The 115,343-nt window shown below is 37.0% G+C and carries 112 protein-coding genes, 1 tRNA gene, 5 pseudogenes, 2 riboswitches and 1 other annotated feature; of the genes and pseudogenes, 92 read left to right on the top strand and 26 right to left on the bottom strand.

Annotated features, from left to right (window positions below):
- The first annotated feature begins 79 nt into the window (after nt 1–79).
- The 9 genes from U8D43_RS05345 (at nt 80) to U8D43_RS05305 (ending at nt 8,430) form a co-directional block, all read left to right on the top strand.
- A complete protein-coding gene (locus tag U8D43_RS05345) occupies nt 80–1,051 on the top strand; it encodes a BMP family ABC transporter substrate-binding protein (RefSeq protein ID WP_335869996.1) in 972 nt (323 codons plus the stop codon).
- Complete coding sequence (locus tag U8D43_RS05340; RefSeq protein WP_335869994.1) at nt 1,048–1,239, top strand: ComZ family protein; 192 nt, start codon at nt 1,048–1,050, stop codon at nt 1,237–1,239. The genes U8D43_RS05345 and U8D43_RS05340 overlap by 4 nt, the downstream gene beginning before the upstream one ends.
- Nucleotides 1,240–1,788: 549 nt before the next feature.
- Nucleotides 1,789–2,724, top strand: coding sequence for a beta-ketoacyl-ACP synthase III (locus U8D43_RS05335; protein WP_335869992.1), 936 nt, complete (start codon nt 1,789–1,791; stop codon nt 2,722–2,724).
- A 67-nt stretch (nt 2,725–2,791) separates the two neighbouring features.
- On the top strand, nt 2,792–4,033 hold the full coding sequence (gene fabF / locus U8D43_RS05330) for a beta-ketoacyl-ACP synthase II (RefSeq protein WP_335870156.1): 1,242 nt from the start codon (nt 2,792–2,794) through the stop codon (nt 4,031–4,033).
- Between the two features lie 127 nt (nt 4,034–4,160).
- Nucleotides 4,161–4,331, top strand: a complete 171-nt coding sequence (locus U8D43_RS05325; protein WP_335869990.1) for a hypothetical protein — start codon at nt 4,161–4,163, stop codon at nt 4,329–4,331.
- A 1,085-nt stretch (nt 4,332–5,416) separates the two neighbouring features.
- Complete coding sequence (locus tag U8D43_RS05320; protein ID WP_335869988.1) at nt 5,417–5,770, top strand: hypothetical protein; 354 nt, start codon at nt 5,417–5,419, stop codon at nt 5,768–5,770.
- Nucleotides 5,771–6,386: 616 nt separating this feature from the next.
- A complete protein-coding gene (locus U8D43_RS05315; RefSeq protein ID WP_335869986.1) occupies nt 6,387–7,145 on the top strand; it encodes a DUF2268 domain-containing putative Zn-dependent protease in 759 nt (252 codons plus the stop codon).
- A gap of 242 nt (nt 7,146–7,387) precedes the next feature.
- Nucleotides 7,388–7,609, top strand: a complete 222-nt coding sequence (locus tag U8D43_RS05310; RefSeq protein WP_335869984.1) for a YuzI family membrane protein — start codon at nt 7,388–7,390, stop codon at nt 7,607–7,609.
- 80 nt (nt 7,610–7,689) lie between these two features.
- Nucleotides 7,690–8,430: a YjbA family protein gene (locus tag U8D43_RS05305; RefSeq protein WP_335869982.1), complete on the top strand. Its 741-nt coding sequence runs from the start codon at nt 7,690–7,692 to the stop codon at nt 8,428–8,430.
- 26 nt (nt 8,431–8,456) lie between these two features.
- On the opposite strand, the gene trpS is transcribed toward U8D43_RS05305, so the two are convergent.
- Nucleotides 8,457–9,449, bottom strand: a complete 993-nt coding sequence (gene trpS, locus U8D43_RS05300) for a tryptophan--tRNA ligase (RefSeq protein WP_335869980.1) — start codon at nt 9,447–9,449, stop codon at nt 8,457–8,459.
- 53 nt (nt 9,450–9,502) lie between these two features.
- Nucleotides 9,503–9,738, bottom strand: a binding site (T-box leader).
- A gap of 41 nt (nt 9,739–9,779) precedes the next feature.
- A complete protein-coding gene (locus U8D43_RS05295) occupies nt 9,780–10,166 on the bottom strand; it encodes a DUF3899 domain-containing protein (RefSeq protein ID WP_335869978.1) in 387 nt (128 codons plus the stop codon).
- 514 nt (nt 10,167–10,680) lie between these two features.
- Between U8D43_RS05295 and U8D43_RS05290 the strand changes: the two genes are divergently transcribed.
- The 10 genes from U8D43_RS05290 to cls all read left to right on the top strand — a co-directional run bounded on the left by U8D43_RS05290 (nt 10,681) and on the right by cls (nt 22,709).
- Complete coding sequence (locus U8D43_RS05290; protein WP_335869976.1) at nt 10,681–12,357, top strand: peptide ABC transporter substrate-binding protein; 1,677 nt, start codon at nt 10,681–10,683, stop codon at nt 12,355–12,357.
- 169 nt (nt 12,358–12,526) lie between these two features.
- Nucleotides 12,527–13,456: an oligopeptide ABC transporter permease gene (opp3b, locus tag U8D43_RS05285; RefSeq protein WP_335869974.1), complete on the top strand. Its 930-nt coding sequence runs from the start codon at nt 12,527–12,529 to the stop codon at nt 13,454–13,456.
- The gene (gene opp3C, locus U8D43_RS05280; protein ID WP_335869972.1) at nt 13,456–14,487 is read left to right on the top strand and encodes an oligopeptide ABC transporter permease; all 1,032 of its coding nucleotides are present in this window, start codon (nt 13,456–13,458) and stop codon (nt 14,485–14,487) included. Before opp3b ends, opp3C begins: the two co-directional genes overlap by 1 nt.
- A gap of 20 nt (nt 14,488–14,507) precedes the next feature.
- Complete coding sequence (locus U8D43_RS05275) at nt 14,508–15,578, top strand: ABC transporter ATP-binding protein (RefSeq protein ID WP_335869970.1); 1,071 nt, start codon at nt 14,508–14,510, stop codon at nt 15,576–15,578.
- Nucleotides 15,578–16,522 carry an ABC transporter ATP-binding protein gene (locus U8D43_RS05270; RefSeq protein ID WP_335869968.1) on the top strand — a complete coding sequence of 315 codons (945 nt, stop codon included), beginning with the start codon at nt 15,578–15,580 and terminating at the stop codon, nt 16,520–16,522. The genes U8D43_RS05275 and U8D43_RS05270 overlap by 1 nt, the downstream gene beginning before the upstream one ends.
- Nucleotides 16,523–17,062: 540 nt before the next feature.
- Nucleotides 17,063–18,268: a putative glycoside hydrolase gene (locus U8D43_RS05265; protein WP_442893562.1), complete on the top strand. Its 1,206-nt coding sequence runs from the start codon at nt 17,063–17,065 to the stop codon at nt 18,266–18,268.
- Between the two features lie 176 nt (nt 18,269–18,444).
- Nucleotides 18,445–19,017, top strand: coding sequence for a GNAT family N-acetyltransferase (locus U8D43_RS05260; protein WP_335869966.1), 573 nt, complete (start codon nt 18,445–18,447; stop codon nt 19,015–19,017).
- Nucleotides 19,018–19,261: 244 nt separating this feature from the next.
- Nucleotides 19,262–19,657 carry a transcriptional regulator SpxA gene (gene spxA, locus U8D43_RS05255; RefSeq protein ID WP_335869964.1) on the top strand — a complete coding sequence of 132 codons (396 nt, stop codon included), beginning with the start codon at nt 19,262–19,264 and terminating at the stop codon, nt 19,655–19,657.
- A 283-nt stretch (nt 19,658–19,940) separates the two neighbouring features.
- Complete coding sequence (gene mecA, locus U8D43_RS05250) at nt 19,941–20,597, top strand: adaptor protein MecA (protein WP_335869962.1); 657 nt, start codon at nt 19,941–19,943, stop codon at nt 20,595–20,597.
- 594 nt (nt 20,598–21,191) lie between these two features.
- The gene (gene cls / locus U8D43_RS05245; protein ID WP_335869961.1) at nt 21,192–22,709 is read left to right on the top strand and encodes a cardiolipin synthase; all 1,518 of its coding nucleotides are present in this window, start codon (nt 21,192–21,194) and stop codon (nt 22,707–22,709) included.
- Between the two features lie 282 nt (nt 22,710–22,991).
- On the opposite strand, the gene U8D43_RS05240 is transcribed toward cls, so the two are convergent.
- On the bottom strand, nt 22,992–23,351 hold the full coding sequence (locus U8D43_RS05240) for a VOC family protein (RefSeq protein ID WP_335869959.1): 360 nt from the start codon (nt 23,349–23,351) through the stop codon (nt 22,992–22,994).
- A gap of 139 nt (nt 23,352–23,490) precedes the next feature.
- Between U8D43_RS05240 and U8D43_RS05235 the strand changes: the two genes are divergently transcribed.
- Together U8D43_RS05235 and pepF are read left to right on the top strand one after the other, a co-directional pair.
- Nucleotides 23,491–24,699 (top strand): competence protein CoiA, encoded by a 1,209-nt coding sequence (locus U8D43_RS05235; RefSeq protein ID WP_335869957.1) that lies wholly within the window; start codon nt 23,491–23,493, stop codon nt 24,697–24,699.
- 74 nt (nt 24,700–24,773) lie between these two features.
- Nucleotides 24,774–26,594 (top strand): oligoendopeptidase F, encoded by a 1,821-nt coding sequence (gene pepF, locus U8D43_RS05230; protein ID WP_335869955.1) that lies wholly within the window; start codon nt 24,774–24,776, stop codon nt 26,592–26,594.
- Between the two features lie 127 nt (nt 26,595–26,721).
- Here the strand turns inward: pepF and U8D43_RS21160 are convergent, their stop codons facing one another.
- From U8D43_RS21160 to U8D43_RS05210, 5 genes are all read right to left on the bottom strand, one after another.
- Nucleotides 26,722–26,853: a hypothetical protein gene (locus tag U8D43_RS21160; protein WP_503627036.1), complete on the bottom strand. Its 132-nt coding sequence runs from the start codon at nt 26,851–26,853 to the stop codon at nt 26,722–26,724.
- A gap of 466 nt (nt 26,854–27,319) precedes the next feature.
- On the bottom strand, nt 27,320–28,183 hold the full coding sequence (locus U8D43_RS05225) for a ClpXP adapter SpxH family protein (protein WP_442893558.1): 864 nt from the start codon (nt 28,181–28,183) through the stop codon (nt 27,320–27,322).
- Nucleotides 28,180–28,581, bottom strand: a complete 402-nt coding sequence (locus U8D43_RS05220) for a globin domain-containing protein (protein ID WP_335869953.1) — start codon at nt 28,579–28,581, stop codon at nt 28,180–28,182. Before U8D43_RS05220 ends, U8D43_RS05225 begins: the two co-directional genes overlap by 4 nt.
- Nucleotides 28,582–29,156: 575 nt before the next feature.
- Nucleotides 29,157–29,774, bottom strand: coding sequence for a lytic transglycosylase domain-containing protein (locus tag U8D43_RS05215; RefSeq protein WP_335869951.1), 618 nt, complete (start codon nt 29,772–29,774; stop codon nt 29,157–29,159).
- A 13-nt stretch (nt 29,775–29,787) separates the two neighbouring features.
- Nucleotides 29,788–30,372, bottom strand: coding sequence for a CYTH domain-containing protein (locus U8D43_RS05210; protein WP_335869949.1), 585 nt, complete (start codon nt 30,370–30,372; stop codon nt 29,788–29,790).
- Nucleotides 30,373–30,691: 319 nt separating this feature from the next.
- On the opposite strand from U8D43_RS05210, the gene U8D43_RS05205 reads away from it, so the two are divergent.
- The 4 genes from U8D43_RS05205 to U8D43_RS05190 are packed head-to-tail and all read left to right on the top strand — an operon-like array spanning nt 30,692 to nt 33,482.
- Nucleotides 30,692–31,063, top strand: a complete 372-nt coding sequence (locus U8D43_RS05205) for a UPF0738 family protein (protein WP_335869947.1) — start codon at nt 30,692–30,694, stop codon at nt 31,061–31,063.
- A 28-nt stretch (nt 31,064–31,091) separates the two neighbouring features.
- Nucleotides 31,092–31,736, top strand: a complete 645-nt coding sequence (gene yjbM, locus U8D43_RS05200; protein ID WP_335870150.1) for a GTP diphosphokinase — start codon at nt 31,092–31,094, stop codon at nt 31,734–31,736.
- 39 nt (nt 31,737–31,775) lie between these two features.
- A complete protein-coding gene (locus tag U8D43_RS05195; protein ID WP_335869945.1) occupies nt 31,776–32,573 on the top strand; it encodes an NAD kinase in 798 nt (265 codons plus the stop codon).
- 15 nt (nt 32,574–32,588) lie between these two features.
- On the top strand, nt 32,589–33,482 hold the full coding sequence (locus U8D43_RS05190; protein ID WP_335869943.1) for an RluA family pseudouridine synthase: 894 nt from the start codon (nt 32,589–32,591) through the stop codon (nt 33,480–33,482).
- An 11-nt stretch (nt 33,483–33,493) separates the two neighbouring features.
- Here U8D43_RS05190 and prpE read toward each other — a convergent pair whose 3' ends face one another.
- A complete protein-coding gene (prpE, locus tag U8D43_RS05185; RefSeq protein WP_335869941.1) occupies nt 33,494–34,243 on the bottom strand; it encodes a bis(5'-nucleosyl)-tetraphosphatase PrpE in 750 nt (249 codons plus the stop codon).
- Between the two features lie 435 nt (nt 34,244–34,678).
- Here prpE and mgtE point away from each other — a divergent pair, with 435 nt between their 5' ends.
- Nucleotides 34,679–36,058, top strand: a complete 1,380-nt coding sequence (mgtE, locus tag U8D43_RS05180) for a magnesium transporter (protein ID WP_335869940.1) — start codon at nt 34,679–34,681, stop codon at nt 36,056–36,058.
- A gap of 21 nt (nt 36,059–36,079) precedes the next feature.
- A complete protein-coding gene (locus tag U8D43_RS05175) occupies nt 36,080–37,939 on the top strand; it encodes a monovalent cation:proton antiporter family protein (RefSeq protein WP_335869939.1) in 1,860 nt (619 codons plus the stop codon).
- A 148-nt stretch (nt 37,940–38,087) separates the two neighbouring features.
- Here U8D43_RS05175 and U8D43_RS05170 read toward each other — a convergent pair whose 3' ends face one another.
- Nucleotides 38,088–38,213 (bottom strand): hypothetical protein, encoded by a 126-nt coding sequence (locus U8D43_RS05170; protein ID WP_335869938.1) that lies wholly within the window; start codon nt 38,211–38,213, stop codon nt 38,088–38,090.
- Between the two features lie 261 nt (nt 38,214–38,474).
- Here U8D43_RS05170 and fabI point away from each other — a divergent pair, with 261 nt between their 5' ends.
- Complete coding sequence (gene fabI / locus U8D43_RS05165; protein WP_335869936.1) at nt 38,475–39,245, top strand: enoyl-ACP reductase FabI; 771 nt, start codon at nt 38,475–38,477, stop codon at nt 39,243–39,245.
- A gap of 424 nt (nt 39,246–39,669) precedes the next feature.
- On the top strand, nt 39,670–40,149 hold the full coding sequence (locus tag U8D43_RS05160) for a CotO family spore coat protein (RefSeq protein WP_335869934.1): 480 nt from the start codon (nt 39,670–39,672) through the stop codon (nt 40,147–40,149).
- A gap of 38 nt (nt 40,150–40,187) precedes the next feature.
- On the opposite strand, the gene U8D43_RS05155 is transcribed toward U8D43_RS05160, so the two are convergent.
- Nucleotides 40,188–40,661, bottom strand: a complete 474-nt coding sequence (locus tag U8D43_RS05155; RefSeq protein ID WP_335869932.1) for a CotY/CotZ family spore coat protein — start codon at nt 40,659–40,661, stop codon at nt 40,188–40,190.
- Nucleotides 40,662–40,790: 129 nt separating this feature from the next.
- Between U8D43_RS05155 and U8D43_RS05150 the strand changes: the two genes are divergently transcribed.
- The 10 genes from U8D43_RS05150 to U8D43_RS05105 all read left to right on the top strand — a co-directional run bounded on the left by U8D43_RS05150 (nt 40,791) and on the right by U8D43_RS05105 (nt 46,880).
- Nucleotides 40,791–41,147 (top strand): DUF1360 domain-containing protein, encoded by a 357-nt coding sequence (locus tag U8D43_RS05150; RefSeq protein WP_335869931.1) that lies wholly within the window; start codon nt 40,791–40,793, stop codon nt 41,145–41,147.
- Between the two features lie 407 nt (nt 41,148–41,554).
- Nucleotides 41,555–42,034 carry a YhcN/YlaJ family sporulation lipoprotein gene (locus U8D43_RS05145; RefSeq protein ID WP_335869930.1) on the top strand — a complete coding sequence of 160 codons (480 nt, stop codon included), beginning with the start codon at nt 41,555–41,557 and terminating at the stop codon, nt 42,032–42,034.
- Between the two features lie 13 nt (nt 42,035–42,047).
- The gene (gene spoVAC, locus U8D43_RS05140) at nt 42,048–42,518 is read left to right on the top strand and encodes a stage V sporulation protein AC (protein WP_335869929.1); all 471 of its coding nucleotides are present in this window, start codon (nt 42,048–42,050) and stop codon (nt 42,516–42,518) included.
- Entirely contained in the window at nt 42,519–43,535 is a 1,017-nt protein-coding gene (gene spoVAD / locus U8D43_RS05135; protein ID WP_335869928.1) for a stage V sporulation protein AD, read from the top strand. It abuts the gene before it with no gap.
- A 14-nt stretch (nt 43,536–43,549) separates the two neighbouring features.
- The gene (spoVAE, locus tag U8D43_RS05130; RefSeq protein WP_335869927.1) at nt 43,550–43,906 is read left to right on the top strand and encodes a stage V sporulation protein AE; all 357 of its coding nucleotides are present in this window, start codon (nt 43,550–43,552) and stop codon (nt 43,904–43,906) included.
- Nucleotides 43,907–43,919: 13 nt separating this feature from the next.
- Nucleotides 43,920–44,609, top strand: coding sequence for a DUF421 domain-containing protein (locus U8D43_RS05125; protein WP_335869926.1), 690 nt, complete (start codon nt 43,920–43,922; stop codon nt 44,607–44,609).
- A gap of 84 nt (nt 44,610–44,693) precedes the next feature.
- On the top strand, nt 44,694–44,825 hold the full coding sequence (locus U8D43_RS05120; RefSeq protein WP_335869925.1) for a YjcZ family sporulation protein: 132 nt from the start codon (nt 44,694–44,696) through the stop codon (nt 44,823–44,825).
- A gap of 449 nt (nt 44,826–45,274) precedes the next feature.
- Nucleotides 45,275–45,532, top strand: a complete 258-nt coding sequence (gene spoVIF / locus U8D43_RS05115) for a sporulation-specific transcription regulator SpoVIF (protein ID WP_335869924.1) — start codon at nt 45,275–45,277, stop codon at nt 45,530–45,532.
- Nucleotides 45,533–45,681: 149 nt separating this feature from the next.
- The gene (locus U8D43_RS05110; RefSeq protein WP_335869923.1) at nt 45,682–45,951 is read left to right on the top strand and encodes a hypothetical protein; all 270 of its coding nucleotides are present in this window, start codon (nt 45,682–45,684) and stop codon (nt 45,949–45,951) included.
- 26 nt (nt 45,952–45,977) lie between these two features.
- Nucleotides 45,978–46,880 carry an MBL fold metallo-hydrolase gene (locus tag U8D43_RS05105; protein WP_335869922.1) on the top strand — a complete coding sequence of 301 codons (903 nt, stop codon included), beginning with the start codon at nt 45,978–45,980 and terminating at the stop codon, nt 46,878–46,880.
- On the opposite strand, the gene U8D43_RS05100 is transcribed toward U8D43_RS05105, so the two are convergent.
- The 4 genes from U8D43_RS05100 to U8D43_RS05085 form a co-directional block, all read right to left on the bottom strand.
- The gene (locus tag U8D43_RS05100; RefSeq protein ID WP_335869921.1) at nt 46,862–47,548 is read right to left on the bottom strand and encodes a DUF421 domain-containing protein; all 687 of its coding nucleotides are present in this window, start codon (nt 47,546–47,548) and stop codon (nt 46,862–46,864) included. The genes U8D43_RS05105 and U8D43_RS05100 overlap by 19 nt on opposite strands.
- A gap of 331 nt (nt 47,549–47,879) precedes the next feature.
- Nucleotides 47,880–48,302 carry a GNAT family N-acetyltransferase gene (locus U8D43_RS05095; RefSeq protein ID WP_335869920.1) on the bottom strand — a complete coding sequence of 141 codons (423 nt, stop codon included), beginning with the start codon at nt 48,300–48,302 and terminating at the stop codon, nt 47,880–47,882.
- Between the two features lie 2 nt (nt 48,303–48,304).
- Entirely contained in the window at nt 48,305–48,823 is a 519-nt protein-coding gene (locus U8D43_RS05090) for a YjcG family protein (RefSeq protein WP_335869919.1), read from the bottom strand.
- An 82-nt stretch (nt 48,824–48,905) separates the two neighbouring features.
- Complete coding sequence (locus U8D43_RS05085) at nt 48,906–49,628, bottom strand: alpha/beta hydrolase (RefSeq protein ID WP_335869918.1); 723 nt, start codon at nt 49,626–49,628, stop codon at nt 48,906–48,908.
- A gap of 410 nt (nt 49,629–50,038) precedes the next feature.
- On the opposite strand from U8D43_RS05085, the gene U8D43_RS05080 reads away from it, so the two are divergent.
- From U8D43_RS05080 to U8D43_RS05070, 3 genes are all read left to right on the top strand, one after another.
- Nucleotides 50,039–51,007: a TAXI family TRAP transporter solute-binding subunit gene (locus U8D43_RS05080; RefSeq protein WP_335869917.1), complete on the top strand. Its 969-nt coding sequence runs from the start codon at nt 50,039–50,041 to the stop codon at nt 51,005–51,007.
- 150 nt (nt 51,008–51,157) lie between these two features.
- Nucleotides 51,158–51,667: a DUF1850 domain-containing protein gene (locus U8D43_RS05075; protein ID WP_335869916.1), complete on the top strand. Its 510-nt coding sequence runs from the start codon at nt 51,158–51,160 to the stop codon at nt 51,665–51,667.
- The gene (locus U8D43_RS05070) at nt 51,660–53,633 is read left to right on the top strand and encodes a TRAP transporter permease (RefSeq protein WP_335869915.1); all 1,974 of its coding nucleotides are present in this window, start codon (nt 51,660–51,662) and stop codon (nt 53,631–53,633) included. The genes U8D43_RS05075 and U8D43_RS05070 overlap by 8 nt, the downstream gene beginning before the upstream one ends.
- Before the next feature lie 57 nt (nt 53,634–53,690).
- Here the strand turns inward: U8D43_RS05070 and U8D43_RS05065 are convergent, their stop codons facing one another.
- Entirely contained in the window at nt 53,691–53,912 is a 222-nt protein-coding gene (locus tag U8D43_RS05065; RefSeq protein ID WP_335869914.1) for a hypothetical protein, read from the bottom strand.
- A gap of 133 nt (nt 53,913–54,045) precedes the next feature.
- On the opposite strand from U8D43_RS05065, the gene U8D43_RS05060 reads away from it, so the two are divergent.
- Nucleotides 54,046–54,117: transfer RNA gene (locus U8D43_RS05060), tRNA-Val, on the top strand.
- A gap of 91 nt (nt 54,118–54,208) precedes the next feature.
- On the opposite strand, the gene U8D43_RS05055 is transcribed toward U8D43_RS05060, so the two are convergent.
- The gene (locus U8D43_RS05055) at nt 54,209–54,760 is read right to left on the bottom strand and encodes a tyrosine-type recombinase/integrase (protein WP_335869913.1); all 552 of its coding nucleotides are present in this window, start codon (nt 54,758–54,760) and stop codon (nt 54,209–54,211) included.
- A gap of 1,008 nt (nt 54,761–55,768) precedes the next feature.
- On the opposite strand from U8D43_RS05055, the gene U8D43_RS05050 reads away from it, so the two are divergent.
- Nucleotides 55,769–56,311 carry a DoxX family protein gene (locus tag U8D43_RS05050; RefSeq protein ID WP_335869912.1) on the top strand — a complete coding sequence of 181 codons (543 nt, stop codon included), beginning with the start codon at nt 55,769–55,771 and terminating at the stop codon, nt 56,309–56,311.
- A gap of 118 nt (nt 56,312–56,429) precedes the next feature.
- Here the strand turns inward: U8D43_RS05050 and U8D43_RS05045 are convergent, their stop codons facing one another.
- Nucleotides 56,430–56,930 carry a transposase gene (locus U8D43_RS05045; RefSeq protein ID WP_335870148.1) on the bottom strand — a complete coding sequence of 167 codons (501 nt, stop codon included), beginning with the start codon at nt 56,928–56,930 and terminating at the stop codon, nt 56,430–56,432.
- An 85-nt stretch (nt 56,931–57,015) separates the two neighbouring features.
- A complete protein-coding gene (locus U8D43_RS05040; RefSeq protein ID WP_335869911.1) occupies nt 57,016–57,267 on the bottom strand; it encodes a helix-turn-helix domain-containing protein in 252 nt (83 codons plus the stop codon).
- 758 nt (nt 57,268–58,025) lie between these two features.
- On the opposite strand from U8D43_RS05040, the gene U8D43_RS05035 reads away from it, so the two are divergent.
- Nucleotides 58,026–58,571, top strand: coding sequence for a histidine phosphatase family protein (locus tag U8D43_RS05035; RefSeq protein ID WP_335869910.1), 546 nt, complete (start codon nt 58,026–58,028; stop codon nt 58,569–58,571).
- A gap of 153 nt (nt 58,572–58,724) precedes the next feature.
- On the opposite strand, the gene U8D43_RS20900 is transcribed toward U8D43_RS05035, so the two are convergent.
- Nucleotides 58,725–59,069, bottom strand: a complete 345-nt coding sequence (locus tag U8D43_RS20900; protein ID WP_442893561.1) for a tyrosine-type recombinase/integrase — start codon at nt 59,067–59,069, stop codon at nt 58,725–58,727.
- Between the two features lie 242 nt (nt 59,070–59,311).
- Here U8D43_RS20900 and U8D43_RS05030 point away from each other — a divergent pair, with 242 nt between their 5' ends.
- The 14 genes from U8D43_RS05030 (at nt 59,312) to U8D43_RS04965 (ending at nt 73,024) form a co-directional block, all read left to right on the top strand.
- Nucleotides 59,312–59,641 carry a PadR family transcriptional regulator gene (locus U8D43_RS05030; protein ID WP_335869908.1) on the top strand — a complete coding sequence of 110 codons (330 nt, stop codon included), beginning with the start codon at nt 59,312–59,314 and terminating at the stop codon, nt 59,639–59,641.
- Nucleotides 59,642–60,604, top strand: coding sequence for a permease prefix domain 1-containing protein (locus U8D43_RS05025; protein ID WP_335869907.1), 963 nt, complete (start codon nt 59,642–59,644; stop codon nt 60,602–60,604). It abuts the gene before it with no gap.
- Nucleotides 60,605–61,191: 587 nt separating this feature from the next.
- A riboswitch (cobalamin riboswitch) is annotated at nt 61,192–61,378 on the top strand.
- Between the two features lie 165 nt (nt 61,379–61,543).
- Nucleotides 61,544–62,092: a cob(I)yrinic acid a,c-diamide adenosyltransferase gene (locus U8D43_RS05020; protein ID WP_335869906.1), complete on the top strand. Its 549-nt coding sequence runs from the start codon at nt 61,544–61,546 to the stop codon at nt 62,090–62,092.
- A 126-nt stretch (nt 62,093–62,218) separates the two neighbouring features.
- Complete coding sequence (locus U8D43_RS05015) at nt 62,219–63,742, top strand: cobyric acid synthase (RefSeq protein ID WP_335869904.1); 1,524 nt, start codon at nt 62,219–62,221, stop codon at nt 63,740–63,742.
- On the top strand, nt 63,726–64,766 hold the full coding sequence (cobT, locus tag U8D43_RS05010; protein ID WP_335869902.1) for a nicotinate-nucleotide--dimethylbenzimidazole phosphoribosyltransferase: 1,041 nt from the start codon (nt 63,726–63,728) through the stop codon (nt 64,764–64,766). The genes U8D43_RS05015 and cobT overlap by 17 nt, the downstream gene beginning before the upstream one ends.
- Before the next feature lie 58 nt (nt 64,767–64,824).
- A riboswitch (cobalamin riboswitch) is annotated at nt 64,825–65,037 on the top strand.
- A 160-nt stretch (nt 65,038–65,197) separates the two neighbouring features.
- Complete coding sequence (locus U8D43_RS05005; protein WP_335869901.1) at nt 65,198–66,202, top strand: ABC transporter substrate-binding protein; 1,005 nt, start codon at nt 65,198–65,200, stop codon at nt 66,200–66,202.
- Nucleotides 66,165–67,238, top strand: coding sequence for a FecCD family ABC transporter permease (locus U8D43_RS05000; protein WP_335869900.1), 1,074 nt, complete (start codon nt 66,165–66,167; stop codon nt 67,236–67,238). Before U8D43_RS05005 ends, U8D43_RS05000 begins: the two co-directional genes overlap by 38 nt.
- Nucleotides 67,231–68,712 carry an adenosylcobinamide amidohydrolase gene (locus U8D43_RS04995; RefSeq protein WP_335869898.1) on the top strand — a complete coding sequence of 494 codons (1,482 nt, stop codon included), beginning with the start codon at nt 67,231–67,233 and terminating at the stop codon, nt 68,710–68,712. The genes U8D43_RS05000 and U8D43_RS04995 overlap by 8 nt, the downstream gene beginning before the upstream one ends.
- Nucleotides 68,702–69,676, top strand: coding sequence for an adenosylcobinamide-phosphate synthase CbiB (cbiB, locus tag U8D43_RS04990; RefSeq protein WP_335869897.1), 975 nt, complete (start codon nt 68,702–68,704; stop codon nt 69,674–69,676). The genes U8D43_RS04995 and cbiB overlap by 11 nt, the downstream gene beginning before the upstream one ends.
- Before the next feature lie 4 nt (nt 69,677–69,680).
- Nucleotides 69,681–70,760: a threonine-phosphate decarboxylase CobD gene (gene cobD / locus U8D43_RS04985; protein WP_335869896.1), complete on the top strand. Its 1,080-nt coding sequence runs from the start codon at nt 69,681–69,683 to the stop codon at nt 70,758–70,760.
- Nucleotides 70,757–71,308, top strand: a complete 552-nt coding sequence (locus U8D43_RS04980) for a bifunctional adenosylcobinamide kinase/adenosylcobinamide-phosphate guanylyltransferase (protein WP_335869895.1) — start codon at nt 70,757–70,759, stop codon at nt 71,306–71,308. The genes cobD and U8D43_RS04980 overlap by 4 nt, the downstream gene beginning before the upstream one ends.
- On the top strand, nt 71,305–72,066 hold the full coding sequence (gene cobS, locus U8D43_RS04975; RefSeq protein ID WP_335869894.1) for an adenosylcobinamide-GDP ribazoletransferase: 762 nt from the start codon (nt 71,305–71,307) through the stop codon (nt 72,064–72,066). The genes U8D43_RS04980 and cobS overlap by 4 nt, the downstream gene beginning before the upstream one ends.
- Nucleotides 72,018–72,638, top strand: coding sequence for a histidine phosphatase family protein (locus U8D43_RS04970; protein ID WP_335869893.1), 621 nt, complete (start codon nt 72,018–72,020; stop codon nt 72,636–72,638). Before cobS ends, U8D43_RS04970 begins: the two co-directional genes overlap by 49 nt.
- Nucleotides 72,587–73,024: a bifunctional adenosylcobinamide kinase/adenosylcobinamide-phosphate guanylyltransferase gene (locus U8D43_RS04965; RefSeq protein WP_335869892.1), complete on the top strand. Its 438-nt coding sequence runs from the start codon at nt 72,587–72,589 to the stop codon at nt 73,022–73,024. The genes U8D43_RS04970 and U8D43_RS04965 overlap by 52 nt, the downstream gene beginning before the upstream one ends.
- Nucleotides 73,025–73,588: 564 nt before the next feature.
- Here U8D43_RS04965 and U8D43_RS04960 read toward each other — a convergent pair.
- Complete coding sequence (locus U8D43_RS04960) at nt 73,589–75,235, bottom strand: ABC transporter substrate-binding protein (RefSeq protein WP_335869891.1); 1,647 nt, start codon at nt 75,233–75,235, stop codon at nt 73,589–73,591.
- Nucleotides 75,236–75,334: 99 nt separating this feature from the next.
- Between U8D43_RS04960 and U8D43_RS04955 the strand changes: the two genes are divergently transcribed.
- The 8 genes and pseudogenes from U8D43_RS04955 (at nt 75,335) to U8D43_RS04925 (ending at nt 83,040) form a co-directional block, all read left to right on the top strand.
- Nucleotides 75,335–76,600: an MDR family MFS transporter gene (locus tag U8D43_RS04955; protein WP_335869890.1), complete on the top strand. Its 1,266-nt coding sequence runs from the start codon at nt 75,335–75,337 to the stop codon at nt 76,598–76,600.
- A gap of 578 nt (nt 76,601–77,178) precedes the next feature.
- Nucleotides 77,179–77,391, top strand: a complete 213-nt coding sequence (locus U8D43_RS04950) for a hypothetical protein (RefSeq protein WP_335869889.1) — start codon at nt 77,179–77,181, stop codon at nt 77,389–77,391.
- 203 nt (nt 77,392–77,594) lie between these two features.
- Nucleotides 77,595–78,731 (top strand): DNA polymerase III subunit beta, encoded by a 1,137-nt coding sequence (gene dnaN / locus U8D43_RS04945; RefSeq protein WP_335869888.1) that lies wholly within the window; start codon nt 77,595–77,597, stop codon nt 78,729–78,731.
- 369 nt (nt 78,732–79,100) lie between these two features.
- Nucleotides 79,101–80,723: a putative polysaccharide biosynthesis protein gene (locus tag U8D43_RS04940; RefSeq protein WP_335869887.1), complete on the top strand. Its 1,623-nt coding sequence runs from the start codon at nt 79,101–79,103 to the stop codon at nt 80,721–80,723.
- Between the two features lie 96 nt (nt 80,724–80,819).
- Nucleotides 80,820–81,044 carry a hypothetical protein gene (locus U8D43_RS04935; protein WP_335869886.1) on the top strand — a complete coding sequence of 75 codons (225 nt, stop codon included), beginning with the start codon at nt 80,820–80,822 and terminating at the stop codon, nt 81,042–81,044.
- A gap of 18 nt (nt 81,045–81,062) precedes the next feature.
- Nucleotides 81,063–81,413 (top strand): annotated as a pseudogene (locus U8D43_RS20895) (GNAT family N-acetyltransferase); the annotation flags it as partial.
- 184 nt (nt 81,414–81,597) lie between these two features.
- A pseudogene (locus U8D43_RS04930) lies at nt 81,598–82,217 on the top strand (NUDIX hydrolase).
- A gap of 256 nt (nt 82,218–82,473) precedes the next feature.
- Nucleotides 82,474–83,040, top strand: a complete 567-nt coding sequence (locus U8D43_RS04925; protein ID WP_335869885.1) for a GNAT family N-acetyltransferase — start codon at nt 82,474–82,476, stop codon at nt 83,038–83,040.
- Nucleotides 83,041–83,465: 425 nt separating this feature from the next.
- On the opposite strand, the gene U8D43_RS04920 is transcribed toward U8D43_RS04925, so the two are convergent.
- Complete coding sequence (locus tag U8D43_RS04920) at nt 83,466–83,834, bottom strand: exonuclease/endonuclease/phosphatase family protein (protein WP_335869884.1); 369 nt, start codon at nt 83,832–83,834, stop codon at nt 83,466–83,468.
- A 708-nt stretch (nt 83,835–84,542) separates the two neighbouring features.
- Nucleotides 84,543–84,668 (bottom strand): annotated as a pseudogene (locus U8D43_RS04915) (ATP-binding protein); the annotation flags it as partial.
- A gap of 26 nt (nt 84,669–84,694) precedes the next feature.
- Here U8D43_RS04915 and U8D43_RS04910 point away from each other — a divergent pair.
- The 14 genes from U8D43_RS04910 (at nt 84,695) to U8D43_RS04845 (ending at nt 98,754) form a co-directional block, all read left to right on the top strand.
- Complete coding sequence (locus U8D43_RS04910) at nt 84,695–84,892, top strand: hypothetical protein (protein ID WP_335869883.1); 198 nt, start codon at nt 84,695–84,697, stop codon at nt 84,890–84,892.
- Nucleotides 84,893–85,074: 182 nt separating this feature from the next.
- Nucleotides 85,075–86,097, top strand: coding sequence for an ATP-grasp domain-containing protein (locus U8D43_RS04905; protein ID WP_335869882.1), 1,023 nt, complete (start codon nt 85,075–85,077; stop codon nt 86,095–86,097).
- Between the two features lie 277 nt (nt 86,098–86,374).
- Complete coding sequence (locus U8D43_RS04900) at nt 86,375–86,983, top strand: TerD family protein (protein WP_335869881.1); 609 nt, start codon at nt 86,375–86,377, stop codon at nt 86,981–86,983.
- Nucleotides 86,984–87,016: 33 nt separating this feature from the next.
- A complete protein-coding gene (locus U8D43_RS04895; RefSeq protein WP_335869880.1) occupies nt 87,017–87,598 on the top strand; it encodes a TerD family protein in 582 nt (193 codons plus the stop codon).
- 17 nt (nt 87,599–87,615) lie between these two features.
- Nucleotides 87,616–88,194, top strand: a complete 579-nt coding sequence (locus tag U8D43_RS04890; protein ID WP_335869879.1) for a TerD family protein — start codon at nt 87,616–87,618, stop codon at nt 88,192–88,194.
- A 53-nt stretch (nt 88,195–88,247) separates the two neighbouring features.
- Nucleotides 88,248–89,021 carry a TerC family protein gene (locus U8D43_RS04885; RefSeq protein ID WP_335869878.1) on the top strand — a complete coding sequence of 258 codons (774 nt, stop codon included), beginning with the start codon at nt 88,248–88,250 and terminating at the stop codon, nt 89,019–89,021.
- 282 nt (nt 89,022–89,303) lie between these two features.
- The gene (locus tag U8D43_RS04880; RefSeq protein WP_335869877.1) at nt 89,304–90,491 is read left to right on the top strand and encodes an HpcH/HpaI aldolase/citrate lyase family protein; all 1,188 of its coding nucleotides are present in this window, start codon (nt 89,304–89,306) and stop codon (nt 90,489–90,491) included.
- On the top strand, nt 90,430–91,800 hold the full coding sequence (locus U8D43_RS04875; RefSeq protein WP_335869876.1) for a phosphoribosyltransferase family protein: 1,371 nt from the start codon (nt 90,430–90,432) through the stop codon (nt 91,798–91,800). The genes U8D43_RS04880 and U8D43_RS04875 overlap by 62 nt, the downstream gene beginning before the upstream one ends.
- Nucleotides 91,794–92,903 (top strand): cysteine protease StiP family protein, encoded by a 1,110-nt coding sequence (locus U8D43_RS04870; protein WP_442893557.1) that lies wholly within the window; start codon nt 91,794–91,796, stop codon nt 92,901–92,903. Before U8D43_RS04875 ends, U8D43_RS04870 begins: the two co-directional genes overlap by 7 nt.
- Nucleotides 92,900–93,709, top strand: coding sequence for an HAD family hydrolase (locus U8D43_RS04865; RefSeq protein WP_335869875.1), 810 nt, complete (start codon nt 92,900–92,902; stop codon nt 93,707–93,709). The genes U8D43_RS04870 and U8D43_RS04865 overlap by 4 nt, the downstream gene beginning before the upstream one ends.
- A 62-nt stretch (nt 93,710–93,771) precedes the next feature.
- Nucleotides 93,772–95,379, top strand: coding sequence for a YceG family protein (locus tag U8D43_RS04860; protein WP_335869874.1), 1,608 nt, complete (start codon nt 93,772–93,774; stop codon nt 95,377–95,379).
- A 21-nt stretch (nt 95,380–95,400) separates the two neighbouring features.
- Nucleotides 95,401–96,480 carry a toxic anion resistance protein gene (locus U8D43_RS04855; RefSeq protein ID WP_335869873.1) on the top strand — a complete coding sequence of 360 codons (1,080 nt, stop codon included), beginning with the start codon at nt 95,401–95,403 and terminating at the stop codon, nt 96,478–96,480.
- 251 nt (nt 96,481–96,731) lie between these two features.
- The gene (locus U8D43_RS04850) at nt 96,732–97,940 is read left to right on the top strand and encodes a phospholipase D-like domain-containing protein (RefSeq protein ID WP_335869872.1); all 1,209 of its coding nucleotides are present in this window, start codon (nt 96,732–96,734) and stop codon (nt 97,938–97,940) included.
- A gap of 307 nt (nt 97,941–98,247) precedes the next feature.
- Nucleotides 98,248–98,754 carry a hypothetical protein gene (locus tag U8D43_RS04845; RefSeq protein WP_335869871.1) on the top strand — a complete coding sequence of 169 codons (507 nt, stop codon included), beginning with the start codon at nt 98,248–98,250 and terminating at the stop codon, nt 98,752–98,754.
- 258 nt (nt 98,755–99,012) lie between these two features.
- Here the strand turns inward: U8D43_RS04845 and U8D43_RS04840 are convergent, their stop codons facing one another.
- Nucleotides 99,013–100,605, bottom strand: a complete 1,593-nt coding sequence (locus U8D43_RS04840) for an ATP-binding protein (protein ID WP_335869870.1) — start codon at nt 100,603–100,605, stop codon at nt 99,013–99,015.
- A gap of 136 nt (nt 100,606–100,741) precedes the next feature.
- On the opposite strand from U8D43_RS04840, the gene U8D43_RS04835 reads away from it, so the two are divergent.
- Both U8D43_RS04835 and U8D43_RS04830 read left to right on the top strand, forming a co-directional pair.
- The gene (locus tag U8D43_RS04835) at nt 100,742–101,794 is read left to right on the top strand and encodes a M42 family metallopeptidase (RefSeq protein WP_335869869.1); all 1,053 of its coding nucleotides are present in this window, start codon (nt 100,742–100,744) and stop codon (nt 101,792–101,794) included.
- A gap of 390 nt (nt 101,795–102,184) precedes the next feature.
- Nucleotides 102,185–103,657 carry a UDP-N-acetylmuramoyl-L-alanyl-D-glutamate--2,6-diaminopimelate ligase gene (locus tag U8D43_RS04830; RefSeq protein ID WP_335869868.1) on the top strand — a complete coding sequence of 491 codons (1,473 nt, stop codon included), beginning with the start codon at nt 102,185–102,187 and terminating at the stop codon, nt 103,655–103,657.
- A gap of 281 nt (nt 103,658–103,938) precedes the next feature.
- Here U8D43_RS04830 and U8D43_RS04825 read toward each other — a convergent pair whose 3' ends face one another.
- Both U8D43_RS04825 and U8D43_RS04820 read right to left on the bottom strand, forming a co-directional pair.
- Nucleotides 103,939–104,982 (bottom strand): aromatic acid exporter family protein, encoded by a 1,044-nt coding sequence (locus tag U8D43_RS04825; protein ID WP_335869867.1) that lies wholly within the window; start codon nt 104,980–104,982, stop codon nt 103,939–103,941.
- Nucleotides 104,983–105,147: 165 nt separating this feature from the next.
- The gene (locus U8D43_RS04820; protein WP_335869866.1) at nt 105,148–106,365 is read right to left on the bottom strand and encodes a NupC/NupG family nucleoside CNT transporter; all 1,218 of its coding nucleotides are present in this window, start codon (nt 106,363–106,365) and stop codon (nt 105,148–105,150) included.
- Between the two features lie 150 nt (nt 106,366–106,515).
- Here U8D43_RS04820 and U8D43_RS04815 point away from each other — a divergent pair, with 150 nt between their 5' ends.
- From U8D43_RS04815 to U8D43_RS04780, 9 genes and pseudogenes are all read left to right on the top strand, one after another.
- Nucleotides 106,516–106,761 carry a YueH family protein gene (locus U8D43_RS04815; RefSeq protein WP_335869865.1) on the top strand — a complete coding sequence of 82 codons (246 nt, stop codon included), beginning with the start codon at nt 106,516–106,518 and terminating at the stop codon, nt 106,759–106,761.
- A 340-nt stretch (nt 106,762–107,101) separates the two neighbouring features.
- The gene (locus U8D43_RS04810; RefSeq protein ID WP_335869864.1) at nt 107,102–108,676 is read left to right on the top strand and encodes a peptide chain release factor 3; all 1,575 of its coding nucleotides are present in this window, start codon (nt 107,102–107,104) and stop codon (nt 108,674–108,676) included.
- A 49-nt stretch (nt 108,677–108,725) separates the two neighbouring features.
- Nucleotides 108,726–108,902, top strand: coding sequence for a hypothetical protein (locus U8D43_RS04805; RefSeq protein WP_335869863.1), 177 nt, complete (start codon nt 108,726–108,728; stop codon nt 108,900–108,902).
- A gap of 106 nt (nt 108,903–109,008) precedes the next feature.
- Entirely contained in the window at nt 109,009–109,350 is a 342-nt protein-coding gene (locus U8D43_RS20890) for an EAL domain-containing protein (RefSeq protein WP_442893560.1), read from the top strand.
- Between the two features lie 104 nt (nt 109,351–109,454).
- Nucleotides 109,455–109,586 (top strand): hypothetical protein, encoded by a 132-nt coding sequence (locus tag U8D43_RS04800; protein ID WP_335869862.1) that lies wholly within the window; start codon nt 109,455–109,457, stop codon nt 109,584–109,586.
- A gap of 736 nt (nt 109,587–110,322) precedes the next feature.
- Nucleotides 110,323–113,376 carry an efflux RND transporter permease subunit gene (locus U8D43_RS04795; RefSeq protein WP_335869861.1) on the top strand — a complete coding sequence of 1,018 codons (3,054 nt, stop codon included), beginning with the start codon at nt 110,323–110,325 and terminating at the stop codon, nt 113,374–113,376.
- A gap of 360 nt (nt 113,377–113,736) precedes the next feature.
- Nucleotides 113,737–114,831, top strand: a complete 1,095-nt coding sequence (locus U8D43_RS04790) for an SDR family oxidoreductase (protein WP_335869860.1) — start codon at nt 113,737–113,739, stop codon at nt 114,829–114,831.
- Nucleotides 114,825–115,118 (top strand): annotated as a pseudogene (gene tnpA / locus U8D43_RS04785) (IS200/IS605 family transposase); the annotation flags it as partial. The gene U8D43_RS04790 and the pseudogene tnpA, both read left to right, overlap by 7 nt.
- Nucleotides 115,119–115,122: 4 nt before the next feature.
- Nucleotides 115,123–115,343: pseudogene (locus U8D43_RS04780) on the top strand (RNA-guided endonuclease TnpB family protein); the annotation flags it as partial.

Raw genomic sequence — 115,343 nt, 5'->3', positions numbered from 1 at the left:
TCATTAGAATAGTAGAAATGTAGAATGAAAGAGACAAAGGTACTAAACATCCTAGGGTAGTAAAGGAGTTGCACGTTTTGTGAACAAGGGTTTTCTATTTTTATTCCTCATAATATTTATTGCGATTCTTTCAGCTTGTTCACCAGAACAGGATAGTGAAGAAATAAACAAAGTAGGATTATTAGTGCCGGAAACAATTAGTGATCAAGTATGGGGCACGAAAGGCTATAAAGGCCTATTAAAAATTCAGTCTCAGCATGACATTGAGGTCTACTATGAAGAAGAAATGAACTCAGAGGCTGCAACTTTAAATGCCATAATGAGATTTGATGAACAAGGAGTTAACCTGATCTTTGGCCATGGAAGTGAATATGGTGAATATTTCAATAAAATAGGATTAGAGTATCCCCATATTCATTTTGTAAGTTTTAATAGTCATTCGAAGTTAGAGAACACTACAAGCTTATCTTTCGAATCATATGCTATGGGGTACTTCGGTGGAATGACAGCAGCACATATGTCCAATACCGGTTCGGTGGGTATTATTGCTGCCTTTGATTGGCAGCCTGAAGTCAATGGATTTATTGAAGGAGTGCAATTCCAAAACCCTGAAGCCCAAGTATTTGTTCGGTTTACAGAGGATTGGGACGATAAAGAAAAAGCTCATGATTTCTTAACAGAATTAATGAGTCAAAAGGTAGATGTATTGTATCCAGCTGGAGATGGGTACAATATCTCTGTGATTGAAACATTAAAAGAAAATGGCTTGTTTGCGATTGGGTATGTTTCTGATCAATCAGACTTAGGAGAAAATACGGTATTAACGAGCACTGTTCAGCATGTGGACAGGCTATACGAAGTGGTAGCAGATCAATTCATTCAAGGTAAGCTTGAATCAGGGGATTTATATTTTGATTTTCAAGATGATGTTATTTCACTGGGGCGATTTAGTTCAAATGTCGATGAGGAGTTTCAAGAAAAAATCAGATCATATGTTGAAGAATATAAAAAATCAGGTGTTTTACCTGAATATCAGGAGGTCCAGTCATGAATCAAGATAAAAGCATGCAATTTATGCAAATTGCCATGAAGTACTTTCCACAAGCAAAAGATCAATTAGAAGAAGCGGGTATTGATGTAACCATGGACATGCTTCAACCGTTTATGACGCTCTTTACTCAAGTAATGTCAGAAGCGTACGAACTAGGAATTCAAGATGCAAAAAATGAGCAGAAATAACAACAACGTTTACCAAATGTGACGGTTCTAACATTGTTTTTATAGGAAAAAAAGCCGAAATTCTACTTTAATTGGGAATTTTGGCTTTTTTCTTAATTAGGATATCTTTTTCGGTTTAAATTAATGAGAGCAATTTTTTAGCAGAATCCATGAATAAATGGATTATTAATAAATAGGACAAGGTATGTTCTTTAGAAGAATTGTACTGTTCTATGTTTTTGTTCGGTGTTTTTGGTCATCTTCGTGTAAAAAGGTTATCTTGAATGGTTAGTTAATTTACATCTCTATTCAGACTAAAGAAAACGAAGAGATGCCCTGAAATCTATCTTTTTAACGGAGTATATACTCCTGCTAAAAGCTACTATCTTTGAGAAAACAGCGTTTATAGAAGATGTGAATTCTATTGAAACGGACAGTATTAGTTGCCAAATTAGTTTTTTTTCGTTAAAATTAGCACCAAGTCATAATATTAAATATAATAAACAGATAATATAATATTTCGCTTTTGGAGATGTGAAAGATACCTAAGAGGTGAAAGGAGATTTGAAGATGAATGCTGGAATTATAGGAATTGGAAAATACGTTCCTGAAAACATCGTCACAAATTTCGATTTAGAAAAAAAAATTGATACATCAGACGAGTGGATTCGAACAAGAACAGGAATAGAAGAACGCAGAATAGCTCCAGATTCAATGGAAACATCAGATTTAGCATATGAGGCAGCCTTGAAAGCATTAGAGGATGCTCAACTTCAACCAGAGGATATTGATTTAATTCTTGTTGCAACAGTTACACCAGATCAACCATTCCCTACAGTAGCTTGTATGCTGCAAGATAAGTTAGGAGCAAAAAACGCGGCTGCAATGGATGTGAGTGCAGCGTGCGCTGGTTTTATGTATGCGATGGTAACAGCGAAACAGTATATTGAAAATAACGCTTATAAACATATCTTAATTGTAGGGGTTGAAAAATTATCTAAAATCACGGACTGGTCGGATAGAAATACGGCTGTTTTATTCGGTGATGGTGCTGGTGCAGCAGTTATTGGCCCGGTTTCGAAAAATAGAGGAATATTGGCCTTCGAGCTTGGCTCAGATGGGTCAGGAGGAAAATACTTATATCAAGAAAAAGACTTTATTCATATGAACGGACGTGAGGTATTTAAATTTGCCGTACGCCAAATGGGTGAGTCTAGTGTTTCTGTGCTAAATAAAGCCGGACTAACGAAAGAAGATGTGGACTTTTTAATTCCACACCAAGCGAATATCCGCATCATGGAATCTGCTCGTCAACGTCTGGAACTACCAGAAGAGAAAATGTCTAAGACTGTACACAAATACGGAAATACATCAGCTGCTTCCATTCCGATTTCTATGGTAGATGAATTAGAAGCAGGGAGAATAAAAGAAGATGATATACTAGTCATGGTTGGATTTGGTGGCGGCCTTACTTGGGGAGCCATAGTAATGAGATGGGGTAAATAAGTAAACAAAGCTGGGAATTATAAATAGAATGGATCTCAAAATGATTAAGGGGATGAAGAAGATAATGATGGAAAAAAAGCGAGTAGTAGTAACAGGTGTAGGTGCTGTTACACCTATGGGCAATAATATTGAAACAACTTGGGAAAACATAAAAGACGGAAAATCTGGGATCGACGTGATGACCCGATTAAATCCTGATGAATTTCCGGCAAAAGTAGTTGGAGAAGTAAAAGAATTTAATACTGAAAACTGGTTGGATCGAAAAGATGCTAGGAAAATGGATCGTTTTACACAATACGCTGTAGCAGCATCATTAATGGCCGTGCAAGATGCTAACTTAACAATAAGTGAAGAGAATGCCCATCGAGTGGGGGTGTGGATTGGCTCAGGAATTGGAGGGATGGAAACGTTTGAAAAACAATTTGAAGTTTTTCAAAAACGAGGATATCGTCGAGTTAGTCCTTTTTTCGTTCCGATGATGATACCGGATATGGCAGCTGGTCAAGTATCGATTTCACTTGGAGCAAAAGGAATGAATTCATGCACAGTTACTGCTTGTGCAACAGGTACGAACTCTATTGGAGACGCCTTCAAGGTCATTCAAAGAGGTGATGCAGATGTTATGGTTTCAGGAGGAGCAGAAGCCCCTATAACTATGATGTCAATGGCAGGATTTAGCTCAAATACCGCCTTATCTACGAATCCAGATCCTAAAAAAGCGAGCCGGCCGTTCGATGCTAATCGTGATGGCTTCGTAATGGGCGAAGGAGCTGGAGTTGTTATTCTTGAAGAGTTGGAGCATGCACTTGCTCGAGGAGCGAATATCTTAGCAGAAATCGTTGGATATGGCTCAACTGGAGACGCATATCATATCACTTCTCCTGCTCCAGAAGGGGAAGGTGGTGCACGGGCCATGAAGATTGCAATAGAAGATGGTGGGCTCGTTCCAACAGATATTGATTACATTAATGCACATGGAACCAGTACGGACTATAATGATAAATTTGAAACAATGGCCATTAAATCTGTTTTTGGAGAACATGCCTATAATCTTGCGGTAAGTTCAACAAAGTCTATGACTGGTCATTTGCTCGGTGCAGCAGGTGGTGTTGAGGCCATTTTTACCGTCTTAGCGTTAAAAGAAGGGATTTTACCTCCAACCATGAATTATGAAACTCCAGATCCGGAGTGTGACCTCGATTACGTACCCAATCAAGCGAGGAAACAAGACATTAAAGCAGCTATGAGCAACTCATTAGGCTTTGGTGGTCATAATGCGACAATAGTCTTTAAACGATTTGAAAACTAAATGTAGAAGTGACGGAAGAGTGTAGTCTATGACGCACTCTTTCTTTTTTTGGTCTGTTTTCGTAAATATTGTGGATATCTCCCGGTTCCTTTGTTATAGATATAATGGTTCCCAAATGTGGAAAGAGGTGTATCAAACTTACTTTGATTTACCCGATGACGAAAAGGAAATGTTTTTACAAGCGATAGAACGAGATAAAATTGGCAACAGTTCTGATATGGCTAAACTAATTTCAAACCTTCGAGAAACCTGTTTTGCGAAGGACAGTGGTGCGTTCATTCTGGTTCAACAGCGGTAGTCCGACAAGGGTATTACCGTGGTAGAGAACGTAATAAATGTAAGGAATGCACAAGACATTCAACGATAGGACTATTATTTTATGTAAAGATAAGATACAGCGATTAATAAGAAATTCCCTCACGAGACAATAAACCCAAGTAAGGGTATTTATGTGCATAAAAACACGTATATCATATTCAGCACGTTAACAGTAACCACAAACAGCTTAAACAGTGGTTAGGTTGGTTTGAACGGGTAGAAAACGATGGATCGACAAATATCTATATTGATTTCATTTTCTCCAGCTTAACAAGAACTTGCCGTATGGGGAGCAAATTACTTCGCTTCAATTGGAATGTTGCAGAAAATCAAATTATACAACCATTGGTGAACTTAGAGTTGCCTAAAATAAACTTTTGGTAGCTGAGGTAGAATTACTTTATACATGGCTGTTTTCGCAAATATTGTGGCTTTTCGAATAAAAAGGAATGTCTTGACTTATATGATTTCGTGCTCTTTTCCTAAGGCTCTTTTCGTATACATTGTGGCTATTTCATCTGATTTTTGATTAAATCGCCCATTTCACTGTGGATTTCCATCAAAAATAGACGAAATGATGCCCGAAACAAAGCTATATCACCGTTTACAGACTGGTTCGAAAAGCAACAAACTTTGCGAAAATAGCCTTTCCTAATGAAAAATTCTTCATTTCTAGATAAAAAAGAAGAAATCAATCGAAAAAACCCTACTGCCTGTTTTTTCTTTGTGTCAAGAGCAACAATGTATACGAAAAGAGCCTTGTACATAGATAAACAATTTCGCTATAACAAAATTGTATTTCGGAACAATTTTATAGTTGTATGTCTTTAAAGCCCTTTTACTGGAGGGATAAACCGCTTTAAATGTATTTAAAAAGGTAAGAAGAGGAATTCTACGCTAAAATATAATTGAATATTCAATATATTTAGGGGGATGCAGAGTCATCCTTTTTGAAGATTTTAATGAGATACCTAAATTAGATTATAAGTTAGAGGCCAAAGTTTATATAAAGCGAGTAAACTTAATAATACGGAGTGAAACCACTCTCCCCCCCCTGAAACTGAGTTGGAAGTCTCTATTCGACCATATTCAGAAAATCAGCGCTTAGGCAAAATCCAAGAATATCGGGTTGAGCCTCAAACAGAGAAAGTTACTAATACCACAGTCATAGTGAATGATAAAGGAAAGGTAGAAACCGTTGTTATTGACAGACCAGACACCTCTAAAAGATACAGAATAGAACTATCTGTGAAAAAAGAAAATGCTACTGAAGCTGAAAAAATTTTTTCTCTAAAAAAGTATATTAATTTAGTGAGGATTGAAGACCCTGATGGAATTGGAGCTAATTTGTCCTTTTTATCTATGGCAGAGATAAGGGAGCTTTTTCAGAAACCTATAAAAGCAAATAAAAATAGTTAATTAAACTGTAAATAAGGAACCTTCTGTTTTACGGAAGGTTCCTTTCACACTTCAAGAGAAGGAAGGTATTCTTCTACAACTATCGATTCTGAGTTGACCAACACTTTATCTAAATAAAACATAAAATCCCATAACCCTTTGCTATATTATTTGAAAACCACAATATTTTAGAAAATAGTTCTTTGGATAGGCTTTTTTCGTATACATATTGGCTATTTCATCTGATTATTGACTACATCCTCCCCTTCATTGTTGATTTTCATAAAAAACAGACGTAATGATGCCAGAAACAAAACTAAATCATAGATAATGGCTGTGTTCGCAGAGATTATGGCTTTTCGAATTAGCCCTCAATTCGTGATGAAGAATTGAGGGCATCTTTTCGCATCATTTTTAACCCGAAATAAAGAAAGAAAAGACTGTTTCCATCCTTTTTGTATGCTACAGCAACAAAGTGTGAGAAAAGAGACGTTGATAAAAAAGCAGTTAGAGAGGATAAGATGGGCGGTAATAAAGACACTCATATTCCTTATTTGCTAAGCAGTGTTGAAAAACAACGACCCTTTTATCTTAATTCTACATATGATGTGAAAAAGAAGGATTGGAGGGACTGTTATTGGCGGTAGTAGCAACCCATTCTGCGTTACTCAAGAATGGTGGGAATTTGGTTGATTTATTGAAATCCTTAAAATTCAGTCAGAAAGAGTCTGAGCATTTGTCCAAATACTTGAAACAATTTGGTATTTATAGAAGAAAATTAGATTTTGAAACGATTGTTCAAGAATTTCAGGAAAAGAGATATTGGCAAAAGGTTAGAAGGTTTGAAATTAAATACAGAAAATTGTGGAGCGGTCCGGACGTTCCCATATACATTCTTCCGATGGACCAAGGAAGTGAAGGCGCCATGTCTGGGGTGTCATTTAAAGATAAAATTTTTTTGTTTTTAACCACAGGAGTAACGGACAAAAAATTAGAAGCACTCTTTATTCATGAATATCATCACTGTGTGAGGATGAACGAACTATTGAAAAAAAAGAAAAAATTTAACTTGTTAGACTCAATAGTGTTTGAGGGTTTGGCAGAGCAGGCTGTTAAAGAGTATTGCGGGAAGGAGTATGTGGCAGATTGGTGCAACAGATATGATAGCGACCAATTAAAAAAAATGTGGAAAGCATCTATTTTACCTAATCTTGAAGTAGAAAAGGGAGTAAGACGTCATGAACATATCTTATATGGTAAAGGGTTTTCTCCTTCTATGATGGGGTATGCAGTCGGCTATTTTCTTATACAAGAGTGGCTAAAAAAGCATGAAGATTCAACTAAAAAGATGTTAATGAAATCTTCAGAAACATTTATTTTACAAGAAAATGAATAGTGTGAATATGCAGAAACGATGAGATTAGTTCCAATCAGGAGATGAATATAGGAGTGAGCAAACGTTTATCAATATTCTTACAGTGAAATGGATAAACGTTTGTTCTTTTAAACAGCCTTAGAATACTTAAAAGTATCAATGTTTGAGAGGACATTCATTAAAGAGCATATCTTTACAATTCATCGCATAGACTGGTCAATAAAATGGACGAGTTTCTATTTTGATAATGAAAGGAGACGGCGATGGTTTTAAGGTTATTTTTGCTTCTCCTTGGATTTGGACTAGCCGTATCGGGTGGCGTAAGCGTGATAATCTACTTAAATTTATTAACGACAGGTTTATCCCTTTCACAATTTTTTGTTTTGATGTTTGCAAGAGTAGAATGTTATTTATTCATCATAGGACTTTTACTAATAACCACATCTATTTATTTACCGTCCTATTGGAAAAAAGAAGAGGATTAAAAATATCTTAAAGTAAAGGAATAAATTTTCCGAACTCTGCCTATACTGAGTGACAAATAGGTCTGAAGCGAGGGGTTAAAATGTTATATCTTCACGACGTATGGGTCAATTGGTTTGAAGGAGAAGAAAATGGATACAATGTCTGTCATTTTCATGAATGGAGAAAGGAAGACGTAATCGAGTTATTAGATCAAGTTCCTTTGATCAAAGTAACGGATAATTTATTCCATTATATTGAAAATAACTTATCTGAGATTCCATCAGAATTGTTAAAAAGTATCCATCAAAAAGCCTACTTACGAAAAAATCATGAGAGAGTACAATTGGACTATTGTTTTGTGGTAACAGATGGAATTGGGATTCTGGCAATTGACACAATTGGTTACACGGTTCCAATCAGAAAAAGTCGATTAATTCCGCGTCAAGAACAATTGGTTTATGAAATGGTAGAATGTCATGAAGCGAGGAACTACTCCTATCAACCAGATGAAAAAGACTATCACATTTTATCTCCAGAACCAACAGTGATGAATGGTTTGACGAGAAAAGAAAGACAGCTAAAACAGCTCTTATTTATGGCACTTGATCAATTAAACTCGTCGAGTAATACCGCAGAGGTACGCTATTGGCATACCGAATGGGCTCCTGAGAGTTATGAAAGTATCCAAGGGATGACATTCAATCAAATATGGGAGAACCTTTATGAAGAAACAAAAGGAGGATGGAGTCCAAAACATGAAAACCTTTGTGAACGGCTCGTGAAGGGACAACCTTTCTTTGAAAAGCTATGGGATTTGGAACAAGGATCAAAAGTAAATTAGTAAAAGGAAGCCAATAGGCTTCCTTTTTAACGTTTTCTTTTTCGACCTAGTCCCATTGCATTTTCCATTTTATTGATCATCTTGGAGGCCACAGCATCGGCTTTAACGGCCCCATTGTTTAGTATTTGCTCGAGTTCTTCAGAGTCTATGAGTTCATAATACCGATCTTGAATTGGTTTAATTGTCGCTACCACAACGTCAGCTAAATCAGATTTGAATTGACCATAACCAATTCCCTCATATTTTTCTTCAAGTTCTTGAACCGTTGTCTTACCTAAAATTGAATAGATGGATAATAGATTTGAAACACCAGGTTTTTGTTCTTTATCGTATTTCACAATGCCTTCTGAATCTGTCACGGCAGATTTAATTTTTTTCTCAATTTGTTTTGGGTCATCTAATAAAGTGATGGTTGCTTTTTTATTTGGATCAGATTTACTCATTTTTTTAGTTGGATCCTGTAAGGACATAATTCGTGCACCAACTCCCGAAATGCGGATTTCTGGTACTGTAAAGATGTCATTGTACTTTTTATTGAAACGTTCAGCAATATTTCTAGTAAGCTCAATATGCTGTTTCTGGTCATCGCCTACAGGAACTATGTCGGTCTTATATAAAAGGATGTCGCCTGCCATCAACGGAGGATAAGTGAGTAATCCAGCGGTTACCGCTTCTTTACCATGGGATTTATCCTTGAATTGAGTCATTCGTTCTAATTCCCCGATGTAAGCAACACATTGAAGCATCCATCCGGCCTGGGCGTGAGCAGGAACTTCCGATTGAATGAAGATCGTTGATTTTTCTGGGTCAATACCGACAGCTAAATGTAGAGCGGCTAAAGATTTAATGTTCTTTCGTAGTTCAAGTCGATCTTGAGGCGTCGTAATTGCGTGTTGGTCAACTACACAGAAATAGCAATGATCTTCTTCTTGTAGCTCAATAAACTGCATCATTGCCCCGATATAGTTGCCAAGGGTGATCGTTCCACTCGGTTGAATACCTGAAAAAATTGTTTTCATAAAAAAACCTCCTAAAAGTAAAAATAAAAAAAACCACCCATCCCTATTATAGAAATAGGGACGAATGGTAAATTCCGCGGTGCCACCCTAAGTGCTCAGTTTGAGCCGCTTAGCGTCTATGTTGTTCATAGACTCCTAGTAACGTTAGGTTCCGCCACACACTACTAACAAAAGCTTTTGCATGTGGAGCTCGAAAGTCCATTCCATTCTGGATAGTGTTTGTTTTCACCAGCCACAAACTCTCTTAGAACTATACCTTGAATGTACTACTCTTTTTCTACGCTTTAAAATATGAAGATAAAAAAATTATACCGAACTATTCAACGACAATCAAGTAAGGAATACATATGAAATAATGGTTGTTCCAACAACCATTAGTAGTCCTACATAGAGAAATGGTCGTGTCATCGTGAATTGTTTTTTCACAACATATTCTTCATGAATTTCTTTCGTATCATCCAGATCATCATACTGTGCGAAGAAACTGCCCTCTTTCGTACTTTTGCGAAATCTCTTAAAGCTATAAACAATTCCATTAAAAAAGCCAGCCTCTATTACAAAACTAAAAGATCCAATCATTAGTAATAAAATGCCTAATAAAAAGGAACTATTAATGAATGAAGTAACAAAATTTTCTTCTGAGAAGAAAGAAAAGATAAGGGAAACAGAAAAAATACTAGAGAGGAGAAAAAAAATCAAAAAATATTTATTTTTCATAAATAATCACCAACTTCACTATTTGCTTGATTGTAGTATACAGGATGTGTAATTGAAAAGAAATAATGAAAGTAGGAATGGTAGATTTAGAAAAAAATGGAGTGTGCTGTATAAGTGTACAATTATCTTTTTCAGGAGGACGGGTGAGAGGATGTAAGTGCTATCACAAAGAACAAGGGATTAGAGGAGATTTAAATAACGATGGTACGATTAATTATTATTCGATAAAATGATTGTTTATACAAAAAAACAAATGACAAAGTTCCTTATTTTCCATCGGAAAAAGTAGTATTGATTTTAGAAATTGAGAGAAAATGTAGAGATTGTATCGAATTTTGTTTCCATTCTTGTTCTTGAAAAAACATTGTGATATCAACATTTAAATGTCGTTTATGACAGTTTTGCAAAAAAACTGTTAAATATATATTGCAAAAAATATCAGATGCGATATAATAGGTAACGAATCTTCTGACAAATTAGAAGATAAATATTAATACGGGGGGGCAATTTCAGAATGAAGAAAAAATTAGCATTTTTATTAGTTCTTCTTCTAGCACTATCTACTTTCTTAGCTGCTTGCGGCGGAGATGACAATGGTGATGGAGACAAAGACAAAGACAAAGACAAAGACACTGATGTATCACAAGATGATACGGATGCAGAAGAAAGAGACCAAGTACTTAACTTAAGAAGTACTTCTGAGATTCCATCTATGGATTCCTCTCTAGCAACTGACGCTGTTTCATTTGATGTAATGAACAGTGTATTCGAAGGATTATATCGATTAGGTGAAAACGATGAGCCTGTTGAAGGAATGGCAGAAGGTGAGCCTACTGTCAGTGAAGATGGAATGACTTACACGTTTAAAATTCGTGACGCAAAATGGTCTGACGGTTCTCCAGTAACAGCTCAAGATTTTGAGTATGCTTGGAAAAAAGCTCTAAATCCTGATACTGGAGCTGAATATGCTTACATCATGTATGACATCAAAAATGCAGCTGCTGTAAACTCGGGCGACGTTGCAATTGATGAATTAGGTGTAAAAGCAGTAGATGAAAAAACACTTGAAGTAACTCTTGAAACACAAGTTCCCTACTTCAAAGCATTATTATCTTTCGCAACTTTCTATCCTCAGAAAGAAGCATTTGTAACTGAACAAGGCGATCAATATGGTTTAGAAGCAGCTAACGCTCTATACAATGGACCTTTCGTATTGTCTGATTGGAAACATGAGCAAAGCTACCAGTTATCGAAAAACACGGAATATTGGGATAACGAAACGGTTAAATTGGAAGAAATCAATTATAATATTGTAAAAGATGTTGCAACTAGCGTATCTCTTTATGAAACGGATAAAATGGATGTTACTGGTTTAGACGCTGAATTCGTAGACAAGTGGAAAAGCGACGACAATTTCAAAACTCGTCCAGATACATCTGTATTTTTCCTACGGTTCAACCATGGTCACGAAGTTCTAAAAAATGTGAATGCTCGTAAAGCATTTGATATGGCTTGGGACAAACAAGGTTTAACTGATGTACTTCTTAATAACGGTTCAACACCAGCTTACTATTTAGTACCTCAAGAATTTGTTTTTGGTCCTGATGGAAATGACTTCCGTTCAATCAACGGTAACATGAATGAAACAAACGCTGAAATGGCTAAAGAGCATTGGGCTAAAGCAAAAGAAGAAGAAGGATTCGAAGAAGCTTCAATTGAATTATTGAACTATGATTCTGAAAGCTCTAAAAAAATCGGTGAATTCTTGAAAGAAGAACTAGAGCGTAACCTAGAAGGCTTAACTGTTACTATTAAGCAAATGCCTTTCAAACAAAAACTTGATTTAGAATCTAACTTAGATTATGACTTCTCATTTGCTGGTTGGGGACCGGATTATCCAGATCCGATGACATTTGTTGACATGTTCGTAACAGATGGCGCTCACAACCAAATGGGATATTCTAACCCAGAGTATGACAAACTAATTGAGCAATCTAAAGGTGAACTACTAAGTGATTTAGATGCTCGTTGGCAAGCAATGGCTGACGCTGAAAAAATCTTGTTTGATGATGCTGCAATTTCTCCAATGTACCAACGTGGAACTGCATTCTTAGAGCGTGAATACGTTAATGGTATTCTTCGTCACTCTTTCGGAGCAGACAATAGCTACAAATGGGCATACATTGAGTAGTAGAAAGTACTAGCAGAACATCAAAAGGAGAGTGTATGCATGTGCATATACTCTCCTTTTTCCACGATAAGCGAAAATTATCGAAATATATCAAATAGATTGAAAATAATTAATGTAACTATTATTATGATATAATAAATAAAAAAATCTCTAAAAAGGGGGGCTCAGCATGGTCAAATACACAATTCAGCGTTTAGGTTATATGATCATCACTTTGCTCATCATTGCTACAGCTACTTTCTTTCTAATGAAGCTCCTTCCTGGATCACCACTCACAAACCAAGAGAGATTGAGTCCAGCTCAACAAGAAATTATTCTCGAAAAATACGGTTTAAATGATCCTCTCCCAGTTCAATATGTAAAATATATGGCTAATTTAGCTCAAGGAGATTTGGGTGTGTCTTTTCAGTATGATAACCGTCCAGTCTCAAAAATCATTACTGAGCGAATTGGACCTTCCGCACAGCTCGGATTCCAAGCAATGGTATTAGGAACGTTATTAGGATTAGGTTTAGGTATACTTGCAGCCATAAAGCACAATACATTTTGGGATTACGGCTCGACCATCATAGCGGTTATCGGTATTTCCATCCCATCTTTCGTATTTGCTGCGCTTCTTCAATATTACGTTGGGGTTGAATTACGATGGTTGCCAGTTGCGTTATGGGAAGGTTGGGAATACAGTATTCTTCCAACGCTATCTTTAACCGTATTTGTTATAGCACAGATTGCTCGTTTTATGCGAACCGAAATGCTTGAAGTATTAGGTTCTGACTATATTCTACTAGCTAGAGCAAAAGGGATTAGTCGTACAGCAATAGTGTTTAAGCATGCAATTCGTAATGCACTTATTCCGGTTATTACAATTATTGGTCCTATGACAGTAGCTCTTATGACCGGTACTCTTGTAATCGAGCAAATATTTGCTGTTCCTGGTTTGGGACCGCAGTTCGTATCGTCGATTAATACGAATGACTACACTGTGATTATGGGTACCACATTATTTTATAGTTTCTTATTCATCGCAGTTATTTTCCTAGTGGATATTCTTTATGGCGTTGTTGATCCACGTATACGTTTAGCAGGGGGGAAAAAATAATGGATATTAAAAAACAACAAGATACAGAACAAAACTTATCACCTTCCCTGTTTGAACGAACTGCTGTAAGTGACAGTGATGCAGAGGTGATAGCTCGTCCTAGTTTGAATTTTTGGCAAGATGCGTGGATCCGTCTGCGAAAAAATAAGGGAGCTATTTTTGGCATGATTTTAGTCATTCTCACGCTAATTATGGCCGTAGTTGGACCGTTTATGAATGAGTATGAGTATAGTGATCAAAATATACGTCATGCTAAGCTTCCACCTAAAATTCCTGTACTAGAGAACATTGAGTTTCTTCCATTTGATGGAGTAGACCGAGATGGTTTTGATTGGTACGAAGCAAAGGAAGTTGAAGTTAATTACTGGTTTGGAACTGACGACCTTGGTCGTGACATCTTTACAAGGACGTGGCAAGGGACTCGTATTTCGTTGTATATTGCCATTTTAGCTGCAACTATTGATTTATTTATTGGAATCGCATATGGAGGAGTGTCAGGCTACTATGGTGGTCGTGTTGATAATATCATGCAGCGATTTATCGAAATTCTCGTAGGTATTCCTAACTTAATTGTTGTAATCCTTTTCATTCTCATCTTCGAACCAGGTATTTTCTCAATTACGATGGCGATGGTTATTACTGGTTGGGTTGGTATGGCAAGGATTGTTCGTGGACAAATCCTCCAATTGAAAAATCAAGAATTCGTGCTAGCTTCAAAAACACTAGGAGCTTCTGGAAATCGTTTGATTTGGAAGCATTTACTTCCAAATGTAATGGGACCAATTATTATTACAACAATGTTTACAGTACCTGGTGCAATTTTTACAGAAGCATTTTTAAGTTTTATTGGATTAGGAATTCAAGCACCATTAGCTTCACTGGGATCATTGGTAAATGAAGGGTTCCGTTCTCTTCAAACCTACCCACATATGATGACTTATCCTGCAGTTGTAATTTCGGTAATCATTTTAGGATTTAACTTGATGGCTGATGGACTTCGTGATGCACTCGATCCAAAAATGCGTAAGTAAAAAAGGAAGGGGAAATAAAGATGACAAGATTATTAGATGTTAAAGACCTGCATGTCTCCTTCAAAACGCATGGAGGAGAGGTTCAAGCGGTACGTGGCGTTGATTTTCACCTTGATAAAGGGGAAACACTAGCAATCGTAGGAGAGTCGGGTTCAGGTAAATCGGTAACGACAAAAGCAATTATGCGTTTAATTCCAAACCCTCCTGGCTTTATTAAGCACGGTGAGATGGTGTTTGAAGGAAGGGACTTAGCAAAACAATCTGAAAAAGAAATGCAAAAAGTCCGCGGTAAAGATATATCGATGATTTTCCAAGATCCAATGACTTCGTTAAATCCAACCATGATGATTGGAAAGCAAATTATGGAGCCCTTACTGAAGCATCAAAAATTAAGTAAGGCTGATGCCCGTAAACGTTCTATTGAATTATTGAAATTGGTTGGGCTTCCAAATCCAGAAGCGCGTATTAAGCAATATCCTCATCAATTTTCAGGTGGACAACGGCAACGTGTCGTAATTGCTATCGCACTTGCTTGTAACCCGAAAATTTTAATTGCCGATGAGCCAACGACAGCATTAGATGTTACGATTCAAGCTCAGATCCTGGAGTTAATGAAGGACTTACAAAATAAAATCGATACGTCGATTATTTTTATTACCCATGATCTTGGTGTAGTAGCAAACGTGGCTGATCGTGTGGCGGTTATGTATGGTGGTCAAATCGTGGAATCAGGAACCGTCGACGAGATTTTTTATGATCCGAGACACCCTTATACTTGGGGATTATTAGGTTCAATGCCTACTCTTGAAACAGAGACTAAGGCAAAATTAACAGCGATTCCCGGAACACCTCCAGATTTATTAAACCCTCCTAAGGGTGATGCATTCGCTTTAAGAAGCGAATATGCTTTGAAAGTAGATTTAGAAAAAGAACCACCAATGTACAAGGTGTCTGATACTCACATTGTGAAATCATGGTTAATGCACCCTGATGCACCACAAGTTGAGCCTCCAGAAGCAGTAAAACTTAGACAGCGCACAATGCCAGCTAACTATGAAAAGCCTGTGCTATTCGAGGGGGTTAAAGCATAATGACACAAACAAATGAAAAGTTACTTGAAATAAAAAATTTAAAACAATATTTTAATTCAGGAAAACCTAATATGGTAAAAGCTGTTGATGATATCTCTTTTGATATTTATAAGGGAGAAACCTTAGGGTTAGTTGGTGAGTCAGGTTGTGGTAAGTCAACTACAGGGCGGACGATTATTCGACTTTATGATGCAACGGGCGGAAATGTTGTATTTAAAGGTGAAGATGTTCATGGAAAAAAATCTAGATCGCAATTGAAGAAATTCAATCAAAAGATGCAAATGATCTTCCAAGATCCATATGCGTCGTTAAACCCACGTATGAAGGTAGCAGATATTATCGCTGAAGGTATTGATATTCACGGATTAGCCAAATCGAAAGAAGATCGTATGAACAGAGTATATGATCTTCTTGAAACAGTAGGGTTAAACCGTGAACATGCGAACCGTTATCCACATGAATTCTCTGGTGGTCAGCGTCAACGTATTGGAGTTGCACGTGCCTTAGCGGTGGATCCTGAATTTATTATTGCGGATGAGCCTATTTCTGCTCTTGATGTATCTATCCAAGCACAGGTAGTGAACTTACTGAAAGATCTACAACAAGAAAAAGGTTTAACTTTCTTGTTCATTGCCCATGATCTATCCATGGTCAAATACATTAGTGATCGAATTGGCGTTATGTATTTTGGAAAGCTTGTAGAAATTGCGCCAAGTGACGTATTATATAAGAACCCATTACATCCCTATACGCAGTCACTACTATCTGCCATTCCACTGCCAGATCCTGATTATGAACGCTCACGTACAAGAAAATCATATGATCCAGCGGTTCATAATTACACCCAAGAAGACCAAGTAGAAATGAGAGAAGTTGCACCGGGTCACTATATTTACTGTTCGGAAAAAGAATTTGCCCAATACCAAGCTCAATATAGGCATTAATAAAACGATCTCTTTGAGATCGTTTTTTCTTCATTATTCAATTTTTTTGTATAAAATTGAGTATTTATGAATATATGTATTACTTAGCTAATCTAAAATAAAATACGCCTTCTATCTTTATTGAGATTAATATGGATTTTATCCTGGTAAACAGTTGCGATGGATTCATCGTCAGGGAGTTCTTCGTTTACATTGTTGGTAGTTAAGTTAATTTTTAGATGAAGTCCTCCATTTTGGTGATAATACTCATCAAAAATAGACGAAAGATTCCCTGAGACAAAGCGATATCATCGTTTATAGACTGGTTCGAAAAGCAACAATCTTTGCCAAAACAGCCTATTTAATTTAGAAGCCATGAATACTAAGAAAGAAACAATATTTCCTGGGGAAAATATAAACAATTGCTTGAAGGCTGTTTTACTTTTGTGAAAATCTTGATAGAATAATAGAGATTATGTTTTCCAACAATTTTCCACAAATAGATTGGAAAAATTACATCAGTTCTGTTTATACTAAGGGTGAGGAGAGATTAAATTGAAATTGAAAGAACTTATTAAGGTAATAGGAGTAAGTGTTCTGATCTTAGTGCCTTTCCAACAAGATGCATTTGCTGAAGAAAATGACCCTAAAGCAATGATTCTACACATGAAAAGAGAAAGCATGAAGGAGTCATCCCTAAAAGAGCTTCCTTCGAGAATGTCTCGTTTTGTTTATGATTCTGGTTTGGAGTTTACCTATCCAGACGCTGTTCGGGGAATTTACGTAACTGGCCACTCTGCTGGGGGCGGACGATTTGATGACTTAATTAGTTTATTGAACGAAACAGATCTAAATGCTATGGTCGTTGACATTAAAGATGATTGGGGTAATGTAACGTATAATCCTGAAGAATCATCCCCTTATGCAAAAGTGGGTGAAAATTTTATTAAAGACCCTAGAGCAATGCTAGAGACAATGGAAAAAGAGGAAATTTACCCTATAGCAAGGATTGTTGTGTTTAAAGACACTTTATTGGCTAAAGAGCATCCAGAATGGTCATTTAAAGAAGGAGATTCCGTTTGGAAGAATGGGCGGGGCGAATCGTTTGTAAATCCATTTCTAAAAGAAGTATGGGATTATAATATCGGGATTGCCATTGAAGCAGCTAAGCTCGGTTTTCAAGAGATTCAGTTTGATTATGTTCGTTTCCCAGAAGGTTTTGAAAGAAGGGACGAGGAACTTATTTATAGTAAAGGAGAGTTTGACAACTCTTCATCAGATAATGTACAAAAACGTGTAGATGCTGTAACAAGTTTTGTTGCTTACGCGAAAGAGCAACTTGAACCGTATGATGTTAACGTTTCAGTTGATATTTTTGGCTATACAGCTACCCTCCCAGAGGCACCTGGAATTGGACAAAACTTTTCGAAAATCTCTGAACATGTAGACGTCATTTCCTCCATGATTTATCCAAGTCACTGGACTTCTTATTTTGGCATTAGCAAACCGGATTTAGATCCTTATAACCTTGTCGTTGAGTATGCTAAGGTTGAAAATCAAAAGATAGCTGAACTAGATAATCAACCTATATCAAGACCATGGATTCAAGATTTTACAGCTACATGGTTAGGATCAGGTAATTATAAAGTATATGGTAAGGCTGAAATCGAAGCACAAATTAAGGGACTAAATGATCAAGGAATTAAGGAATATTTAATTTGGAATGCTGGAAATAAATATACAAAAGGAGTAGATTATACTCCTTAAACAAAAAACTCGGCGAGAAAGCCGAGTTTTTTTGTTCGGATTGTTTAATTTATTAAATTTAGGGAATATTACTATTGGTCTATTTGACTAATTAGTGAAAATTGTTATGCTTATAATAGGAATATCATCGGTTGAGTCAATAAGGTTTACTAAATAAGAAATAAAGGGAGCAGATTATGCATTGGTATGAAAAATTAAATCAATATTTTCCAATTGAAGAAATGAAGTCCAAGGAACACATGGAATCTTTATTAAAGGATAAGGGTGATATTTATCATAAGGATGAAGGGAAACACCATGTCCTAATGTATGCTGAACTTGAGGAATTCACTTTTATTGATTATTTATTTGTTTCAAAGGAATCACGAGGTCAGGGACTTGGACATAAGTTAATTGAGAAACTAAAAGCAAAGAACAAACCCATCATTCTAGAAGTCGAACCTGTTGATTACGAAGATACAGATTCAGAAAAACGGCTACATTTCTATAAAAGGGAAGGCTTTGAACATGCAACTAATATAGGATACCGAAGAAGATCTTTAGCAACTAATGAAATTAATCAAATGGAAATCCTTTACTGGGCACCTGCAGGGAACTCGGAAGAGTCTATCTTTGATGCAATGAAAAAAACATATCGTATGATTCATACATATAACGATGAAAAGTTTTATGGAGCTTCTTATCAACCAGTTGAAGAAGTCCTATCTTTAGAAGAAAATTCTGAAAAAGATCTATTAGAAGATATATAAAATGCGAGTGCATGTTTCTTCTTTCCTGAGTAAGGGTAAGGTAAAGTAGATTAACTTTTGTATTCGCAAAATGTATACACAAGTTATACAAAACTTGAAATAATTTTCGGAAAAACTATATTAAATGTTCATTAAATGAAGTATAATACTTAATAGATATTTCTTTTTAAAACTAATTATAATGTGGTTATATAAAAGAAATTTTTTAAAAATATACATTTTAATAAGGGAGTGTGAAGGGTTCATGGTAACTTTGTTCACGTCACCTAGTTGCACATCATGTCGAAAAGCGAAAGCTTGGTTGGAAGAACATGAAATTCCATATTCGGAAAGAAATATTTTTTCCGAACCTTTGAGCATAGAAGAAATAAAGGAAATATTACGTATGACAGAAGATGGAACCGATGAGATTATCTCGACACGTTCTAAAATATTCCAGAAACTTAATGTAGATTTAGAATCTTTGCCCTTACAAGATTTATTCGGATTAATTCAGCAAAACCCAGGTTTGTTACGTCGTCCAATTATTATGGATGAAAAACGTTTACAAGTCGGATACAACGATGATGAAATTAGAAGGTTTTTGCCAAGAAAAGTCCGTACATTCCAGTTATTAGAGGCTCAAAAGATGGTCAACTAATAAAAATACCTTCTTCATTAGAAGAAGGTATTTTTTTTTCTTAATCAGCAAGACTTGCACTTCACTACGCCATCCGGTAAAATGCAAACATTAGCTATGTTCTCAAATATAGGCATATAAGGATTTTTAGGAAATTAGTGATTTTTATTTCCCTTTCTTTTATTTTTATCATAAAATAGAAGTAGGAGAATTTAATCTTGAAATCCAATAACACATAGACTTAGCTATGCTTGAGGGTGTAGTCCCTTCAATAAACTATGAATTGAGAAGGGAGAGGTGAATAATGGAAATCGAACGTATTAACGAAAATACGGTTAAATTTTATATTTCTTATATTGATATAGAAGATCGCGGGTTTGATCGAGAAGAAATTTGGTACAATCGTGAAAGAAGTGAAGAACTCTTTTGGGAAATGATGGATGAGGTTCACCAGGAGGAAGATTTTATGGTGGAAGGACCACTTTGGATTCAAGTCCAAGCATTAGATAAAGGACTGGAAATCCTCGTGACTAAAGCCCAAGTATCACGTGATGGGCAGAAGTTTGAGCTTCCTATTCCAAATGAAAAGCTGAAAGATCTTCCGGTGGATGAGCGAATCGAAGAGTTTTTAGATGATCATTTTCAAATAAAACAAGAAGAAACAGAAGAAGCTGCTTTACACTTTATGTTGAAATTTGATCAATTTGATGATGTAGTTTCACTATCTCATCGAATTCAAGAAGATACGTTTAGTTCTAGTTTGTTCTCATTTGATGGCACCTATTATCTTTATGTAGAGTTTGATGATCAAGAATTTGAAGAGGAAGAAATCGATAATATTTTGAGTATCTTACTTGAATATACGATGGAGTCTCCTTTAACCGTGCACCGACTCAATGAATATGGAAATAGTATAATTAAGCAAGATGTATTTACGACCATACGAACATACTTCTCTTAAAACAACATGGTTTGCCGATTTCTTATTCAAGAAATCGGTATTTTTTTCATAAGGCTGTTTACGAAAAAATTGTTACTTTTTGTATCAGTCATTAAACTGTGACCAAGCTTGGTTTCGGATCATTTTTTTCCTAATTTTTTGAATATAATATTAGCAATAGTAGCTATTTCTCCGGTTTTATGGGTCAACAGCAACAAAATAAACGAAAAGGGCCCTTCATGCAAATGTAATTGTTTATCAAAACTTTTTAGCATACAATGTTGCTTTAAATTTAATAGTTAGTTAGTTGAATCTACCATTTTGACAGAAATTCCGTCCGAAAAGACGAAAAGATGTTAAGACCTCCTCATTTATGTGATATATATTGATGGGGAAAGAAACATTCTTTCTAAGAGGCTGTTTTCGCAAAGTTTGTGGCTTTTCGAATCAGTTTGTCATCTATGATATAGCTTTTTACCGGGAATCATTTCGTCTATTTTTAATGGAAATCAACAATGAAATGGAAAATTTAATCAAAAATAAGATGAATTAACCACAATGTATACGAAAATAGCCTTCTGAAAATAACCTATACTAAAAAACGTGGGAGTATTTATGAAAAATACAGTGAGAGTTCTCATATTTTTAACGATATTATTTGTTGTTTATTTTGTTTTAATTAATCCATATGTGTCAGGAGTTCTAAAATATGGAAGTGTAGTGTTCTCCCTTTCTGTTGGATTCATTGCTTTTGTGATTTTCTTTGAAAATCGACATCCGACCCAAACGTTAATTTGGTTAGTGGTCTTAGGGAGCTTTCCCTTTGTTGGGTTTGTATTCTATCTATTGTTTGGTCGAAACTACCGAAAAGAAAAAATGTATCGAAAAAAATATATTTTAGATAAGCAAACGTATTCAAAATTTGAACCCTCGATTAACAATATTGAAGAGCGCTTGAAAACGATACAAGCCCTTCACCATGATCGTCATCTAATTCTTGCTCAAAGAATAGGAAACAGCTCAATCTCTTTCCATTCATCAACGAAAATTTTAACTAACGGTGAAGAGACGTTTAATGCCCTTTTAAAATATTTAAATACAGCAACACACCATATTCATTTAGAGTATTACATTGTGAGACATGATCAAATTGGTCAAGAGATTAAAGACATACTTATTGAAAAGGCAAGGATAGGCGTAAAAGTCCGTTTTTTATACGATGCTGTAGGTTCTTGGCAGTTGTCTAACCAATATATTTCTGAATTAAAAAATGCAGGGGTTGAAATGATTCCTTTTGGCCCAGTAAAGCTTCCATTTTTGAATAATAAATTTAATTTCCGGAATCACAGAAAAATCATTGTCATTGATGGAAATATAGGGTTTATGGGTGGGCTAAATATAGGTGATGAATATTTAGGTAGAGACAAAAGCTTTGGCTTTTGGAGAGATACGCATCTAATGGTAGAAGGTGAAGCAGTTCGGACATTGCAGCTTATTTTCCTTCAAGACTGGTATTATATGACCAACGACAGTTTTTTGACTCCAGGATATCTTACACCCCGAAAAGAATCAGAAGGATTTCAAGATGGTGGGGTTCAAATGATTGCTGGAGGGCCTGATAATGAATTTAGCGTAATAAAAAATATTTTTTTCTCTATGATTTCTTCCGCCAAGAAAAGCGTTTGGATTGCTTCTCCATATTTTATACCTGACGAAGATATTTTTTCTGCTTTGAAAATTGCTGCATTAAGTGGAGTGGATGTACGTTTACTTGTGCCAAAACGGCCTGATAAACGAATTGTTTTTCATGCCTCCCGTTCCTATTTTCCTGAGCTGCTGGAAGCCGGTGCAAGAGTATTTGAATATGATAAGGGGTTTATGCATAGTAAAATCCTTATAGTGGATAAAGAGCTTGCTTCTATTGGAACAGCAAATATGGATATGAGAAGCTTTCATTTAAATTTTGAAGTGAATGCATTTTTATACCAAACAAGTAGCACAAATACTTTAGTTAAAGAGTATGAGCTAGATTTACTTCGTTCCTTTGAATTGACGATAGATGAGTTTTCTAAGCGCCATTATGGATATAGGATATTAGAGTCAACTTCGCGTTTACTGTCTCCACTTCTCTAACGTATTTGAACGATCAAGGCAATGGTGATGCCCTACTTTGATAGATAGGAATAGTAGCTTTATAGATTTTTATTCAAAAAACGGTGGCCGCATGGACTACCGTTTTCTTTAATTTTGGAGATTATGGTGGGGCTGCCGCCTCAGGGCAAGCCTTTTTCGCTTTTCATGATCTAGCTACAAAGGCTTTGAGGCTCGTGTCAAATGTCAGCCCACTGCGTGAAGCAGGCTTCACTACGTGATCTATCATTTGCCAGCCGCCTCAGGGCAAGCCTTTTTCGCTTTTCATGTTTGGCAGACCATTAGAATGTTTCCGTCGGGGTCTTGAATGGTGAACCATTGGTCATGTTCTATATCAGATATGAGTGTGATCTCTTTTTCTTTCATGAATTCGTAAGCTTTGTAGATATTGTCAGTGTTAAAGTGGAAGAGAGGAATGTCTTTTGTTTGAGATGGTGAGAAAATTTTACTATCTAAGACTAAGCTATTTTTATCTTCTAGGGGGATAACAAATAAATGTCCCGCAATGATTTCCTCACTATCGGCAGATAAGCCTAGCAAGTCACAATACCAATCTCTTGCATTATTGATCGAACGTACTGGTATAAAAACGGCTCCGATTTTATTTATTATAGGACTTACCACAACGATCCTCCTCCTTCCAATTATCCTCTCTCTCTATATAAATTCAATATTATAAAAGGAAATTCCTTTAATGTGAAGAAAAGGATTTTAGATGGTAGGTATAGAATGTTTAATGGACAATATGAAAGGTTGTGATAGATTGTTGACAGCTACCAAGGAGAATGGAGAAATCATTGTAGTGGCCTCATTTTCTAGAAAGGATTTAATGGCGTTGAGGGAAAAACATTTCTTTTACTGTCCGCAATGTGGTGAAAAACTAATACTTAAAGTTGGAAAAACTCTTATTCCACATTTTGCACATTACACTATCTCCGCATGTGTTGGATTATCTGAGCCTGAATCTGCCCTGCATTTACAAGGGAAGAAAGAGCTTTTTCAATCGCTGTCTCAGCAGAAGTTATCACCCAAATTAGAGAAAACTTTCCGGTCTATTCACCAACGCGCGGATATCTTTGTGGAGTACCAAGAGAATGGTGTAGCAATTGAGTACCAATGCTCCCCTTTATCAACAGAAGCATTATCTAAAAGAACAAATGGTTATAAATCCATAGATATAGATTCTGTATGGATTCTAGGTTGCTCTTATCAAGAGCGAAAAAAGATGCTCGCTCCAATCACAACTTTGTCAGAATCACAACTTTCCCTCCTTACCTATCACCCTCACAAAGGCTTTTGTCTCCCAATCTATTCTCCCAAAAATCCATTCGTTTTTTTTATATTAAATCCAATTCCCATAGGTTCTAAATTTCTTATTCAACACTGTCAACAATCACTAAAATTTCTTCGTTTTCCACCATCACCACCAAATGTGGCGAAAATGAAGAAAGCTCTTTTTCTGTCAATTTGGCGAAGGGAAAATGCTAAGTGGCTTCGCCGTAGAATACATCAAAAAAGAAAGTCAAGAGACCCATTTTTAGATTTACTTTATCAAGATAGAGAATATCCACTACTTCTTTCTGAGTATATTGGTGTTCCAGTTGAGTTTATGATTACTCTCAAAACTCACCCAATCATCTGGCAGTACTTTGTTTGGAGAGATAGTATGAAAGGGAGAAAAAGGGGGGAACAAATTCGATTAACTGATATCTTTAAAAATATGAAGAAAAGAATAGAAGGGGAAGAATTGCAATCTCGTGAGCTTCCTTTGTGCGAACTAGACTATAAACAAGCAGTGTATCATTATGTTCAATTTTTAGAAAGAGCAAAGGTGTTAGAAGAGATAAGGGGGGATACGTACATTATTTGTAAGGTGTTGAAGTCACCATCTACATTATATGAAGCAATCCGAAGGCAGGAAGGATTTTTTTCAGAGGAACAACATATATTAAAATTGTTCCCTTTGGAATAGAAGACTGAAAAATTGCAGGAAAATGAAAAATAAGCGAGAATGTACTATGTAGGAAACATAGAAAGGATGAGTAGATGACTAGTCAAACAAAAGGTAAAACAATTCCAGAGAGACAAGAAGTACCAGTTGAATCAACTTGGAACTTAGAAAATATTTTTTCAACAGACTCAGACTGGGAGAATGAATTTAAAGAAGTACAAAATCTCGCAAAACAAGCACAGAAACATCAAGGCACTTTAGGAAATAGCGCAGAAGATTTATTTCGTGCACTTCATTTTCAAGACGAAGTAACCGAGCGTATGGGCAAATTATATACATATTCACATATGCGCTACGATCAAGACACGACTAATTCTTATTATCAAGGATTAGATGATCGTGCCAAAAATTTATTCACCCAGATTTCAAGTTACTTTGCCTTTATGACACCAGAAATTCTTGCTATCGACGAAATCAAGATTCAAGAGTTTTTGATTGAGAATCAAAAACTTCGTTTATATGAACACTCGTTAGAAGAAATTAACAAGCAACGTCCACATGTGTTGACTGCAGAACAAGAAGCACTGCTTGCTCAAGCATCTGAGGTAATGGGGAGTGCTAGTAATACATTTGGGATGTTAAACAACGCAGATTTAGAGTTTCCGATCATAAAGGACGAGAAAGGGGAAGAAATTCAAATTACTCATGGTCGCTATATTCGCTTTCTTGAAAGTGATCAACAGTCAGTACGTAAATCTGCGTTTGAAGCGGTGTATGATACGTACGGAAAGTTTAAAAATACCTTTGCTAGCACGTTAAGTGGGTCAATAAAAAAAGATAACTTTTACGCAAGAGTTCGTAATTATGATTCTGCTCGTCAATCGGCACTCTCAGCGAATCAAATTCCAGAAACTGTTTACGATCAATTAGTGAGTACTGTAAACGATAATTTGCATTTACTCCATAGATATTTAAAGCTACGTAAGAAAGTTTTAGGAGTAGAGAAGCTTCATATGTATGATTTATATACTCCACTTGTCACTGATGGAAAAATGGAAGTGACATATGATGAAGCAAAAGAATACATCTTAGAAGGATTGAAGCCTTTAGGGGAGGAATATCAAGCTATTCTTCAAGAGGGGTTTGCAAATCGTTGGGTTGATGTCGTTGAGAATAAAGGGAAACGTAGTGGAGCGTATTCTTCTGGAACCTATGGTACTAACCCATATATCTTGATGAACTGGCAAGATAATGTGAATAATATGTTCACTCTCGCTCATGAATTTGGTCATAGTGTTCATAGTTACTACACAAGAAAATCACAGCCATATCCTTATGGAAACTACTCAATCTTTGTCGCTGAAGTTGCCTCAACATGTAACGAAGCATTATTGAATGACTATATGCTCAAAACAGTTGACGATGAAAAGAAACGATTATTTTTACTTAATAACTATTTAGAAGGCTTTAGGGGAACGGTGTTTAGACAAACGATGTTTGCTGAATTCGAACATAATATTCATCAAAAAGCACAAGACGGTGAAGCATTGACGGCTGATATGCTGTCAAAAGAATATTATGCCCTAAATAAAAAATATTTTGGTGAAGAAGATATAGAAATCGATAAACAAATCGAATTAGAATGGGCGAGAATACCCCATTTTTATTACAATTATTACGTGTATCAGTATGCAACAGGGTTTAGTGCAGCCACCGCACTAAGTAAACAAATCATTGAAGAAGGACAACCTGCAGTTGACCGCTACGTTGAGTTTTTAAAAGCAGGAAGTTCAGATTATCCAATAGAAGTATTGAAGAAAGCCGGAGTCGATATGACGACCGCGGATCCAATTAAAGATGCTTGTAAAGTGTTTGAACAAAAATTAAATGAAATGGAACAACTGTTAGAAAAATAATAAGGAAAAAACAGGGCATATTTGTATAAGCCCTGTTTTTTTGTTGTAAAAATGCTGACATCTGAATCTGAAAATACATGGTTTACAACTTGATTTAGCTGCTGACCAACCCACTCCCCTTTTCTTGTTATCTATAAAATCGGTTTCTATGGTTTAGGAAATATATTGCAAGGAGGAGGATGAAAAAAAATAATGGAGATGTAATATACAACGGAATCAGTTCCAAAAGTCCAAGAAAGTGTAAACCAAATCCTAGCACAAACAACAAGGAGAGAAAGGAGATTTTTAGCTTGTTCAAAATGAATTCACACTCCTGCTAGTTCTCATTATTAAAAACTCTTTTCGAAAATCACCTTATTAAAAGGTGTTCTTAATTATTTATTCAGAGATATTTGGACAAGATAGTCAGGATTATGGCTAGGTTAGAAAATAATTAATTAGCCACTGAAATGAGGCAAGCTAAATATCGGATTTCTATATTTAGTATGTTGAAAGTGCTTACAGTATGACAGCTTTTTGACAATATTGAGAAAGAGTATAGATAGGCTTGTCAGAGGATAAAAATCATGCTATATTATGAGTGTGAAGTTAATCACAAACAAACATATACCCCTTTGTTTGACCGTGAAAAATTTCTCCCATCCCCTTTGTTCGTAATTTGAAAAGACCTCTTAACTGAAAGTTAAGAGGTCTTTTCTGTACGTGTAAATATTTTTTGAAATGGACTAATAGGCAATGGATTTCCAAAAGTCACCGTATTTAGCTGGGATTTTTCGGATTTTTTGTTGTAATAGCATTTTCTTTAATTCGCGTTCTGCATCGGTTAGAGATAAGTCATAAACTATGGCTACTTCCGTTGTAGCGACTAAATGATAATAACTTACAAATTCTTCAAGTGGAGGAGGTGTCTGTTTAACAGGTGCAATATTAAGCATCTCTTCTAAAATTTGTACATACACTTCGTAATTATATACTCCTGAAATTTTTAATCCTTCCTCGTCAATATTTTCGTTAAAAAAAACAAGAGTCGGACTTTCACTAACCTCCATCTCACTTGTAATCTTTAAGTCGCATTGGAAGGCCTTAGATGCAGAATTCGAATGGATATCTTGTAGAAATTCATCAGAGTCAATATTTACTTCATTAGCACAAGATAGTAACACTTCTAATTCTGAAATATTTCGATTTTCTAAGAATATCACTTCTTGTAATCTTCGTAAAAATCGTATCCCAGCTTTCTTTCCTTGAAGTTCAGCGGCTTTAATCGCAACAGACGCGAGAAAAGGAGACTGAATCGGTTTTTTTAACCATACGTCACTATCGCAGCTCATCCCTGAACGACTCGCTGTTTTATCCCATTTATCAGCTAGGTCTTGAGTTCTTTTTCCAAATGAATTGAGGCTTTCCAGTCGTGCACTTAACACGTAACGGATTCGAAAGTACTGGCCATATTCAATTTGTAACTTCTTTAATAAGGGTTCTAATGACCAGCAATCTGAACAAAGTGGGTCAACAAACATATAGATTTCTATAGGTCTGTTCTCAGTTGCACACATCGCTTGATGAAAAGAATGAAAGGACTTTTTCAAAGGTCTTCACCTGATTTCGGTTCTGGGCTATTAACCATATGATGGGCAGTTAATGCAAGTCTTGAGAAAAAGTCTTTTTTGATGGTTTCATCAAGTTCAACTTCATCCATCGCAGCTGCCATGCATCCGATCCACGCTTCTGCCCTGGAGGGTGTAATGGTATGAGGCAGATGTCTTGCCCTCATCATTGGGTGACCATGTTCATCTGTATATAAAGTTGGCCCACCTAAGTATTGAGTTAAGAACTGTTTTTGTTTCCTAGCTGTCTCAGTCAAGTCTTTTGGAAAAATGGGAGACAATTCAGGGTGACTGCTTACTCGTGAATAAAAAGCATCAACGAGCATCGAGAGTTTTTGTTCGCCAATACTATCAAAAGGCGAGGTAAATTTCTCGACCATATAACAAGCTCCTTTTTCTTAGAATGTATTTTTATTTTAGCAACAGTGCTAGCATAATACAAACAACTCGTCTTTATACCTATATTATTAGAGTTCTAACTCAAGGCTCATTTTGTATCCATTGTTGCTATTAGTTCATCATTTTGGGTAGACATTTTATTCAGCAGATATTGAATGTAAATAATTAATAAGGGCTGTTTTTGTAAAGATTGTGGCTTTTCGAATTGGCCCTCAATTCGTGATGGAGCATGACTTCGGGCATCATTTCGGATCATTTTAAACCAGAAATGAGGTAAGAAAAGAGTGTTTCTATCCTTTTTTGTATGTTACAGCAACATAGTATGCGAAAAGAGCATGAATAAAAGATGATCCGAAACCAAGTTAGGTCAAAATTTCTCGACTAACACATAAATAACAAATATTCTGAAAAAACATCAAATTTAAACGGGTGAGCTAATTTTGCTCACCCGTTTAAATTTGATGGCTCTTTTTCATTAATAAGTTCAATTTCCTCAATGTATTGGTCCCCTAATTTATGATGGGAAATTAGGCAAGGCGGGGGCTCTAACTATCGATTACGATAAATAATGGTTCATGACTTTTTTAACATATGAAAGTGTTTCTTTAAAAGGGGGGATGCCCTCGTATTTATCGACATTACCTGGTCCAGCATTATAAGCAGCAAGAGCGAGTTCAGTGTTTTGATCATAGCGGTCCAGCATTTGACGTAAATACTTACTACCACCCATTATGCTTTGCTGCGGATCCAAAGAATTAGTCACGCCCAAACCTCTTGCCGTAGAAGGCATAAGCTGCATTAAACCAGTTGCACCTGCTGAACTAATCGCATTAGGATTAAAATTAGATTCTTGTTTTATGACTGAGGCAATTAATTTCTCCGGTAAGTGATACTTGGCGGAGGCTAGAGAGATTTGCTCGTCAAAATCTTTAGAATAAGTTATTTTGCTCGTCGTTACGGCTGTGTTAATTGATTCAAAAGGTTTATTCAGATTCTGTAGTTGGTTATATACGGCACCGAATGTTTGCTGAGATGAAGGTCCTGAATTTGAAGACATCAGAGCGGATGATAATATGTCTTCAAAACTAGCAGTGTCCTTAGCAGAACTATTTGGTGAAGAGAACCCTTTGAGCGCTTGAAGCTCCATCATTATTTTCATGGCTTGAATATTCATAGATAGCTCCTCTTTACAGTTGTTTTTTTATTTTTGCGAGAAAAAATCGTTTAATTTTATTATGGGTTTGGCGTGTCGGAATATTTAATTCTCTTAAAAGTGTGAGGAAAACAGTTTTTCCTTCTTCAGGATCTTGAACTTCATATTCAACTTCATAATCAATTTTGGACAGATAATGACTTTGATCGAAAAATAAGGTTCCTCTTTTATAGTTTACTTGCGCTCGTTTCGTTTGTAATGAACCAAAATATGTAAAACTATCAAGTGGCAGAGAAATCGATTCTAATGCTTCTTTCACTTGGCCTTGTGGTATAAGACCATAATCAAGCATTTTTTCTTTTTCTTCGTTTGTCAGTGGTTGATGGGTTTCAAGTATGCCTACTTCTAATGGTTGTTTTAAAGTGAGAATATGCTGATGATTCTTTGTCCGAATTCGTATAGCACACCCTTTTTCCTTTAAAAAGTAGTCTTCTGTGTCAAAGTAGAAATTTTCTTGAGTTGAAAATTGTTCATCAGATACAGAAAAATGACGTAAGAGTAGATTAAATTCCTGTTCGTCTAATAAATTTTTGTATTCTATTTCAATTTCTTGATTCATTATACAACTTCCTTTCTATGTAACATACCTCATTTAAATATAAGGTAAATTTACCGGAAAAGAAACTCTGCCTAAAAACAGAAAAAAACAATTTATGCCCCTAAATAAAATGCCTGCCGCCTCAGAGCAGCCACTTCCGCATTTCTTGATCCAGTTGCAGTGCTTGCGGCTCGGGGTCAAATGAATAACCCTCCAGCGATGCAGGCATCACCTCCGAGTTCTTCATTTGCCTGCCGCCGCAGGGCAGCCACTTCCGCATTTCATTGGTTTTTATGGTAGAATAGTGGTGGATTTACTGTTTGGGAGGAGAATTAGAAAAATGAGGAAAAAAATTCATTTAACGAGTGCTGAAATCAAGGATCAACAATTAATTTTATATAGTAAAGAAGAGGTTGACTTCAATGCTTTAAAAGCAACCGAGCAAGTGATTGTCGATTCTGATCAATTTTCTTTTGTTTATTTAGCAGAAGATAATGATGATTATGTATACATATATGTAACAAAAATCGTTTGGGAACAGTTGAAAAATGCACTTGATAAGAACTTTAAGATAGTCGCATCATCAGGTGAAACCGAATTAATTTTATCGAATATTGAAGAAGAACTTACCTATTTAGTAGGGAATATTGAAGGAAATAGTAACTATGGAGACGAATTTGTTCTTGCAGTTGAAGAAAATTTCATTAGATAGAATGTTGGGTTTAACGAGGTGATTGTTGGTGAAACATTGGGATCAATTTTTAGCACCCTATAAACAAGCGGTCAATGAGTTGAAAATTAAGTTAAAAGGAATGAGATCTCAATTTGAGTTTGAAGATTCACATACCCCGATTGAATTTGTAACGGGTCGTGTAAAACCAATAGCTAGTATTTTAGATAAAGCCAATCAAAAAAATATTGAGCTAGAAAATTTAGAAACTGAAATGCAAGATATAGCCGGAGTTAGAATGATGTGTCAGTTCGTGGATGACATTCATGTAGTAGTTGAACTGCTGAGAATTCGGAAAGATTTTAAGATTATTGAAGAGCGAGATTATATTTCCTTCAAAAAACCTAGTGGTTACCGTTCTTATCATGTGGTCATCGAATACCCTGTTCAAACTATTTATGGAGAAAAACGATTATTAGCGGAAGTGCAAATTCGAACATTATCCATGAATTTTTGGGCAACAATTGAACATTCTCTAAACTATAAGTATCGAGGACGTTTTCCAAAAGAGATTGAAAAAAGATTGCAAAGAGCCGCTGAAGCTGCTTTTCGACTAGATGAAGAAATGTCGTTGATTCGGGAAGAAATTCAAGAAGCTCAAGCCTTCTTCTCTAAGAAAAAGGAAAATTCTACCGATGAACGAAATGCAAAATAATGCAAAAAAAAACAGATCTTATGGAAAAGGGTGTATTGAATGAAATTCGCCATTACGACCAAAGGGGATCAAAAATCGAATACATTAATGCATAAAATGAAATCCTACTTACTCGATTTTGACTTGGAATTTGATGAAGAGCAACCTGATATTGTTATTTCAGTAGGTGGGGACGGAACGTTGCTTTATGCCTTTCATCGCTACAGCTCACGATTAGACCAAACGGCTTTTGTAGGAGTTCATACAGGGCATCTCGGCTTTTATGCCGATTGGGTGCCAGAAGAAATTGAGAAACTTGTCATTGCTATCGCCAAAACTCCGTATCAAATCATTGACTATCCATTACTTGAGACGATAATACGGTATCAACATGGCGGAAGAGAAACTAGGTACCTGGCTCTAAATGAAGCTACAGTGAAAAGTGTTGAAGGAACATTAGTTATGGATGTTGAAATTCGGGGACAACACTTTGAGCGGTTTAGAGGAGATGGACTTTGTGTGTCAACACCTTCAGGTAGCACCGCTTATAATAAAGCGTTAGGTGGAGCTATCATTCACCCTTCACTCCCAGCCATTCAACTAGCGGAGATGGCTTCAATTAACAATCGTGTATTCCGTACGGTAGGTTCACCGCTTATTTTACCGGCTCATCATACCTGCATGCTTAAGCCAGTTAATGAACCAGATTTTCTAATCACGATTGATCATTTGACCTTGCTTCATAAAGATGTGAAATCGATTCAGTATCGAGTAGCAGATGAAAAAATACGATTTGCCCGGTTCCGCCCATTTCCATTTTGGAAGCGAGTTCATGACTCATTTATTGCTGAAGAGTAAGAAGGAGAGTATAGGTTGAAAGAAAACTACCAATTATCATGGGTTGTTTGCGAGAATGATGATGAGAATATACTTCGTTCTTTCTTAATAGAAAAAGGAATATCCAAACGAGCCTTAACGGCTATTAAATTTTCAGGTGGGAAAATTGAGGTGAATGGAGAAGAGGAAGATGTACGCTACAAGTTAAAGTGCGGCGATACTCTTTCTCTCACATTCCCAAGTGAAGTGAGAAGTGCGAAGTTAATCCCTGAAGAACTACCCCTTGAAATTATTTATGAGGATGAACATTTGCTGGTTGTTAACAAACCACCTTTTATGAACACCATCCCTTCAAGGGAACACCCTTCTGGAAGTTTAGCAAATGGTCTCATACACTATTATGACAAAAAAAAAATCAACGGCACAATTCATATCGTAACAAGATTGGATCGTAATACTTCTGGTCTACTATTAATTGCTAAGCATAGCTATGTACATTCATTGTTAGGTAAATGTCAGCAGAATGGGCATATCACAAGAAAATACGAAGCTCTCGTACAGGGGAAGTTATCAAAGCCAAATGGGATAATTCAAGCGCCTATTGGTAGAAAGGATTCTAGCATCATTGAAAGGGAAGTACGGCAAGATGGACAGTTCTCTTGTACTAAGTACCATCTCCTATCCCAGTTTAACAGTTATGCTCATGTCTCGTTAACGTTGAGTACAGGACGAACACATCAGATTCGCGTACATATGAGTTATATCGGACATCCGCTACTTGGAGATGATTTATATGGTGGAAAGAAAGAGGATATTCATAGGCAAGCCCTTCACTCTAAAGAACTAACCTTTTATCATCCAATTTTTCAAAAAGAACTGACCTTCACAATAAGTCTTCCTTCTGATATGAATTCTCTTATATTTAAATGAAAAAAGCCGTATTATTCCCGGCTTTTTTCATTATAATCTTTAAATTTTTCTGGCACATAAGGCATGGATGACTGGACGCTAACCGTTTTTAGCTCCGGATAGCGAAAAGCGGTTAGTTTTCCTCCGAAGACGGCCCCTGTATCAATGTTTACTGTTTTATTTACATATCTAGGTATTTTCACGGGTGTATGACCATACACTATCCAAGCACTTCCTTCGTAATTTTTGGCCCAATCTCGTCGGACAGGGGTCCCATCAGAATTTTTTTCACCCGTGATGTCACCGTATAAAACAAACGTTTTTACTGATTTTGTATTCCTTCCAATGTCTGATTCATTAATACCGGCATGGGCAATTACTAACCGACCGTTATCAAGCACTTGATAAAGAGGATTTTGTTCATATAATTCTATGAACATAGATCGATATTTGTCTTGTTCTTGAGTTGTGAATGATGCTAACTCTGCGGTTGTCGTTTCTAGTCCGTGGATAATTTTTATAGGATTACCTGAAAAATATCGGTATAATTTATTGCAATGATTTCCAGGAGCATAGAAAGCAGCTTTTGCTTTCCAAAGTTGATATACAGTATGAATCACCTTTAAGGACGAGGGGCCACGATCCGTGAGATCGCCGACAAAAGCAAGTTTTCGTTCAGAGTGAAGCGGAATCCCATTTTTCCATGAGTACCCTAATTCTATGGTTAGTTGTTCAAATTCATTATAACAACCATGAATATCACCAATTACATCAATTTTCATCCAATACCACCCTCTTTCAACCTATGGAATGCCTTCTTCATTACAATACCCATTGTTGAGAGGAATAACAGGACAAATGCAAAAAGATTTGCTAGTATAAGGTGAAACTGTCATCTTGAGATGCGGTCTTCAGCAAAGGCTGTTTTCGGAGTCGGGTAGATACCGTAAAAAGATTGTTATGGAATCCCTTGTATTAGTATTTATTAAAACGAAATCAATACTAATACAAGGGGTTCCACCGATAATTTAATGATATAGTAACATTTAATTCCAAAAAAGCCCCACTTTAAGATGGTGAGTAGAACCAATCGGGTACTTACTGGCACTATATTCTATTGAAAAGAATACAAAGATGGAAATAGTATGGTATGAAAAAGTGATAGTAGAGCCAGTTTGTAAAGGTATCATGGTGCAGCCCCGAAAGGAGTATATAAAATGGTAGATCTAACAGAAGAAAATACAAGTGGCTCGTTCATTGATAAAGAGCTTTTGTATACTGCTTTATTACAGGATGATATAGACACATTTAGAGCAGAATATATGGAGCTTCATCCTTATGACCAAGCAAAATTCTACTTATTGACAGAAAAAAAATTGCGTCTCTATATGTACCTTTATTTGTCACCTCTTGAAATGGCTGAAGTGTTTGAACATCTGGAGCTAGAACAAAACGAATATGAAAGTTTGTTAGCAGAAATGAGTCCACAGTATGCTGCAGATATGTTGTCACATATGTATGCAGATGATGCAGTGGACGTTTTAAATGAACTTGAAAAAGATCAAGTGGTTAGTTATTTAACCATCATGGATGATGAATCTGCTCAAGAAATAAAAGACCTTTTGCACTACGAGGAGTATACAGCTGGTAGTATCATGACGACGGAGTTTATTGCCATTTCAGCCAACCAAACGATTCGTTCAGCTATGTATATTTTAAAGAATGAAGCTCCAAATGCTGAAATCATTTATTATGTGTTTGTTATTGATGAAGAGAAACATTTAGTTGGTGTCATTTCTTTACGAGATTTAATCGTCAGTCATGATGATTTGATGGTATCTGAAGTGATGAGTGACAGAGTAGTTTCCGTTTCAGTTGGGGAAAATCAAGAGTCTGTTGCACGTATAATGAGGGATTATGATTTCTTAGCACTCCCCGTTGTGGATTTTCAAAATCATCTTCTCGGAATCATCACAGTAGACGATATTATGGATGTAATGGAAGAAGAAGCCTCTGATGATTATTCAAAATTAGCAGGTGTGTCCGATATGGATACGGGGGATCGAAATGCGATTAGTGCGGCGAAAAAAAGATTGCCTTGGTTAATTATCTTGCTGTTTTTAGGGTTAGTTACTGCAAACTTAATTTCAAGGTTTGAAGAAACGCTGAACAAAGTAGCCATATTAGCAGTATTTATCCCATTAATTGCAGGTATGGCTGGAAATACTGGGACACAGGCACTAGCTGTTTCTGTCAGAGGCATCGCAACGGGTGAGTCGGATAAAGAGAGTAAATGGCAGCTTGTTAAAAGAGAAGCAGGGACCGGAATTATTACAGGTGTTTGTTGTGGTGTTTTGCTTTTTCTATCAGTATCGATTTGGCAAAAAGATATCTACTTAGGCATTCTTGTTGGAATCTCTGTACTTGTGTCGTTGTTTGTAGCAACGTTGGCTGGTTCATTAGTTCCACTTTTAATGCATAAGTTAAAAGTGGATCCTGCGGTTGCCTCTGGACCGTTTATTACCACCATCAATGACATTATTTCTATTTTTATCTATTTTGGTATCGCAACAATATTTATGAGCTATCTAATATAAGAAAGAAAGGGGAGAAGGATAATGGAACATCATGCATCCCTCACTTCCTTAGTTATCGTAATTATTATCGCTTTTGTTACACCAATATTATTACATCGCTTAAAGCTAAACTTTATTCCCGTCGTCATCGCAGAAATCATAATGGGATTGATTATTGGTAAAAGTGGGCTGGATGTTGTTCAGCCGGACATGTGGCTTGAAACTCTCTCTACACTTGGATTTATTTTTTTGATGTTCTTAAGTGGTCTTGAGATTGATTTCTCTACATTCTCTGGAGAACATACGAAGAAGAAGTTATCCAATGGCAAAGACGAGCCCAATAGACTGTTTGTGTCTACCATGGTATTTGTAGGGATTTTCATTGTGTCTTTAGGATTAAGCTATCTATTTGTATTTGCTGGCCTGATCGACAATGCCTTTTTGATGACCTTGATCATTTCAACAATTTCATTGGGAATTGTAGTTCCAACTCTTAAAGAGGCGAATATCTCGAAAAGTCCTATTGGTCAGACAATTCTTCTTATTGCAGTAATCGCTGACTTAGCAACGATGATCTTATTGGCTGTTTTTGTCTCCATTTATGGTGAAGGTCACGGAAATATGTGGTTGCTGCTCGTGTTATTTGCAGTTGGAATCTTGCTATACTTCATGGGGAAACGTTTTAAAGACTTACCATTGTTGAAAAGCCTGGCTACAGGAACTGTACAAATTGGGACAAGAGCGATATTTACTTTAATTATTGTCCTAGTGGCCTTATCTGAAAGCGTCGGAGCAGAGAATATTTTAGGAGCGTTTTTGGCGGGGGTACTTGTCGCCTTGTTAGCACCAAACCAAGAGCTAATGCATAATTTAGATTCTTTCGGATACGGATTTTTAATTCCGATTTTCTTCGTAATGATTGGCGTAGAGTTGGACTTGTGGTCCCTATTATCAAATGAAAAAATGCTCTTACTCATCCCATTGTTACTTGCAGCGTTTTTTCTATCGAAGCTTATCCCAGTCTATTTACTACGCATTTGGTACGACCAAAAAACGGTGTTATCATCAGCTTTTTTGTTAACATCTACTTTATCCTTGGTCATTGCCGCTGCAAAAATTGCTGAGAGAATAGATATGATTACACCTGAAATGAGTGGGACATTAATATTGGTTGCAGTCATAACCTGTGTTGTTACACCCATTTTCTTTAAGAAGCTATTTCCAAAAGAAAGCGTCCAAGAAAAACAGTTACGCGTTGCATTTATCGGAGCAAATCAATTAACAATGCCAGTCTCAAGGGAATTGAAATCCTCTCTTTATGATCCGGTATTGTATCACCGCAAGCTAAATAAAGTAGACGGGAATATATCAGATTCTTTATTTGAGATTCAAGAAGTGGAAGATTTTGATGTGAGTACCTTAAATTCACATGGTGTGTTTGCCGCTGATATTGTTGTCATCTCGACTGGAGATGATGAAGCCAATGCATTGCTAGCGGTATCTGCAAAGCAAAAAGGCGTAGATCGCGTAATTGTCAGAGTAGAAAGTCCAGACTTAGAAGATGAGTTAAGAGATCAGGGAATTGAAGTATTCTCCGTCTTTTTATCGACAAAAGCTTTATTACGAGCACTGATTGAGTCACCATCGGTAATGAATATTTTTACCAACCAAGAGACGTCATTATATGAAATCAAAATGATGAATATTCAATTTGAAGGAATGTCTCTCCGTAAATTTCCTTTTGCTGGGGATGTTATTTTTGTTCGAATCTTCCGAGGAAAAGATTCAATTGTGCCTCATGGAGATACAGAGTTGCATATTAATGATCGTTTAATCGTGACCGGTTCAAAGGAATATGTTGATGAATTAAAACGTGAGCTTGAATTTTGTGAATATTGTTAATAAAAGAAAAGGATTGTAAGGTTTCATCACCTTTACAATCCTTTTTTACATGTTAAACGTCTGGTCCATTCTTAACCAAAGAAATGAATTAGTGCTTCATGAATCAACTATCCGTCTTAGGAATTAATAAGGTAGCGAGCGATCTTAGTTAATCATTTGACCCCGAGCCGCAAGCAACTGCAACTGGATCAAGAAAAGCGGAAGTGGCTGCCCAGGGATGGCAGGCATCTGGCAGAACACGTAGTGAAGCCTGCTTCACGTAGTGGACTGACATTTGACCTGAGTCCCTAGCCACTGCAGCTAGATCCGTCTGTTTTTGATAGAAATCAACAATGAAGTGGAGGATTTAGTCAAAAATCAGATGAAATAGCCACAATGTATACGAAAAGAGCCTTAAATTAAGAGAGAGCCTCACATTTACCATGGAAAGGAAGAATAGAGTGAGTGGAGCATCTTGAGGTCTATTGACCAGAAATCGAAAATAAAGTAAAATTAGCACTAGCTATTAATAACACATTATATAAGGAGGATACAAATGACTCTTTCACTTACTGGAAAAACATACGTCATCATGGGAGTAGCGAATAAGCGTAGTATCGCTTGGGGAATTGCTCAATCCCTACATGAGGCTGGTGCTAAATTAATCTTTACATATGCGGGTGAACGATTGGAGAAAAATGTTGCTGATCTCGCCTCAACATTAGGGGATGATTCACTTGTCATCCCTTGTGATATTACGAAGGATGAAGATATACAAAGTTGTTTTTCGATTATAAAAGAAAAATGTGGAAAAATAGATGGGATTGCTCACTGTATTGCATTTGCAAAAAAGGAAGAGCTTGAGGGCGACTTTGTCGACACGACGCGCGAAGGTTTCCTATTATCTCAAAATATATCTGCCTACTCCTTAACAGCGGTTGCAAAAGAGGCTAAAGAGTTAATGACCGAAGGAGGAAGTATTGTCACATTAACGTATTTAGGTGGAGAAAAAGTTGTTTCCAATTATAATGTGATGGGAGTAGCGAAAGCTTCATTAGAAGCAAGTGTGAAATATTTGGCTAATGATCTTGGTAAGTATGGTATTCGAGTCAATGCCATTTCAGCAGGGCCAATACGTACTTTATCAGCTAAAGGTGTAAGTGATTTCAATTCCATCTTAAAAGATATAGAGGAACGTTCTCCGCTGCGCAAAAATACAACCCCTTCAGAAGTTGGGGATACGGCAGCCTTTCTATTTAGTTCCATGTCTAGGGGAATAACAGGGGAAAATATTCATGTTGATTCAGGTTATCATATTTTAGCATAAGGAAAACAGTCGCTTAGAACTAGACATAAAAATTAGTTTGAAATCTATCCATTCTTGTTTTAATAAGAGGCTGTTTTCGCAAAGTTTGTTGCTTTTCGTATCAGTTTATTATCTTGATTTAGCTTTGTTTCGGGCATCATTTCGTCTATTTTTGATGGAATTCAACTGTGAAATGGAGGATTTAATCAAAAATATGATGAAAAAGCCACAATGTATACGAAAAGAGCCTAATAAGAAAACCCCCATTGCTTTTAAAGAAGCAATGGGGGTTTTCTATTGATATGGTGGTCAATAATAGGATGTATTTTCATGATACCCTAAAATGTACGAGTATATTCATCAAAAAAAAGATATTTATGTTAAAAATCAATTCACCTGTGCATAGACTAATTAAGGGAAAGTACATCTAGAGGGAGGGAGAAATGTGAAGAAAAAAACTAAACAAAGAAGAGAGCCCTTATTATATCTCCATCAGCCTAATTTCCAAGAATCCGAAGTGAATATGCAAAGTGTTTATTCTTCGAAAAATTCGAACACATTGCCAATTCACAAAAAAAGTAAGTCTGGAAAAAAAGAGAAGGAAACTGAACATTTTGCCCTTACAGAGGTGATGAATGAAAAAATTGACACTGAAATGGCTGATTCAACCACTGAGAAAATATCCCCCTTTCAGCCTGTAAAGCCCTTTAAAGATATGACAGTAGAAGAAAAGCTACAACATTTAAATCGTTTCAAGAACGGGAGAGCCCCATTTCCTTGTGAGTTCGTAACCCTCGACCAATCGCACCGAGGAGTATTGGTGAAGTACGAAGGAAATACGATTGAAATAAAGCCATTTCAAGGCGAAAATATTGTTTGTAAGAGAAGTGATCTATCGGCTATTCATTTGATAGGTCTTTCGTAAAAAAAAGCTGGTCGGGGTGTCGACCAGCTTAATTCAAATTAGTCACAGATATCCAAATCAACATCGGCAATACATTGTACAGCGCAGAAACAGCTTAAATCGACTGTTATACAGTTGTTCGTACGAATAAAGGTATCAATGTCACATAAATCACCTTTGTGGTCGCAATGTTTTTCCAAATCAACTGCAACTAGTACTCTAAGTGTTGCACAACAATTATCAAATACATCTTCTACGCGGAAGAAAACTGATTTACCTGATATGCATTCATCTCTAAAATTTCTACGATACAATCCTTTAAATAAATCACCATCTTTTAATGTAAGTGTAAAAACACGAGTATCCGCATTTGGTCTACGCGTTGGGGCAGCCAAATTGCCTAAGGGTTCTAAGAAACAATTTGTAGTACATTCTAGACAGTCGTCATCAACTGCGTTGTCTTGTATGTCTTTAATTGCACGAAGCACTTCACAAACACAGCTTTCTCCGCGATCTTTATGTCCACAGCTCATCTTGTAGGCCTCCTTATGAATTTATTTGTTTACATTATTAACATATTGTCAAGCGCCCGAATCAGTAACAGGCAAATGCCCATTTCTAGAAAATAGGCTATGGTGAATCTAATAAAAGGGGAGAATGAATTGGAGATTAGTTGGCTACAATTGTTCGTTTTGAGCGTGGCTTCATTCCGGTTAACAAGGCTTCTTGTGTATGATAAAATCACTGAGTTTATACGTACTCCATTTTTTAATGAAGTAAAAGAAACAAATGATCAAGGAGAAGAGGCAATATATCTTATACCAAAACCAATGGGAATTCGTCGTTTTCTAGGTGAATTATTAAGTTGTCATTGGTGCACGGGAATATGGTCGGCTGCGGTACTTTATGGACTTTATGTGATTTTCCCTTTTGTTGCAATTCCTATCGCTATTATCTTAAGTATTGCAGGAGTAGGGGCACTTATCGAAACCGTCATACAGGCACTGATTCAAGAGTAGTCCAATGAACAAGCTACATTCTCTAATCATAGTATGTAGTAAACCTCATTTTTGGGAGGTTCTCATGCTCTCCAGTCCTGATAGATCTTTCCTTGGAAATCTTGTATATTCATCGTTTGAGTGCAAGGGAATCGTCAAAACAGAAGAAGGTTTCACTCTTCAAATCAAGGGAGGAAGAAACATGAAAAAACAACAACAAATAAAACCTCTTCTAAAAAAACCAATATTCAAGTCTCCCAGCCAAACAAAGAAACCTGGCTGTGGTTGTGGGAAAAAGAAAAAATAGGACAAAACCGTATCATCTAGAATGATGCGGTTTATTTTTTTTGAAAAAAGCAAAAAAATAACATAAAAATGGACGAATTGAAAAAAATAAGAACAAGTATTGAAAGGGTGGCGGTATTGGTATGAGGAAAACTGCAAAAGTGTTGATGATTATTTATATGCTGGGAATGGTGAGTGGGTGTGAAGAGAAGGAATCGTTTGACGATCATAAAAGTAATACAGCTTTAATTAAGATAATCAATCCTTCACCAGTCAACCTATCAGATAATAAACAAGGCATATCAACTGCTCAAAAAGTAAAAGATGAAGTAGAAAAAATAGAAGATCTCTATGATGTTGCGATAATAGAAGGAGATGAAACGATATTAGTGGCGTATAAAGTAAAACATTTAAAACGTTTTACAATGAAGAAGATCGAAAAAAAACTAAATAAGATGCTTGAAAGTCAATTCTCACAAGAGGAGTTTATCGTTTCCTCTGATTATAAGATTTTTCTAGAGGCTGTTCGACTGAAGGAAGATATGAAAGATGGAGAGCTCTCAAAAAAAGAAGCTAATGATCGATTTGAAGAAATACTCGATTTAACTGAAAAACTAGCATAGAAAGGAGCAGAACATGCCGAAGCAACCAAAGTCACCGGAAGAAAAATATTATGAAAAACTCGAACAAAAGCATGAAACGAAACGACCCATTTTAATTAATTGCATCAAAGCGTTTTTTGTAGGAGGGGTTATTTGCATAATAGGACAAGCGATATCCTATTTCTACATTTATTATTTTAACTTTACTGAACAAACGGCTGGAAACCCAACGGTTGCTACCATGGTATTCATTGCGATGTTGTTAACTGGTTTTGGAGTATATGATCATATCGGTCAATTTGGAGGGGCGGGTAGTGCTGTACCTGTTACTGGATTTGGGAATGCGGTAATATCAGCTGCGATTGAACATCGCACCGAGGGACTAGTATTAGGGGTAGGGGGAAATATGTTTAAATTAGCTGGATCTGTAATATTATTTGGCGTATTTTCAGCCTTTATTGTGTCTCTAATAAAAACGGTTTTAATTGAGTTAGGGGTAATTTAAATGAAAAGTGGCAATCATACTTGGGAGTTCAGTCAAAAACCAGTCATTCTTTCAACTGGAGTTGTAGGAGGACCGTTCGAGAAGAAGGGAGCTCTAGCACAAGAGTTCGATTCATTTTTTGATGACTTGTGGATGGGAGAAGATTCTTATGAAAAAGCCCATCGAGTATTAATTGAAACGGCAGTGTCAACCGCTTTAACGAAAGAGAAGCTAACCTCTGAAGATATACAGTTTTTTCTATCAGGAGATTTAATTAATCAAATTACGCCTTCTAGCTTCGCTGCCCGAACCAATGTTATTCCATATATAGGGCTGTTTGGAGCATGTTCCACATCAATAGAAGGATTAGCTCTGGGCTCATTTATTGTAAACCATGGAGGGGCAAAATACGTGGTGACGGGGGCAGCAAGTCACAACTGCGCAGCCGAAAAACAATTTCGCTATCCAACAGAATATGGGGGACAAAAGCCTCCTACCGCTCAGTGGACTGTAACGGGAGCTGGCTATGCTGTTGTCGGAAACGGAACATTAGCCACTGGAATGCAACCTCGCGTCACCTCCGCTACCATTGGTAAGGTAATTGACATGGGCATAAAAGATCCTTTCAATATGGGAGGGGCAATGGCTCCAGCAGCGGTTGATACGATTGTTCAACACTTACATGATCGAGGAGTTTCTTCAAGTTATTATGACCTAATTATTACGGGTGACTTGGCTAAGATTGGCAGAGAAACGGCGATGGAGCTTCTAGAAGAAAAAAAGGTACATGTGAATGCCGACCAATTTAAAGACTGTGGACTGTTGATATATAACAGTGATCAGCCGGTTCAAGCTGGAGGAAGCGGACCAGGTTGCTCAGCAACGGTACTGTACGGGCATTTGATAAATGAAATGAAAAAAGGAACCTATAAAAAAATCTTAATGGTTGCGACAGGAGCCTTACTTTCGCCACTTAGCTACCAACAGAAAGAAAGTATTCCTTGTATTGCTCATGCTGTCTCAATTGAGTTCACGTAAAAGGAGGAATCACCATGTTACCGATGTTCTTTTGGGCATTTGTTGTGGGAGGGCTGATTTGTGTAATTGGTCAATTGCTATTTGATGTGGCTAGGCTAACACCAGCGCATACATTAAGTTTATTTGTTGTTGCAGGGGCAATATTAGACGGTCTTGGATTATATGAGCCACTTATTGATTTTGCTGGAGCGGGAGCGACGATCCCGATAACAAGCTTTGGAAATGCGCTGGTTCATGGCGCTATGCAAGAATCCGAAAAACACGGACTGATTGGAGTCCTAACAGGGATGTTTGAAGTAACAAGTTCAGGAATATCAGCGGCTATTATTTTTGCTTTTATTGGAGCCCTTTTATTTAAACCGAAAGGATAAGGAGAACATTTCAATGCCGGGGTATATCGAGGTAGCCTTAAGAAGCATCTTCATAATTATCGGGTTGTTTGGCATTACTAAACTACTGGGAAAAAAACAATTGTCTAAATTATCCTTCTTTGAATACATTACAGGTATTACCGTTGGAGATATCGCTGGAACTATTTCTATGGAAAAACAACTTGATTTATTGGAAGGTCTTACTTCTTTGATAATCTGGTCTTTATTTCCTCTTTTAATATCAATAATCGGACTACATTCACCGATATTTAGACATTTTGTCGAAGGCACTCCAACGGTTTTTATTGAAGATGGTAAAATTAAAGAAAAAGCATTAAGAAAAGAGAAATATACAACGGATGAACTATTGGAACAACTACGTAAAAAAAACATATTTAGGGTCGACGATGTTGCGTTTGCATCATTAGATACAAATGGAGATTTAAGCATTATGGTAAAAAGAGAAAAACAGCCCTTGTTGTACGAGGACTTGTTTCAACTTAAGGAAGTACCTTCTCCACCACAAGCTGTCATCAATGATGGAAGAGTCGATCAAGAAGCACTCAAAAAAGTGGGCTATTCGGTTTCGTGGTTAGAAGAGGAAATTGCAAAACGTTCACTAACTGTAAAGGATATCTTCTTAGCGCAGTTGGATAAGAATGGGAAATTATCATTTGATTTATATGATTGGTCAGATAAGTAAAGAATTGTAGTTCTTAGCCCAACCAAGATGCTACATCCTACATATTATAAAAGTAACCTTAATGTGAAAGTGAGGTGACTATGTATGTATGGTTACGGTGGATATTGTTGTGGATATGGTGGTGGCAATGTCGGTGGATACGGTGGAGGTTCTACCTTCGTATTAATCGTCGTGTTGTTCATCTTACTAATTATTGTTGGAGCAAGTTTTTGCTAATTATTATTAGGCTGTTTCGCAAAGAATATTACTTTTCGAATTGGAATAAATCAGTGGATTTGCACGACTTCATGCTCTTTTCCTAATGAAAAGCTCTTCATTACTAGGCGGAAAGTAGGAAACCAATCAAAAAAACTTACTTGCCTGTTTTTTCTTTGTTTCAAGAGCAACAAAGTATACCAACGGGGCTATCAAAAAGAAGAGGCTAACAGGTAGGGCACTGAAAAAGTGACGTTTTTAGAGAAAAAAGAAGCCAAGAACCTACTACATATAGGTCCTTGGCTTTTTAAATTTCTGGATATTAATGAAAACCTTCAGCTAATAAAATAAAAGCTACTTTCTCAGTTGCCTCAACAAGTCTAATCTTATTTTTATCAGTTTATTAGAGAATGCACGTTTTTCTTCTCGTTTCATAAGATGCTAGTAGTTTGATGAGGAGGAGAACTAACATGGAAAATAATTTTTTTAAGAATATTGAAAAAAAAACCGGTGTAAATATGAACGATATTCTTGAACTTGCAAATTCATTACAAAATGCTAATTTTAAAGACGAAAAAACGGTACGTCAAGTTGTTCAAAGGGTGTCACAAATCGCTAATAAAAAAGTACCAAAAGATGTAGAAGATAAGCTGGTTAAATCCATTGTTAATGACGGAAAACAATTAGATATAGGAACCATATCCAAAATGATCAATCAGAAAAAATAGAAGTTTGGACCTGTGAAAAAAATACAGGTCTTTTTTCTTATTTTTTGAAAATCCCTTATATAATTGTTCAGGGAATCGTATTTCATAGTAAGGGAACTGTTTAAGTAATATTAGTATCGGGAAAAGGAATGAAAAGGAGGAAGAAGAAAATGGGCTATATTTTACCATATCCTAACTATCAATATCAGAAGTACGCCGAGAGAGTAAATTCTCATCAATATGACCCATTCAACATCATGGCTGTATCAAAGATATCATTAAGAAAAACAGCTCAGGAAAACCAACAGGAACTTCAAGAGGATTCACTGCAGCGGAAAACTACATTCAATTCTTCACATGCAGCAAAAGCCGGCCCAATCCCTGCCTATTTAGTTGCTGAAGTAACAGGAAAAGGCAAGCATGTTAACGAATATATATAGAAACATGCTCAAAGGGAGGTTTACCTGTGAAGTTTATTCAACTTACCCAAAATGTCTATTACTTTCATTCGGCAGTAAACATTGGTTATATAACAAAAGACGGAAAAGGCTTACTTATTGATACTGGTATTGATTCATCTGCCATCAAAAAAGTCATAAAACAATTGTCCGAGCAGAATCTACCACTCGATTTCGCTTTGATTACACATGCTCATGCCGATCATATGGGTGGCGCAAAATTTCTAAAACAATTAAGAGATGTTGAACTTTATGCACCGGATTTTGAAAGAGCGATTATGGAGAATACTCTCTTAGAGCCCATCTACCTTTGGAATGGAGCAGAACCGTTAGAAGAGTTGAAAAATAAATTTTTACTTGCGCCTTCTGTAAGGCTAGATGCTTCAATTCCAGTGGAAGACTTTGTTAACATTGGTCCGTTTACCCTTAAGACGCATTTTTTACCCGGCCATAGTTATGGACAAGTGGGTATTTCATATGAAAACATCCTTTTCGCAGCAGATGCCTTTTTTGGACAAGATGTCCTTCATAAACACAAAATTCCTTTTATTGTGTCGGTTAAAAACACAATGAATTCGTTACATAAATTGATGAAAACAAACTTTGACGGGGCAGTCCCAGGTCATGGTTTATTTGAAGAAAACTATATCGAAACGGTTTCTAAAAATTTGGCACTACATGAATCCATACTTACCGAAATTTCTGAACACATTCAGGAAAAACAAGGCGTTTCATTTCAAGCCTTACAACAATACATCCTCAGTAAGAAAAAAATTGAAGTCCCCCATTTGACGAGCTGGCTACTATTTCGAACATCGGTTACAGCTTATGTAACGCACCTAGTCGATAAGGGCCGTTTCCAACTAACAATACAACAAAATGAGCTTATGGTTTATTGTTTAGATTCATAGCCTTGAACAAGTAATTTTTGATTCTCGATATACTCTACATACAGCACCTCTTGAGGTGTGTGAAACCCATGAGATTTGATTTGTTTTAGAAGCCAATCTTTGTTCTTGTCTGCAATTTTAAGATTATCATAAAGAATTTCTCCATCTAGGATTAAGGAGAGGGGGAGGAAGGGAGAATCAGGTGGTAAATGTAAATCCTTTTTTTGAACGACATCATAAAGGGATTTTTTTAAAACACTCACTGAGCCATCAGATTCAAGAATCGCATACTCACATTCCCCAACAGAAAATACACCTTTGTTGCGCAACATATGCTGTAATTGGTTTAGATCGAGATGGTTTTTTTTTAATTGTTGAAAATCAATCTTCCCATTCTGGATAATAATAGCGGGTGTGCCTTCGATGAAATGACGAAATAGTCTAAATTTTTGTGTAAGGTATTCAGTTATATAAATCAATATTCCCCATAAGGACACAGAGAAAATAATTTCTTTTAATCCTGAATCGGCATCATATAAGGCATTTCCAACAAGCTCTCCCAATATTAAAGCCGAGATAAAATCAAAGGCAGTTATTTGATTGATTTGAGTTTTACCCAGTATTTTCGTTAAAATAAATAAAGAAATAAAGCCGACAATGAGCTCTACTCCTATGCTGCTGAAATTCATTTGCATTCTCCTCAAAGGTATCTCTCAATTTCATTATCGACAAATGAAGTAAGAGACATACGCAGAAAAAAGGCGATTTACATAGAAAAAACGGACACTCAAGAAGGAGTCCGCATTTTTTGGTATGCAATTTTGATGAAAATTGATATTTTTCGAGTAGAAGTGATAATTTTATATAGATAATGTATCAAGAAATCACACGAAAAAACCATCATTTCAGTTTTTTCGTGTGTCAGGAGCAACAAATTTTACGAAAAGAGATTACTTGAAAAATAAGAGAGCACGAGGGATAAATAATCTTCTTTTCTAGATCTGGGCACTAGCGCTATCCTTAAGTGCAGTTCTTTTTCATCGTCTTATGTGGGATACCGGCATCTAAAAACTCACCAGACACTACTTCATACCCGAGTCTTTCATAAAAAGGGATTGCCTGTACTTGGGCATTTAATTTTAATGAGGATGCTCGGGGCTTTGCATACTCTTCAATGGCATTCATTATCATAACGCCGGCCCCTTTCCCCCGGTAAGAAGAAAGCACACAAATACGTTCTACTTTGCCGACCGCATCAACTAATCGGAAGCGGCCTGCGCCCACTGGCTGCTCTTCGTCATACAAAACGAAATGAGTGCTTTTTGTTTCCAATTCATCAATTTCTTCTGCTTCAGAGACACCTTGTTCCGATACGAAAACATGTTTTCTCACGAAAAAAGCATCCTGTAATTCATTTTCGCTTCGTACAATATTCACCTTCATATCTAGCAGTCCTTCCCTAGGCGAAATGTTTCATGAACAGTCCAAGAACCGTTTTCAAGCTGATATAGGAGATGGAAACGATCAATCATTTCCTCTTGATTCACATCTAGCATTCTTAATGATCCATACACATCTGAGTGTTCGTCATTGGAAAGCCCTTGTGCAATAGTGATATGAGGAACAAAGGAGTATTCAGGTAATTCTCCTAACATATCTGGACCATGCATGGCCTTATGTAATGTCTCGAGTTCACTAGTAGGTTCAACTTTCAAATAAATAACATTGTTGACTGGTTGAAATGAGCTGATTTTTGAGACTTTTAAGGAAAAAGGTTCATGTTGATTACTAATTTTTTCTAATTGTTGGCTAAGTTGCTGAATTTGCCCTTCATTCGCATCAAATCCATTCTTAAGGGTGATGTGAGGAGTAATGAGTGCGTAATGAGGGTCATAACGCTTTCGGTAAGAGTTTGCTTGATCTTGTAACTTTTTGGATGGAAAAATAACGATGCCGTAATTCATTCAAAAACCTCCCCGATTCTAATTGATTTAATTGTGTTATTCAATATTATAGCAAAGTTTTTTGAAGATTATAATAGTAGGTTTATAGCATCTTTTTTAATGCTCTTTTTAGATCAGGTTGCCAGTACTTCCAGGTGTGATCTCCATCAAATTCATCGTAAAAGTAATTGAAGCCTTTTCCTTTCATTAGCTCATTCAGTTTTCGATTAGGGGACAAGAAGTCCTGTGTTGTCCCTACTGTGGTTTTCACCTCTGTTTCACCAAGCCCAATAATATGATAAATATCGAGAAGGGACGGTTGTGAAAATTCATTTGCAGCCGAAAACACTTTTTCGTCTACATAAGGAGATTGTAAAATGACTTTACCGAATGTATTAGGATATCTTAACGCTGTTAAAAAGGAAACCGTTGCACCTAATGAATCCCCAATTAAGATGCGACCTAGTCCCATCTGATATGTTGGATAGATTTCATCTAAAAAGGGAACTAGTTCGTGAGCGATGAACCTGATATAGTTCTCGTTTTGCTCACCATCAGGATGATAGTAACTTCTCCGTTGCTGCACACTTTTATAAGGAATTCCAACAATGATGGTATTCTCTATTTCATCGTTTTCTAGTAATTGATCGGCTAAACGGGGTAAACGTCCTAATTGAAAATAATCCTTTCCATCTTGTGCAATGAGAAGGGAGTATTTATATAAAGGAGTATAGTTTGCTGGTAAATAAACAAGTAAAGAGATTTCTTCTTGTAAGCAAGAACTGAAAATAGTTTGTTCTTCGACGGTACCTCTTGAAGTTGACATAAAACATCCTCCAAAAAAATATTATATAAAGCGTTTGCACTGTAAATTGTAGCATAAAAATATACCAATTGCAGAATCAATGATTGTACAAAAAAATTAGAGGAACTAATAGTACATTAATATAATAGTACTGAAAATTCCGGGTAGGGAAAATAAGGCATTGATCCACAGTTTATAAAGGATTTATTAAGCTTTTATCTTTTAAATGCAGTTTGCAGTCTACAAAATACTATATTTGTTTTACTATTACTATTATTATCGGCAAATTAAAAACTTAGAAGAAGTAGCAAGAAGTCAATAGAAATAAGGAGATTCCTTCGTAGTCATGCTGTTTTTTATTGACAAGATTTGATAGTTATATGATAAAATGTATACGGTGAACTGAAAAATTATTAAAGGGGGATATGAATATGAATAAAAAAAGCTTTATTTTGGTAACAGCTTTATTGATGACTGTTTCCATGTTTCTAGCTGCATGTGGCGGCGGATCAAGTAATGGGGAGAGCGGAGAAGTAGACCGTATTACCATTGCTACAGGTGGTACAGGTGGTACATATTTTCCTCTAGGGGGAGCTTTTGCTAAAATTATTGAAGACGAAACAGGTATTGAGTCTAACGCCGAAACGTCAGGTGCTTCAGCAGAAAACATGACAACATTAAAAGATGGCGATATTGAAATTGCATTTACACAAACCGATATTGCAAGTTATGCTGCAAAAGGCGAGCAAATGTTCAAAGAAAAAGTAGATTCAGCTCGTGGAATTGCCACTTTATACCCAGAAACGATTCAAATCGTAACGACAAAAGATTCTGGTATTATGAGTGTTGAAGATTTAAAAGGAAAAGTAATATCGGTCGGTGAAGCAGGTTCTGGTACACGCTTGAATGCAGAACAAATTCTAGAAGTTCACGGAATGACGTTCGATGATATTACCGTTCGCGATTTATCATTTGGGGATTCAACAACAGGTATTCAAGACGGAACGATTGACGCAGCGTTTATTACGTCTGGTACCCCAACTGGAGCGGTTGAAGGACTTGCCGCAACAGAGGACATTACGGTCGTATCTATTTCAGAAGATATGATTTCCAGCTTAATAGACAAGTATCCATACTATGCTCAAGATTCTATCCCAGGTGGAACATACAGCAAACTAGATGAAGAAATTACGACAGTTGCTGTTCGCGCGATGCTTGTAACACGCGAAGACTTACCAGAAGATGTTGTATATGATCTAACGAAAGCCATCTTTGAAAACACAGATCAAATTACACATGCAAAAGGGAAAGTAATCAAAGCGGAAACAGCATTAGAAGGTATGGGTATCGAGTTACATCCAGGTGCCAAAAAGTACTTTGATGAAAAAGGAATTCAATAGTAGATATAGAGTTCTTATGAAGCAGAATAGACCGAATGAAACTTCGGTCTATTCTTTTCTTATGAATGGTGAAACGATCAAAGATTATTGGATGTGTGCGCTTAATTTTTTGGTGCAGTCAGTTATTGATGAAAACTAGGTGAACACAAAATGAAAAAAAAGAGACTTTTCTTCAGTACGTTCCTCCTCCTAACTATCCTTCTATTCCTTCCATTTCGACTAGCTTTGATTATGGAGAGTCGTGAGGATGAATATATTCTTGCTTATTCGCCTGTCAAGATAGGAGAAACGTTTCGTGTCGAATATACTCACTCTATTCATCTTTCTCAAGTGGTAGAGTGGTATAACATAAGCAAAAACCAACACATTGTACAAACAAAATTAACTTATGAAGATATGGCAATTGGCATGCCTTCTTCAGCAGAAGCTGGAGAAGTGTTTACGATGACGACTGATGGTCAATATGAAATTGGAAAGATGAATCGGATTTTTCCATCTATTTCGATGAGAATTGGAAAGGTGAAGGCTAATCATCTTTTGCATATTCAAGACCGAACCTACCCCTTTACTTCATATTTTGAAGGGGGATCTGGGGTGAAGCTATCTGTTGGAAAGTTATCCCTATGGCAAATGTGGAAAGGAGTGAATGTTCATGAGTAACAAGCATGAATCATTATCTGCCCAAGAGCAGAAGCAACTATTAGAGCGTTTTGATCCAGAATCAAACACAAGAGATATTAAGGGTTGGATGGGATGGTTAATTTTCTTAGGTCTTTTAGCTTTTTCGATTTTTCAACTTTTTGCATCTATTTCGCAAATTTTCCCACGACAAACTTTGCTAAGTATTCACTTAGGGTTTGCATTATCATTAATATTTTTGTTATTTCCAGCTCGAAAAAATTCATTAAAAAAAGGGAAGGTTGCTTGGTATGATCTCATTTTAGCTGGAGTTTCTATCGTAGTAGGTTCCTATTTGCCTATTATGCATGAAACCATAGTGAACCGAGTGGGAATAATGACCACAACCGATTTTGTTATCGGATTACTGGCCATTGTTCTAGTGCTAGAAGCTACTAGGCGAGCAGTTGGTATGCCAATTACGGTTATCGCATCCTTATTTTTACTTTACATGTATTACGGGCGTTCTATGCCGGGATTTTTATCTCATCGAGGCTATGACTTGGATGACATAGTCAAGACCATGTTTTTTACAGGTGAAGGTATTCTAGGGACACCTTTATACGTATCGGCTACGTTTATTTTCTTGTTCTTACTATTTGGTTCTTTCTTAGTGAAAACAGGAGTCGGACAGTATTTTAATGACTTAGCTGTGGCGATTGCAGGAAAACGCGTTGGTGGACCTGCAAAGGTAGCAATCTTTTCCTCAGCTCTACAAGGAACAATTAGCGGAAGCTCAGTTGCCAATGTAGTAACATCTGGATCATTTACGATTCCGATGATGAAGAAGCTTGGTTACAAGAAGGAATTTGCTGGGGGCGTGGAAGCAGCTGCTTCCACGGGTGGTCAATTAATGCCTCCAATTATGGGAGCTGCCGCCTTCTTAATGGTGGAGTTTATTGAAGGCATTACGTATTGGGAAATTGCCAAAGCGGCTGCCATTCCAGCACTTCTTTATTTTACTGGGATTTGGATTATGACTCATTTTGAAGCTAAACGTATTGGTTTACGAGGATTAACAGAAGAAGAAATGCCGAATCGGAGAGAAGTATTGAAGAAAATATATTTACTTATTCCGATTTTAACGGTAGTCATTCTTCTTGTTAGCGGGATGAGTGTCATGAGAGCAGCACTTTGGTCAATAGTTTCTACGATTGTTGTAAGCGCCATTCGGAAAGATACCCGTATTGGGTTAAAGAAAGCCATTGAAGCCCTCGTTGACGGAGCACGAACAGCTCTTGCGGTAGCAGCTGCCACGGCTTGTGCTGGGATAATTGTCGGCGTTGTCACGAAGACTGGACTTGGTTTAACACTGGCTAACGGTCTGGTTGATTTAGCTGGAGATTTAGCTAGTTCTGAAAGCGGAAAATTATTATTAACCCTTTTCTTTACCATGATTGCGTCCATTATCTTAGGTATGGGTTCGCCAACAACCGCTAACTATGTTATTACATCTACCATTGCAGCACCGGCGATTATTTTATTAGGTGCACCAGAACTTGCAGCCCATTTGTTTGTCTTTTACTTTGGGATCATTGCGGATATTACTCCACCTGTTGCCTTAGCGGCCTTCGCTGCTGCCGGTGTTTCAGGCGGAGAACCGATACGAACGGGAGTTAGTGCTGCAAAACTAGCCATTGCAGCGTTTATCATTCCGTATATGTTTGTTCTATCTCCGGAGTTGTTAATGATCGATACTACCATACCAAATTTACTTTGGATTATTTTTACAGCTGTAACAGGAATGATAGCAATTGGAGGCGGAATGATCGGTTTTTGGTACCGAAAGCTTCATTGGGTTGAAAGAATCATCAGCGTCATTGCAGGATTATTACTGATTTATCCTCAAATCCATACGGATTTTATCGGACTAGCTGTATTTGTCGGTATGCTTGTTCTACAATTTATGACAAAAGAAAAGAAAAACCAAACATTATCAGAAGCATAAAATCAACCTCTAGGATCTTCCTAGAGGTTTTCTTGTATTTAAAATTAGGGTGTGGAATTAGGCTGAAAAGGATGTGTCTGAATGAGGAAGGGGTTGAGTGGCGAGTATATTGGCCAATGAAAACGTCCGAATTTCTTTTCTAATTAAACAATAAGCTCGAATATGTGTATTAGAGATGGACGTAACGATTACTTTTCTTTTTGTACACACTCCATTCTTGGAATGGTAAATCATTTCAAGTGCAATTTTCCTAGATTTTGAAGTATAGAGATCCTTCATGATACATCACCTCCGTTGTATATAAATAGTATATACGAACATTTGTTCTTTATTCAATCAAAATGAAATGCATTAAAAATTCATTGACATTGCTAAAAAATAAATTATAATAATAAATGTACTGAATCATTCTGATCTGATAGTTCAGCGGGAGAATACGTCCTTGACAGGGACGGGGTCGGGGGTTCGAATCCCTCTCAGATCATACCATTTGATGAGCTTCCATCCTTTATGTACCAAGGGGTGGAGGCTCTTTTTGGTTTGGACGATATTCCTTCGTTTATTCTCGAAAGGAGCTATTGTTCACAAGTCCAATTGAGTTCTTCTTCAAAAATTTCTGCCACTTCATCTTGGGTATTGGGAAGTAAGTGTGCCAAGGTCAGGAAGGTAATCTTAGGATTGGCGTGTCCAAGGCGAGTGGCCACTCTTACGGAATCAATCCCTTTTGAGAATAAAATAGATGCATGGGTGTGGCGTAAATCATGAAAACGAACTCTTTTAACTTCAGCGTTATCGCAAATTCTTTTCATCACACGTAAAAGATTCCTGGGATCTTGGTGCTTTCCCATTTCTGTTGTAACAACCATGTTGGAGTTATGATAGGTAGGACCTAAGCGATTTTTCCAGTGCATTTGCTTTTTTTTGTGTATTTCGAGCTCTGTCATTACTTGGCTCAACATCTCGTGCTCATCAAGTTCCATAAGAAGTTTTGCTAGTGCTTTTTCTGCATCCTTTTTTCTTTCAAAGCCTCCTTTTGTCTTTTGCATTCGTTTCCCTGTCACAGAATTCTTTCCAATCTCCTCTTTGTAACTATAAGTGTTTCCTCTCTTAGTAATAGTTCCTTTCATACTAAACTCCTCCTACTCTTTTAGGTAGCCTAAATGTGGTAGAAGTGAGTGTTAATGGTGTTTCAAATATATTAAGTACTTTAGAAGGTCATCCATATAATCCATTTGAAGAAGGATATAAAGGAAGTATAATTAATCAGTACATGAATACTTGTTCTTCAATGGGTATATTTATGGTATTTTTGTTTCAGGAGTACTTGTTGGAACACTATTAGCTATTAGATTCAAAGGAAGTGAAAACGACACTAATGATACAGATATCGTAGTAAAAGAGTAGCATTCCATTGGTGGCTTCTCTTATATAGGAACACCCAAAATTTTTAAATGATCACAAAAAACGCCCAATATTTAGGGCGTTTTTGTCTTAATGGATGCTTTTTCTTCAACAAATAGCGTCCGTTTACAAAATGTGGTTTTAATAAGGATAACACTGATAGATTCGAAACAAATTTGTACTGTATCGGCTATTTTGGAATTTAAATAAAGTCATGATGTTTATAAAAAAGTTACTCCGTTTTCACTCTTCGGTTATGGTTATCTAAAGGAGTGTCTTGTCTGAAAAAATGATTGTAAGATTTGAGTGTGTTTAAAATAATTGGTCTTAGGTAAAATGGCAGCATTAAATAGGAGAATGTTGTTTAATCCATTTGTAAATTATTACTTCTGAAATACCATATTCGCTAGATAATTGACTGACGGGTGTACCCGAGCGATAAAGCACGACTACTGTTTATTTGAATTCTTGGCTATAACTTTTTTGACTCATAATACGGACACGTCCTCTCGTTATTTCAATAGTAATACTTAACTAAGTTGTGTCCATACATCTATACTACATTCACACTTTATTAGTTCTAAATGTATTTACAATATATTTTGCCCGTGGTAAACTTTTATGCGTGAAAGAAACATTGTATCGCATAAGGCATAGGATTTATTAGTAAACCTAACCATGTTTAATGATTTTTTTACATAAAAAATCCCTAAGAGTCAGAAAGGAGGTATCTTATGAAAAATGAAATTGATAAAGTAGGGGGTTTTTCATCTCTTATTGTTTTAATGCGTATTCTTTTTGGGGTAGGTTGGTTACTAGCAGGAATAACCAAAATTACTGAAAAATTATGGTTTAAAGAGCCAAGTTTATTTTTGAGAGAATATCTATTAGATTCTTTACAAAAGTCTAATGTCCCATCTTTTTATAAGTTTTTTCTAGAAAATATAGCTTTAGAACAAGTAATGGTGTTGAATTATGTTATCCCAATTGTCCAAATTATACTTGGAGTATTCCTTTTATTCGGTTTATTTACCATTCCTTCTATTTTTATTTGTCTCTTTATGCATATAAATTTCATTCTTTCTGGAAATATGAATTTAATGAGTCTTGTGCTTTATACAAGTGCATTTTCATTAATAATTTTCAAGTCAGATGTGTATTATCTCAGTCTCGATAAATACTTTAAGCTAAATACTCTTTTGAATTTCAATAGGAAACAAAGAGGAAAAACAATGTCCGTACTACCTAACAAAGATAAAATAACTATTAATTCATAAACCTGAATTAAACTAAAAACTATTCTCTCGTTGAGTTATGACCAAGAAAGGTTTAAAAAAGGGTCCTGACAAGGAATAAATCCCACCTATAACCCTTTTTTCTCGTATTATATCCTAGTCAGGAATATCTCCCTCGATTGGTTGTGGAACATTTTCTAAATCGATCATATATTTTAAACGCACTGAAGAAACTATACGTTAAGACATAAACGATCAATGACTTCCTCGGGCTTTTGGTTAATTTCAGAGATGAAAGCTTGAACATTCTTTCTAATGTCAGCCACAGAGCTATAAAAAAATTGTAAATGACAGATGTTTTCAACCATTTCCACAAGCCTTCGATTGGATTTAATTGAGGGCTAAATGGTGATAAAAAAACGAAAGCTAATCGATCTTCGTGTTGCTCTAAGAAGGGTTGAATCAATTTTGCATGGTGGATCCTTGCGGAATCAAGAACCATCACAATTTTACCTGTAGGATATCGTTTTAGTACATTTTCAAGAAAACGAAGAAATGTTTCAGCATTAAATTGTTCTTCTTCCATACAAGCGACAGAGTCTTTTTCATAATCTAATACACCTAAAAGCTTCACACTTTGGTGTTTACCATAAGTAGGTATAATTCTTTACTCTCCTTTTGGAAACCATGTGTAGCCAATCGTTAAATAATCACGAATAGAAGACTCATCTTCAAATAAAAGTGTATCAAGCTCTCCATTTTCTAGTTTTTTTTAAAACCGCTAAGTGTCTCTCGAAGCGCATTTTGTTTTTTTGGTATGCTTTCTCTAGCGTGTAAGTAAGTCTGGTATGACTAAATCCTAGTCGGTGTAGGAGCTTTAGAACACCTCGCTTTGAGTAAGTCAAGCCAAACTCACGCTTCATCCACTCACTTAAAAGTGGACTTGTCCAGTTCATCGTTGTTTCAAAACCTACTTCTGCTGGCGTTTTTTTTTTCACCTGTCCCGAATTTTTTCACTTGTTCAGTCGTTAGGTGGCGTGGAGTACCTGGAGAATAGCTCATCTCTAATCAATCCACTCCATTTTCACGGTATCGTTTGATGTAATTCCCGATAGTAGATGTGCTGTGTCCCCTTCGTTCAGCTGTTTTTTCGAACCGAAAACCCTTTTAGGTGAAATAGCCACAATGTATACGAAAAGAGCCTTTTATTAAAGCAATCTTCCTATCCCATACAAGAATATAAGAACCACTATCTCGCATATAAAAACACTTCCTTAACAAGTAATGCCTTTGAATATGTGCTTAGAATTTAGATTATTCAAGCAAATAAACTTTAAATGGAAAAAGATACACGTATAATGTGTAAAGGGGGTATATTCGGGAGGGGAGAAGATGCTGAAAAGGAAGTATTAGGTCTAATTGGTAACGTATTTTGAACAGGAAGGAAATTCATCAGATATTTTAGAAAGAACGGTGAAATAAGTGAAGAAGTGGATGTAAAAGTGAAAGAGCAATGAATATACGTCCATAGTACATTTTTTATAGCAGTTTTAGATGAAAACGTAGTTGATATAGTTTTTCTATTTAAATATGAATCTGATAAGGCGATTCCCAACAGTCCTGACGGAGTAGAGTCAGTAAACAGGATGACAGCTCAACAACCCTAATGCTCCCTATTTTGTAAAAGTGAGTATTAAAAGGGCTGAGATCATTAAGAGTGCAAATATTGCCTTGTGAGGTTTGATAGGGAGGAAGTATGAATAAAAACATTTACATAATAAGGCATTGTGAAGCTATTGGGCAATCTTCTGATTCAAAATTAACAGAAAATGGATTTATTCAAGCGGGTGAATTATCTGATTTTTTATTAGATTTTAGAGTTGATAGAGTTATTTCCAGTCCATTCTTACGAGCTATTCAAACGATAAAGCCATTTGTCGAGAACAAGAATATAGAAATTGAAATGGATAGTCGATTAAGCGAACGTGTCCTTGGTTCAATCTTTTTTCCAGATTGGATGGATAAACTGGAAGCTACATTCAATGATATGTATTTAAAGTATGAAGGTGGAGAATCGAGTATCGAAGCCAGGAATCGAATTGTAGAAGTTGTAACTGATATTTTGGAAAGTAATTCTGAAAATACGATTATCGTGGCACATGGAGGAATTATATCCCTATTATTAAATCACTATAATCAGAATTTTGGCTTTGAGCAATGGAAAAGTTTGAGTAATCCAGACGTGTACCAATTGAGAATTTTTAAAAATGAATTCCAAGTTAAACGATTATGGATAGAATGATAGAGTAAAAAAGACCTTCAATATGTTTTGAAGGTCTTTTGTGTGATATTTAATTAGAAACTGAACAAGTCTGATGCTGAACGATCCGTTTCCTTTGTTCTTTGAGCATAGATGCAGCCGTAATTCTTGTAGTGATATGCCCTAATCTGTCATTTATTGTTTAAGGTCTATTCTTTGTGACGATAAGTAAGTGGCTGATGCGTGGCGAAGGTCGTGTGGTCGGATATACTGAAGTTTATTTCGTTTTAAAAATCTTATCCATTTTGTTCTTGCGTAAGATTCATAGTAAGGTAGACAAAATTCGTTTGCAAATACAAAGAAGTAGTTACCACACCACTTGTCTTGTAGTAATTCTTTTTCTCTAAATCGCTGTGCTTGGAATCTTTTAAAGAGCGGAATCAAATTTGAAGGTAATGTGATTTCACGAATAGACCCCTTTGTCTTCGGATCTTTTAGTAGGAATCTCCCTTCTTTTATGTGTACCAATGGTTGATTCATCGTTAGTTGCATTGATTTAAGCGAAGTGGCAGAGGAAAAGTTTGATGATTTCATACTCGAAGGAAAGGCAGAAAAAGGAAATTGAGTATCACGCAAATACAGTATTTGTGTGATAAATTTTTTTTTTTACTTTATCTGTCGTAGTAAATAGGGTATACTCAAATTACTACGACAGATGAAGTGAATATTATTAATTGCGGTAAAACCTAAAAGGGTATGAACTATGAGAAAGGAGAATATATTTGATTAGCAGTGATGTTATGCGAGGTTATAATGACACAATTATTCTCTATATGTTATTGGAAAATGATTCTTACGGATATGAAATCTCAAAGAACGTAAAAGAACTATCACATGAAAAGTACATCATAAAGGAAACAACATTATATTCAGCATTCAATCGTTTGTTGAAAAACGGTTACATTGAATCATTCTATAAAGATGAGACATTTGGGAAGAGGCGGACCTATTATAAGATTACACGATCAGGGATTAACTATTATAAAGAAAAGTGTAAAGAATGGGAGTTAACAAAGGAAGTAATTAATAAATTTATTAAGGAGGAGTTTTAAGTGGATACCATTATTAATTATTTGAACAATATGTTTGCACATTTGCCAAAGACTAAAGAAATGGAAGCATTGAAAGAAGACATGCTAACCAACATGGAAGACAAATATTATGAATTGAAAAGAAGTGGGAAGTCAGAAAACGAAGTAATCGGAATCGTTATGTCTGAGTTTGGTAATATTAATGAGTTAATAAAGGAATTTGACATAGATCATAAAGAGAAAACCGGAGATCTTCCAATTCTATCAGAGGAAGAAGTAAACGATTATTTGGAGGCAAATAAAAGATATAGTATGTTCATTGGTATGGGTGTAGGTTTGTGTTTGATTGGCGTATCTTTGTTATTGTTATTTACTGAATTAATAGGCGTGCGGATCTTTACAGGTATTTCACAAGAAGTAGGGGGTTTTGTCGGAGTCATTTCGTTACTTTCACTTGTGGCTGTAGCGGTTGGTATGTTCATCTATGCAGGAATGGGCTTAGATAAGTACAAGCAAATAGAATTTCATTTTGAATTGCCTGTTCATGTGAAAAACTCTATTGAAAAAGAATATGATTCTTTTCGCTCCACCTATACAATGTCACTAATTACCGGTGTGGTTTTGTGTATCTTGTCGCCACTTTATTTAATGATAGCTGCAGCTTTTAATACGGATGCAATTAGCTATGGAGTAGTAGTACTTTTGCTTATCATTGCTGTAGCTGTTTATATATTAATATATTTTGGTTTGAAAAGAGAAAGCTATCAAAAGCTATTAAAAATTAATGAATACTCCATTCCAAAACATACAAACAAAGTAATAGGTGCCTTTGCAGCAATTTTATGGCCTTTTACTGTTATTCTTTTCTTGATTAGTGGGTTTATCTTTCACTTATGGTATATTAATTGGATTTTGTTCCCTATTGCAGGATTATTATTTGCAATGTTTAGTGGTGCATACTCAATTATGAAAGAAAAAGATTAATAGCCAAACCGAATTAATAAAAGCCAGTATGCTTAAAATAAAATAAAATAAAATAAAATAAAATAAAATAAAATAAGATTCTATTCAAAGAGCATGGTAAATTAATTATCTTTTTGTACCTCGACGAAAGGGAGTAGGTGTTGAGAACTGTAGGATAATTTGATTATAAAGGAAGACACTTCTCCACTTTTATATCTGCAATTTCTACTCATTCCATATGAAATATGATAACACTTGGAGGAAACTTCAACTTCAATGAAATGATATGGTAATCATTCTTAAAATCAAGAGACGATGAATTTAGATACCGTACCTTACCCATTTCCTATAGAGCATTAGTGGTTTGGAGTGGAGGCACCTTTTCTTCGTCTTACAAAAGGAACGGAACAGCCCTTTTGGTCGACACGGCTACATGGGTATCAGAAAATGCCAACTAAACATTTATTTCCAAATTTCTAGTCGTTTTTTGTTGGTTGGACAAATTACAAATAGTTTTATGCAATACTATAGATATTCACTAAAGACTTTTCCGGCATATTACGCTACAATGAATTCGTCGGTAGTTTCATAGGGTTTCATTAATTACATATTTCGATCAACAAATAGGTGCCTTTATGATGAAGGTTAAAAGGGAAGCTGGTGAAAATCCAGCACGGGCCCCGCCACTGTAAACGTTTAGCAATGCTATAGTCCACTGTGTGAAACAAGCATGGGAAGGAACAGCACTGCGTTTGAGACGTGAGTCAGGAAACCTGCCTATTTGTTTTTTAGGATTCTGCGAGGAAAGAATGCTTAAAGTCATATTTAGTGCAATTAAATCTCACGCCTTCTGTCTATTCGGATGGCTGTAGATTTGTTCATTTATTGAATGTCCTTAAGCGTCTTTTCTGTGTTTACTCAGGAAGGCGTTTTTTTATTGGAGACAAAGAGGAGGCAACGATGAATAAAATGGTGAAGCAAAGAGGTCTGACATTAGTGTACACAGGAGATGGTAAAGGCAAGACTACGTCTGCGATAGGGTTGGCGGTACGAGCAGTCGGAAGAGGGATGAGGGTGAAGGTCCTTCAGTTTATCAAATCCCCTGAGCGTAGCTACGGAGAGCAGCTTGCTCTTAAGAAGCTTGGTGTGGAGATGGTCCAGTTAGGCATAGGTTTTACATGGACAAAAACACCAGAAGAGCACAGGGACGCATTGCGGCTGGGCTGGCCGATAGCTAAAGAAGTCGTGATGAGTGGGGAATACGATGTTGTTATTTTGGATGAGTTGAACAATGCTCTCGCAATTCAGAGCTTTCAGGTAGACGACGTTCTTCCAATAGCTGAAGTTCTTGAACTTATCCAGAACAAGCCAAAACACGTTCACCTTTTGATCACCGGTCGGGATGCACATGAAAGAGTAAAAATGTCAGCTGATTTGGTTTCTGTCATTGAAGCTGAAAAACATTATTACAACGAAGGGGTCTCGGCAGTTAAAGGAATTGAATTTTAACCGAAGGGAGAAGATGCCATTGTGACAAACTGAAGAATGGTCATTGTTGTCCACACGCATATCCAATTTATTTCCGAGCTGGAGCTGGTTGAGAACTGGATACAACGTTGTTTGGAGGGGAGATTTATGTTTAAAGGAACACCAATCATGGTGCAGGGAACGCATTCAGATGCCGGGAAAAGTGTGATTGTTACCGCCTTGTGCCGCATTTTTGCGCAAGACGGATATCGGACAACACCGTTTAAATCCCAGAATATGTCGCTCAATTCCTATATTACGTCTGATGGAAAGGAAATCGGAAGGGCGCAGGGAGTACAGGCGGAAGCGGCAGGTGTAGTAGCGACGACGGAAATGAATCCAATTCTGATCAAGCCGACAGGAGACTATCAATCACAAATTGTCGTGAACGGTGTACCTTTTCAAAATATGAAAGCCGGCGAGTACCGACAGGATTTTTATGAAAAAGGATTGCAGTTGATTCAGGAATCGTATTCCCTACTTAAAAAAGATTATGACTGTATTGTAATAGAAGGGGCAGGGAGTCCTGCAGAGATTAACCTAAACGATCGTGAACTCGTCAACATGCGTGTTGCCCGGCTAACCAATGCACCAGTCATTCTCGTAGGGGATATCGAAAAGGGTGGAGTGTTTGCCAGCCTCGTCGGAACGTTACAGCTCTTGGAAAAGGCGGACCGCCAAAGGGTAATTGGTATTGTCATCAATAAGTTCAGGGGTGATGTATCGTTGCTTACGCCCGGCTTGAGTTGGCTAGAGGAATATACAGGGGTTCCTGTTCTTGGTGTTGTTCCGTATGTAGCGGATTTGAACATTGAGGCAGAGGATTCGGTCATTCTCGACAGTTACACCTCAACTAGGGATTCAACAAGAGAATTGGACATTGCAGTCATTCGGTTTCCTTTTATATCTAATTTTACAGATATCGATCCTTTCTTTAGCGAACCGGATTGCCATGTGCGATATGTTCAAAAAGCGGAAGAGTTAGGTGAGCCTGATATGGTGGTGTTACCGGGTAGTAAAAATACATTAAGCGACCTACTTTTTTTACACGATAGTGGATTGGCGAACCGTATTTACACACTGTCAGAGCAAGGAACGGCTGTTTTCGGCATATGTGGAGGCTATCAGATGCTAGGGGATAAGGTAGTGGACGAGCATGGTATGGAATCGTCAATGAAGGTGGTTGCTGGGCTGGGGCTGATTCCGGCGGTGACATTTATTTCAAAAAAAAAGACAACACTTTTGTCTAAAGGTATAGTAACGTTTAGTCAAAAAGAATTACTGGTAGAAGGATATGAGCTTCATATGGGAGTGACGGAACAGAAGGAAGAATTGTCTCCGTTTATAGAACTGCCCGGGAGAGCTGAAGGTGTCCAGTGCGATAATATTACCGGGACATACTTTCATGGGATTTTTCACAATGATGAATTCCGGGAAATGTGGTTAAATTCTCTGAGAGTAAAGAAAGGACTTGAACCCATTGAAAACCGAATTTCTTTTGCGAGATTAAGGGAGGAGTCCTTTAATAAGCTTGCAGATGTGGTTAGGGAGCATCTTTCGTTAGAGTTGATTTATAAAAGAATGATAGATTTTCAAAGAGAAGAGAGTGATAAACATGATTCGCCGTTTTAACATAGAACCTGTCAATAAGGATCAAGGAGACAAAATACAGGGCTATTTAGACACTTTGACCAAACCGCAAGGGAGCCTAGGGATAGTAGAAGATATCTCCATTCAGCTCGGGCAAATCACCAGCAATGACTTTCCGGTAGTTACGCCACCAGGCATTATCGTGTTTGCAGCCGATCATGGTGTAGCGGCTGAAGGAGTTTCAGCCTATCCTCAGGAAGTGACGGTCCAAATGGTTCACAATTTTCTTAACGGGGGAGCAGCCATCAATGTGCTTGCAAAGCAGATTGGGGCAAGAATCGAGATTGTTGACATGGGGGTAGCAAGCGATTTGCAAAGAGAGGGCCTCCATATCAAAAAAGTACGACATGGTACAGGCAATTTTCTAAAAGAGGACGCAATGACACGAGAAGAAGCTATTCGAGCAATAGAGGCTGGAAGTGAGGTGGCAACGAAGGTATTAAATGATGGTGTGAAATGCCTCATCATTGGGGAAATGGGAATCGGAAATACGACGAGCAGCAGTGCTGTACTTGCAGTTTTAAGCGGGCTGGATGTATCCCAAGTGGTTGGTGCTGGAACAGGAATTTCAGATGAAAAACAAAAAAATAAGCGGGACGTGATCCGCCAGGCAATCGACATGCGGCAACCTGATCAGGGAGATCCAATTGATATTCTTTCCAAACTCGGTGGTCTGGAAATTGCCGGGATGATCGGCGCCATTTTAAAAGCTGCGGAACAGAAAACGCCTGTTTTGATAGACGGATTCATCAGTACGATTGCTGCTCTTCTCGCAGCAGAGTTACACAATGAAGTTAAAGATTATCTTTTTATCGGCCACCAATCACAAGAAGTAGGGCATCAGCATGCTATCAAACTATTAGAGAAAACACCTATCTTAAACTTAAGTTTAAGACTAGGTGAAGGGACAGGTGCTGCTCTGGCATACCCCGTACTCCAAGCTGCAACGAATATCTTAAAAGAAATGTCCACGTTCACCGCTGCTGGTGTAAAGGGAAAATTATAGTGAAATAAAAATTTACAATATTGGAAAATTACATTATAATAACGAAAGAATAAAAAAATGAATATTACGACAAATAGGTTCCTTTCATGTTCAGAAATCGTACTGGACATGGAAGGTGAAAAGGGAAGTTGGTGTAAATCCAACACGGTCCCGCCACTGTAAGCGTTGAGGAAAGCTGTAAGAGTCCACTGTACACGATAAAGGTGTATGGGAAGGCACAGCGGACCAGTGAAGCGTAAGTCAGGAGACCTGCCTATCTTGTTATTTAAGCTCCTTCGAGGAAAAGGGTGTTTAAAGTACGGAGTTTCCTTGTATATGGATTTGCGATAGCAATCTAGCATACTCGGGATACATAGGTGCTTTTGGACATTCAACGCTTCCTTTGGAATGCGTTTTTTTATTTGAGTAAAATGTTAAAGGGGAAAAGAATTATGAATCAGTTAAAACAAAAATGGGGGATTTTCAGTTTTGTCCTTATCCTGACTTTGGGTATTATAACTGGCTGTGGAACCTCAACAAATGAAAAAAATAAATCCGTTAATGGAAACTCTAATGAACAGGAGTCGGGTCAGGAACAGGCGCAAGAGTCAGAGACAGCCTTTCCTGTCACGATTGTCGATGATGCTGGTTCAGAGGTTACCTTGGATGAAGAACCAAACACGATTGTTTCCATGCAACCAAGCAATACGGAAATAGCTTATGCGCTTGGATTGGGAGAGAAAATGGTCGGGGTTTCGGATTTTGCCAACTATCCTCCGGAAACGGCAGATGTACAAAAAGTGGGTGGTCAGGATATGAATGTGGAATCAATCTTGACCCTTCTACCTGATGTTATTTTTGTTACTGATTACCATCAACAGAACCACAAGGATATTTTAAAACAGTTTGAGGGAGTGGGTATTAAGGTAATCGTCATCGGTAGCGAATCTTCATTTGCAGATGTTTATGAGACGATGGAGCTAATCGGGAAAGTTACAGGTAAGACAACTGAAGCAGAAGCGCTGATTACCGATATGAAGGACCGCCTTATTGCTGTTAAGAAGAAAGCAAAGGAAGTAACAGATATGAAGAAGGTGTGGGTGGAGGTATCGCCTGCACCTGACATTTACACAACTGGGCAAGGAACGTTTATGCACGAGATGCTCGAATCCATCCAGGCGGAAAATGTGGCAGGTGACCTGGAGGGGTGGGTAAAACTAACGGAAGAGGAAATCGTCCAGTTGAACCCGGATGTCATAGTCACTACCTATGGCTATTATGTGGATAATCCGAAAGAAGGAGTTATGGCTCGTTCTGGTTGGTCCGAGGTTCCTGCCATCAAGGACGGAGAGGTATATGATGTGGACAGCGATACGGTAACTAGACCTGGACCTCGTCTCATTGAGGGAGTGGAAAATCTTGCGAAGCTTATCTATCCAGAGGTTTATAAGAAATAAATTTGTTTGGCTTTATATCGGGTGTGGAGGGTTTGTACTTGGTACAGCCCTCCTTGGTTTATTGAACAGCAGTGTTTATCTCCCAGTACCAACTATTTTACATATTTTATTTGAGAATATGTTTGGGTTTGGGTGGCTCGTTGATGTTCCGAAAAATGAAGTAATGATTATCTGGAATATCCGATTTCCAAGGGTGCTTCTTGCCATGATTGTGGGGGCATCTCTGGCACTTGCAGGGGCAGCATTTCAGGGCTTGCTACGAAATCCTTTGGCAGATCCCTATACAATCGGGGTTTCCTCCGGGGCAGCTCTTGGGGCAGTTGCGGTGATATTCTTTAACATTACCATTATAGGATTAGGAAGCTTCACCCTTCCAGTGGTATCCATCATAAGCGGATTGGTGTCCCTTCTGTTTGTGTTTGGATTGGTACGATTAAGTAACAGGGGACTGGCAATAGAAACGATTATCCTTGCAGGAATCATCACCAGCGCATTCATCGGTTCCATTATTTCGTTGATTATCGCACTTGGTGATAAGGAATCTATGACGCAGATAATATACTGGCTGTATGGAAGTGTCGGCATGAGAGGTTGGGGGCATGTGCAGCTAATTTTTCCGTTTATGATTTTGGGAGCTGCTTTGTTGTTCATACATATTCGTGAACTAAATGCGATGGCGCTCGGGGAAGAGGCAGCTGATCATATTGGGGTGAATGTGAAGAGGGGAAAGATTAGGATTCTCCTAGGTGCATCTTTATTAACTGGATCAGCTGTTGCTGTGTCGGGTTCCATTGGATTTGTAGGATTGGTGATTCCCCACTTTGTCCGACTGATGACAGGTCCTAATCACCGCCATGTGCTTCCACTGTCCATGCTAATTGGTGGAGGATTTCTCGTATTAGCTGACTTAATGGCGAGAACGTTGATTGCACCAAAGGAACTTCCAATCGGAGTCATCACAGCCTTAATTGGAGCGCCGATTTTTGCCGTTCTTTTAGTAAAGGAAAGGATTGGAAGGGGGCGGAGCAATGATTAAGATAAAGAATTTGGTTGGAGGATATAGTGCAAGAGACCCTATTATTAGAGGGGTAAATCTAGAGATTTTTCAGGGTGAGTTTTTTGCGTTACTCGGCCCAAATGGAAGTGGGAAGACAACTTTATTTAAACTGGTCACCGGCCAGCTTCAGGTTTTCGAAGGGGATTTGCTACTTGCAGGTAAGTCTGTTTCATCTTTGTCAAAATTGGAAAAGGCGAAAATGGTGGCGGTGCTGACCCAGGAGATTCATGTCTCGTTCGACTACACAGTGGAGGAAATCATCAGCCTTGGTCGGTATCCTCATCAAAAAGGTCTCCTGAAAAGTTTATCTGCTAAAGATAAGGAAATCATGCTTCAGGTAATGGAAGTAACGAACATCACGAGGTACGCTAATAAACAGTTCAGAAAACTGAGCGGTGGGGAGAAGCAACGGGTGTTACTCGCTAAAGCGCTGGCTCAAGAACCAGAAATTCTTTTACTGGATGAACCGACAAACCATCTTGACATTAAGCATACTTTTCATATGTTGGACCTTATTAAAGAATGGCAGAAGACAAAGGGTCTGACTGTCTTTGCGATTCTACATGACTTGAATATTGCCTCCCTATACGCCGATCGCCTTGCCCTTTTACATAATGGATTATTTCTGGAAGTGGGCGATGCGGAAACACTTCGGAAAGAGAAACAGTTGAAAGAGGTGTACGAAGTGAAGATTGGGGCTGATTCCCATCCGGTCGTTCCGAAGCCTCAGCTTTTCATGACGCCAAAATTTGTAGAGGAAAATGAAAAGGTCAGGTTTAGCAATAACTTTACGTTCCAACAGGACGATGCATGCCTACATATTCAATCCAGCCTCCCTCTCCGTACCATTTCCAATGGGGTAGTGGGAGATGGGATCCAGTGGCACAAGCATTTTTGTAATTTTCATGTGAATAAAAATTACAACTGCAGCGATCCGGTAAGGGATATAGAGGAATGGCTAGTAGTGAAGGGGATTCCCCCAGAACAGACGGTCGGGATGATGACGGCCGTTCATCTCGCTGACGTGGTGGTAAGGAAGAAAGTAGTGGAGGACCTTGAATTTATGGTAGTTGTAACAGCCGGAGTGGGAAATGCGGTGGATATTACGAATGCAAAATGGTGCCCAGCTCCTTTTACGGTAGGCACTATAAACACCATGGTATTCATCAATGGCCATTTATCCGATAGCGCATTGGTCAACGGACTGATGTCAGCCACAGAAGCCAAAGTGAAAGCCCTAAATGATCTGAATGTGAAGGATCCCCAGACTGGAACGATTGCATCAGGCACTTCGACAGATGCAATGGTACTAGCAGTGACGCAACAAGGGGAGCGAACTCCTTATGCTGGCTCCGGTACGCTCCTTGGCATAGGAATTGGTCATATTGTCTATGAAGCAGTGAAAGAAGCTCTTTTGAAATACTGGAATCGAGTAGAAACTAATGATAGATAATTTTTTTATAGGACTCATAATAATATTGGGAGCTGTTTTACTGGACTTCATTCTCGGAGATCCACGTTGGTTACCGCACCCAGTCGTGCAAATGGGAAGGTTTATTTCGCTGTTGGACAGAAATTGGAATAAAGGGATCAATCGAAAAGCGAAAGGAGTAACCCTTACATTGACCATCGTAATTACTGTTTATGGTCTTACCCTTCTCATGGTCTACTTAGCAAATTTACTTCACTTATGGGTTGGTGTGGCAGCCGAAATCTATTTCACTTTCACCACCATCGCAATAAAAGGGTTGAAAGATGCAGGCAGAAGCGTATTTAAACCATTGAGTGTGGGGAATCTGGTCGAGGCGAGAAAGTGTTTAAGTATGATAGTCGGCCGTGACACTGAAAAGCTTTCGGAAAGTGAAATTGTCAGAGGAACAGTCGAGACAGTTGCTGAGAATACTGTGGACGGAATTACTGCTCCACTATTTTGGGCAATGGTCGGCGGTGCACCCTTGGCAATGGCTTACCGAGCTATAAACACACTTGACTCCATGGTCGGCTATAAAAATGATCTATATAAAGAGTTCGGTTGGGCCTCGGCAAGATTGGATGATTTGGCAAACTTTATTCCAGCAAGACTAACCGCTCTTACCATGTGGCTTTCTTCGTTTTTTATAAAAGGTTCAAGAAGCTTTGAGGCATGGACAATCGCGCTGAGAGATGCTAAGAAGCATCCCAGTCCTAACAGTGGATGGTCGGAAGCGATGACGGCAGGGCTGATTGGAATTCAACTGGGTGGTGTCAATTACTACAAAGGAATAAAGTCTGACCGAGCAACGATGGGGGAAGCTTTGACACAGCTTAAACCAACTGACATTACTAAGAGCATTTACTATATGCACGGAGGCTGGATAGGTTTTGTATTACTAGGAACAATCTTTTTATTATTACTGCATTTGGTTGGAGGGGGATGATGGAATGAACTGGCCAGAACACGGGGGGCAGCCTGCACAAATGAAAAAGTTATTTCATTTGAAGAAGGAAGTCGAGGTCTATGATTTCAGTGCAAACCTTAATCCGATAGGTCCACCGAAATGGTTAAAGGAAGAAATGGAGAAGCAGTGGCAAAAGCTCATGTGCTACCCTGACCCTCATTATTCCAGCAGCAGGGCTACTTTGGCACGAATCGAAGATGTTGATGAGGATGAAATCCTTTTAACAAACGGTGGGGCAGAAGCTATTTTCCTTGTTGCCAAATATTTCGAAGGGAAGAGGGCGGGGATAGTGCACCCGGTCTTTTCCGAATATGAACGAGCGTGTAGACATTACCATCTGGATGTGACAGATGTCTTGGTGTCAGCAGAAGACGACTTTCAATTGCCCGTGAACAAGATTGTAGAGCTCATGTCGGATATAGATGTCCTATTTCTTTGTCGCCCCAATAATCCAACCGGTATGGTTGTGCCGAAAAATGAAATGAAAATCCTGCTCGAGCAGGGATTAATCAGCCATACTTATTTAGTGGTAGATGAAGCATTCGTCGACTTTATTCCATCCGAGTCGTTGGGGCCACTGTTGAAGAATTATCCCAATATGGTTTTGTTGCGGTCTTTGACGAAAATGTACACCATTCCTGGTCTTCGACTGGGCTATATCATGGGGGGGAGTAGGATTGTAGAAGTGTTAAAAAAGGAACAGATTCCCTGGAGTGTCAATGCAATAGCGGATGCGGTGGCACCTCGCCTTTTAGAAGATAAGGAGTTTTTGATACGGACCTTTGAGTGGCTTCGTGAGCAGACAGATGTGTTGCGGACCTTTTATGAAGGTCAGGATTTTTATATGTCTCCAACTTGTGTGAATTTCTATCTAATGCAGGATCAAAAAAATCCGAATCAGATGGAGGAACTTTTCAACTTTTTGTTGAGGAACGGGATATTAGCAAGGCATACCCATAACTTCAAAGGACTAGGCGGTCGTTTTTTAAGATTTTCCATTCGGTCGGAAGATGAAAATACTAAATTGCTCAGATTGCTCCGGAAGTGGAGAGAGCGAGGATGATTGTCTTTGTTTCAGGAGGAGCTCGCTCAGGAAAAAGTACTTTTGCAGAGAGGATGGCACTTGATATTTACAATAAGAATAAACTTATCAACGGCCGTCTCTTTTATCTTGCTACTGCAAAGAGAAGTGATGAGGAGATGGATAGACGAATTTTCCTTCACCAAAAGGGACGAGGAAAAGTTTGGGAGGTCTTGGAGGAGCCCTATGATTTAGATAGGAAATTGGGACTCTCCCGAAAAGGAGATGTTGTGTTGTTGGATTGCCTGACTATTTGGCTAAGTAATATGATGTTTGATCGTGCCACTTCCAATGATGAGATATTAGATGAGGTGGCAAAATGGACGAAGATTGTCAGAAAGAAGGATGTCAAGCTCTTCATTGTATCTAATGCTGTCAATGAAGAGCTTCCTTCAAAATATGATTCGGTCAAGCATTATGTTTATCTACTGGAGAAACTCCATCAGCTCATAGTAGAGCAGTCAGATGTCGCTATTCAGGTTAGGTCAGGAATTCCGAAGTACTGGAAAGGTGGAGAGGTTATCTCATGAAAAACAGCGTGTATGGTTTCCTTTTGGCGCTTCAGTTTTTAACAAGAATACCAGTACCATTCGAGTGTCCATGGAATAAGGAGACAAGCAGATGGGCATTAAAGTGCTATCCGCTAACAGGCATTATTCTAGCAAGTCTGCTTGTAATTGTTGTTTGGCTTTTACAGCCAGTTCTGCCATTGTGGATAGTGGCGTTACTTGTTTTGTCCTTTTGGATCTGGCTCACTGGTGGTTTACATTTAGACGGATGGATGGATGTGGCGGATGCAGCGGGCTCGAACGCTCCGCTTGAGAGGAAATGGGAAATTATGAAAGATCCCCATGTAGGAAGCTTTGGCATTTTGAGCCTTTTATTTTTATTAGTTTGGAAGACGGTTTTTATTTATCTAATATTAGAGGTGTCTTATCTACATATTTTTTCTTTCGTTATTATACTAGCTTTCTCTCGGTTTATTGCAGTGTTCCTTATGTGTTTTTACCCTTCTGCTAAGCAGAAGGGTCTGGCTGAGGAATGGAAACGAAACTTAACTAAGGTGGATGTTGCACTGGCATTCCTTCCTTTAGCTGTAGCGTTAATTTTTCTACCTAGTTATCTTATATTGTTACCTGCATATCTGTTATTTAGTTGGTGTTATGGTCTTTGGATGATGAAGAGATTTAAAGGAATCAATGGAGATCTATTGGGCAGCGCTATTGAAGGAGGAGAGCTATGGGGACTTGCCGTCGTGTGGATTTATATCTCGTTCGTCATGGGCTAACGGATTGGAACAGGGAAAAGCGATATTTGGGACATACTGATAGGGATGTAATCGTAGAGGAGTTGGAACAGCTTTCTAGTTTGAAGAAAGAAATAGGTAGGTTGCGCTTCCACTATGTTTATTCCAGCGACCTTGTGAGGTGCCTCTCTACATTGGATTTTCTGGATTTGTCGGTTACTTATTGTGAGGATGCGAGATTAAGAGAATTGAATTTTGGGGAATGGGAAGGAAAAACGTTTGAGGAGTTAAAGGATTTTTCCTTGTACCATGAGTGGATAAATAATTGGGAACAGACAAGCCCTCCTAAAGGGGAGTCAGGGATTGCATTTCAACAGAGAGTGAATTCGTGTGTCGAAGAAATGTTGGAGACCATTGATTCTGCTAACATTTTAATTGTCACACATGGTGGCGTGATTCGATATCTACTTTCCAAGTTTAAAGCCAGCAATTTTTTTTGGGAGTCTCCTGTGGTGAAACATGGACAATGTCTAGCAGTGAGACTAGTTGAGCGGGAGGGGGGATGGACGTGCAGCTCGTTATTGGTGGTGCCTACTCTGGAAAAAGGAGAGTAGTAAGAAAGAAAGTGAACGGGGGATTCTCTTGGGTCTCCGCTTATGAAGGTAAAGCTTTTACAGATTGGAGGGCTAGTTGGGAAGAAAAGTCTACGCTAGTCTTGGAAGGCTGGGAAAAGTGGCTTGAGGATGCCATTCTTCTGGAGAGTGAAGATGACATTATTCGCGAGTCATTTATTCAATTGTTTCAAGATTTAGTGAGGGAAGAACAAACCAGAGGAGAAGAAACGGTGTTGGTCATGCTGGAGATTGGAAGGGGAATCGTTCCAATTGAAAACAGATACAGAAGATTGCGTGATTTGGCTGGCTGGATTGCTCAAGATGCAGCAAAGCTTGCTAAAGAAGTGCACTATGTATGGCATGGGTTGGCTGAACGATTAAAATAATTTTACTTATGATATTTGGCTTTGTAGCATTAGTTTCCCTTTTTTTACTAACTTATAATAGGATATTGGAGGAAAGAGAGGTGTCTTAGTATTACTTTCTAATTGGAGGGGGATTGAAAAGAATAAACATTGCTGCTCTATTAATACTCAATCGGATTAAAGGAAAACAAAAAATTGAACTTAACTCCACCTGAAAAAATTCCAATCCTTATTTGTTCCGAAATAGGAAACTTTAATGGAGTAAGTTCTTTAATAATGATTTCTTCTGATAATTTTGTTTCTATTTCAGCTCATTTTTGATGGAATTTTCTATATTGCTATTGATTTCCATCTGAAATATCCGGATAGCTGTTCAGAAACAAAGTTGTTTGTCAGTTTATAGACTGGTATGAATAGTAACAAACTTTACGAAAACAGCCTTCCACAATCAATTGAGAGGATAAACATCTGGAAGTTTCGTTACACATATTAGGTTCAATCCGTTGTGGAAGCTACTTTCTTGAATTCGTATCAGTAAATTAGTAGGGCATAATTTAGCACGAAATTTTCTGAAATGCCAAGTTTTTAAACTACTGTACGCACCCATAACTTCGAAAAATCTACATACCCAAAATGCTTAATTTTGATGTTCATAATGTCTGAAGAAAAAGGAATATACCTTTTTTGATAATAAAGGGGGATCATGATCGATTCTTCTATCAGAATTTTTTCCATTTTAATGTTCAATAATGTCCATTCCTCGAATGGAGTATATAGATATTCCTCCATAGATGCCTTGATTTTCTCCAAGTTCCCAAGGATGTGATAGAGAGGAGAAAACCCATTCTTAAGAAAGTGATAAAACGAAAAATTCTGGTTAGACTCGAAAATCTCTCCATGAATGAACAGATCGACATCCAGTGTTTTTGGTTGTTTTGTTAGAATATCTTTGAAGGAACACCACTTAAGCTCGACTGGGATTTTTTCTTTTTCAAAGATTTCAACTAGCCATTGTGTCGTCTTTTCTGTATAGTTGACACCTCTTATCACAATGGGTTCTGTGAATGTAGGACGGTCTGCCTCTTGAATAATGAAACGATGATCCTGTCCTGGGAAAATGCTTTTGTCATTGGGTGTTGTTCGTGGGTCGTAGTCTTTAATCATGTGTCGGTTCTTCGCAATGACCCAGTGTAGATAGTCTCTCACCTTTTTGTATTGAATCAAAGAGTTACGGTTGGTGTTCATGACGATGATACCAAATCCCGAATCACTTTCCACTTCAAAAGAGGAGGGGAAATTTTGTTCACTGTGAGAATGGTAGATTCCTTTGAAATCTTGAGGCACCTGAACGAACTCCACGGAATCCAACAACGGTCTCTCTTGAAAATGGTTTTTAAAGGCAACTAGTGTGGTCTTTTCATCACTGTTTTCTTCTAAATAAAAGCACCCCGTCCCAAGAATGCTTCCTTTATTTTTCTTATAGATGCTAGAACACATCATACTTAACATCGGAAGAAGATAACTACAGCCCCTTGGATGATAAAAATCGATGACAAGAGGAGTTTTAACCTCAATTGTTTCAATAGGAGCCCATATATCTTTATAATGCGCATGTGTACGAAGTCTTTCAAGACATTCCACGACCTCCTTTGCTGTCAAAAGAGAAGCGTCATGAAATTGGATATCTTTCTTTAAATAGAGCCGCGATTTAGTAACGGACACATCCCAGCTATGAGCGAGTTCTGGCCTGACGTTTCCTTCGTCTGTAAGGGAGACTAACCGATTAAAAACATTAGCGACCAAATGGGCACTTAGTACATCGGCTGCATCAATCGGGTTGATTGAGATAAAGGGATATCTCTTAGGAACAATCAGCTTGTCTTTGGAAGTCTGTACAAAACCAAGCTTGGTATGAAATTTGTTCATCAATCTCATCTTACTGTCGGTCGACCATTCATACATGAGATATTTACTGCTTTGTTCCACAGGTTCTTGGTCTATCCGTTTTAGGACTTCTTCTTCAAATACTTCTTCCACATCTTTTTTCCATGTGAGTGTTGAAACATTTCCTCTGCCACGCCCAGGTGTAAAGGTTATCCAGCCTTCTTCCTTCCATTTTTTTAAATATCGGGTTGTCTGTTTGTTACTTAGTTGAAGAGTTTCAGAGATCTCCTCTACTCTAATTTTGCCTGAGGGGTAGTACCTCCATAGAGTCAGTAATTTATTCTCCATTAAGCCATTCCTCCTAAAAGGGGACACTATTGTAAAAACTGTCTATTTTTAAAATAATTAGTCTAGTTTAATATACAATAAACAAGGGGAGGGAACAACATGAAATGGAAGGAATTACCTCAGAATATTAAAGTACGCATGATTACATCATTCTTTAACCGTGCTGTTTCGTCAGCCGTCATGCCGTTCATGGCTTTATTCTTTGCACAGGAAATGAACAAAATTTGGGCCGGTGTGTTTTTGATCATCACAGTCGTGCTCGGATTTATTATCAACTTAGTGGGAGGATACATATCGGATCGCTTACCAAGGAAAAAAGTATTGCTTGCAACTTCTTGGTTGAATGCTATATTTTTCTTGATCATGACAATCAGTCTTTTTCCAGAAAATAAGCTAATCTGGCTTTTTGCAGGAGCTTACATAGGTTTTATTATTTCGAGCAGCCTCGGTCGGCCGGCGATGCATGCTATCATCATTGATTCCACTACACCGGAAAACCGAAAAGCCATATACGCTTTAGACTACTGGCTCGTCAATCTTTCCATGGCTATTGGTGCAGCTCTTGGGGGGCTTCTATATATCAATTACCAGAGAGAATTGTTTATGATGCTAACCTTTACCTCTTCCATCATCCCAATCGCGTATGGTATATGGCTTCAAGATCAGTTCAAAGACCTTTTACAGAAAAAACATAAGAATGTATTTATCGACCTAGTGAATAATTACAGAGTCGCCTTCAGAGATTCTGCTTTTGTAAAAGTAGTGATCGGATCGACTTTCATTTTTTCAGCAGAATTTTCTTTGAATAGCTATATCGGTATCAGACTTGCTGAAACATTTCAAGCGGTGAATATTGGAACTTTTGAAATCGTCGGAGTGAGAATGCTGAGTATCCTGAATATCCAAAATATGCTTCTCGTCGTTTGTTTCACATTCATTATCAACCGGTTCACGGACCGCATGAACAAGAAAAGTGCGTTATTGATGGGACTAATCATATACGGCATCGGATACATGACGGTCACATCGGCTAACACATGGTATATGCTAGTTTTATTCAACCTCATTGCTACGATAGGTGAACTGATTTATTCACCGATTCGAAACGCGGAACAAGCTAATATGATTCCAACCGATAAACGGGGTTCTTACTCCGCCTTTTCAAACCTATCCTTCAGTGGAGCAGATCTCCTCGCCCGATCGACGATTATCATGGGAGCATTCCTCGTGCCGACTATGATGTCCGTCTACATCGGATTTATCGTCATGCTAGGTACATTTTTTATCTACACTGGACTATTTGTCCGCAGTTGGAATTCACATAAGGTGATGAATGGAAAGATATCTTCCAGTGAAGGGAAGTAAGAAAAAAGAGGGTTTCTGTTTACTAGGAATCCCCTTTTTAGTGTTTTTTTAACGGTAGCAAGGGGGAATTGCAGGTATACCGAGGGATTTTATTTGGATATTTCGGAAAAATGGAATGGGTTTATTTGTTTAGCGGGAAGAAATGCGAACTAAGAGGTGCCCTCCTTTTCTTAAGATAGGATGTAGTACCATAACGAATGAGTGTGGTAATAAAAAAATTATTAAAGGCTGTTTTCGCAAAGATTGTGGTTTTTCGAATAAAAAGGAATCCTTTGACATGTATGACTTCATGCTCTTTTCCTAATGAAAAATTCTTCATTTCTAGATAACAAGGAAGAAATCAATCGAAAAAACCCTACTGCCTGTTTTTTCTTTGTGTCAAGAGCAACAAAGTATGCGAAAAGAGCCTATTATTAAGACCAAGAAATACTTTTCCTATAGAAGAATATTGTTTTTTTCAGGAGTAGTAGGAAGGAAGTCTATTATTGCATTTGGATTGAATCATTCATTCATTTATTTGGTTTGCATCATTGAATGCACTGGGAACGATTTCTGCTTCAATAAAGAGTCCATGTATTGTGACCATAAGACAGAAGCTAACCCCGGATCATTTATTAGGTCGTGTTCAAGCCACTAGTCGTTTTATGACCTGGATATTAATGCCCGCTGCTGCTTTACTTGCAGGAATTGTAGCCGAGCAATTTGGCACTACTTCAACCATCCTGTTAGGTGGGATAATTGCAACTTTTTCCTCCTTTATTTATTTACATCCTTCTTTAAAAAATGCTTAATAGTGAGGATCTAGTTGGTTGTTCGATGAAGAGGACTTCTTTCTGGTATCCAAAATAAATATTTAAAAAGGATAATTATGCTAAAATTAGATTAGATCTCGTGAAGAATCAATTAAACTAATCAGGGTTTGGATAACTAATCAGTAGGACATGTAAACAATTTGTGGTTTGCAATGGATAAAATATTGAGAGGATTTTTATTTGTGGATATTAAAATAAATAATGTTTACTTTAATAAAGTGGTTTCAGAAGTAAGTAGAGCTGTCTCATTCAAAACACATCTACCAATATTAACTGGAATAAAAATTACTGCTACCAAGGATGGATTGAAAGTCATTGGTAGTAATGCGGACGTTAGCATTGAAACAAACATTCCCAATATAGTGAATGGGGAAGAAGTATTAGATGTTTTTAAGATTGGTAGTGTGGTAATATCAGCAAAGTATTTGAGTCATATTGTTAAAAAACTTCCGAATGATATACATATGCATGTAAATGAAAATAATGTCATTACCATCGAATCAGGCGACATAAAAACGAACTTAAATGGATTTAATCCTGCTGATTATCCAAATCTTCCTGATTTTGATGACAACAAAGCTATATGTATTGCTGGCAATGAAGTGGTTGAAATGATTAAACAAACTGTATTCGCTGTTTCAAAAAGTGAAACCAGACCTGTATTAACGGGTGTACATATGTCCTTTCAAGAGGACCGACTTACGTTAGTAGCAACAAACTCTCATCGTCTAGCACTGAGAACACATAGAAAAAGCTCTAACAATTATAGTGCCTGTATCGTACCCAGTTCAGCTCTAGTTGAAGTTACTAAGCTATTTGCTGCTGAATTAGAGATGATCAATATTTTTATTTCAGACAACTATATTGTATTTAAATCAAATTCAACATCGCTATATTCAAGATTAATAGAAGGGAATTATCCCGACATTTCTAGTTTACTTCCTAGAGTATTTAAAACAACCATTACAGTTGATAATAAACAATCTCTAAATGGAATAGATAGAGCTTGCTTATTCGCAAACGAATGGAGGAATAATAATGTCCATTTGGAGATTAGTGGAGGTAATAAGGTGAAAATCAGTTCGAATTCCACAGAGATAGGAAAGATTGAAGAGACACAAAATATTAAGTTCATAGAAGGTGAAAGCGAATTAAGTATTTCTCTTGATGGCAAGTTTGCAACGGAGGCATTAAAAGCTATTAAAGAAGACGAAATTAGTATTCGTTTTAGTGGAGCAATGGGACCAATATTAATCCAGCCAATTGGGAATGATGCTCACCTACATTTAATATCGCCAGTCAGAGCATGTAAAACTTAATATTCGCTGAATAGGGGCTTTGTATGTTTTTTTAGGAATAAGATAAGCAAAGGGGATAACAAATAGTTTGAAACGGCTGAAAATAAGCAATCTGGTAAGAGGGTTTTATGAAACCATGGATTAAGTTGCTGAACGATCACTCAGAATCATGATAGATGATTAGAGTGCAATTGAATGTATTGAAAAATGTCAAAAAGTAATAATTTTTTTCATGCAAAGTCCCTCACATTTCATTGAAATTGACTTAATTGTCTGTCATAATCAATATCTCTATTTGGTAACGTTATCCTTAAAGTAAACAAATCAACATTTAAATAGTTGAGTCTTATTCAGTGAGTAATGAAGAAAGAAATAGATTTATGAGGTGTTTTGATGGAGAGTAAGTTTATGAGGGGCGCACTAATATTATCAACGGCGACCCTTATATCAAAAATATTAGGATTTATTTATATAATTCCATTTACAAATTTAGTAGGTGCAGAAGGTTATGCGCTATATAAATACGCTTATGGACCCTATACCATTCTATTAAGTATTTCTACTATTGGGCTTCCCCTGGCAGTATCTAAATTGGTCTCAAAATATAATGAGCTCGGAAACTATAGTGTAGGTTTGACTGTATTGAGATATGGTCTGATATTAATGATTTTCAGTGGATTCATTTCATTTATTGCTTTGTATTCGTTTGCCCCATTTTTGGCGGATATTATTACGGATTCAAATGATTTGACTGGGAATTCATGGGAGGATGTCTTGTTTGTTATTCGTCTTGTTAGTTTTTCTTTGTTAATTATCCCAGCTATGAGTATTTTTAGAGGGTATTTTCAAGGAAGTCAGTCTATGGGTCCTTCAGCATTAAGTACAGTGATAGAGCAGATTGTTCGAATTGTCTTTATTTTAGTTGGTGGCTACGTAACGATACATATCTTAGAAAGCTCAGTTACAAATGCAGTTGGAATTGCAACCTTTGCAGCATTTGTTGGTGGACTAGCAGGTCTTGGTGTTTTACTAATTGTTTACTTTAAGCGGCGGGGCTTAATTATGAAACAGAGGGATGCTAGTCCAGATAATGTCGATATAAAAATAATTCCATTGTTTAAAGAATTGATTGGCTATTCCCTTCCATTTGTCATCGCTGGTTTAACTATACCTATCTATCAAAATATTGACACATTCACCATAAATAAATTGTTTCAATCTATTGGCTATAGTTTAAATGAAGCTGAGATAATTAATTCTGTTATTGGTTTGGCGCAAATTTTGGTTTTGGTCCCCGTATCATTGGCGACAGCATTTGGAATGTCTTTAATCCCAGGAATCACCACTTCCTTTGTTAGTGGGAAAATGGAAGAGGTACATAATAAAATCACTCAAACTATCCAAATTCTTCTATTTTTTACTTTACCTGCGGGGATGGGATTATGCCTTCTTGGAAAGCCAGTCTATATTATGTTATTTGGGTTGGATACTAGCCCTCAGCTAGGTGGCCAAATTTTACAATGGTACGCTCTCGCAGCAGTTGTTTTTGCATTATTTACGGTTACAACTGCCATAATGCAAGGAATCAACAAACAAAAGAAAGTTATCATAGGAATTGGGGTAGGGATTGTTGTGAAAATTTCATTGAACGTTTTATTAGTCCCTGATTTTAAAGAATTAGCACCTATATTAGCTACCTACTGTGGGTTTTCGGTTTCTGTCCTATATAATGTGTATGTTATTAAAAAAGCTATTCACTTTCATGTGAAACCATTGATTCAGTCATTAATTCCAATGACTGGAATAGTTATAGTGATGTCATTAGCTGTTCTGGGTGTGAAGTATAGTATTGACATCTTGTTATCAAATGAATGGGGTACTAATTCACATGCTCGAATATCCTCCATTCTATCGATTGTTACGGGGATACTTGTTTATTTAGGCTTGGGAAGGAATTTGAAGCTAGTAAAAGAATTTAAGATATTCAATAGAAGGAAATCAGCGGAGAGTTGATGGTTAAATTTTTTATTGGAAGAATAAGAGAGGCTAAATGTAGCGGATTTTTTTCGTAATCAATGTTGTTAGTAAGTTTGGAACAGGGTGGAGTTTATGATTGAAACGGAAAGATGTTGGCTTAATATCATTCAACCAGTAGATTTTAACGAAGTGAAGGAACTTTATCTTGATCAAGAGGTTAGAAAGTTTCTTGGAGGTACAAGAGAAGAGGAAGCTACAATAGAAAATTTCAATAAAATGATAATATCCAAGGATGATTCTAAGTACTGGGTAGTTAGGTCTAAACAAGCAAGTGAATTTATTTGCTTAGTTTCATAGAATCCTTATGACCGAGATGACGAGATAGAAGTTTCGTATCAGCTTCTTCCTAAATGGTGGAGAGTTGGTTATGCAACAGAAATTGTAAAAGAAATAATCAGTTTTGCATTTGTAAGTATGAACTTAACAAGAGTAATTGCAGTTACACAGACTGCAAACATGCCTTCTCGGGGGTTATTAGAGAAGCTAGGAATGAAATTATTGAGAAAATATGAAAGGTATAGGGCAGAGCAGACCCTATATACCATTGATAAAAAATTATTTTTCAGTCGAAATAAACATGCTCATAATGGTATTCTCACTATTAGTCCATTTTCTAACAGGAAGGGGTCAGCAGAGGATTTCAAAAGAGTGCTTTTGAGACAATAACAACATGAATTTTTTAATATAAGCTCTCTTCAATAAGTGTTTTATGAATTATTCGAATTACTAAAACGAAGAACTCAAAGGACAATTTATGCGAGTCATACTAAAAATTCATCATACATAGAGGAGAGTGAAGATTATTTCTCATCCTGCTAGCATTCACTTATTCATATAAGGAGGTTCTACTATGAATCAACAATGGTTGAAATGGGCAAAGAGAATTCAAGCATTATCTCAGGCAGGATTAACATTTTCAAAAGATAAATACGACATTGAGCGATACGAAGAGCTGAGAGTCATCAGTACTGAAATAATGCAAGAATATACAGGATTAGAAATGACCAAGATTATCGATTTATTTGCTAATGAGAAAGGTTATCAAACACCAAAAATTGATGCGCGAGGTGTCGTGTTCAAGAAAAATAAAATATTAATGGTCCGAGAGAAAATTGATAATAAGTGGTCATTACCTGGAGGGTTTTGTGAGGTAGAAATGTCTCCTTCAGAGAATATTGTAAAGGAAATAAAAGAAGAGTCTGGCTATGATGTTGAACCTCTCTTAAGTTAATAGCAATATTAGATATGAATAAACATCCACATCCACCTCAACCTTACCATTACTATAAACTTTTTATACAGTGTGAGATAGTTGGCGGGCACGCGGAAAATGGATTAGAAACGAATGAAGTAGACTTTTATTGCGAAGAAAATTTACCCCCTCTTTCTTTGGGAAGGAATACGGAATCTCAAATTCAAATGCTTTTTGATTTTCTTAGGGAACCTAATAAACAAGAAGTACTTGATTAGTTATTATTCATGGAACAAGAACTTTCCTTGAGTATTTTTTAGTTGTCTTCCGATCGGGTAAGAGTCTCGAAGAAAACTGAAGAAAATGTTTAAATAAATGGATGATTAATTTAAATTAAAGCTGAGCTCATGTCGTCCAAAATACTTCAGATATTTGAAAAAGGTCCAATAAAGGAGCAAGTAGGAATTAAATTTCCTACTCTGTGAAGTGTGATGATAAAATAGAGATAGTTGGAAAAATATAAGGGGTGTTCGTTTGAAGGATTTTACCATTCATTCAGAAACAGAAAGATTAGTTTTAAGACCATTGGAAATTAGTGATTACGAAAATTGGTATCATGAATTCGAAAGTCGGTTTTCCTCACAAAACAGACATGATAAGGGCAAAATGGATATGAGTGAATGTACGAAAGAGTGGTTCATACAATTAGTAGAAAAACATCAAGAATTAGCGATTAACGATACTGCACACATATTCGGTGTATTTAGAAAGGAAGATAATAAACACTTGGGGATGGTGGATTTTTCAACATTATCAAGAAATGATTTTCAATGGGCGAGACTAGGTTATTCGATACATAATCAGTTTTGGAAGCGAGGTTACGGAAAAGAAGCTGTAGAGGAAGCGTTAAATATTGCTTTTAATTTCTTGAATTTTCATCGGATTGAAGCCCATATTAACTTGGATAATATCCCTTCCATAAAGTTAGCAGAAAGTGTCGGAATGGAGTTTGAATGCATTAGAAAGGGATTCATTTTTGAGTTTGGTGAGTGGACTGACAATCTAGTATACTATCAAAATTCAAGAAAACTTGTTCGATAGATGCATTGAAGGGAGTTCCTTGGTATTTAATGGTATGTAGATGTATCTACAGCCGATACATTTGGATCTTTGATAATCGATCACAGTATTTTTCTAGCGGTACAATTGAATTCTACGAGAGCTCAGATAAGCTTCTAAAAAGGCTTTTTTGATATACATAGTAGCTATTTCATCTGATTTTAGACTAAATCCTCCATTTTTCTGTTGAATTCCATCAAAAACAGACGAAAAAATGCCCATAATAAAGCTATATCATAGATGATAATTTGATCCGAAGAGCAACAATTTTTGCGAAAACAGCCTCTAAAAAAGAATCTAGTAAAACGTTAAGAGTGGGACTTCTGATAATGACAATCTCCTAACAAAAAAGAGCGCTTCTACATTGTAGAAGCGCTCTTTTTTGTTAAAATATTTAAATGATTTTGCTAACCCAAAATCACTTCTACACCAAAATGATCAGAAACGATTGGCTTGTTTTTTGCATTAAAGATCACTTTAGAAGACTTTACATTAATTTTATCCCTAACCAATACAAGGTCTATTCGCAGATCCATTTTATTCTCATCCCATCCAGCAATTTTTCCTTCAACAGTGATGCCATTGTCGGGATTTTCAGCTAGATTGTAGGTGTCAAAAAGACCTTTTGAAAGAAGAAAATCGTACCCTTCATCACGAACGAAGGCGTTATTATTGAAATCACCCATAAAGAAATATGGATATTTCGTGTCAACCTTTTCATCAAGAAATGAATGGTATTTCATTAATAAAGGCTGTTTTCGCAAAGATTGTGGCATTTGAACCGAGCCTCAAGCCGCTGCAACTGGATCTGACTATTTTGATGGAAATCAACAATGAAAAGGAGGATTTAGTCAAAATCAGATGAAATAGCCACAATGTATACGAAACCCCCATGTCCTTCTCAGACATCGCAATTGGTGAAATTGGGGGTGTAGTGGTTTAATATTAATTCTTTCAGTCAACGATGATAAGGTAGGTACTAAGATGACCTTAACACCTAAAAGAGACACAAGTTGTCAACCATTTCCGAAGGATGGAATGATGCCATGGTGGTGAATCTAGCGGAAATATGTATTGTTATGACTGCGTACACTTTCACAATAAATTTTATGAAGTGCAGGTGAAAAGCAAGAAAGCTACAAAAAAGAATTCTGTCTACTTTTTCAAAAAATGGATTATCCATTTTAGGGAGGGTGCTTTTTTGCGCCAAAATCAGCAGCAAAACCCATTTTCGTATAATAAGAGCCTTTAATAAAATATTGTATTGGTGAGCCGTTTTCTGTATTGAGAACTGCTCATGCTTTTGAATAATAATTATTTTTATTCAAAAGCATAATCTGTAGATGAGTAGAAAGTAACTACTACCTTAGACTGCAGTTCAATGGTGATTGTAATAGTCAACCCAAAAGTTGACCACCCTCTTGTTACTTCGAATAGGTTTCTTTGAAACGAAAACTTTCTCCATTCATAGGGATAATGTGGACCTAGTGTGTCATTCGATCTAACAAGACAGCGGTCATCTGTTCATCGCGAAAAACCTGAATCCATCGACTAAATTCCCGATTGCTTGTGATGATCATACTTCCTATTTCATATCTAGAAGAGAAAAATTGAAATAATAATTAGGGATTTTCCAGTGAATAGAGTAGAGGGTGTGTTCCTTGAAGTAATTAAGATAGGAAAAGCAGATTATTCGGATTTATCTAATAATAATCCAATTAAACAAATTCATAAAAGACAAGAACCAAAAATTTCATTTTCAACTATTTTAAGAAGTATTAGTATTCAAAGGGAAGTTTCAAACGAACCTACCATGCATTGGATGAGTTTATAAAGAAGTAAGAGCTTGAAGTGATCTAATAAATCACTTTCAAAAAATGTGTTTAATTACTTGATTTAGAAGGAGTAGTTTGTGAAACAATTATATTCGAGTAGCTCTAAGCGTGGCCAGAAATTTGTTATTTTCAAAAAAGAAAGTTACTATAGGAAGAAAAAGGAATTGAGGAATAACATCTTATGAAAATTTGGTTTAATCGTTGGTTTACGACAGTGACGCATTATATTGATAGCATCAGGACTAACCCCGATAACCGCGAAATCACGATTTATGGAACACATCCCAATCCTGATGCAGCTTATCTGCAAAACTGTGACTATAAGGCTACTGAGCCGGATTGTAGTGGAGAAGAATACCTTCAGTTTTGTTTAGAATTTTGTCAACAGCATTACATTGATGTATTTGTGCCACGGAAAGAAAATGTGTTTATTTCCCAACATATTCATTTATTTGAAGAATTAGGGGTTAAGGTGTTAGTTTGCCCGGATGCGAAGCTTATGATGGCATTAGATGACAAAGCAGAAACATATAAATTGGTGAAAAAATCTTCTCAGTTTCTTTGTACCTTACCGTACTATTATATTGTGAATTCTGTAGAAGAATTTCAACAAGCGTATCATGCTTTACGCACGAAAGGGCATACTGTCTGTTTTAAGCCTGCAATCGGTGAAGGGGCGAACGGTTTTCGGGTAATCAAAGAGGAAAACGATTCAATTTCCGATTTATTTTCAAAAGGGATAGGCTATCGAATAACGTATAAGCAGGCGTGTGAGATTTTAAGTAGTGAAGAAACTTTTCCGAATTTAATGGTGCTTGAATTTTTGGATGGTCCTGAATATAGCATTGATTGTCTGGGGTATGAGGACGAATTAATTGTGGCCATTCCTCGCAAGAAAGGAAACGGTCGAATTCGTGAGCTCGAGGAGAATCAGGAGTTGATCGAAATGGCGAAGCGGTTTCAAAAAGAATTGCGTCTTTCGTACGCTTATAATATACAAGTGAAATATAAAGAAGATGTTCCGAAGTTATTAGAAATTAATCCGCGTATGAGTGGTGGACTACATATGAGTTGTTTATCTGGTGTTAATATTCCTTATTATGCGATCAAGCTCTTATTGGAAGAAGAAGTAATGGTCCCGCCTCTTCAATACAATTTAACCATTACTCATATAGAGAAGGCGATAGTGTTAGAGGCAAATTAATGGTTTGTGTTCTTATTCGCAGCATCTTTTCAATTTTTTCACGAAATGAATGCCTAAATGAATGCTACTATTGAACTTTTACTCAACAGCAACAATGTATGAGAAATGAAACCATTAAAAAAATTCTATTTTTATGAAACCATTGGGCCATTCACTCGTAAATAGAATTGACTCGGAAATTAACAAGTGAAAGAATTTTAAAGATGTTGTATAAAATGATAGAATAGAAGTTGAGGCAATTCAATCAAATAGTCTCTATTTAAAGGAGTGGACGTACATGGCAATTTCGTTACAAAAAGGTCAAAGAATTGATTTAACAAAAGGAAACGCTGGTTTATCGAAGATCATGGTCGGACTAGGTTGGGATCCTGTGACCTCGAAAAAATCCTCTGGTTTATTTGGAGGACTATTAGGTGGAAAAAATTCACCAAATATTGATTGTGACGCAAGTGTTATTATGTTAAAAGATGAAAAATTCATTTCGAAGAACAACCTCATCTATTTTGGGAATCTAAAAAGTTCATGTGGTAGTGTTGTACATACCGGAGATAATATTACCGGTGAAGGAGACGGGGATGATGAACAAGTCTTAATTGATTTGAAAAATATTCCTACTTCTATTGATAAGTTAGTGTTCGTGGTGAATATTTATGATTGTGTTCGTCGTAAGCAAGACTTTGGGATGATTCAAAACGCGTTTATTCGTGTCGTGAATTCTTCCAACCAGGAGGAGTTATTAAAATTCAGTTTAACTGATAATTATAGTGGGAAAACAAGTTTATTGGTGGCAGAAATTTATCGCCATGGCAGTGAGTGGAAATTTGCAGCTGTAGGAACAGGTACGAATGACGCTGGTCTTCAGGAAATTGTTAAACGCTATATGTAATCAAATTCATTTAAATATAAGGAGGAAATGAACATGGCTATATCTTTATCAAAAGGACAAAAGGTAGATTTAACGAAAACGAATCCAGGTTTATCGAAAGTAATTGTAGGTGTAGGTTGGGATACGAATAAGTATGACGGTGGAAACGACTTCGATTTAGATGCAAGTATTTTCTTACTAGGTGAAAACGGGAAAGTAACATCTGATCGAGACTTTGTTTTTTATAATCAATTAGAAGGTGGAAATGGTAGCGTCGTTCATACCGGTGATAACCGTACTGGAGAAGGAGACGGTGACGATGAAAAGGTAAAGGTTCATTTAACTGCAGTTCCAGCTGAAGTCCATAAAATCGCCTTTGTTATTACCATTCACGACGGTGAAAATCGTAGTCAAAATTTTGGACAAGTATCCAATGCATTCGTTCGCGTTGTTAGTGAGGACAGCAATGAGGAACTGATTCGCTATGATCTAGGAGAAGATTTCTCTATTGAAACAGCTGTCATTGTTGGCGAGCTTTATCGTCATAATGGGGAATGGAAATTCTCGGCAGTAGGAAGCGGTTATCAAGGTGGACTAGGACGTATTGCAACTGATTATGGTTTAGATGTTGGGTAAGTGAAAGGGAGGATATCATGGCCATTCAATTATCAAAAGGACAACGAATTGATTTAACAAAATCGAATCCAAGTTTAGTAAAAGGAATTATTGGACTCGGTTGGGATACAAATAAATACAACGGGGGCCATGATTTCGATTTAGATGCCTCGGCGTTCTTGGCGGATGAAAATGGTAAGTGTCTCCATGATGAAGACTTTATCTTCTATAATAATTTAGCCCATTCCAGTGGTGGAGTCACTCATACCGGAGATAATCGAACGGGTGAGGGTGACGGAGATGATGAGCAAATTCAAGTGGATTTCTCAAAAATCCCATCCTATGTCCACCGAATTGGGATTACAGTTACGATTCATGATTCAGATGGGCGTAACCAGAACTTTGGTCAAGTGTCTAATGCCTTTGTACGCTTTATTAATGAAAATGATGGCGAAGAATTACTTCGTTATGATTTAGGAGAAGATTTTTCAATTGAAACGGCTATTGTAGTATGCGAATTGTATAGACATGGTCATGAGTGGAAATTTAATGCGATAGGAAGCGGTTTTTCAGGTGGACTGGCTGCTCTTTGTCGAAATTACAATTTAGATGTGTAGCGGATCGACCAAGTTCTACCTTGGTCAATCCTTAAACTAGGAGGAAACATGCAGTGGAAATTTTACAACAAATTTTAGGGACGTACGCATCATTCTTTGATTGGCAGATGTGGGGGGAAGTTCTGTCTGATCCTGTCAATTGGGGCTTAATTGGTTCATTAGTCGTTTTAGAAGGGTTACTGTCAGCAGATAACGCCCTAGTTCTTGCAATTATGGTCAAGCATTTACCAGAAAAGCAACGTAAAAAAGCCTTAACTTATGGTCTATTCGGAGCCTATTTCTTCCGGTTTATCTTTATAGGTATCGGGGTTTACATGATTAAATTCTGGTGGCTAAAAGCGTTAGGTGCTTTTTATCTAGCTTGGATTGTTGTTCAACATTTCCGTGGTAAGGGAGAAGAGGACGAAGCGAAAACAGTGAATAAGAATGGCTGGATGGTACGTACATTCGGAATGTTTTGGGCAACCGTTATTTCAGTTGAAATGATGGACATCGCGTTTTCAGCCGACAGTATTTTAGCAGCCTTTGCTATCTCTGAGGAAGTTTGGATTTTATTATTAGGTGGAATGCTTGGTATCTTGATGATGCGTACGGTTGCGAAATTCTTCCTAGTGCTCATTGAAAAAGTACCAGAATTAGAAACAACGGCGTTTATCTTAATTGGGATTATTGCTGCCAAAATGTTTGCAAGTATTTTTGGATTACATTTAGAGCACCTTTACTTCTTCCTAATTTTAATTGTCGCCTTTGGGGCAACTTTTGTTGTTCATTATGTGAACAAGCCAAAAAATGCGAAAGAAGAAGTGGCTTCCACTAAGGAAGATTAATGAACAAGTGAGAAGGAGATGAACGATTTCTCCTTCTTTTTTTATACTATTTTCCCCTTATCGTTTTTAAGCTAAATTTTTTTAACGAAGGCTCTTTTCATATCAATAGTGGCTACTTCATCTAGTGGTTAATTAAATCCCCAAATTTGCTGTTCATTTCCATCAGATATAGACGAAACAAAGCTATTTCATCGTTTATTGACTGGTACAAAAAGCAACAAACATTGCGAAAATAGCCTTTTCTAAATAAGGTTTCACTCAAATTTTGTAAGAAGGTGTATTATGAAATACTTTGACTATTTATCTGATCTCCAACTTAAGGGGATTTTTTATCAGCAGCCAGCGATTATCACCAAGAATACGCCGAAAGATGTTCTGCAATATGCACTTGGAGCAACATTATATATGCCTAGTACACGAAAAGATATCGCTCAACTTGTGATTACAAAGAAATACAAAGAGCTATGTTCGATGGTTTTATGCTTAGAAGATAGTATTGCGGACTCGGAGGTACGAGATGCAGAAGTGAATCTCGTCCTACAAATTCAAAACATTTATCAGGCAATGGAACAACAAATGATTTCAATAAGTGAATTACCTTTACTATTTATTCGTGTTCGGTCTTCGGTGCAAATGAAATGGATTGCAGAACAGTTAGGCAAAATGTTAGCTGTTGTATCTGGATTTGCCTTTCCTAAATTCACTACGCATAATGCGGAGGAGTATTTATCCGCTTTAAAGGACATTTCCATGATGCATGAAACGGTTCTTTATGCACTTCCAATCATCGAGACGCCTGATGTTTTGTATAAAGAAACACGAATGTCGACCCTTTTGAAATTAAAAGAAGTAGCGGATGAATATCAAAGTGACATTCTGAATATTCGAATTGGCGCAACAGATTTTTGTGGACTATTTGGGATACGCAGAGATTCTCATACGACGATTTATGAGGTGTCCGTCATTCGAGATGTGATAGCAGATATCGTCAATTTTTTTGGACGAGATTATACGGTGTCAGGTCCAGTTTGGGAATACTATCATCACGCCGAGCGTATTTTAAAGCCTGAGCTAAGACAATCACCTTTTATTGAAGGTTACGGGGAAGAAGGCTTGCAAATCCGAACGAAGATGCTTAGTACACATATGGATGGATTGATTAAAGAAACCTTGCTTGATAAAGCAAATGGGATTCATGGAAAAACCATTATTCATCCATCCCATTTGAAAATAGTTCAAGGCTTGCAAGTGGTTTCCAAAGAAGAATATTTAGATGCTGTCTCTATCATTGAAAGTAATGAGCATGGAGTCATTAAGAGCGCGTATGCGAACAAAATGAATGAAATTAAGCCTCATTATCAATGGGCCCAAAAAATTATAAAGAAATCAACAGTATTCGGGGTGTATCATGAAAAACATAGCTTCATCGATGTCCTTACAGAGTCCCAACAAATTTCCCATTCTCGGTGATTTAGAAGTAGAGGTATTGGTACAAAAAAATCCGTTAGAGCTTCCTATCGAGGCCTTATTTAAAATGGCTGCAAGAATTAATAAAAAGAGAGCGTTTTTATTTGTTAGTAGAGTACTAGGGAAGCATCTGCGTGTCTCTCCCTATGATCCTCTCATCATTTCCGCTCTTTTGACTCTGCAATATGCAAATAAGGAAAGTGAACAGAATAAAAAACTCGTATATGCACTCCTGTCTGACTCTCTAGCAGAGAAGAAAGCTGGGTATGAATCATTTTTAACTCAAAAAGTAAAATTATTTGAAGATTCGATCATTATAGGATTTGCGGAAACTGCCACGGCCCTCGGTCATGGTGTGTTTGATAGTGTTTCAAATGGTTATTATATTCATACCACTCGCGAACAAATGAGAGATCAGGTTCCGGTTCTGACCTTTGAGGAAGAGCATTCCCATGCCGTCGACCAACTTTGTTTTTCGAATAGGGGGTTTTTTGAAAATGAAAAACCAATTATTTTAGTAGACGACGAGATGACAACAGGGAAGACAACGCTTAATATCATTCGCGACCTGCATACCAAGTTCCCACGAAAAAAGTATGTGGTATTAGCGATCTTAGACTGGCGCTCAAGCGAGCATCAAGCACAATTCCGAAAACTAGAAGAGGAATTAGCTATTTCTATAGAAACGGTTTCGTTAATTAGTGGCGACTTTCATTGTGTGGGAAACGCGCTCGAAAATGGTGATTCGAATCTACGAGAAGACATACCTCAACTTCCCGCAGTCGACTGGTTGGACCTGTCATCTGTGTTTACTGCATCATCTTATCTACCTAGAAATGGTTCAAACGCTCCATTCATTAAGGAAACCGGTCGATTTGGTTTAGCGTTTGACGAAATGCCTGCCATCCATCTAGCGTGCAAAGAAGCCGCAAAGATTATTGAGCGCAAGAGAATGGAATCGAATATTTTATGTATAGGGAACGGAGAATTGATGTATCTACCAATGAAAATAGCTAGTTTTATGGAAGGTAATGTTTATGTTCAATCATCTACAAGAAGTCCTATTCACTCAGAACGAGCCGAACATTATGCCATCAATGAGAAAACCCACTTTATGAACCCAGAGGATCAAGCTACTAATCATTTTCTATATAATATTAAACAGGATGAGTTCGATGAGGTGATCTTGTTTTTTGAAAGAAAGGTTGAAATAGAGAACGTGCAACCTCTTTTAAATTACCTTTGTCAAAAAGGGGTAAAGCACGTGTTGATTGCACAACTTTCAAACGAAATGAGGGAGCATAATTGCTAAAGGTACCAGAGATGTTTGGAAGTTATCCAAAGGAAGATGTAACATTCTTATTAAAGGATTTATCTTCACTTGCGATTGAAAAAGAAACAAATGAAAGAGAACGTGAGATACAAAGTGGAACTCATTATTCTGAAATGCTACCGGTAGAATATGAACCGTCTCAACCGTATATGGAGTTGTATCATTCGTCCCTGCAACAATTCAAAAAGAAGGTGGCCGTTGCTTCGGGAGTCGTCGCTGAACAGATTCTTCAGCGACGAGGGAAAAATACCGTCTTAATCTCCCTAGCAAGAGCAGGTACGCCTATTGGAGTTCTAATTAAGCGATATCTTCAACAAATTCATGCAGTGGAGCTTCCGCATTATAGTATCTCAATTATTAGAGATCGAGGTATTGACCAAAATGCCTTACAGTATATATTGAAGCGGCACCCTATGGATCAATGGATGTTTATTGATGGTTGGACTGGTAAGGGAGCCATTACGAAGGAGCTAACGAAATCAATTAAGGAATTTAATGCATACTATCAGACGAAGATTTCCGACGAACTTGCGGTGTTAGCAGATCCAGGATATTGCTCATCACTTTATGGAACGAGAGAGGATTTTCTTATTCCAAGCGCTTGCCTCAATTCCACGATTTCAGGACTGGTCAGTCGAACCGTTTTGAATGACAAGTGGATAGGAAAGAACGATTTTCACGGAGCAAAATATTATCAGGAGCTTGCTGATAGGGACGTTTCAAATGAATATGTTGATACGATATCATCCTTATTCAAAGAAGTACGTGACGAGGTTCACCAACAATGCAGGATGATTCAAAAGCAAGACCAAAACCCTACTTGGGAAGGACTAGCTTCTTTGAAAAAGATTCAAAAAGAGTTTTCAATCGAAAATATTAATCTCATTAAGCCAGGTGTTGGTGAAACGACAAGAGTATTGTTACGAAGAGTGCCGTGGAAAATTCTGGTTCGTTCGAAGAGACATCCTGATTTAGAGCATATCCTTTTCCTGGCAAAAGATCGTGATGTGGAAGTGATTGAGTATCCAGGGATGAAGTATGAATGCTGTGGAATTATTCAGCCATTGGAGAAGAGTAAATGAAAATGAAAATTTTTGGGAGTGACCTTGATCGAACGTTAATCTATTCACGAAAAATTCTTGCGGAGTTTCCGACTACGGCTGAAATTCATCCGGTAGAAATGAATAAAGGTGAAACCATTTCATATATTTCTGCTAAAGCAAAGGAACTGTTATTTCAATTGCAGAAAGAGATGCTTTTTGTACCTGTAACCACTAGGACAACCGCACAATACAATAGAATTTCTCTATTTCAGAATGAGATCAATCCAGAATATGCAATTACTTGTAATGGAGCACATATTCTTCATCGTGGAGAACCTTTACAAGAGTGGGAGGTTTACATACAGAACCAACTCAAAAGCGTTAGTAGCATAGAAGAAATTGAGCAAAAGTTAAATCAATATAAACCAGCGCAGTGGCTGTTGGAAATAAGAAAAGCAGAATCACTTTTTTTGTATTGCATGATTGATCGAGAAAAAATGGAAAGCATTGAATTTCAATATTTGAAATCATGGGCAATAGGGCAAGGATGGGAAATGTCTCTTCAAGGAAGAAAGTTATATTTCGTTCCAAAAGTTATTCAAAAATGGGAGGCTTTTCAGTTCCTATCTGATAAACTAGAGTTAACTGAACGGTACACAGCTGGAGATTCACTTTTAGATTATGAACTCATCAAGAATAGTAAATTTGGCCTAGCCCCTTTGCATGGAGAGGTGTGTGAATATGATTCAGCACTGGTCTTGACAAAGATTGCTGGCGTTCATGCTGCAGATGAGATTCTTGAAAGAGTTTTACTGGAGACCAAACATAGCCTTCCTACTTTTTAATGTATGCTGGATTAAAACAAACACCCCCATTTTTTACTAAGCGGAGAGAGGGAAGGAAACGTATGAAAAAGACTCAAACTATCCAATCAACCCCAATCGAAGTGACGGAGGATAATTGGAGAGAAAACCTACAAAAAAAACTTCCTGATAGAGACTTCTATTCATCGATAAGTCCCCTGCAAGTAGGACAAGTAGCCTGTCGCTTTTTGGGGATTCCATACGATGAAACAGAGTATAGTCATTTATTATATGAATTAAAACAAGAAAATGTAGTTATTTTAAGTGAAACATTAGATAAGACAATCGACTCGGAGCGTTTTCAGGCCATTCAGCGAATCCATCTCGTTCAGAAGAAAGAGAAAGGGTTATCGATTAACCGATTTGTGGCCTTTTTAGAAGGAGAACAATTATTACCTAAGCACCCAGATGCTTCGATTCATCGCCATCTTCGTGAAGCGTATATTTGCATGTTAGTTAAATTTGAACAACATCACCCTCAAGGCCTTCTTGCCCCAGAGTTTAGAAGGGTGTTTTTAGATAGCATTAAATGGCTTTGGAATCATTTAGCGGTTTGGCTGAAGCATACATCGCTTCAAGACCGATTCCCAAGTGTGCTCTGGTACGGAGAAATGAATAAAAGTCAGCAATATTTTCTATTCCTACTTATGATTATTGGCTGTGATGTTCTTATCTTTCATCCGGAGGGAAAAGATGAATTTGCAGAGATTGATGGAAATAATCAATTTTCTAAAGTTATTCAGTACCCGTCAAAAGGAAAGATGCAACCATTTCCTACAGAAGAACCTGAAAGGACGTCCACTGTTGCATATCGAGCGTCACGAGAAATGGATGCTGTTTTGCATCATTCAGAGTCACAATTGTATAAACCGTGGCAGTTCCGTAAGCATATCCCTCATGTCACAACCTTAAAAACGACCTATGATGAATTGTTTCTATTAGCAAAAGAGCGGGCTTTTATTCGACCAAATTTTGCCGTAATAGGAGAGGAAGTGAAAATTCCGTCGCTCTTTAGCAAAATTATGGGTGTTTCTCAAAACCGGAAAGAATATTGGAACAAAATGCAGCTACTAATAGACCAAAAGCTGACTGCAACCATCAAGCATTTTCCTTTTACAACCGAGTCGACGACCAACCAACGATTTCATTACGAGCATGCGACTGAAAACGGGAGGCTGTCCCCTGAAAAACTAATGGAAAGTCATTGGTGGAAATATAAGCACTTACCTAATGGCACTCAACATGCCATAGCTCATGGCATTTCGAGAGTATGTGCAGAACGTAAATTACTACCTCAGCTAAAAGAATCGTCTGAGCAAATAAGTCTGTATCTATTTACGCAGTGTATGGATATCCCGGAAATCGTGTTAAAGCTCATTCAACAGTTTGATTATGCTCAAGAAATACCGAAGTTAATTTTGTACAATAATGAGGTGAATGGTTCATTATCGCGGTCCGATGCTGCCTTGCTACTTTTTATGAATGAAATTGGGTTTGATATTATTCTCTATAATCCACCAGGTCATAACTGTATTGAACAATTCATCCAAGTAGACGTTTTTGATACACACTGGCTAGAGGAAATGATCTTTGAACTTGAATTCAAAGAAGAAAGTGTTTTACAAAAATTCATCAAGTCGATTAAACGTTAAGATAGAGGAGAGTGTTAATGAATGAACGATCAAAGTATTCAAACAATTGGATCGCAAGAAGTTTTAAACGAAGAAAAAGGCAATGAGCTTCGTGTACAACTAAAAACGGAGCCAGAAGTTCAACAGATTGCTCGACAATTAGATGTGAAAAATCAAACAGAATTATTAGAATATGGTAAAGAGCCGGCTGTCCAAATTTCGCAGTTCTCAGATCGTATTCTGTCCTTAATGAAATCAACAAGTGTGACAGACTCTGGTATGATGCTGAAGCAGTTAGGCAAGCTGATGGACCGCTTTGATAAAAAGGATTTCGATGAGCCAAAAGGGATGTTTGGAAAGTTATTTAGTCGTGGAGACAAAATGATTGAGAAAATCTTCGGGAAATACCAAACACTTGGGAAAGAAATTGAGAAGATTCATATCGAAATATCAAAATATAAAGATGAAATGACGAAGTCAACGACGAACCTTGATGAAATGTATGAGCATAACGTCCAATACTATATGGACCTTGAAAAATACATCGTAGCAGGGGGACTAAAACTTGAAGAATTGAAAGAGAGAATGGAGGTACTAGATCACCAAGTAGCAAATGGAGATCAGATGGCACAGCTTGAATTGACAACCTTAAGTAATAATCTTCAAACCTTGGATGAGCGGGTATATGATTTAGAAATGGCCCGTATGGTGGCCTTACAAACAGCCCCGCAAATTCGATTACTGCAGCGTGGAAACACAAAATTAATTGGAAAAATCAATTCCGCCTTTATTACGACAATCCCTATCTTCAAAAATGGGATTATTCAAGCAGTTTCAGCTAAACGACAGAAACTAGTAGCAGATTCTTTAAACGAATTAGACAAACGTACGAATGAAATGTTGCTTAGAAACGCTCAAAACATCTCAAGTCAGAGTACCGAAATTGCAAGACTAGCGGGTAGACCAAGCATTAAAATTGAAACCATTGAAGAATCATGGAGCACAATAGTCAAAGGGCTCGAAGAAACAAAAGCAATCGAAGAAGAAAACCAACATTTACGAGTAGAAGGTACAAAAAGAATATTACAACTACAAGAAAACATCAAAAACCACAACCGTTAATTTAAAGAAAAGCGGAAGTGGCTAGCTCTGAGACGGCAGGCAAATGGCGGAGCCCAGAGGAAATCCTGATTTATTCTATAACTGCTACTCGGTGCTATTACGAGCTGCAGCCAGACTCTTTCCAAATCTAAAACAGTACATTAAAGCCGAACAATGAGTCACATTGTTCGGCTTTTTGCCCTTAACTAGATGGATGATAATGAATTGTTGCTCCATACTAATGGTATTACTCAAAGAGGAAGTTGTTTATAGTGAAGAAAAGTGTAAAGGTCTTGGGTATTCTCATCCTTCTTTCGTTGTTAATACCGTTATCAATTCATATGGAAGTTAAAAAAGGTGCAAAATCGTACCAAGAGCATCACCCTCTCATTGAAACAGATTTCTTTCATGGAAATGTATCCCTTTTTACGGAAGGAATGCCATTGTTTGATGCTCTGTTTCAAGATATTGATCAAGCGACTACATCTATTTTTATTCATTTTTTTATCGTTAGAGAAGATCCTATTTCTTTACGCTTTGTGCACAAATTGATAGAGAAAGCTAAAGAAGGGTTGGATGTTAAGCTATCAGTAGATTATATTGGGAATTCGTTATCAAAAAAAACAATAGACCGCTTGGAGCATAATGGCGTTGAATTTGTAAATAGTCGTTCTCCGGAACTTCACTCTTTTTTCTATTCGATTAATCATCGAAACCACCGTAAGTTGGCCGTTATTGATGATCAAATAGGTTACATTGGAGGGTTTAACATAGGAGAAGAATACATTGGAAATAATCAAGAGTTCGGCTATTGGCGTGACTATCATTTGCGTATCACTGGAGAGGCGACCAGCGCAATCCAAACGCAGTTTGCTCGTGACTGGACCGAAGACACAAAGGAATTTATGGAGCTCCCGAAGTTAAATGAGAAAAATAGGGGACGTAATAAAGAAATTAAGTTTATGTTTTCAACAGGGGTCGAGTTAGAGAACAAAATGATTGACTTAATTAATGAAGCTAAATCGTCAATCACTATTGCAACTCCTTACTTCATCCCTAGTAAGCGAGTAAGAAAGGTCCTTATCCGAGCTCATAACCAAGGAGTAAAGGTGAAATTATTGATTCCAGATAATACAGATGCTTGGTTTACGAAACCCCCAAGTTACTTGATTACAAAAGAACTAATAACTGAAGGAATTGACATATATTTATACACAAAAGGTTTTTTTCACGGGAAAGTAATGGTAATCGATGATAAACTAGCAGACATAGGAACAGCAAATTGGGATCCACGCAGTATGTATTTGAATGATGAGGCGAACTGTATTATTACGGATAAAGATATAGTTTCAGAGGTAAACAAACAGCTCTCAGAGGATTTTTTAAACAGCCGGAAATTAACAATAGATTTATATGAGGATCTACCTTTTTGGGAGAAGTGGTTTATGCATACGCCAGAATCGGTTTATTTCTACTTTTAATTTTATTCCAAGGAAGAGAATAGGTAGATAATCATTGAAAGCGACTAAGAAAAAGTTCATTGTGTGAGGAGCTTTTCGTATACATTTTTCCAAGAGGTGTAAATATGACCGCGAAAAGCCATTTTTTTTGCCAAATAGCCTAATAAAGATGTAAGATGATAAGAGGTGTTTAGGCTAGAAAAACGATATTTTTCATTCGAAATCATTAAAAATATCGTTGTGAAGGAATAAAGTACCCCCACAAATTGAAGGTTATTGTCGAAATTTGTTATATGTAGAAGAATATATAATTGCGCGGAGGAAAATCATGTTACGTGAAAAAATTCTTGAATTAAGGCACCCAAATGTAGACTCAAATCGACTTTCGCATAATACTGTTCAGCCTATAAAGCGAAGTAGTTTGAAGGGAAGAAGCATACAAAAAATCCAATCATTAAAAAAAGATTGGGAAGAATCAGTAATGTTGGAATTACTTCTAAGTTTTTCTTTAGTTAAAAAAATTCATGGTGTTTATTTGTGGGATGTCAATCAGCGTTTGAGAGACTTGGCTAAAACGAATCCGAATGTTCAAGATTTTCAAAGAGGGATCATTACTATTCCGTTAGAACGAAGGAAAAAAGTGGAATTTATTACTCCGATACAAAAGAGCGAGATAGAAAAACAAATTGATCAATTAGATGGTCTTGAATTATTACGACTAATTTTTTTACTACCCTGTAAGCCAGTGTATAAGGAAGAGAAGTTTTTTGACGATGTGTCTAGGTGGATCGAAATACAGATTCGTTCAGATGAAAACGGACAAGATGCCGAATAGGCATCTTTATTTGATTTGAAAAAGGAAAAATTAATGGCAATCTGCTATTCGGTTATAAAGAAGATAAATTCATAACCTATCCATTAGAGAGTGAATCCTCTTTTAGGCACTGAAAAAGTGACCTTTTAGAGAAAAAGGAGCCAAGACCTTACTGCAAATAGGTTCTTGGCTTCTTGAATTTTCTGTATATTAATAAACATCTTCAGCCAAAAAATAAAAAGTTGCTTTTTCAAGAGCCTTATCCCCTTGTGCCCCTTTTTATGATTTGGCGAGAGATATATTGCTATGAGGGAGAGATACAATCACTATTGTTCCTTTATTCTCTTGGCTTTTATATTCAAGCGACCCATGATGATTTTGAACAATTTTTTTCGAAATCATTAAACCAAGACCCGTTCCTTTTTCTTTTGTTGTATAGAAAGGAGCGTCTATTTTCTCCAGAAGATCTGGTCGAATCCCATCTCCAGTATCTTTAATATGAATTAGAATATTTGAATCTGTTTTCTCAATAGAAATAGATAATTCTCCGCCGTGTGGCATGGCTTCTAATGCATTTTTAAATAGATTTATGAAAAGCTGTTTCAATTGATTTGGTTCGCAATACATGGAGATGTTTTCTTGTTTCCAATCCTCATGAATGGACACATTGTTTAAATTACATTCAGATTCAAATAAGACTATCACATCCCGGATCACGTCATCTAGTAGGGATATTTTGTGTATATCAGCTTGGGGTTTGGCTAAGACGAGAAACTCACTAATGATTAGATTAATTCTTTGTAGTTCAGATAGCATGACATTTGTATAAGTTTTATACTTATTGTTTTCGTCACTGTGTATCATTTGAATAAAACCAGATATCACCGTTAAAGGATTCCGAATTTCGTGCGCGACACCCGCAGCCATTTCTCCTGCAATGGATAATTTTTCAGACTGAAGTAGCATGTTTTCGGTATCTTTTTTGTAGGAAATATCTCTTGATATAGCAGACATTGCAATGATATTACAGGTGTGATCAAAAATAGGTGAAAGTGTTATTTCAACAGCAAATTCAGTACCATCTTTTCTGACATCGATGGTTTCTAGAGAGATTATACTTTCACCATTTAAAACCCTACTCGTTCGTTCTTTTGCTTGAGCTTGAAGTCGCTTAGGAACGAGCTCTGGACGTTTGCCAACACAGTCTGCTTTTTTCCACCCGTAAATTTCTTCAAAAGCAGGGTTGACATCAAGAATCTTTCCTTCTAGGTCAAATACACTGACGGCATCTTTAGCATATTCAAATACAAGATTAAAATAGGATTGAGTAGAATGAAGTTTATTTTTAATGAATTGTTCACTTTTTACTTTCTCATTAAACAACGTATTTGTGTAATGTGTGTGAAATAGAAAAAATATAGATAAAGCAAAAGAAAATATAAGCAGGGAAAGAACATGAGAGGTTTCACCTTCGGAATGATTGATGATTGAATTGGAGTAGGTGAAAAATAGCAACATGAACATGCTCAAAATACTTGCTAGCCAAAGGGCACGCATATTTTGATAAAGAGCAACTATAACAATTCCAACTGGAATATAGAGCAAATGAAAGTAACTAGGGTGAAGAAGATTGATGAAAAATAAATAGGAAAAAAGACAAGACGTAGTTCCATAAAGAACAAGTTTTGATGAATAGTTTTGAATCTGTAAAAGGATCAAACTGATGCCAATTATACTGCCAATCAACCAGTTGTCGAACGTAATACTCTCGATTAGAGAGGAAATAATGAGATGGCTCAGTAGCCCACCCCAGAAGAACATGAGAATAAACTTATTTCGCTTATATATGAAGAGATCTCCTTGTTGTATCATCTAAAAACCACTTTCTTTATAAAGTCAATTATAGCCTGTTGTATAAAATATAAAGGAAGTTGCGTGAAAGAACAATAGTGGAGAGATGATCATTCCTTCGATATAATAAAGAAGTACAATAAAAAGGGGGAAGTTGATGACTACATATCCAAATTCAAATGAGACGATTTCACTTATTAAAGATCTTGTTTCAATTCCAAGTCCAAGCGGTTACACCGAAGAGGTTATTGCTTATGTCGAGCGTTTTCTAGAAAACAGTTCAGCGGAATTAAAGAGAAATAGAAAAGGTGGATTAATTGTCTCTCTAAAAGGAAAAGACGATGAAAAACAGCGAATGTTGACGGCTCACGTCGATACACTAGGAGCTATGGTCAAAGAAGTGAAAAGTAATGGAAGATTAAAATTATCCATGATCGGTGGTTTTAATTGGAGTTCAGTCGAAGGAGAGTATTGTACGATTCATACTTCTTCAGGAAACGCCTTAACAGGGACGATCTTAATGCATCAAACTTCTGTGCATGTATACAAAGATGCTCGAGAAGCGAAACGTGATGAAAATAATATAGAAATACGAATTGATGAGAAAGTATTTAATGAGAACGACGCAAGAGAAGTAGGGATTGAAGTAGGAGATTTTGTTTCGTTTGATCCCCGAGTTCAAGTCACAAGTAGTGGGTATATTAAGTCTCGTCACCTAGATGATAAAGCAAGTGTAGCTATACTACTAAACTTGATTAAAACCATTGAAGAACAAAACATACAATTACCTTATACAACCCACTTTTTAATCTCGAATAATGAGGAAATTGGCTATGGAGGAAATTCAAATATTCCAGAAGAAACCGTAGAATACTTAGCTGTAGATATGGGAGCATTAGGGGACGGTCAAGCCTCAGATGAGTATACAGTGTCAATTTGTGCGAAAGATTCAAGCGGTCCCTATCACTTTGGACTCCGTCAAAAACTCATTGAATTAGCCAAACAGAATCAAATAGATTATAAAGTTGATATATATCCTTATTATGGTTCAGATGCATCTGCAGCCATTCGAGCGGGGCATGACATCATTCATGGACTCATCGGACCGGGAATTGAAGCTTCACACGCTTATGAGCGTACGCATATGTCTTCGATTCAACAGACAGAAAAATTGTTGTATCATTATGTTCAATCTGAGCTTGTCGAGTGAAAACGGTTATGAAGCCTAAATAAAAAACCTTCTTTATAGAGAAGGTTTTTTGTTTAGGCTTTATTTGACAAAGGTACAACTTTTCAGAAGAACGATATAAACTTACCATGTCAAGAGTTCATTTTTTGGGGTTGTGGGCAAGACATTTTTTCTTGTCGTTTGAAAATAAAGGATTGTGACATTGGACAGTTGTTTAAAAAGTTTCAATAATGATAATATATGTAATAAGGGGGATATCTCCTGATATTTAGGATGTTCTCCTAAAAATGTTGCTTATCGTAGCAATATATATTCGGTTTAAAAGGTCAATGAGCAACCTTTTAGCCTGAGCTTCTTATGCTGGTGCCTTTCTTGATGATTGATAAAATAATGGATTTGTGAGGTCAAAGAATGAATACACATAAATTATTATCTTGTTTAAAAATGAAAACCGTTTACGGCATTCTCCCAGAAACAATACATAATGTAACGTTTGACTCTAGAACCGTAACGGCAGATTCTTTGTTTATTTGTACAAAAGGTTTCACAGTTGATGGGCATGACTATGCTCAAAAAGCTGTAGATATGGGAGCAACACTTATCTTGGCGGAAAAGAAATTGGATATTGAATTAGAAAAGGCTGCACTTGTTGTCGTAAAGGATTCAATTAAAGCGATGGCTCATCTAGCAGATTTTTTCTATAATTCTCCTTCTCAAAAAATGAATCTTTTTGGAGTGACAGGAACGAATGGAAAAACGACTGTAACCAATCTTATTCACACTATTTTGATTAAATACGGTCAATCCTCTGGAGTTGCCGGTACGATTGGATTTGATTTAAATGGTGAACTATTCCCAAGCAATAATACAACAAGTGATATTTTAACCACTCAGCAGGTGTTAGCGAAAGCACTATCGAAGAATATTGAAAATATGGTCCTTGAAGTATCTTCACATGGATTAGCACTAGGAAGATTATGGGGAGTTGACTTTGACGTTGTGACTTTTACGAATCTTTCTCATGACCACTTAGACTATCACGAAAGTATGGAGCATTATGGGTATGCGAAGGGTTTGCTTTTTTCCCAATTGGGACAAGATCTAAGAACTGCTAAATTTGCAGTCTTAAATGCAGATGATGAGTGGTATGAACGATACCGTTCGATGACGGCTCATGAAGTCATTTCCTATGGTATTTCGGAAATAGCTGATTTTCAAGCAACGAACATCCAATTTCATCAAGACCTAACGACATTCGATTTACTTTCTCCTGAAGGAAATTTTTTAGTTGAAATGAAGCTTTTAGGTGAATTTAATGTTTCTAATATTTTGGCTACAATTGCTTCTCTTTACGCAAAAGGATTGGAGATTGAGACGATTGTCAATCTGATTAAAGACCTTGATTCAGTGAGTGGTCGGATGGAAAAAGTTGAAACAAGTGCACCCCTATCCCTTTATGTGGATTACGCACATACACCAGATGCCATTGAAAAAGCGATTCAATCAGTACAACCATTTAAAAAGAATAAAATTATCTTTTTAGTAGGGACTGGTGGGGATCGTGACAAATCTAAACGTCCTGCAATGGCAGAGAAAGCATCTGTTGCTGATTATGTGATATTAACGACGGATGATCCGCGTTATGAGTCATATGATAGTATTGTAAATGATTTAGCACAAGGTATGAAGCACAATCAATATGCATTAATTGGAGATCGCGAAGAAGCAGTCAAACATGCTATCGAAGTAGCTGAGGTAAATGATATCATAATCTTTGCGGGTAAAGGTCATGAAGATTATCAAATCATTGAAGATACAAAATATCCTCATAGTGATCGTGAAATTGCACTAGATCAGTGTGAAAAAAAATACAGTCTTTCCTAACAAAAAGAAGAGGCTGGGAAATAACTAAATTGACCATTCTTAAAGCTGAATAATTTTAATTTAATTTAGCGATATAAATAAAAAACCCAAACTAATACGAAACTCTAAATTAGAATTTCGCATGATAGTTCGGGTTTTTCTTTGGATAAAATGCTTTTGTCCCAACCTCACTTAGAAACCTTTAAATAAGGTCTACTGGGAGGACTAACTGCAGTGGACTAACATTTATCTCTCCAGCTAGTCGATTACCGCTCTATCTCTTGGTTATCAGTATTTTATTTCTACGGAATCACTACTGTAGGTTGTTGTGATTGTCCGTGTTCTTCTATTAATTCTTGAATGGACAATAATTCATATAGAATTATGGCTTCAGGAGAAAACATGGATGCGTATTCCTTCGGCTTTTGTTGATGAAGGGATTCATTCATATGCCAAAATTCTTCAGCAAGTTTCCTCATTAACTGATAATGCTCATCTGTGAGAGAAAGTGTTGGATCACTTAAGCTTGTTGCCAATGAGGTAGAAGCCATTTGTATCAGTGTTTTTTGTTTGTCAGTCCATAGAATTCTTCTTTCTTCAAGATAAACTAAATTTCCAATATGATAGAGAATCTGTCGTAAAATAAGGAGTTGCTTTTGTTTCAATTGAAAAATATTTAATTCTACTTTGGTGTGCCGGTGAAACTTCCATTCTTCTCGTTGATATTGACATAGAATATCGGTTCGATCCAGTTCTTTTTGGATCTTCTGGATCAACCTTGCCGTCGTTGAATTTTTAGCATTTTCATGTAATACACTTTTCATTCTTTTTTGTAGTAGCTCTCCACATTGTTGATAGAGTGAATCTAGATTATGTCCAATTTTTATCGAGTAATGTGGAGGAAGCACAAAGAAATTTACAAGCGATGAAACTATAAGCCCAATCGATGTTGTTCCAAGTCTTGTGAAATACGAGACAACATAATGATCTTGTGTCGCTGGAATCATAGCAACGGCTGTTAAGGTAGCTACTAACATTCCCTCGTCAAGGTGGAGTTTATGAGTTAGTAAAATCGTGGCTACTGCAGCTAGTGCATATGTTAATGGTGCATCACCCAATAGGTAGGTAAATAATACAGCAAATCCTGCTCCAAGTGCAGAAGCGGGAAAGCGGATCATTCCTTTTTTGATGGAATCAGCAGCCGTAGGTTCAATCGTCACAATAGCTGTTATGACGGCAAACTCTGAAGGCCATCCTAAGAATTGACAAATAAGAGCTGTTAGAAAAACAGCAACTCCTGTTTTCACAATTCTCCCACCAAATAATCGATATTTTCGTAAATTCATTTTAATCTCCCCAACCATTCTAGTGTCCCATTTTTGTTTTTCTTCTCTTTAATTAAAACAAATGGAAGACACCTCGAGCAAGGGCTTGAGGTGTTAGATTTTTTATCGCATAAAAAGAAGCTACTTTTAGTCCTTCATCTTTACAGTTAAAAAATATGGATAGGCTTAGATAAGCATGCCAGCAATCGCGGCACTTAATAAGGATGCAAGAGCACCAGCTAAAATGGCTCTAAGTCCAAGCCTTGCGATATCACTTCTACGCTCCGGAGCTAAATTACCTAATCCGCCAAGTAAGATACCTAGTGAAGATAAATTTGCGAATCCACAGAGGGCAAATGAGACAATGGCAACGGTTTTTGGAGTAAGGGTGTCGAGTACTTCAGTGAAACTAGAGTATGCGACAAACTCATTAATAATTATTTTCTGACCGATGAAATTCCCAGCTTGTACGGCCTCTTCCCATGGAACACCAATGGCAAAGGCTAAAGGAGCAAAAACATAGCCAAGAATGAGTTCTAATGATAAGTTCTCAAAACCTACAAGTCCTCCGAGGAATTCTAATATTCCATTTAGAAGTGCGACTAAAGCAATAAAAGCTAGCAACATAGCTCCAATATTTAGGGCAAGCGATAAACCGACACTTGCTCCTTTTGCTGCTGCATCAATGACATTCGTTGAGTCTTTATCCACTTCCATTTCGAATTCTTTCGGTTCAGGTGTTTCATCTGTTTCCGGGACGAATATCTTAGCTAATACAAGGCCAGCAGGAGCAGCCATAAAGCTTGCGGCTAATAGAAATTCTAACGGTACGCCTAATAAAGAATAGCCGATTAAAACGGACCCAGCGACAGAGGCAAGTCCTCCTGTCATAACGGCAAATAATTCAGACTCGGTCATTTTGTTAAGATAGGGCCTCACGACAAGAGGAGCCTCGGTTTGGCCGACAAATATATTGGCGGCAGCTGACATTGATTCTGCTTTCCTCGTTCCTAATAACCATGATAAAAACCCGCCAATAACTTTAATAAATACTTGCATGATGCGAAGATAATAAAGAACGGAAATTAACGATGAAAAAAAGATGACTACGGGCAAAATATCAAAGGCGAAGACAAAGAAAATGTTTGTTTCCTCTCCGTATAATCCACCAAATAAAAATTTGGCCCCAGCATCTGAATAACCAATAATCTGATTGACGACCTTCGTGAAACCTTTTAAAGCTGTTTGTCCAAAATCTGTTTTTAATACAAGAAAGGCAAATATTAATTGAATTCCTAGTCCGCCTAAAATAGTGCGAAAGTTAAGTTTGGATTTATGAGAGGAAAAAACAAAAGCAATTCCCAAAACCGTAAGTATTCCGAATATCCCCCATAAGACTTGCATTGGCTCACCTCATTTTCGTATTTTTCTTGAATTTCTGACCTTTTTCAGATAAAATGCATTGGGACATTCATTCAAGTCGTGATTTTCGTTTATTCACTCGGAAAATAGTATGTGCAAATGAAATGAAATCATTCAGTTTGAGGTGAAATTATGAAGGTTAGAAAAACATTAGTTAATGAGAACGAAACAAAAATATTCTTATATGAAAATAAGAAAGAAGAATACATTTTAGTAGCTATACCTGCATTCCACTGGTCTTTTTCTTTTACTTACGAGAAGTTTGGGAAAACATTAATTGTAGAGATGACTACTTCACTTTTAAAATGTACGGGACTTTCTGAGGGGAAATGTGAAGCGCTCGCATTACGATTAGATCAATGGACAAAGGAAATGTAGAGGAAAAGAAACGCTAGAGTATTGAGCGTTTCTTTTTATTTGGATTCTTCTGCACTCATGAAACGAGTCTTGAATGTAGGGGGGAGAAGGACTATGATAGAAAAGCAAAGAAAATTCTACTTACTTAAACTAGATGAATGGAATCTTTATTATAGAAGGTTTTTTTCGTATCCTTTGTTACTATTGGAAAGTAATCATCGATGGAAACCACCATTTTGGCAATGACTGTATCAAAAAATTACGAAAGATGCCTAGATGCCTACTGTGATGCGGTATATACTGCTACGATAAGCAACAATCTTTGCGAAAACAGCTTTAATAGAAAGGGAACTAATCAATTATGACAAAAAGCTTTGAACAAGAGGTTCTTTCAAGAAGAACATTCGCCATTATTTCTCATCCAGATGCAGGGAAAACGACGCTGACCGAACAATTATTATTATTCGGAGGAGCTATTCGCTCAGCTGGTACAGTAAAGGGGAAAAAAACAGGGAAATTTGCTACGTCAGACTGGATGGAAATTGAAAAACAAAGAGGAATTTCCGTGACGTCTTCAGTTATGCAATTTGATTATGACGGAACACGTGTAAATATTCTTGATACACCTGGACACCAAGACTTTAGTGAAGATACGTATCGGACGTTAATGGCTGTTGATAGTGCCGTCATGATTATAGATTCTGCTAAGGGAATTGAGCCACAAACACTCAAATTATTTAAAGTTTGCCGCATGCGTGGTATACCCATCTTTACGTTTATTAATAAGCTTGATCGTCAAGGGAGAGAACCATTAGAATTATTGGAAGAATTAGAAGAAGTGCTAGGGATCGAGTCCTACCCAATGAATTGGCCGATTGGCATGGGAAAAGAATTTTTAGGGATCTATGACCGACATTATAATCGAATTGAGTATTTTAAAAACCATGAGAGTAATGATACCTATCTCCAGCTAAATGAAGAAGGAGAAGTAGAAGGAGAGCATGAAATTAAAGAAAACGCTCTATATGATCAGGCCTTAGAAGAAATCCATTTATTAAATGAGGCGGGAAATGAATTCTCAGAAGAAAAGGTGAAGAGTGGGGAACTGTCTCCCGTCTTCTTCGGGAGTGCTTTAGCGAATTTTGGCGTACAAACCTTCTTAGAGACGTATTTACAATTTGCACCTTCTCCTCAACCGCGAAAAACAGAAGAAGGAGTTGTTAAGCCAACAGCCGAAGAATTTTCTGGATTTATCTTTAAAATACAAGCCAATATGAATCCTGCTCATCGTGACCGGATTGCGTTTGTACGGATATGTTCAGGTAATTTTGAAAGGGGGATGAATGTAAGACTATCCCGAACCGGGAAGTCTATGAAATTGTCTCAAACTACCCAATTTTTAGCCGATGACAGAAGTACGGTCAACGATGCCGTTAGTGGTGATATTATCGGTCTTTATGATACGGGGAATTACCAGATTGGCGATACCATTGTTGCGGGGAAAAATCTATTTCAATATGAAAAACTCCCGCAGTTTACGCCAGAAATTTTTGTGAAGGTTTCGGCAAAGAATGTTATGAAGCAAAAGAGTTTCTACAAAGGAATTGATCAGCTAGTCCAAGAAGGGGCTATTCAATACTATAAGACACTTCGAACGGAAGAGATTATATTGGGAGCTGTCGGCCAATTACAATTTGAAGTATTCGAACATCGAATGAAAAATGAATATAATTCTGATGTGGTTATGCAAAATATTGGAACAAAAATTGCTCGATGGATTGAAAACGAAGAAGATGTTAAAGAAACAATGTCTAGTTCACGTAGCTTGCTTGTTAAAGATCGCTACGGACGTTTAGTCTTTTTATTTGAAAATGATTTTGCTACTAGATGGTTTCAAGATAAAAACCCAGGAATCCGTTTATTTAGTTTAATGTAAGGCATTATCCTAGGTTATAAAATTATGAGGAGAAAGGAGGAGGATATTTATGAGCATATTATCCGAAAACTCATGTGTTCATTGTGGGATACCGATTCAACTATTTGAAAAAGGTTTGACTCTCTTACAAATACACACAACAAATATGGTGACTAAAGATTCTCTTTCCTTTTTCCAAAGGGCAGATGGTTTGGGGATTGGTTTATTACGACTTATGATACCTTAGAAGATCTCCTGACTTTTCTTAGGAAATTTCGAATGCAATAAAGTTTTAAAGGCTTCTCTTTTAGCATTTCTTCCAATATGCAGGTTGTCCAGAACTTACTGATTAGATCAATTGTACGATATTTTGTCGCATTGAGACGAGATCACTTTATGCAGAGTGGTTCAGTTATGTACAACCAATTCTAGGGATTGATTCTCAAGAGTTATATGGCTATGAATCATTACTTCGAGCAACAGGAGAGAAATCGATTTCTCCCTTTTCCTTGTTTCAAACAGCTAATCGATTAGGATTGCATTCTCTTCTTGATAAAAGAGCAAGAGAATCGGCTATAAAATCGAGAAGAGGTCAAATGCCAACCGGAGTTAAAAGTTATATTTATTTTTCACCATCAACCATTTTTAATCCATCCTTTTATTTGAAACATAAATTTCAAGTGGTAAAACGATAAAAAATTTCTCCTGTTGATTTTGTGTTTGATGTTGTCAAAAACCGAAAAAAGTTATTGATGTCAATCATCTTAAAAATGTTATAACTACAAACCAAAACGAAGAAATGAAGGGAGCATTAGATGATGTTGGAAGCGGATTTTCAACGATTGAAATGTTAGCGTTTCTTCTACCTGATTATGTGAAATTTGACCGATCACATATTTCCTATTGTGATCAGTCTGTACGTGAGCAGTAATCATTACAAGAAGTCCTACACGTGGCTCAATTGTTAGGCATTTTCGTTTAGCTGAAGGAATTGAGAGGGATGAGGAATGAAACATCTGTAAGCAAATAGGAATGGACTTTGTTCAAGTCTATTATTTTGAAAGACCACGCGAGCAATTACTGAAAATATAAAAAACTGCTATGGCCGGCTTTTTGTGCTACTGGCAGTGACATGGAGCGTTGACAAGAGTCAACGCTTTTCTCTAGTGCAATTATTTTTCCAAAAGGATTACATAGAATAGACAAAATTGGTTACCAGAGAGTGATTTTTGCATAGTGAAAGTTGCGCTGATTTTTTCTCTTGCTATATAGTAGTAAAGTAGGGAGATACTAGAAATGTTTTATTAGATTGTTTTCGCCATGATTGTTGCTTTTCGTACTAGCCTATAAATTGTGATGGAGCTTTGTTTCGGTGCATACTTTCGTCCATTTTTGATGGAATTCAACAGCAAAATGGAGGATTCAATCTAAACTTAGATGAAATAGCCACAATGGATAGGCAAATAGCCTTTTATTGAGGTATATATGCGAGCTTTAACTATCACTGGAACTTAAGCCTCCCGTGAATGATTTTATGTAGGTATAGAGGTAGCAAGGCTAGGTGAATCAGGTTGTAAAACCGCTGAAATGACTGGTTATCATAAGAGGTGTAAGGATCTAACCTAAATCATTTCTACTTATAAGATTGTGTGAAAGGAAGATGTTACGTGATCAGTTCATTTTCAATCAGAAGACCAATTTTTACTTTTGTCACAATGTTTGTCATCTTAATTCTAGGGGGAATATCCTTAACTAGGATTCCATTAAAATTAATACCAGATATTAATCCTCCAGTTGGAGTGGTCGTTACAACCTACCCAGGTGCGGGTCCAATTGAAGTTGCTGAGAAAATTACTAAACCATTGGAAGCTAATCTGGCGACGCTTCCTGGTATTAAAACCATCACATCGACCTCTCAAGAAGGTTCAAATTTTTTGCTGTTACAATTTTCATGGGATACTTCAATTGATGAAATTCAGAATGAAGTTCTACAGCGAATCGATCAAACACCAATCCCAGATAATGCAGGCTCCCCAAGATTTTTGAAATTCGACCCCGCCCAGTTTCCAATCATCCAGGTTTCACTACAAAGTATGAAGAATGAAGGGGATTTAAAAGATTTAGCTCTAAAACTAAAACAAGAGTTAACTAGAGTAAAGGGTGTCGCCAGTGTTAATCTTTCGGGTTCTTTTCTAGATGAAATTCGAATTGAGTTAGTTCAAGGAAAAGTAAAGAAATACTCCTTATCCCAAAGTGATGTCGCTAATGTAATCGCAGCAAATAACATTTCGATGCCAGGTAATAGCATCAAAACGGAAGGGAAATCTTTAACAACGCGAGTCATCAGTACGTTGTCAAGTGTAGAAGAAATTAAAGAACTTGTGATTACAAACGATCCTGTTTCTAAAAGGCAAATAACATTAGGTGATATTGCTCTCGTTCAAAAGCAAAAAGTAGAAACAAACACAATAACTAGAGCCAATGATCAACCATCCGTTTTATTAAGCATTCTACAAGAGTCCGATGCAAACACAGCAGAAGTGTCGACAGCGTTTCAAGAGGAATTATTGAATTTACTAGAGGAGGACCGCTATGAAGGAATCAAATCTGATGTGTTATTTGATCAAGGGAAATATATTCAAGAGGCAATGGGGAATATTGCAAATGCATTAATTCTAGGTGGTTCTTTTGCCATGCTTGTATTATTCCTATTTTTACGGAATGTCAAAAGCCCTATAATCATAGGGATTGCTATTCCCTACTCCGTGATTGTTACGTTTGTACTAATGTTTTTCGCAGACTTCTCTTTGAATATTATGACATTAGGTGCCCTTGCCCTCGGGATAGGGATGTTGGTGGACAATGCAATTGTGGTGATCGAAAATATTTATCGCCATCTATCACTAGGAAAAGACGCGAAAGAAGCAGCCCGTGAAGGAGCAAAAGAAGTTGGTCCAGCCATAACCGCTTCAACACTAACTACGGTTGCTGTTTTTGTTCCAGTTGTGTTTATTTCTGGATTAATTGGTGAATTGTTTACTGAATTCGCTTTAACGATTTCCTTTAGCCTTCTGGCTTCTCTTCTAGTAGCCCTAACCGTGATTCCCATGCTTGCTAGTAGATGGCTGAAGCCCCCCAAAGGGAATAGAGAATTGAAAAATAGACGCGTGAAAAAAAGTAAGTGGTTTGAAAATAGCTTGAAATGGACATTATCCCATCGAATTTGGGTCATTCTCTTTACCATCGTTCTTTTAGTTTTAGGAGGATTGGGCTTAACGACTGTTGGTACACAATTTCTACCAGCCACCGATGAAGGTTACTTTACAATGAATGTAGAACTGGAAAATGGCGTCTCGATCAATGAAACGGAAAAAGCGGTTGAACAAATTGAAAGCAAACTAGCTTCAGAAGAAGAGGTCGAGTTGTACGTTAGTTTAATTGGAACAACACAGGAAGGATCTTTTAGGGGGACAAGTCAGCAGAATATTGCAGAGATTTACGTAAAATTAGTTTCGTTAGAAAAACGGAATCGATCGATTTTTGAATTTGTAGATGACATAAAACCGGCTCTAGAGCAGGCGACTGGGGATGTAAAGCTAACGTTTAATCTTCAGTCAACTTCTGGAAGTTCGCCACAAACACTAACATTTAGTGTTCAGGACCCTAATAAATCGCGGCTCGATGAGAGTGTTGAAAAACTGCAAGCGAATTTAGGAGATGTTGAATATGTGACGGATGTAACATCAGATATTCAAGATACTGTAGAAGAAGTTCAAATGCTAGTCAATAGACAAAAAGCGCTAGATGTCGGTTTACTACCAGCGACTATTGCGTCAGAAGTGACGAATATTACTCGCGGGATACAAACGACGCAAATCATCACTGAAAATTCAGAGGTATTGCCTGTATTGATTCAATACGATCAGGACGTTGTAGAGAATATTGACAAATTAAAACGATTATTATTAAAATCACCGAGCGGTCAATATATAGAATTAAGAGAGGTAGTAGATATATCTACGGCTACTGGTCCTGTCAAGGTGCAACGAATCAATCAACAAAATGCAGTTCAATTTTCAGTTAAATATACTTCTGACACCAATTTAGGAGTGATGTCAAATTTAGTCGATGAAAAAATCATGGAACTTGATTTGCCAGAAGAAACTGAGATTAACTTTAGTGGAGATAGGGAATTATTGGAAGATTCGATTGGTGATATGTTTATGGCGATCATACTGGCAATTGTGTTAATATATCTCGTTATGGCTGCTCAATTCGAATCGTTAAAGTTCCCATTTGTTATTATGTTTACAGTGCCCCTGATGGTTATCGGTGTCGCTATTGCTCTAACGCTAACCGCCACACCGATTAGCATTTCTGCCATCATTGGCATTATGGTTTTAGCAGGAATTGTTGTAAATAATGCGATTGTTCTCGTTGATTACATTAATCAACAAAAAGAGAAGGGTACTCCTTCTTATGAAGCCATTATTATGGCTGTGAAAAATCGAGCTCGCCCAATCTTAATGACAGCACTTACCACTATTTTAGGCTTACTCCCGCTCGCCTTAGGCTTAGGTCAAGGCACGGAAATCAATCAGCCTATGGGAATCACAGTGATTGGAGGATTAATTAGTTCAACCTTTTTAACACTTTACTTAATCCCGGTTGTATATAGTTTATTTGATAAAGAAACTAGAAGAGTAGTGAAAAGAAATTAAGTAGAAAAAGGTAGCTTGAGGAACTATTTCAAGGTGTTATCAAGATGTTTATCAACGTATGAATAAAGAAGCCAACAGCCATTTTGATTAGGTTATTGGCTTTTTTTATCTAACTGCATCTAATTTTTCCAGCCTATTTTGTTGAATATTATCAACAAAATGAAGGATTGAATCAGAAATATGGTGAAATAGCAAGAATGTACACGAAAAGTGCCTGTTGACTGAGATCGAATCTTCTATCTCGAAATCAGGCGCATCGTACCAATCTCCAAAATGAAAGTACCTATTCAATATTTAGATGACAGAAATTTCTGACTTTGATATATAATAGTAATAGGAACTAAAAGGGAGAGGGAAATTATGACGAATAAAACATATTTATTTACCGGATTTCCAGGTTTTTTGAGCACCCAAATCATAAAAGAACTACTTAAACAAAATAAAAAAGTGCACATTCTCGTCCTAACAATGCCCGGTTTGAAAGAGCAAGCTGAAAAAAGTAAACAAGAAATAGTGGAATATACTGGAATAAAAACAAATCAATTCACAATTTTAGAAGGAGATATTACAGAAGAAAATTGTGGACTCACATTTCAAAATCAGGAAAAAATAGTGAAAGAGGTGTCGTTTGTTTGGCATTTAGCAGCAATTTATGATTTAGCCGTACCAAAAAATCTTGCCTATAAAGTCAATGTTGAAGGAACAAAACATGTTAACAAGTTAGTTCAGGCCATAGACAACTTAGAACGGTATATGTATTTTTCAACGGCTTATGTTGCAGGAGTAAGAAAAGGAAAATTACTAGAAACTGAATTAGTAAAACCAGATTCTTTTCATAATTATTATGAAGAAACTAAATATTATGCAGAAATAGAAGTTGAGAAAGGGAAACAAGCTGTTCCAACGACAATTATTCGACCTGGTATTGTGAAAGGACATTCAAGGACCGGAGAGACGACAAAGTTTGATGGTCCTTATTTTATTATGAATATGTTTGATAAATTACGATATTTACCCTTTTTCCCACATATCGGAGATGGAGCTGCGTATGTTAACGTTGTGCCCTATGATTATGTCGTACAAGCTTCCATCCATTTTTGTAGAAAGACTCAATCGGTGGGGAAAACTTATCACTTAACCGACCCTAATCCTTATACAGTAAAAGAAGTATATCAAGGCATTTTGCAAGCGATGCTCCAAAAAACAACAAGAGGAACGATTCCGCTATGGATGGTGAAAAAATCTCTTAACCTCAAACCGATTAGAAAATATTTGGGAGTAGAAGCTCAAGCGTTAGATTATTTTGTTTGGAGTGGTGAATTCAATTGTTGTGAGGCTCAGAAGGATTTGGCCGGTAGTGAGATTACTTGTCCAGACTTTATTAAAGGTGTACCAAAGATGGTTTCATTTTATGAAGAGAATAAGAAAAACCAGTTTTTTCATGTTGTGAAATAATTACGCAGTTGGTGCAAGAAATAAGTGTTGAATTAGATATTGAAATTATTGCTATTGAATGCGATAAGGACCACTCTCACTTGTTTCTTAATGCCTTGCCAACACTAAGTCCTGCTGATATTATGGCGAAAATTAAAGGAGTGACTTCTCGAATATTGAGGAAAGAGTTCCCTCATCTTAAACACCTGCCTAGTTTGTGGACACGTTCTTATTTCGTTTCTACTGCTGGAAATGTATCAAGTCAAACTATTAAAAGGTATGTTGAACAACAAAAAACAAGGGGGTGAAACTGTGACACAAACAATCACTGTGAAAGTCAAGCTACTTCCAACAAAAAAACAAGCAAATATTTTAACCAGAATGGGGAGGGAATACATTTCTACAATAAATATACTTATAGCTGAAATGGTTGGAGAAAAGAAAAGCACAAAGAAAACAACCAAACATATAGATGCTTTTCTTCCTAGTGCTGTAAAAAACCAAGCTATAAAGGACGCTAAGAGTCTTTTCTC

Source organism: Bacillus sp. 2205SS5-2 (assembly GCF_037024155.1).
Taxonomy (GTDB): domain Bacteria; phylum Bacillota; class Bacilli; order Bacillales; family Bacillaceae_K; genus Bacillus_CI.
Note: the sequence above shows the minus strand (reverse complement) of the source record. Positions and strands in the feature narration are given on the sequence as shown.

What these genes read in the sequence shown, in the direction of transcription:
- U8D43_RS05340 (WP_335869994.1), top strand. Translation starts at nt 1,048, where the DNA reads ATGAATCAAGATAAAAGCATGCAATTTATGCAAATTGCCATGAAGTAC.
- U8D43_RS05335 (WP_335869992.1), top strand. Translation starts at nt 1,789, where the DNA reads ATGAATGCTGGAATTATAGGAATTGGAAAATACGTTCCTGAAAACATC.
- fabF (WP_335870156.1), top strand. Translation starts at nt 2,792, where the DNA reads ATGGAAAAAAAGCGAGTAGTAGTAACAGGTGTAGGTGCTGTTACACCT.
- U8D43_RS05310 (WP_335869984.1), top strand. Translation starts at nt 7,388, where the DNA reads ATGGTTTTAAGGTTATTTTTGCTTCTCCTTGGATTTGGACTAGCCGTA.
- U8D43_RS05305 (WP_335869982.1), top strand. Translation starts at nt 7,690, where the DNA reads ATGTTATATCTTCACGACGTATGGGTCAATTGGTTTGAAGGAGAAGAA.
- trpS (WP_335869980.1), bottom strand. Translation starts at nt 9,449, where the DNA reads ATGAAAACAATTTTTTCAGGTATTCAACCGAGTGGAACGATCACCCTT.
- U8D43_RS05295 (WP_335869978.1), bottom strand. Translation starts at nt 10,166, where the DNA reads ATGAAAAATAAATATTTTTTGATTTTTTTTCTCCTCTCTAGTATTTTT.
- U8D43_RS05290 (WP_335869976.1), top strand. Translation starts at nt 10,681, where the DNA reads ATGAAGAAAAAATTAGCATTTTTATTAGTTCTTCTTCTAGCACTATCT.
- opp3b (WP_335869974.1), top strand. Translation starts at nt 12,527, where the DNA reads ATGGTCAAATACACAATTCAGCGTTTAGGTTATATGATCATCACTTTG.
- opp3C (WP_335869972.1), top strand. Translation starts at nt 13,456, where the DNA reads ATGGATATTAAAAAACAACAAGATACAGAACAAAACTTATCACCTTCC.
- U8D43_RS05275 (WP_335869970.1), top strand. Translation starts at nt 14,508, where the DNA reads ATGACAAGATTATTAGATGTTAAAGACCTGCATGTCTCCTTCAAAACG.
- U8D43_RS05270 (WP_335869968.1), top strand. Translation starts at nt 15,578, where the DNA reads ATGACACAAACAAATGAAAAGTTACTTGAAATAAAAAATTTAAAACAA.
- U8D43_RS05260 (WP_335869966.1), top strand. Translation starts at nt 18,445, where the DNA reads ATGCATTGGTATGAAAAATTAAATCAATATTTTCCAATTGAAGAAATG.
- spxA (WP_335869964.1), top strand. Translation starts at nt 19,262, where the DNA reads ATGGTAACTTTGTTCACGTCACCTAGTTGCACATCATGTCGAAAAGCG.
- mecA (WP_335869962.1), top strand. Translation starts at nt 19,941, where the DNA reads ATGGAAATCGAACGTATTAACGAAAATACGGTTAAATTTTATATTTCT.
- cls (WP_335869961.1), top strand. Translation starts at nt 21,192, where the DNA reads ATGAAAAATACAGTGAGAGTTCTCATATTTTTAACGATATTATTTGTT.
- pepF (WP_335869955.1), top strand. Translation starts at nt 24,774, where the DNA reads ATGACTAGTCAAACAAAAGGTAAAACAATTCCAGAGAGACAAGAAGTA.
- U8D43_RS05220 (WP_335869953.1), bottom strand. Translation starts at nt 28,581, where the DNA reads ATGGTCGAGAAATTTACCTCGCCTTTTGATAGTATTGGCGAACAAAAA.
- U8D43_RS05215 (WP_335869951.1), bottom strand. Translation starts at nt 29,774, where the DNA reads ATGAATATTCAAGCCATGAAAATAATGATGGAGCTTCAAGCGCTCAAA.
- U8D43_RS05210 (WP_335869949.1), bottom strand. Translation starts at nt 30,372, where the DNA reads ATGAATCAAGAAATTGAAATAGAATACAAAAATTTATTAGACGAACAG.
- U8D43_RS05205 (WP_335869947.1), top strand. Translation starts at nt 30,692, where the DNA reads ATGAGGAAAAAAATTCATTTAACGAGTGCTGAAATCAAGGATCAACAA.
- U8D43_RS05195 (WP_335869945.1), top strand. Translation starts at nt 31,776, where the DNA reads ATGAAATTCGCCATTACGACCAAAGGGGATCAAAAATCGAATACATTA.
- prpE (WP_335869941.1), bottom strand. Translation starts at nt 34,243, where the DNA reads ATGAAAATTGATGTAATTGGTGATATTCATGGTTGTTATAATGAATTT.
- mgtE (WP_335869940.1), top strand. Translation starts at nt 34,679, where the DNA reads ATGGTAGATCTAACAGAAGAAAATACAAGTGGCTCGTTCATTGATAAA.
- U8D43_RS05175 (WP_335869939.1), top strand. Translation starts at nt 36,080, where the DNA reads ATGGAACATCATGCATCCCTCACTTCCTTAGTTATCGTAATTATTATC.
- U8D43_RS05170 (WP_335869938.1), bottom strand. Translation starts at nt 38,213, where the DNA reads ATGTCAGTCCACTACGTGAAGCAGGCTTCACTACGTGTTCTGCCAGAT.
- fabI (WP_335869936.1), top strand. Translation starts at nt 38,475, where the DNA reads ATGACTCTTTCACTTACTGGAAAAACATACGTCATCATGGGAGTAGCG.
- U8D43_RS05155 (WP_335869932.1), bottom strand. Translation starts at nt 40,661, where the DNA reads ATGAGCTGTGGACATAAAGATCGCGGAGAAAGCTGTGTTTGTGAAGTG.
- U8D43_RS05145 (WP_335869930.1), top strand. Translation starts at nt 41,555, where the DNA reads ATGAGGAAAACTGCAAAAGTGTTGATGATTATTTATATGCTGGGAATG.
- spoVAC (WP_335869929.1), top strand. Translation starts at nt 42,048, where the DNA reads ATGCCGAAGCAACCAAAGTCACCGGAAGAAAAATATTATGAAAAACTC.
- spoVAD (WP_335869928.1), top strand. Translation starts at nt 42,519, where the DNA reads ATGAAAAGTGGCAATCATACTTGGGAGTTCAGTCAAAAACCAGTCATT.
- spoVAE (WP_335869927.1), top strand. Translation starts at nt 43,550, where the DNA reads ATGTTACCGATGTTCTTTTGGGCATTTGTTGTGGGAGGGCTGATTTGT.
- U8D43_RS05125 (WP_335869926.1), top strand. Translation starts at nt 43,920, where the DNA reads ATGCCGGGGTATATCGAGGTAGCCTTAAGAAGCATCTTCATAATTATC.
- U8D43_RS05120 (WP_335869925.1), top strand. Translation starts at nt 44,694, where the DNA reads ATGTATGGTTACGGTGGATATTGTTGTGGATATGGTGGTGGCAATGTC.
- spoVIF (WP_335869924.1), top strand. Translation starts at nt 45,275, where the DNA reads ATGGAAAATAATTTTTTTAAGAATATTGAAAAAAAAACCGGTGTAAAT.
- U8D43_RS05110 (WP_335869923.1), top strand. Translation starts at nt 45,682, where the DNA reads ATGGGCTATATTTTACCATATCCTAACTATCAATATCAGAAGTACGCC.
- U8D43_RS05100 (WP_335869921.1), bottom strand. Translation starts at nt 47,548, where the DNA reads ATGAATTTCAGCAGCATAGGAGTAGAGCTCATTGTCGGCTTTATTTCT.
- U8D43_RS05095 (WP_335869920.1), bottom strand. Translation starts at nt 48,302, where the DNA reads ATGAAGGTGAATATTGTACGAAGCGAAAATGAATTACAGGATGCTTTT.
- U8D43_RS05090 (WP_335869919.1), bottom strand. Translation starts at nt 48,823, where the DNA reads ATGAATTACGGCATCGTTATTTTTCCATCCAAAAAGTTACAAGATCAA.
- U8D43_RS05085 (WP_335869918.1), bottom strand. Translation starts at nt 49,628, where the DNA reads ATGTCAACTTCAAGAGGTACCGTCGAAGAACAAACTATTTTCAGTTCT.
- U8D43_RS05080 (WP_335869917.1), top strand. Translation starts at nt 50,039, where the DNA reads ATGAATAAAAAAAGCTTTATTTTGGTAACAGCTTTATTGATGACTGTT.
- U8D43_RS05075 (WP_335869916.1), top strand. Translation starts at nt 51,158, where the DNA reads ATGAAAAAAAAGAGACTTTTCTTCAGTACGTTCCTCCTCCTAACTATC.
- U8D43_RS05070 (WP_335869915.1), top strand. Translation starts at nt 51,660, where the DNA reads ATGAGTAACAAGCATGAATCATTATCTGCCCAAGAGCAGAAGCAACTA.
- U8D43_RS05065 (WP_335869914.1), bottom strand. Translation starts at nt 53,912, where the DNA reads ATGAAGGATCTCTATACTTCAAAATCTAGGAAAATTGCACTTGAAATG.
- U8D43_RS05055 (WP_335869913.1), bottom strand. Translation starts at nt 54,760, where the DNA reads ATGAAAGGAACTATTACTAAGAGAGGAAACACTTATAGTTACAAAGAG.
- U8D43_RS05050 (WP_335869912.1), top strand. Translation starts at nt 55,769, where the DNA reads ATGAAAAATGAAATTGATAAAGTAGGGGGTTTTTCATCTCTTATTGTT.
- U8D43_RS05035 (WP_335869910.1), top strand. Translation starts at nt 58,026, where the DNA reads ATGAATAAAAACATTTACATAATAAGGCATTGTGAAGCTATTGGGCAA.
- U8D43_RS20900 (WP_442893561.1), bottom strand. Translation starts at nt 59,069, where the DNA reads ATGAATCAACCATTGGTACACATAAAAGAAGGGAGATTCCTACTAAAA.
- U8D43_RS05020 (WP_335869906.1), top strand. Translation starts at nt 61,544, where the DNA reads ATGAATAAAATGGTGAAGCAAAGAGGTCTGACATTAGTGTACACAGGA.
- U8D43_RS05015 (WP_335869904.1), top strand. Translation starts at nt 62,219, where the DNA reads ATGTTTAAAGGAACACCAATCATGGTGCAGGGAACGCATTCAGATGCC.
- cobT (WP_335869902.1), top strand. Translation starts at nt 63,726, where the DNA reads ATGATTCGCCGTTTTAACATAGAACCTGTCAATAAGGATCAAGGAGAC.
- U8D43_RS05005 (WP_335869901.1), top strand. Translation starts at nt 65,198, where the DNA reads ATGAATCAGTTAAAACAAAAATGGGGGATTTTCAGTTTTGTCCTTATC.
- U8D43_RS04995 (WP_335869898.1), top strand. Translation starts at nt 67,231, where the DNA reads ATGATTAAGATAAAGAATTTGGTTGGAGGATATAGTGCAAGAGACCCT.
- cbiB (WP_335869897.1), top strand. Translation starts at nt 68,702, where the DNA reads ATGATAGATAATTTTTTTATAGGACTCATAATAATATTGGGAGCTGTT.
- cobD (WP_335869896.1), top strand. Translation starts at nt 69,681, where the DNA reads ATGAACTGGCCAGAACACGGGGGGCAGCCTGCACAAATGAAAAAGTTA.
- U8D43_RS04980 (WP_335869895.1), top strand. Translation starts at nt 70,757, where the DNA reads ATGATTGTCTTTGTTTCAGGAGGAGCTCGCTCAGGAAAAAGTACTTTT.
- cobS (WP_335869894.1), top strand. Translation starts at nt 71,305, where the DNA reads ATGAAAAACAGCGTGTATGGTTTCCTTTTGGCGCTTCAGTTTTTAACA.
- U8D43_RS04970 (WP_335869893.1), top strand. Translation starts at nt 72,018, where the DNA reads ATGGGGACTTGCCGTCGTGTGGATTTATATCTCGTTCGTCATGGGCTA.
- U8D43_RS04965 (WP_335869892.1), top strand. Translation starts at nt 72,587, where the DNA reads ATGGACGTGCAGCTCGTTATTGGTGGTGCCTACTCTGGAAAAAGGAGA.
- U8D43_RS04960 (WP_335869891.1), bottom strand. Translation starts at nt 75,235, where the DNA reads ATGGAGAATAAATTACTGACTCTATGGAGGTACTACCCCTCAGGCAAA.
- U8D43_RS04955 (WP_335869890.1), top strand. Translation starts at nt 75,335, where the DNA reads ATGAAATGGAAGGAATTACCTCAGAATATTAAAGTACGCATGATTACA.
- U8D43_RS04935 (WP_335869886.1), top strand. Translation starts at nt 80,820, where the DNA reads ATGATTGAAACGGAAAGATGTTGGCTTAATATCATTCAACCAGTAGAT.
- U8D43_RS04920 (WP_335869884.1), bottom strand. Translation starts at nt 83,834, where the DNA reads ATGCCACAATCTTTGCGAAAACAGCCTTTATTAATGAAATACCATTCA.
- U8D43_RS04905 (WP_335869882.1), top strand. Translation starts at nt 85,075, where the DNA reads ATGAAAATTTGGTTTAATCGTTGGTTTACGACAGTGACGCATTATATT.
- U8D43_RS04900 (WP_335869881.1), top strand. Translation starts at nt 86,375, where the DNA reads ATGGCAATTTCGTTACAAAAAGGTCAAAGAATTGATTTAACAAAAGGA.
- U8D43_RS04895 (WP_335869880.1), top strand. Translation starts at nt 87,017, where the DNA reads ATGGCTATATCTTTATCAAAAGGACAAAAGGTAGATTTAACGAAAACG.
- U8D43_RS04890 (WP_335869879.1), top strand. Translation starts at nt 87,616, where the DNA reads ATGGCCATTCAATTATCAAAAGGACAACGAATTGATTTAACAAAATCG.
- U8D43_RS04880 (WP_335869877.1), top strand. Translation starts at nt 89,304, where the DNA reads ATGAAATACTTTGACTATTTATCTGATCTCCAACTTAAGGGGATTTTT.
- U8D43_RS04875 (WP_335869876.1), top strand. Translation starts at nt 90,430, where the DNA reads ATGAAAAACATAGCTTCATCGATGTCCTTACAGAGTCCCAACAAATTT.
- U8D43_RS04865 (WP_335869875.1), top strand. Translation starts at nt 92,900, where the DNA reads ATGAAAATGAAAATTTTTGGGAGTGACCTTGATCGAACGTTAATCTAT.
- U8D43_RS04860 (WP_335869874.1), top strand. Translation starts at nt 93,772, where the DNA reads ATGAAAAAGACTCAAACTATCCAATCAACCCCAATCGAAGTGACGGAG.
- U8D43_RS04855 (WP_335869873.1), top strand. Translation starts at nt 95,401, where the DNA reads ATGAACGATCAAAGTATTCAAACAATTGGATCGCAAGAAGTTTTAAAC.
- U8D43_RS04845 (WP_335869871.1), top strand. Translation starts at nt 98,248, where the DNA reads ATGTTACGTGAAAAAATTCTTGAATTAAGGCACCCAAATGTAGACTCA.
- U8D43_RS04840 (WP_335869870.1), bottom strand. Translation starts at nt 100,605, where the DNA reads ATGATACAACAAGGAGATCTCTTCATATATAAGCGAAATAAGTTTATT.
- U8D43_RS04835 (WP_335869869.1), top strand. Translation starts at nt 100,742, where the DNA reads ATGACTACATATCCAAATTCAAATGAGACGATTTCACTTATTAAAGAT.
- U8D43_RS04830 (WP_335869868.1), top strand. Translation starts at nt 102,185, where the DNA reads ATGAATACACATAAATTATTATCTTGTTTAAAAATGAAAACCGTTTAC.
- U8D43_RS04825 (WP_335869867.1), bottom strand. Translation starts at nt 104,982, where the DNA reads ATGAATTTACGAAAATATCGATTATTTGGTGGGAGAATTGTGAAAACA.
- U8D43_RS04820 (WP_335869866.1), bottom strand. Translation starts at nt 106,365, where the DNA reads ATGCAAGTCTTATGGGGGATATTCGGAATACTTACGGTTTTGGGAATT.
- U8D43_RS04815 (WP_335869865.1), top strand. Translation starts at nt 106,516, where the DNA reads ATGAAGGTTAGAAAAACATTAGTTAATGAGAACGAAACAAAAATATTC.
- U8D43_RS04810 (WP_335869864.1), top strand. Translation starts at nt 107,102, where the DNA reads ATGACAAAAAGCTTTGAACAAGAGGTTCTTTCAAGAAGAACATTCGCC.
- U8D43_RS04805 (WP_335869863.1), top strand. Translation starts at nt 108,726, where the DNA reads ATGAGCATATTATCCGAAAACTCATGTGTTCATTGTGGGATACCGATT.
- U8D43_RS04800 (WP_335869862.1), top strand. Translation starts at nt 109,455, where the DNA reads ATGAAGGGAGCATTAGATGATGTTGGAAGCGGATTTTCAACGATTGAA.
- U8D43_RS04790 (WP_335869860.1), top strand. Translation starts at nt 113,737, where the DNA reads ATGACGAATAAAACATATTTATTTACCGGATTTCCAGGTTTTTTGAGC.